This is a genomic window from Terribacillus jepli (genome assembly GCF_047228925.1).
GTDB lineage: Bacteria > Bacillota > Bacilli > Bacillales > Amphibacillaceae > Terribacillus.
On the sequence record NZ_JBFEGH010000002.1, the window covers coordinates 284,559 to 375,018 of the forward strand.

At 46.1% G+C, this 90,460-nt stretch carries 75 protein-coding genes and 1 pseudogene (1 of these 76 running past the window's edge); 11 read left to right on the plus strand and 65 right to left on the minus strand.

Annotation, left to right across the window (positions count from 1 at the left end; all coding sequences use genetic code 11):
- Positions 1-903 carry the 3' portion of a cation:dicarboxylate symporter family transporter gene (locus AB1K91_RS03780; protein ID WP_413088243.1) on the plus strand. Its footprint begins 357 nt before the window's first position, so the window shows 903 of its 1,260 coding nt (coding positions 358-1,260); the start codon falls outside the window, past its left edge; its stop codon occupies positions 901-903.
- A gap of 22 nt (positions 904-925) precedes the next feature.
- On the opposite strand, the gene AB1K91_RS03785 is transcribed toward AB1K91_RS03780, so the two are convergent.
- From AB1K91_RS03785 to AB1K91_RS03865, 17 genes are all read right to left on the minus strand, one after another.
- Positions 926-1,981, minus strand: coding sequence for a DUF871 domain-containing protein (locus tag AB1K91_RS03785; RefSeq protein WP_413088245.1), 1,056 nt, complete (start codon positions 1,979-1,981; stop codon positions 926-928).
- Between the two features lie 302 nt (positions 1,982-2,283).
- Entirely contained in the window at positions 2,284-3,660 is a 1,377-nt protein-coding gene (locus AB1K91_RS03790; protein WP_413088247.1) for a PTS transporter subunit EIIC, read from the minus strand.
- Positions 3,661-3,675: 15 nt separating this feature from the next.
- Positions 3,676-4,566: an N-acetylmuramic acid 6-phosphate etherase gene (gene murQ / locus AB1K91_RS03795; protein WP_413088249.1), complete on the minus strand. Its 891-nt coding sequence runs from the start codon at positions 4,564-4,566 to the stop codon at positions 3,676-3,678.
- Positions 4,567-4,575: 9 nt separating this feature from the next.
- Positions 4,576-5,436, minus strand: a complete 861-nt coding sequence (locus AB1K91_RS03800; RefSeq protein WP_413088251.1) for a MurR/RpiR family transcriptional regulator — start codon at positions 5,434-5,436, stop codon at positions 4,576-4,578.
- A gap of 972 nt (positions 5,437-6,408) precedes the next feature.
- Positions 6,409-7,377, minus strand: a complete 969-nt coding sequence (locus AB1K91_RS03805; RefSeq protein ID WP_413088253.1) for a sugar phosphate isomerase/epimerase family protein — start codon at positions 7,375-7,377, stop codon at positions 6,409-6,411.
- Positions 7,374-8,435, minus strand: a complete 1,062-nt coding sequence (locus tag AB1K91_RS03810) for a Gfo/Idh/MocA family protein (protein WP_413088254.1) — start codon at positions 8,433-8,435, stop codon at positions 7,374-7,376. The genes AB1K91_RS03805 and AB1K91_RS03810 overlap by 4 nt, the downstream gene beginning before the upstream one ends.
- Positions 8,436-8,459: 24 nt before the next feature.
- Positions 8,460-9,281, minus strand: coding sequence for a carbohydrate ABC transporter permease (locus tag AB1K91_RS03815; RefSeq protein WP_093725459.1), 822 nt, complete (start codon positions 9,279-9,281; stop codon positions 8,460-8,462).
- 18 nt (positions 9,282-9,299) lie between these two features.
- Positions 9,300-10,628, minus strand: coding sequence for a carbohydrate ABC transporter permease (locus tag AB1K91_RS03820; RefSeq protein ID WP_413088256.1), 1,329 nt, complete (start codon positions 10,626-10,628; stop codon positions 9,300-9,302).
- A 13-nt stretch (positions 10,629-10,641) separates the two neighbouring features.
- Positions 10,642-11,916 carry an ABC transporter substrate-binding protein gene (locus AB1K91_RS03825; RefSeq protein WP_413088257.1) on the minus strand — a complete coding sequence of 425 codons (1,275 nt, stop codon included), beginning with the start codon at positions 11,914-11,916 and terminating at the stop codon, positions 10,642-10,644.
- Positions 11,917-12,128: 212 nt separating this feature from the next.
- The gene (gene pfkA / locus AB1K91_RS03830) at positions 12,129-13,094 is read right to left on the minus strand and encodes a 6-phosphofructokinase (RefSeq protein WP_413088259.1); all 966 of its coding nucleotides are present in this window, start codon (positions 13,092-13,094) and stop codon (positions 12,129-12,131) included.
- Between the two features lie 91 nt (positions 13,095-13,185).
- Positions 13,186-14,196: a zinc-binding alcohol dehydrogenase family protein gene (locus tag AB1K91_RS03835; protein WP_413088260.1), complete on the minus strand. Its 1,011-nt coding sequence runs from the start codon at positions 14,194-14,196 to the stop codon at positions 13,186-13,188.
- Positions 14,197-14,271: 75 nt separating this feature from the next.
- Positions 14,272-15,000: a ThuA domain-containing protein gene (locus AB1K91_RS03840; protein WP_413088261.1), complete on the minus strand. Its 729-nt coding sequence runs from the start codon at positions 14,998-15,000 to the stop codon at positions 14,272-14,274.
- A gap of 158 nt (positions 15,001-15,158) precedes the next feature.
- Positions 15,159-15,689: a chromate transporter gene (locus AB1K91_RS03845; RefSeq protein WP_413088262.1), complete on the minus strand. Its 531-nt coding sequence runs from the start codon at positions 15,687-15,689 to the stop codon at positions 15,159-15,161.
- Positions 15,686-16,240: a chromate transporter gene (locus AB1K91_RS03850; protein ID WP_413088264.1), complete on the minus strand. Its 555-nt coding sequence runs from the start codon at positions 16,238-16,240 to the stop codon at positions 15,686-15,688. Before AB1K91_RS03850 ends, AB1K91_RS03845 begins: the two co-directional genes overlap by 4 nt.
- 14 nt (positions 16,241-16,254) lie before the next feature.
- Positions 16,255-17,865 (minus strand): gamma-glutamyltransferase family protein, encoded by a 1,611-nt coding sequence (locus tag AB1K91_RS03855; RefSeq protein ID WP_413088266.1) that lies wholly within the window; start codon positions 17,863-17,865, stop codon positions 16,255-16,257.
- A 41-nt stretch (positions 17,866-17,906) separates the two neighbouring features.
- A complete protein-coding gene (locus AB1K91_RS03860) occupies positions 17,907-18,662 on the minus strand; it encodes a Cof-type HAD-IIB family hydrolase (protein ID WP_413088268.1) in 756 nt (251 codons plus the stop codon).
- A 24-nt stretch (positions 18,663-18,686) separates the two neighbouring features.
- Positions 18,687-19,379 (minus strand): HAD family hydrolase, encoded by a 693-nt coding sequence (locus tag AB1K91_RS03865; protein ID WP_413088270.1) that lies wholly within the window; start codon positions 19,377-19,379, stop codon positions 18,687-18,689.
- Between the two features lie 89 nt (positions 19,380-19,468).
- On the opposite strand from AB1K91_RS03865, the gene AB1K91_RS03870 reads away from it, so the two are divergent.
- The gene (locus AB1K91_RS03870) at positions 19,469-20,203 is read left to right on the plus strand and encodes an alpha/beta fold hydrolase (protein ID WP_413088271.1); all 735 of its coding nucleotides are present in this window, start codon (positions 19,469-19,471) and stop codon (positions 20,201-20,203) included.
- Here AB1K91_RS03870 and AB1K91_RS03875 read toward each other — a convergent pair.
- The 7 genes from AB1K91_RS03875 to AB1K91_RS03905 all read right to left on the minus strand — a co-directional run bounded on the left by AB1K91_RS03875 (position 20,194) and on the right by AB1K91_RS03905 (position 27,063).
- Positions 20,194-20,667 (minus strand): hypothetical protein, encoded by a 474-nt coding sequence (locus AB1K91_RS03875; RefSeq protein ID WP_413088272.1) that lies wholly within the window; start codon positions 20,665-20,667, stop codon positions 20,194-20,196. The two genes, AB1K91_RS03870 and AB1K91_RS03875, sit on opposite strands and share 10 nt — an antisense overlap.
- Positions 20,668-20,893: 226 nt before the next feature.
- Positions 20,894-21,799 carry a hypothetical protein gene (locus AB1K91_RS03880; RefSeq protein WP_413088273.1) on the minus strand — a complete coding sequence of 302 codons (906 nt, stop codon included), beginning with the start codon at positions 21,797-21,799 and terminating at the stop codon, positions 20,894-20,896.
- A 201-nt stretch (positions 21,800-22,000) separates the two neighbouring features.
- Entirely contained in the window at positions 22,001-22,198 is a 198-nt protein-coding gene (locus tag AB1K91_RS03885) for a hypothetical protein (RefSeq protein WP_413088274.1), read from the minus strand.
- 77 nt (positions 22,199-22,275) lie between these two features.
- Positions 22,276-22,686 (minus strand): hypothetical protein, encoded by a 411-nt coding sequence (locus tag AB1K91_RS03890; protein ID WP_413088276.1) that lies wholly within the window; start codon positions 22,684-22,686, stop codon positions 22,276-22,278.
- A 97-nt stretch (positions 22,687-22,783) separates the two neighbouring features.
- On the minus strand, positions 22,784-25,438 hold the full coding sequence (locus AB1K91_RS03895; RefSeq protein ID WP_413088278.1) for an MMPL family transporter: 2,655 nt from the start codon (positions 25,436-25,438) through the stop codon (positions 22,784-22,786).
- Positions 25,435-25,884: a MarR family winged helix-turn-helix transcriptional regulator gene (locus AB1K91_RS03900; RefSeq protein WP_413088280.1), complete on the minus strand. Its 450-nt coding sequence runs from the start codon at positions 25,882-25,884 to the stop codon at positions 25,435-25,437. The genes AB1K91_RS03895 and AB1K91_RS03900 overlap by 4 nt, the downstream gene beginning before the upstream one ends.
- Positions 25,885-26,706: 822 nt before the next feature.
- A complete protein-coding gene (locus AB1K91_RS03905; protein ID WP_413088282.1) occupies positions 26,707-27,063 on the minus strand; it encodes a nuclear transport factor 2 family protein in 357 nt (118 codons plus the stop codon).
- A 147-nt stretch (positions 27,064-27,210) separates the two neighbouring features.
- On the opposite strand from AB1K91_RS03905, the gene AB1K91_RS03910 reads away from it, so the two are divergent.
- Positions 27,211-27,477 carry a hypothetical protein gene (locus AB1K91_RS03910; protein WP_413088284.1) on the plus strand — a complete coding sequence of 89 codons (267 nt, stop codon included), beginning with the start codon at positions 27,211-27,213 and terminating at the stop codon, positions 27,475-27,477.
- Between the two features lie 30 nt (positions 27,478-27,507).
- On the opposite strand, the gene AB1K91_RS03915 is transcribed toward AB1K91_RS03910, so the two are convergent.
- The 5 genes from AB1K91_RS03915 to AB1K91_RS03935 form a co-directional block, all read right to left on the minus strand.
- Complete coding sequence (locus AB1K91_RS03915) at positions 27,508-29,415, minus strand: BglG family transcription antiterminator (protein ID WP_413088286.1); 1,908 nt, start codon at positions 29,413-29,415, stop codon at positions 27,508-27,510.
- Positions 29,416-29,477: 62 nt separating this feature from the next.
- Positions 29,478-29,810: a PTS lactose/cellobiose transporter subunit IIA gene (locus tag AB1K91_RS03920; RefSeq protein WP_413088287.1), complete on the minus strand. Its 333-nt coding sequence runs from the start codon at positions 29,808-29,810 to the stop codon at positions 29,478-29,480.
- Positions 29,811-29,824: 14 nt separating this feature from the next.
- Positions 29,825-31,174, minus strand: coding sequence for a PTS cellobiose transporter subunit IIC (celB, locus tag AB1K91_RS03925; protein ID WP_413088289.1), 1,350 nt, complete (start codon positions 31,172-31,174; stop codon positions 29,825-29,827).
- A 5-nt stretch (positions 31,175-31,179) separates the two neighbouring features.
- On the minus strand, positions 31,180-31,491 hold the full coding sequence (locus AB1K91_RS03930) for a PTS sugar transporter subunit IIB (protein ID WP_413088291.1): 312 nt from the start codon (positions 31,489-31,491) through the stop codon (positions 31,180-31,182).
- Positions 31,492-31,623: 132 nt separating this feature from the next.
- Positions 31,624-32,592, minus strand: a complete 969-nt coding sequence (locus AB1K91_RS03935) for a TetR/AcrR family transcriptional regulator (protein WP_413088293.1) — start codon at positions 32,590-32,592, stop codon at positions 31,624-31,626.
- A gap of 111 nt (positions 32,593-32,703) precedes the next feature.
- On the opposite strand from AB1K91_RS03935, the gene AB1K91_RS03940 reads away from it, so the two are divergent.
- Positions 32,704-35,913 carry an efflux RND transporter permease subunit gene (locus AB1K91_RS03940; protein WP_413088295.1) on the plus strand — a complete coding sequence of 1,070 codons (3,210 nt, stop codon included), beginning with the start codon at positions 32,704-32,706 and terminating at the stop codon, positions 35,911-35,913.
- A gap of 328 nt (positions 35,914-36,241) precedes the next feature.
- Here AB1K91_RS03940 and AB1K91_RS03945 read toward each other — a convergent pair whose 3' ends face one another.
- From AB1K91_RS03945 to gnd, 7 genes and pseudogenes are all read right to left on the minus strand, one after another.
- The gene (locus AB1K91_RS03945; protein WP_413088297.1) at positions 36,242-37,252 is read right to left on the minus strand and encodes a ketoacyl-ACP synthase III; all 1,011 of its coding nucleotides are present in this window, start codon (positions 37,250-37,252) and stop codon (positions 36,242-36,244) included.
- Positions 37,253-37,615: 363 nt separating this feature from the next.
- Positions 37,616-37,687, minus strand: a pseudogene (locus tag AB1K91_RS03950) (LysE family translocator); the annotation flags it as partial.
- A gap of 140 nt (positions 37,688-37,827) precedes the next feature.
- A complete protein-coding gene (locus AB1K91_RS03955; RefSeq protein ID WP_413088299.1) occupies positions 37,828-39,285 on the minus strand; it encodes a sodium:solute symporter family protein in 1,458 nt (485 codons plus the stop codon).
- Entirely contained in the window at positions 39,282-39,482 is a 201-nt protein-coding gene (locus AB1K91_RS03960) for a DUF3311 domain-containing protein (RefSeq protein WP_413088301.1), read from the minus strand. The genes AB1K91_RS03955 and AB1K91_RS03960 overlap by 4 nt, the downstream gene beginning before the upstream one ends.
- 147 nt (positions 39,483-39,629) lie before the next feature.
- Complete coding sequence (locus AB1K91_RS03965; protein ID WP_413088302.1) at positions 39,630-40,952, minus strand: GntP family permease; 1,323 nt, start codon at positions 40,950-40,952, stop codon at positions 39,630-39,632.
- A 64-nt stretch (positions 40,953-41,016) separates the two neighbouring features.
- The gene (gene gntK, locus AB1K91_RS03970; protein ID WP_413088304.1) at positions 41,017-42,561 is read right to left on the minus strand and encodes a gluconokinase; all 1,545 of its coding nucleotides are present in this window, start codon (positions 42,559-42,561) and stop codon (positions 41,017-41,019) included.
- Positions 42,562-42,577: 16 nt separating this feature from the next.
- Positions 42,578-43,474: a phosphogluconate dehydrogenase (NAD(+)-dependent, decarboxylating) gene (gene gnd, locus AB1K91_RS03975; RefSeq protein WP_413088306.1), complete on the minus strand. Its 897-nt coding sequence runs from the start codon at positions 43,472-43,474 to the stop codon at positions 42,578-42,580.
- Positions 43,475-43,608: 134 nt separating this feature from the next.
- On the opposite strand from gnd, the gene AB1K91_RS03980 reads away from it, so the two are divergent.
- Positions 43,609-44,454 carry a MurR/RpiR family transcriptional regulator gene (locus AB1K91_RS03980; RefSeq protein ID WP_413088308.1) on the plus strand — a complete coding sequence of 282 codons (846 nt, stop codon included), beginning with the start codon at positions 43,609-43,611 and terminating at the stop codon, positions 44,452-44,454.
- Between the two features lie 19 nt (positions 44,455-44,473).
- Here the strand turns inward: AB1K91_RS03980 and AB1K91_RS03985 are convergent, their stop codons facing one another.
- The 5 genes from AB1K91_RS03985 to AB1K91_RS04005 form a co-directional block, all read right to left on the minus strand.
- Complete coding sequence (locus AB1K91_RS03985; protein WP_413088310.1) at positions 44,474-45,187, minus strand: GntR family transcriptional regulator; 714 nt, start codon at positions 45,185-45,187, stop codon at positions 44,474-44,476.
- 100 nt (positions 45,188-45,287) lie between these two features.
- On the minus strand, positions 45,288-46,703 hold the full coding sequence (locus AB1K91_RS03990) for a glycoside hydrolase family 1 protein (RefSeq protein WP_413088312.1): 1,416 nt from the start codon (positions 46,701-46,703) through the stop codon (positions 45,288-45,290).
- Between the two features lies 1 nt (position 46,704).
- Positions 46,705-48,033: a PTS cellobiose transporter subunit IIC gene (celB, locus tag AB1K91_RS03995; protein WP_413088314.1), complete on the minus strand. Its 1,329-nt coding sequence runs from the start codon at positions 48,031-48,033 to the stop codon at positions 46,705-46,707.
- Positions 48,034-48,048: 15 nt separating this feature from the next.
- The gene (locus AB1K91_RS04000; protein ID WP_413088315.1) at positions 48,049-48,381 is read right to left on the minus strand and encodes a PTS sugar transporter subunit IIA; all 333 of its coding nucleotides are present in this window, start codon (positions 48,379-48,381) and stop codon (positions 48,049-48,051) included.
- Positions 48,378-48,692 (minus strand): PTS sugar transporter subunit IIB, encoded by a 315-nt coding sequence (locus AB1K91_RS04005; protein WP_413088317.1) that lies wholly within the window; start codon positions 48,690-48,692, stop codon positions 48,378-48,380. The genes AB1K91_RS04000 and AB1K91_RS04005 overlap by 4 nt, the downstream gene beginning before the upstream one ends.
- 287 nt (positions 48,693-48,979) lie before the next feature.
- On the opposite strand from AB1K91_RS04005, the gene AB1K91_RS04010 reads away from it, so the two are divergent.
- Positions 48,980-50,041, plus strand: a complete 1,062-nt coding sequence (locus AB1K91_RS04010) for a tetratricopeptide repeat protein (protein WP_413088318.1) — start codon at positions 48,980-48,982, stop codon at positions 50,039-50,041.
- 81 nt (positions 50,042-50,122) lie between these two features.
- Here AB1K91_RS04010 and AB1K91_RS04015 read toward each other — a convergent pair whose 3' ends face one another.
- The gene (locus tag AB1K91_RS04015; protein ID WP_413088382.1) at positions 50,123-50,971 is read right to left on the minus strand and encodes a pentapeptide repeat-containing protein; all 849 of its coding nucleotides are present in this window, start codon (positions 50,969-50,971) and stop codon (positions 50,123-50,125) included.
- Between the two features lie 27 nt (positions 50,972-50,998).
- A complete protein-coding gene (locus AB1K91_RS04020) occupies positions 50,999-52,219 on the minus strand; it encodes a PucR family transcriptional regulator (protein ID WP_413088320.1) in 1,221 nt (406 codons plus the stop codon).
- A gap of 218 nt (positions 52,220-52,437) precedes the next feature.
- On the opposite strand from AB1K91_RS04020, the gene AB1K91_RS04025 reads away from it, so the two are divergent.
- A complete protein-coding gene (locus AB1K91_RS04025; protein ID WP_413088321.1) occupies positions 52,438-54,441 on the plus strand; it encodes a methyl-accepting chemotaxis protein in 2,004 nt (667 codons plus the stop codon).
- Positions 54,442-54,488: 47 nt separating this feature from the next.
- Here AB1K91_RS04025 and AB1K91_RS04030 read toward each other — a convergent pair whose 3' ends face one another.
- The 15 genes from AB1K91_RS04030 to AB1K91_RS04100 all read right to left on the minus strand — a co-directional run bounded on the left by AB1K91_RS04030 (position 54,489) and on the right by AB1K91_RS04100 (position 74,016).
- Positions 54,489-55,388 (minus strand): quinate/shikimate dehydrogenase, encoded by a 900-nt coding sequence (locus tag AB1K91_RS04030; protein ID WP_413088323.1) that lies wholly within the window; start codon positions 55,386-55,388, stop codon positions 54,489-54,491.
- 146 nt (positions 55,389-55,534) lie between these two features.
- The gene (locus tag AB1K91_RS04035; RefSeq protein WP_413088325.1) at positions 55,535-56,707 is read right to left on the minus strand and encodes a GTP-binding protein; all 1,173 of its coding nucleotides are present in this window, start codon (positions 56,705-56,707) and stop codon (positions 55,535-55,537) included.
- A 3-nt stretch (positions 56,708-56,710) separates the two neighbouring features.
- A complete protein-coding gene (gene rpsN, locus AB1K91_RS04040; protein WP_413088327.1) occupies positions 56,711-56,980 on the minus strand; it encodes a 30S ribosomal protein S14 in 270 nt (89 codons plus the stop codon).
- Positions 56,981-56,997: 17 nt separating this feature from the next.
- Positions 56,998-58,200: a GTP-binding protein gene (locus tag AB1K91_RS04045; RefSeq protein ID WP_413088328.1), complete on the minus strand. Its 1,203-nt coding sequence runs from the start codon at positions 58,198-58,200 to the stop codon at positions 56,998-57,000.
- Positions 58,201-58,258: 58 nt separating this feature from the next.
- Positions 58,259-59,263 (minus strand): CobW family GTP-binding protein, encoded by a 1,005-nt coding sequence (locus AB1K91_RS04050; protein ID WP_413088330.1) that lies wholly within the window; start codon positions 59,261-59,263, stop codon positions 58,259-58,261.
- Positions 59,264-59,881: 618 nt separating this feature from the next.
- Entirely contained in the window at positions 59,882-61,429 is a 1,548-nt protein-coding gene (gene pruA, locus AB1K91_RS04055) for an L-glutamate gamma-semialdehyde dehydrogenase (RefSeq protein WP_413088332.1), read from the minus strand.
- 19 nt (positions 61,430-61,448) lie between these two features.
- Entirely contained in the window at positions 61,449-62,366 is a 918-nt protein-coding gene (locus tag AB1K91_RS04060) for a proline dehydrogenase family protein (protein ID WP_413088333.1), read from the minus strand.
- A gap of 776 nt (positions 62,367-63,142) precedes the next feature.
- Positions 63,143-63,811 carry a hypothetical protein gene (locus AB1K91_RS04065; protein ID WP_413088335.1) on the minus strand — a complete coding sequence of 223 codons (669 nt, stop codon included), beginning with the start codon at positions 63,809-63,811 and terminating at the stop codon, positions 63,143-63,145.
- Positions 63,812-63,928: 117 nt separating this feature from the next.
- A complete protein-coding gene (locus AB1K91_RS04070) occupies positions 63,929-66,049 on the minus strand; it encodes an RNA degradosome polyphosphate kinase (protein WP_413088337.1) in 2,121 nt (706 codons plus the stop codon).
- Between the two features lie 88 nt (positions 66,050-66,137).
- Complete coding sequence (ppx, locus tag AB1K91_RS04075) at positions 66,138-67,685, minus strand: exopolyphosphatase (RefSeq protein WP_413088339.1); 1,548 nt, start codon at positions 67,683-67,685, stop codon at positions 66,138-66,140.
- Between the two features lie 107 nt (positions 67,686-67,792).
- Positions 67,793-68,509 carry a hypothetical protein gene (locus AB1K91_RS04080; RefSeq protein ID WP_413088341.1) on the minus strand — a complete coding sequence of 239 codons (717 nt, stop codon included), beginning with the start codon at positions 68,507-68,509 and terminating at the stop codon, positions 67,793-67,795.
- Complete coding sequence (gene gloA2 / locus AB1K91_RS04085) at positions 68,506-68,901, minus strand: SMU1112c/YaeR family gloxylase I-like metalloprotein (protein WP_489686329.1); 396 nt, start codon at positions 68,899-68,901, stop codon at positions 68,506-68,508. Before gloA2 ends, AB1K91_RS04080 begins: the two co-directional genes overlap by 4 nt.
- Positions 68,902-68,980: 79 nt before the next feature.
- The gene (locus AB1K91_RS04090; protein ID WP_413088384.1) at positions 68,981-71,533 is read right to left on the minus strand and encodes a winged helix-turn-helix domain-containing protein; all 2,553 of its coding nucleotides are present in this window, start codon (positions 71,531-71,533) and stop codon (positions 68,981-68,983) included.
- A 162-nt stretch (positions 71,534-71,695) separates the two neighbouring features.
- The gene (gene bglH, locus AB1K91_RS04095) at positions 71,696-73,108 is read right to left on the minus strand and encodes an aryl-phospho-beta-d-glucosidase (RefSeq protein ID WP_413088344.1); all 1,413 of its coding nucleotides are present in this window, start codon (positions 73,106-73,108) and stop codon (positions 71,696-71,698) included.
- Positions 73,096-74,016 carry an ROK family protein gene (locus AB1K91_RS04100; protein WP_413088346.1) on the minus strand — a complete coding sequence of 307 codons (921 nt, stop codon included), beginning with the start codon at positions 74,014-74,016 and terminating at the stop codon, positions 73,096-73,098. Before AB1K91_RS04100 ends, bglH begins: the two co-directional genes overlap by 13 nt.
- 133 nt (positions 74,017-74,149) lie before the next feature.
- Between AB1K91_RS04100 and AB1K91_RS04105 the strand changes: the two genes are divergently transcribed.
- The gene (locus tag AB1K91_RS04105; protein ID WP_413088348.1) at positions 74,150-75,151 is read left to right on the plus strand and encodes a helix-turn-helix domain-containing protein; all 1,002 of its coding nucleotides are present in this window, start codon (positions 74,150-74,152) and stop codon (positions 75,149-75,151) included.
- A gap of 36 nt (positions 75,152-75,187) precedes the next feature.
- Here the strand turns inward: AB1K91_RS04105 and AB1K91_RS04110 are convergent, their stop codons facing one another.
- A complete protein-coding gene (locus AB1K91_RS04110) occupies positions 75,188-76,531 on the minus strand; it encodes a UDP-glucose dehydrogenase family protein (protein WP_413088350.1) in 1,344 nt (447 codons plus the stop codon).
- Positions 76,532-76,729: 198 nt separating this feature from the next.
- Positions 76,730-77,248, minus strand: coding sequence for an RNA polymerase sigma factor (locus AB1K91_RS04115; RefSeq protein WP_413088352.1), 519 nt, complete (start codon positions 77,246-77,248; stop codon positions 76,730-76,732).
- A gap of 349 nt (positions 77,249-77,597) precedes the next feature.
- Between AB1K91_RS04115 and AB1K91_RS04120 the strand changes: the two genes are divergently transcribed.
- Positions 77,598-78,218, plus strand: coding sequence for a LysE family translocator (locus AB1K91_RS04120; protein WP_413088354.1), 621 nt, complete (start codon positions 77,598-77,600; stop codon positions 78,216-78,218).
- On the opposite strand, the gene AB1K91_RS04125 is transcribed toward AB1K91_RS04120, so the two are convergent.
- Positions 78,195-79,487 (minus strand): amino acid permease, encoded by a 1,293-nt coding sequence (locus tag AB1K91_RS04125; RefSeq protein ID WP_413088386.1) that lies wholly within the window; start codon positions 79,485-79,487, stop codon positions 78,195-78,197. The two genes, AB1K91_RS04120 and AB1K91_RS04125, sit on opposite strands and share 24 nt — an antisense overlap.
- Positions 79,488-79,947: 460 nt before the next feature.
- On the opposite strand from AB1K91_RS04125, the gene AB1K91_RS04130 reads away from it, so the two are divergent.
- Positions 79,948-81,600, plus strand: a complete 1,653-nt coding sequence (locus AB1K91_RS04130) for a Na/Pi cotransporter family protein (RefSeq protein WP_413088356.1) — start codon at positions 79,948-79,950, stop codon at positions 81,598-81,600.
- 36 nt (positions 81,601-81,636) lie between these two features.
- Here the strand turns inward: AB1K91_RS04130 and AB1K91_RS04135 are convergent, their stop codons facing one another.
- From AB1K91_RS04135 to AB1K91_RS04150, 4 genes are all read right to left on the minus strand, one after another.
- The gene (locus tag AB1K91_RS04135; RefSeq protein ID WP_413088358.1) at positions 81,637-82,407 is read right to left on the minus strand and encodes a DUF6270 domain-containing protein; all 771 of its coding nucleotides are present in this window, start codon (positions 82,405-82,407) and stop codon (positions 81,637-81,639) included.
- Positions 82,400-85,945 (minus strand): bifunctional glycosyltransferase/CDP-glycerol:glycerophosphate glycerophosphotransferase, encoded by a 3,546-nt coding sequence (locus AB1K91_RS04140; protein ID WP_413088360.1) that lies wholly within the window; start codon positions 85,943-85,945, stop codon positions 82,400-82,402. The genes AB1K91_RS04135 and AB1K91_RS04140 overlap by 8 nt, the downstream gene beginning before the upstream one ends.
- A 192-nt stretch (positions 85,946-86,137) precedes the next feature.
- Positions 86,138-87,061, minus strand: a complete 924-nt coding sequence (locus AB1K91_RS04145) for an LCP family glycopolymer transferase (RefSeq protein WP_413088361.1) — start codon at positions 87,059-87,061, stop codon at positions 86,138-86,140.
- 96 nt (positions 87,062-87,157) lie between these two features.
- A complete protein-coding gene (locus AB1K91_RS04150) occupies positions 87,158-88,105 on the minus strand; it encodes an LCP family protein (RefSeq protein ID WP_413088363.1) in 948 nt (315 codons plus the stop codon).
- Positions 88,106-88,389: 284 nt separating this feature from the next.
- Between AB1K91_RS04150 and AB1K91_RS04155 the strand changes: the two genes are divergently transcribed.
- Positions 88,390-90,456 (plus strand): hypothetical protein, encoded by a 2,067-nt coding sequence (locus tag AB1K91_RS04155; protein ID WP_413088365.1) that lies wholly within the window; start codon positions 88,390-88,392, stop codon positions 90,454-90,456.
- The last annotated feature ends 4 nt before the right edge of the window (positions 90,457-90,460 follow it).

Below are 90,460 nucleotides of genomic sequence, written 5' to 3' on the forward strand. Positions count from 1 at the left end.
TACGAAGAAACAGCTGAATCACAAGAAGATCATACCGTTGTGGACACTTTCTTGGAAATCATTCCGACAAATGTGTTCCAAGCTCTTGCAGAGGGTGATATGCTCGCCATTGTCTTCTTCTCGGTAATTTTCGGAGTTGGCGTCGCTGCCATCGGTCAACGTGGACAACCTGTCCTTTCCTTCTTCCAAGGTGTCAGTGAGACAATGTTTTGGGTTACTAACCTAGTAATGAAATTAGCTCCAATAGGTGTATTTGGCCTTATCGGTGTCACTGTCGCACAATTCGGTCTTGGATCACTGATTCCACTAGGTAAATTGGCATTGGTAACGTATGGAAGTATGATATTCTTTATCACGGTTGTATTTAGTATCATCGCGAAGATTTGCGGAATCAACTTCTTTAAAGTAATTCGCCTACTCAAGGATGAATTGCTGCTGGCATTCTCAACAGCCAGTTCAGAGACTGTACTCCCTCGTATCATGGAAAAAATGGAGCGCCTTGGTTCTCCTAAAGCGATTACGTCCTTTGTTGTACCGACAGGATATACTTTTAACTTGGATGGATCTACACTCTATCAAGCATTAGCAACTCTGTTCATCGCCCAGATGTACGGAATCGATATGTCAATTGCAGATCAATTACTCGTACTTGGCGTCCTGATTGTAACATCCAAAGGTATTGCTGCCGTTCCTGGCGCAAGCTTCGTTGTCTTACTTGCAACACTGAGCGCTGTTGGACTCCCAGCGGAAGGATTAGCCTTTATTGCCGGTATTGATCGAATATTGGATATGGGTCGTACAGCTGTTAACGTAATGGGTAACTCTTTAGCGGTTATCGTCATTTCCAAATGGGAAGGCAAGTTTAAATTAAACAAAGAAGTACTTGAAAAGAAAGCAGGCTGAGGAATTTCCTCGCCTACTTTTTTTATACCCATATTATCCTGAAACACCTGCCACCATCGATGAAATTCAAAAGCGGCATATCCTCCGGTACCACTTGCCCGATGACATTGACTTTATCATCTTGCGGCAATGTTCTCCTGGCAATTTGGATTTCCCCTTTGTAGCGCATATACAGATCGTTATCGATGGTTATAGCTCCCTCTTTTCTTTCCGTACAATTAAATGGTGGCACTTGGCTATCCCGAAACAGCCCGCTCATCCTGGATTCCTCCGATCGAATGACATCCCGCGCCAGGTCTGGACGGTTATGCGTCCCGCTTTCGAGCAGCCGATGAGCTTGCGTCCAATCACCGGCTGCTTTCGCACGGAGTGTAATCGTATCAGCCGCTTCTTGGAGCTGCAGCAAAGCCTCATCCGTCACATCCGGATCCCCGATCAATATTTTGTCCACCTTATAAGCCTTCAGTTCTGTAAACGCAGCAAATGTGCCATAAGCACGATGCTGCTCCAGTGTCGGCAACCCTTGATGAAGCGGCCCTCGCAAGTTGCGGTCTCCGGGTATGAATGCTTGCACCTTTAAGCCATACGACTGGAACAGCATATTCTTTGCCAGAAAGTCACTGCTTGCAAGTCCTGTTTCCGGACGAGGGTAAAAGTTGTGCCATACCTCGATATTGTCGGTGCACAGACCTCCGGAAAGCAATTTCTCCAAATGATCCTCCGTGAGCGTACTGGCATTCAGTGCAACCTTCATCTTTTGCGACAGCCGGATAATGACATCATCCTCGATACCGTAGTCGATCCGCAGACCAGTCACTCCCCAGTCCAATACCACTTCGGCTGCATTCCAATCCAAAGCCAGCTTTTCCATGGAAGCAGTCGAAATATCCGCCATCAATTCCATTTTCAGACCGGAAGCAATCGACCCAAGGAGCTGCAGTTTCGTCCGATAAGCCGTGGCATCTTCCTCCGGGATATGAAGGGATGTAAATATGCTGCAAAAACCTGCTTGATGGAATCTCCTCATTTTCTCTTCCTCTATCCGCTCTTGTAAATACACAGATATACCTAACATCATGATCCCCCTATGTACAAAAGAGGCTGGGACACAACTAAAATACCATTGCTTAAAAGCGAACATTGCTCATAAGTGCCGCTTCGGCAGAATACTCCGCTTTCCACGGGCACGGCCTCAGCCTCCTCGTGGAAAGATCACCACTGCGGGGTCTTCAGCTCGTGCTGTTCCCGTTGGAGTCTCCGTATTCTGCCTACGCTGGTATAGAAAACCCGAACTTACGCGTATCTTTGTTTCAAGATTCACGTCAATAGTTCGGGTTTTCATTTAGCTAAAACACTTTTGTCCCAGCCTCCTTGATTTTTTTATATATCCTTTGCCATGTCTTCCTTAAACCCGAAGAAGTAAGTAAACACGAATCCAGCAATATAAGCGACAAAAATACCAATCAAATATTGCAGGTACTTTCCTTCTGCGATGAGCGGCGTTAAAGAAAGTCCGGAAACACCGATAGAAGTCGCTCCTGTCGCAAACAGCGCTTGTGTGGCTCCACCGACAGCAGCCCCAAGGCATGCTGTTAAGAACGGACGGCCGAGCGGCAAGGTCACCCCGTACAATAGCGGCTCGCCGATACCAAGGAAGCCGGCTGGCAAGGCACCTTTGATAATATTTCGCAAACGTTTATTACGCGTTTTGACGAAGACGGCAATCGAAGCTCCGACCTGTCCGCCGCCAGCCATCGCTAGAACAGGAAGCAATGCTGTAAAGCTGAACGTTTGGATAAGCTCCATGTGAATCGGCGTCAATCCATGATGCAGCCCGACCATGACAAGCGGCAAGAAGAAACCAGCAAGCAAAGCACCGGCCACAACACCGCCGACATCAAGAATGGCGTTGATTCCAGAAGTGATGCCGTCTGACAGTACACCTGCAACCGGCATAATGACAATCAATGATGCAACTCCGACAAACAGAACCGTTAAGATAGGAGTAAAAATAATATCAATACTATTAGGCATGACTTTTCTTATACGCTTCTCGATGAAACTCATCAGCCAAGCAGCAAAGATGACGCCGAACAATCCGCCCCGGCCAGGTACGAGCGCTTCACCGAATAATGTAATATTCGCCAGCGCCGGATTGAATAGAATCATACCTGCGATAGCACCGAGCACCGGGGAACCGCCGAATTCCTTCGCTGTATTCCAGCCAACCAGAATAGCCAGGAAACTAAACAGACTGCCGCCAACCAGCTGCAGGATCTGGATGATAGCCAACGTATCATCTGCACCAGCGTTTATAGCAAAGCTCACACCGCCATTGATGATACCAGAAGCAATCAAACCAGGAATAAGCGGAATGAAGATATTACCGATGCGACGCAACAGGAACTTAATCGGCGTTTTATTCTTTTCCTTCATATTCTCCCGCTTGATTTGGGCTTTTTCTTCAAAAGTCAGATTATCGATCTCTGCTGCTTCTTCCCCGACACCGAGCCCGGTGATGCGGCTGATTTCATCGGAGACTTTGTTGACAGTACCAGGTCCGACTACAATCTGGATCGTATCATCCGTCACTACACCCATGACACCGTCAATCTGTTTCAACCCATCAAAATTGACCAGTGTATCATCTTTTACCCGTAAACGAACCCGTGTCATGCAATGTGTCAGGGAAACTACATTCTGCTCCCCGCCAACTTCGCGGAGAATACCTTCTGCCAATTGCTTCATCTTCGCCATCCTGATTCCTCCCCTTTACGCTTTTATCGCTGTACGGACAAATCCTCCTGCATCATGCAGCTTAGCTTCTGCCTCCCCTTTCGGGATACCGAGCAACAACATGACAATCGCTGTTTTGACCTGACCCCCGGCTTCCTCAAAGACTTTTTCAGCTTCAGTATAGTTCGCTCCGGTTGCTTCCATGATGATGCGCTTGGCGCGCTCCTGCAGCTTGTCATTCGTTGGCTTCACATCGACCATCAAATTCTTGTATACCTTTCCGACACCTACCATACTGGCAGTGGATATCATATTCAGCACCAGCTTTTGGGCTGTTCCAGCTTTCAGTCTGGTCGAACCTGTCAGAACCTCCGGACCTGTGTCCACCTCTATTGCAATTTTCGCATGCCTTGAAATTGCCGCTTCCTTATTGCAAGCGATGCTGACTGTCGCCGCCCCCGCAGCTTCTGCATAATCCAGTGCCCCAATGACATAGGGCGTCCTGCCGCTAGCGGCTATACCGATTACCGTATCTTTTGCGGATAAACCGATGTCCTCCAGCTCCTGGGCACCAAGGACCGGATCATCTTCTGCGCCTTCTTTTGCCTTTCGGAAAGCTGACATACCGCCAGCGAGCAATCCTTGTACCATGTCATCCGGTGTGCTGAATGTCGGCGGGCATTCCACTGCATCCAAAATTCCGAGTCTCCCGCTTGTTCCTGCACCCGTATAGATAAGTCTGCCGCCAGACCGAAAAGTTGCGATTACCTGTTTCACCGCTGCTTCGATTTCCGGCAAGGCTGCTTCCACCGCATCCGGCACCTTTCGATCTTCCTTGTTCATCAGCTGGAGGACTTCCTTCGTGGTGAGCTGATCCAGCTTCATCGTGCTGGCATTGCGCTTTTCTGTCGTCAATTTCTCTAGCATTTTCTTCCCTCACTTTTGCTCTGTTTGGAATGCTTGCTGAATTGCCTGCCGCGACTTTTCCAAAGCCTCGATCGTATGCTCATAATCCCGACCTGCCACTGCCGTGTAGATGATATCCATCAAGTACATTTGGACAATCCGGGAGCTTGTGGCTGCACTGCGGATACTGGCTTCTTTCGCCACGGTGAACAACTGGATATCAGCCAGTTCCTGCAATCGGTTCGGACCTAACTTTGTCATCACGATTGTAGTCGCTCCTGCTTCTTTTGCCTGCTGTAAAACCTGCAGCAGTTGGTCGGTTTCCCCCGAATAACTGATAGCGAAGGCAACATCCCCAAATGTGAGGTTCGCCGCCGAAGCCAGCTGCTGATGCGCATCACTATATGCAGTGCACCATTTACCAATCCGGCCAAATTTCTGTTCACCATCCTGCGCTACTAGATAGGAAGCTCCCACTCCATAAAAATCAATCTTCCTTGCTCTGGATATCATACCCACGGCCTGTTCGATTGCCTTCGCCTCGTTCACTTGCATTGTCTGACTGATCGACTGCATATGCTTTTCTGCCATCGCTTCGATCAAATGTGCAACCGTATCATTTGGCTCAATTTCGCCAAACGCCCCTTTGTTAGCGCTTTCATTTTGTAAGTCCCCAGCAATCTTCAACTTCAATTCCCGATACCCGGTCACACCTATTGATTTACAAAGACGGATAACGGCTGCTTCACTGGACCCGCTTTTCACTGCCAGCTCCTGCACCGAAAGATTCACTACTTCAGCTGGATGTGCAAGTATGTAGCTTGCTGCATTTTTTTCGGAAGGTTTAATCGTAGGTAAACTTTCCCGAAGCACTGTTAAACCGCCCTTCACTATGAGATCACCCTCTTTCCTTTTTAAAATTTTACTTCACATATTGATTATATTACTAAAATAAAATTTCATGAAGTGTTTTGTGAGGATTATTTACAGTTTTTTTTCCTGGGAGTAGGTTGATAGTGTGATCGTATGTGTATGTAAAACCGCTCACATATAATGGATTATTTAATTCATTCATTAAGAAGGTTTATATACTTAGAGTTCAATTACTGTAGGTCAAATACTGGAGTGGCAAAAGTAATTTCATAGCAACTTAGGGAGATTACATTATGGTACCCAATAAAAGACAAAACAAAAAAGCTATTCGCTTTGCATTACTTTTGTACAGTGTTTTAATAGGATTGGCCAGTACTATCTGCTTCATAACCGCTATCTTCTTCGTGATTCCAAAAAAAGACTTATCTTATCTTATCTTATTGGACCACTCCTAATAATGGCTGTATTCCTTTATGGAACTTGTGCTATCGCATTATTTATAAAATCAAGGTTTTTCAGTACGAAGAGTATACAAAATGAGTGATACTAATTATTTGTATCCGAACAAAGTTTCCAGACAATAGCTTACATACATACCAAAAGACCCGCTTCCCAGCGGGTCTTTTATGCCAGATATGCTTCCGTAATTGATGGTCCGCCAGCAATGTCCAGCCTTTGCCGCTGCGCCAGATGCTGCCGGTTTGGAGGAGATAGCCGCGGTAGGCGAGTTTTAAGTGCTTGGAAGGCGGTTTTGTTCGACGAGAGGATGGTCATGCCGTCGTAATTAAGCTCTTTGATGATCTGGAAAATCTGTTCGACGATGATCGGAACCAATCCTATATGTACATGGTGCCTCGAAGTGAGGTCTATTAATATACAGGTGCAGTGCAAAAAACAAGAGTTAGTTTTTAGAAAGTTAAGCCTGACACAACACGTTTTTTATGACAAACAAAAAGGGTATCTGTCTTCCTGACAGATACCCTTCAATCCTTATGTCCACCACATCGTTGTGGCAGGTTCATTTATTACGACATTTTTCAGGTTATCGACAGCACGCTGAAATCCTTCTTCGATCGACATCAGCGAATCTTCATGCTCGATGCTGATGACATAATCATAGTCGTAAGTGCGCAGCGCACTGATCATTTTATTCCACTCTTCCAGACTATGGCCGAGTCCGACTGTCCGGAAGTTCCAAGCCCGCTCTTTGATATTGCTGTACGGCTGCATATCGGTCAGGCCGTACATGTTGACATTTTCAGGATCGATGTACGTATCTTTGGCATGGAAATGATGGATGGCGCCTGCTTTTCCGAGTATCTTGATGGCAGCAGTCGGATCGATTCCCTGCCACCACATATGGCTCGGATCGAAGTTCGCCCCGATAGCATCGCTGGTCAGTTCGCGCAGCTTAAGCATGGTATAAGGTGTATGGACGAGAAAGCCGCCGTGCAGCTCCAGCGCAACCTTTATTCCATGCTCCTCTGCAAAGGAACCTAGCTCCTTCCAATAAGGAACGAGTTTCTGTTCCCACTGCCAGTTCAACACATCCCCATATTCAGGCGGCCAGGCCGTGACCGGCCAGTTAGGCTTCGTAGCGCTCTCTTCTGAACCAGCCACCCCTGAAAAGCAGTTCACAACCGGGACTCCCATTTTGGCAGCAAGCTTGATCGTCTTGCGCAAAAGCCAATCCGATTCTTCCGCGAATGCTTTATCAGGTGAAATGGGGTTACCGTGACAGCTGAAGGCTCCGATCGTGATGCCGTAGCTCTCGAATGTTTCACCGTATTTCTTCAGTGCTTCCTCATTCTCCAGCAATTCATCAATCGGGCAATGTGCATTGCCTGGATAGCCGCCGGTCCCTATTTCGACTGTATCCAATCCTGCTTGTTTGACGCGCGCAAGCATATCTTCCAGGGAAAGTTCCTGGAACAATACTGTAAAAACGCCTAATTTCATGCTCGTTCCCCCTCCTCTAAAGGCTCTGGTGCAAGTGAGATCACTTTTTTATCGCTATTGGAATCCAATGCTGCCAAGATGACAGCAAGTGCCGAACGGCCTTTTTCGGCTGTGATCGGACAGTCGGAGGCATTATTCAGCACACAGCTTGCAAACGCGTCCACAACACCGGAATTCGATTGTGTCTGGGCGTCATTCGTCTGAATCGCACCAAGGGAATGATTGCTCCGATCTCCGTTCTGGTACTCGACAACCAAGCTGTAATCAGGACTATCCTCCAGACGGATGACGCCTTTCTCACCATAAATGATCGTCGAATTATCTTCTTCTGCTACATAAGACCAGCTGGCGGTCAATGTGCCGATGATCCCTGATTTTGTACGCAGGACCGCCACTGCATTATCATCCACATCCGCATATGGTTTTGCCAATGTATCGACAAATGCCGCCACTTCCTGAATCGGTTCACCAAGCAGGAATTCAATCAGATGGGATTTATGCACGCCCAGATCTCCAAGTGCGCCGATGTACGCTTTGTCTTTATCGAAGAACCAGCTGTTTTTCCCATCGATGCTCCATTGTTCTGGCCCGCCATGGCCGAATGTCGTCCGGAAGCTGTAGATTCTCCCAAGCTCTCCGTTCTGAATCATCTTTCGCGCCTTTTGATGCGATGGTACAAAGCATTGATTATGCGCAATGAGCAGGAGCTTGCCGCTTGCTTTTTGCGCTGCGATCATCTCATCTGCTTCTTCCAGTGTCGTTGCCATCGGCTTTTCACAAAGCACATGTTTTCCCGCCTCCAGCGCAGCGATCGACACCGGTGCATGCAGATGGTTGGCTGCACAGACGATGACCGCATCGATGCGTGGATCCTCGATCAGCTCTTCGTATTCGGTGTATGCTGTCGCATGATACGCTTTGGCGATTTCCTCCGACCGGCTCGGCACCACGTCACAAACAGCAGTGATTTCGGTATACGGGTTCTGTTCCAGCTCCGGCAAATGACGGTTGCGTGCGATACTTCCTAGTCCGACTACTCCTACGCGTAAGGTTTTCATAAGCTAGCTGTACCTCCAAGTTTATTATTCTTTGACAGATCCGCTTGTCAGACCAGCGACGATACGACGCTGGAACAAGAGAACAAGGACGACAATCGGAATCGTCACGATGACGGTAGCGGCAGTGATATCTCCCCATGGAATGGTGTATTGGCTTTGATAGAATGAGATTCCGACTGGTATCGTGCGCCAGCGATCATCGGTATTGATCGTCAAGGCGAACAGATATTCATTCCAGGCTGCGATGAACACCAGGATGGCTGTCGTAAAGACACCTGGTGCGGCCAGCGGGAAGATGATTTTACGGAACGTCTGGAAAGGTGTTGCTCCGTCCAGCTTCGCCGATTCTTCCAAGGCCAGTGGAATCTTGATGAAAAATGTCGATAGAATCCAGATTGCCAGCGGCAAACTGATGGTGATGTACGGAATTACGAGACCGAGATAGCTGTTGCGCAAGCCTGCATCGGTGACAAAGTTGAAGATCGGTGATAGGACTGCGATTTGCGGAAACATGGATGCAGCAAGCACCAATCCCAGGATCAATCCTTTGAAACGGATCGGCAGCCGTGTGACCGCATAGGCTGTGAAAGATGCGACAATGATGGAGATGATCGTGGTTAGTGTTGCCACAACAAAGCTATTCAGCATGTACATGAGCAACGGTCGTGTCTCAAGCGCCGATGCATAGTTTTCCAGTGTCATATTGCTTGAGAACCACTGGAAAGAGGAGAAAATTTCTCCCTGCGGTTTGATGGAGGTCAGGAGCACCCAGATAAACGGGAACATGACCAGGAATACAAAAATGATCAAGAAAATGTAAAAGCCGACTCCAGCACGTTTTGCCATATTAGATCCTCCTCCGTCCTATTGTTTTAGCCTTCCGCTGAACAAATCCGATCCGATCAGCTTGATGAAAATCGTACTGAGCAATGCGACGCTCAGGAATACGATGACACTCAAAGCCGAACCAGCACCGAAATTCTGCTGTTCAAACAAGAGTTTGTAAGCATAGACACTGATGGATTCCGTCGAGTTTGCCGGACCTCCGCCAGTCAGGACGTAAATGAGGTCGAACACACGGAATGCATCCAGTGCACGGAATAAGACCGCAACCAGGATTGCCGACCGGATCATCGGCAAAGTGATGGAGAAAAATTGCTGGATTTTATTCGCACCATCGACTTCCGCTGCTTCGTACATCGAACGCGGGATCGTCTGTAAGCCAGCCAGCAGCAGCAGCGCCATGTATGGTGTCGTTTTCCAGATATCAGCAAACATGACAGAGAACATACCGCCTGCTCCTGTGGAAAGCAGCGCCCCTGGGTCATCGATGAGACCGAATTGAGCCATGTAATGGGCCATGATACCGGACTGACCGTCGAACAGGAATGTCCACATCATCGCTGCTACTGCTGTCGGGATTGCCCATGGCACGAGTACTGCTGCCCGGACAAGCCCGCGCCCGATGAATACTCGGTTGATGAGCAAAGCGACCAGCATACCGATGATAAGCTCGACGCCTACCGTAACGACGGTGAATAAAAGCGTGTTCAGCATCGCCGTCCAAGTCCGCCCGTCCCCAAGATAGGAGGTATAGTTCTTCAACCCGACAAAGTTGGGTTCCAGAATCGATCCTTTCGTATTTGACAGCTGGGATTCCAAATCCGTCAATGGCTGGACAGCTTCTTCGGGAGCGTCATCCTGCAATGCCTGGACAGCTGCCGTTTGTTCATCCAGTGTATTGGCAAACCCATCTGCCCATTCTTCCGGTACCTCGGACAGCCGGAGGTCATCGTCATTGACAGGCTGGTAATTTTCCAGCATAGTGTTGACTTCTTCATAACGGTCGGCAAGTCCTTCATCGCTATTCAACAATGTTTCATGCTGTTCATCCAAGGCAGTCGAAACATCATCCAGCGTCCCGCCTGCATCAGGCATCGCCGACCTGATATCTTCCATCGTGTCATAGACAAGATATCTGTTATCCGCATAGGTTTCGAGATTGATGCTTAAGGTGGAGATCCGTTCTGCTTTTGCCGGGTCATTCAAACGGTAGTCGAACAGGCTGTTCCAGGCAGATAACAAAATCGGCCAAATGATGATGACTGCAATGAGAATGATAGACGGTGCGACCATCGCGTAACCAAGCTGCCGTTCACTCAGCTGGAACCGCCTCTTTTTCGGTTGCTTCATACGCTCAGCTCCTTTAATTGGTTACGGATTCCAATGCAGCTTTCATTTTTGTTTCCATTCGCTCAACCGCTTCCTCAGCCGTAATCTCCCCGGCAAGCGCCCTGGAAAGCTCGATTTGCATGATGTCGGAGATTTCCGGATAAATCGGCGTGATCGGGCGCGGTATCGCATTCTGCAGTGAATCATAGAAATCTTCGCTAGCCAGCACAGCACTGACATCCGTTATTTCTTCATCCTCATATAAGGCTTCCAATGTCGGAGCCTTACCGCCTTCAAGAGCGCTGATCTTCTGCCCTTCTTCTCCGCTCATCCACTTCACGAAAGTCCAGGATGCTTCCACTTCATCGGAGTAGCGATTGATCATCCGCATCCAGCCTCCCAATGATGACGCTGCTCCTTCACTGCCAGCCGGAAGCGTAGCGATACCGACGTTGCCTGCCACCTTCGATATCTCCGGATCATTCGCTGTATCATTCAAATATGGCCAGTTTCGTGCGTAGACGGCATTTCCTTCGTTGAAAGAAGACTCTGTGTCGATTTCCATGAAGTTAAGTATGTTATTCGGTACAAAATCGCTGTTCGTTATGTCGATCATCTTCTGTAAACCTTCGATTGCTTCGGGACTGTTAATGACAACATTCCCATTGGCATCCAGCACCTGACCGCCATAGGAGTAGATATACTCGATGGCATTGGTCACGATGCCCTCATATTGGGCTGCTTGCATCAAATATCCGAATTTTGTGCCCTCCTTGCCCATATTCTCTTCGGCTAATCGTTCCAGCTCATCCCATGTTTCGGGAACCTGATCGGTTATATCCGTCCGGTAGTAGAGCAAGCCTGCATCAGCATAGCCCGGCATGGCATACTGCCTTCCGTTATATCGGCCTGCTTCGACTGTAGCAGGGAAGTAAGCGTCCATATCCACCTGATCCCGCTCAATCAGCCTGTCAAGCGGCAGCACATAGTTTGCCTGACCGAATTCCGCGGACCAGACAATGTCCGCATCGAATACATCCACTTCCGGACTCTTGCCGCTGAACATCGTTACATACTGATTATGCGATTCTCCAGTATCTGAAGGCATTTCCCGGACGACCACATCGATTTCAGGATGCTCCTTTTCGAATGCTTCGACCAATATATCCGTGGCACCAGTCGTATCCGTCCCCCTCGCATATGTAATTTGCACTTTATCATCACTCGCACCATCTCCGCTCGTCACGGCCGAGCAGCCTGCCAGCCCCAGGCCGGCAAGTAAGGCAACCATCAGAAAGCTCCGCTTCATCACAGTTCCTCCTCGCATTTTGGTAAACGCTTTCTTTAGTGCGATAATCTCATTCCCTCCTTTCGGCTCCTTTAAGCCTTCCCCTAATTTTTTTCTGCTGCAGTGTATAAAAAGTTTATCATATAATTGCAAGCGCTTTCAATAAAATTGTATATACATGTTTCGCCAAAGAAAAAACACGCCTGAGTCAGGCGTGTTCTGGTTCGGATCGTTCATGTGGTATATAACAGCATATCCAGCAAATCATAACTCGCTTGCTTATCCTTCTTTTCATCGAGCATCGTCTGTAAATCTTTTGCGATCAGCTGATTGGCTTTGATGCCGATTGCAAACCCGGACTGGCCTTCCATCAGCATTTTCACCGCTTTGACTCCCATCTTGTTGGCCAGGATACGATCGAATGCAGAAGGCTCACCGCCGCGCTGGATGAATCCGAGTACGGTTGTGCGTACTTCGATTTGCATCTGTTCCTCGATATATTGCTGCAGCTCATCCAAATCATACATCCGTTCTGTAACGACGATGATATTGTCATTTCGGCCTTTGGCTATCTTCTGTTGCAATTTCCCGCAAATCTGTTCAAAACTAAGTTTATGCTCTGGTGTCGAAATGATGTCACCTTCACCGGCGACAGCAGTGAATAAAGCGAGGTCGCCGCAATGTCGACCCATCACTTCCACGATGGTCGTCTTGTTATGGGACAAACCGGTATCTTTGATTCGTCCGAGGGAACTGAGCACCGTATTCAAAGTTGTATCGAAGCCGATGCAATAGTCGGTGTAATCAAGATCATTATCGATCGTTCCCGGGATACCGATTACCCGGATACCAAGTTCATGCAGCTTTTGTGCACCTTGGAGGGATCCCTCTCCGCCAATGACAATGACATCAGCGATACCATAGTTACGGAGCACCTCCACTGCTTGCTTTCTGCCGGAGTCATTCATGAAAGCGAGCGACCGTGATGTTTTCAGGATAGTACCGCCTTTGTTGGCGATCGTTTCCACATCAGCTGTGCGAAGAATGGATAATTTGTCCTCGATCAGACCCTGATAACCACCCTCGACTCCATAAACTTCGATATCGTGATAGTTTGCCGCCTTGACAATCGCCCGTATGGCCGCATTCATACCTGGTGAATCTCCTCCGCTTGTTATCACAGCTACTTTATGTATCATATCAGTTCACCTCTCCACCATATGTCTTGCTATCATTATACAACAGAATTGGCAGGAAACAGAACAAAGACAGGCGTGATGCCTGCCTTTGTCATACCGTGATGACTAGTTTTCCGATCATGCTGCCGTTTTCCAAGCGCTTATGGGCTTTTTGCAGATTCTCAACAGTAAGGCCATCTAATTCTTCCGTTTTCGTCGTGCGAATTCGTCCTTCTTCGACCAGCTCTGCCACTTTGGTTAGGATTTCGCTTTGTATATATCTGCTCGGTGTCTGGTGGAGCGTACGCGTGAACATATACTCCCAGACCAACGTCAAGCTCTTGGACGTCAAATCCGTCAATTTGATACCTTCGACCGGACCTGTAATGGCACAGATGATGCCCTCCGGTTTTACAACCTCGATCATGTCATCCCACGCCTTGTCCAGCTGATGCATGCAAAAGACATAGTCGACACTGTCGATACCCAGTTTCTCAAGCTGCGGATGCAGCGGTTCATGATGGTTGATCACCTGTTCGGTCCCATGCTGCTTCGCCCATGTGATGGTCTCTTCGCGGGAAGCAGTTCCGACTACATTCAGGCCATACAGTTTCGCAAACTGGGATGCGATCGAACCGACGCCGCCAGCGGCGTTGATCAATAAGATCGTTTTATCTTCATTCGCTTCCGCATCAAGCGGTATATGCATTTTCTCGAACATTGCTTCCCATGCAGTCAACGCTGTCAAAGGCAATGCTGCTGCTTCTGGGAAACTGAGATTGGCAGGCTTCTTGGCAATTACCTTATGATCGACGAGCTGGTACTCACTGTTGGAACCTTGACGGGATACCGATCCAGCATAATAAACTTCATCCCCTGGCTGAAACCCTTCCACTTCCTCTCCGACTTCCGCTATGATGCCTGCTGCATCGAAACCAAGAATGCGGAATTTTCCATCGTCCTCCTTCAGCTTGCGTTGCTTTGTATCCACCGGATTGACGCTGACTGCTTTTACCTGAACAAGGACATCCCCACCTGCCGCTTTTGGCTTGTCCACCTGTTCTTCCACAAAACTATCTGCCTGTTCCGCGGATGTATGTTTATAAATCCCGATTGCTCGCATCTTTCTTTCTCCTCCTTTTAATTTGTCTGTTTCATTTATGTAAAAGCCGCCAGTGTGAAAGACGGCTTTATACACTCATTTCTTCGCCAGTCGCAGTATCGGCTCCAATGGTTCCGATTTGCCGTAGTGCGGAACGACAGCCGATGGTGCTGCTGCCCACTCACAAGCATTGCGGATGACAGTCTGCACATTTTTATCATAGTAAGTCGGGTACGTTTCATGGCCGGGCCGGAAATAGAATATTTTCCCTTTTCCCCGATTATACGTGCAGCCGCTGCGGAAGACTTCCCCGCCCTCGAACCAGCTGATGAACAACGTATGGTCTGGTTCGGGTATATCGAAATGCTCGCCGTACATTTCCTCTTCTGGTAGCTCAAAATATTCACCAAGTCCCCTGGTGATCGGATGACTCGGCTGGACTACCCAGATTCGTTCCTTTTCCCCATCCTGACGCCATTTCAGGTCACATGTCGTGCCCATTAAATTACGGAATATCTTGGAAAAATGACCCGAATGGAGGACAATCAGCCCCATACCTGCCAGAACACGCTGCTTCACTCGTTCGATCGCACGGTCATTCACTTCTTCATGAGCCTTATGTGCCCACCAGATCAAGACATCCGTTTGTTCCAGTGTCCCTTGATCCAAACCCTGTTCCGGATCTTCAAGTGTTCTGGTCGTTACGGCAAATCCAGCTTGCTCCAAAAACTCGGCAATCGCTCCATGGATGCCTCGGGGATAAATGCTTCTTACCTGGTCGTTTTCCTTCTCATGACGGTATTCGTTCCAAATGGTAACGCGCATTAGATGCTCCTTCTTCCTTTTTTTATCCTATTCCCCATGTTAAGTAGCTACCCGGTTCCCTACTAGATTATGCAGTGAATTTTATTTTACTAATTACATTAGCCCTTTTCTTTCCATCTCCTGCCCAGAGAAAAAGATCCTGCATTTTTTGCAGGATCTCATACTAGGAATACCGCACCGTAAACCAAGGCTCCAAGTATCACAAAGGCCGGATGCACCTTCCATCTTTCCATGAGCAGGTAGCTTGCCACAACCAGGATGATCGTATGCAGCCATCCGGCGCTTTGGTAGGAAGTATGGAAGAAGCTGACCGCCATTCCCCCAAGCAAAACAGCAATCGTCGGCCGAATATAAGCAGTCATTCTTTTCACCCGTGGAGAATCCTTGAATTTTGCTAATAGACTCAGCAAGCCAATCATCAGGATAAGCGACGGTGCAACGGTGGCAAACAAGCCGATTGCCGCTCCCAATACACCAGCTTGCTGAAATCCGATCACGCCAGCCAGTTTCGTTGCGATCGGACCGGGCAGTGCATTTGCCAATGCCAGCATTTGGCTGTAATCCGCGGTTGTCATCCATCCATATCTATCGACCACTTCGTTTTCGATCAGCGGAATGGTGGCTGGACCGCCCCCATATCCCACAACGCCAGGAATGAAGAAGGCCAGGAATATTTGCCAATAAATCATGCGCCCTCTTCCTCCTTCCGTTTCTCCGGTTTCACAAGCGCAAACAGGAGCAGCGCCAGGATAAGGAAAGCAGGGTGAATATGAAGCAGCTCAATCAAAAGGACAGAAGCAGCCAATAACGCGATAATCTGCCATCCCTTCAGTCCGTTACGGGATTTTTTGAGAAAATCGATTGTCATGACTGCAAGCATGACTCCCACTACCGGGATGACTGCCGTCGTCATGCCGCTGAGCCATGGCTGGTCACTCAATGCATCGACGAAATAAAACAGGATGATAAGTAAGACGACCGTCGGGATGATGGTCGCAATCAGTGAACTGATCATACCGAGCCAGCCGCCGACGCGATAGCCGATATAGCCTGCCAATTTCGTCGCGATCGGACCAGGCAGACTATTAGCCAATGCCAGCGTATTGCCGAATTCTTCATCATCCATCCACTTATATTGTTTGACGACTTCCTTTTCCACAAGCGGGATTGACGAAGGACCTCCGCCGTAGCCAAGGATGCCGACCCGGAAAAATGCCAAAAATAATTGCCAGTACGTCATGTTGCCCAACCTTTCTAAAACGAAGCGATACTGCCATCAGCTCGCGCTTCGGTTCCTCCATATAATGTTCCATTCCCGGGATCTCGCCAAATGATTTGTCCGCGACCGAAAGTGGATCTATCCGCTTTGACTTCAATATCATGTCCTTTGCGAATCAGCGCCTCCGCAATATATTTCGGGAAATCGGCTTCCACATGGAATGTCTTGCCTTTGACCCACTGCCAGCGCGGCGCATCGAGCGCTGTCTGCGGGTTGAGTCCGAAATCAAGCATATTCATGACCACTTGGGTATGCCCTTGCGGCTGCATGAATCCGCCCATGACTCCGAATGGTCCGATCGCCTGCCCATTCTTTGTCAAAAAACCGGGGATGATCGTGTGGAAAGACTTCTTTCCGCCTTGCAGCCTGTTGGCATGCTCTGGATCAAGACTGAAGTTATGCCCGCGGTTTTGCAGCGCAATACCTGTTCCTGGAACGACCAGCCCGGACCCGAAGCCATGATAGTTGCTTTGGATGAAGGAAACCATATTCCCTTCCCCATCGGCTGTAGCCAAATAAACCGTTCCGCCCGTCTTTGGTTCCCCTGCTTCCGGTTGCTGCGCCGTCTCACTGATCATGGCTCTTCTTTGTGCCGCATAATCATCCGACAACAGTTCCTTTACTGTGACAGGCATATGCTGTTCTTCGGTTATGTATGCATGCCCATCGGCAAATGCAAGTTTCATTGCCTCCATCTGCTTATGATATGTATCAATTGCTTCTTTTTCATGGAAAGAGAATCCCTTCAATATATTAAGAGCTGAAAGAGCAACCAACCCCTGTCCATTCGGCGGAATTTCCCAAACATCATACCCCCGGTAATTCACCGATATCGGCTCCACCCATTCCGGTTCAAAGGCAGTCAAATCCTCTTTCGTCAGGAATCCGTCATTGTCGGCAGAAAATTCCGTCATTTTATCGGCCAGTTCTCCTTCATAAAAGGCAGCCGCATCTGTGCGTGCTATTTGCCGCAGTGTTTCGGCATGATCAGGCGATCGCCATATATCTCCGATTTGCGGATATTTTCCATTTGGAGCGAATGTATCGAACCAGCCATTGTACATGGCATCGGTACAGGATGTACTGAACTTCTTATACGCACGTTCCCATAGCTTGGCAACTGTCGGCGTGACCGCAAAACCGTTTTCAGCATAATAAATCGCCGGCTGCAGCACTTCGATCAGCGGCAGCTTCCCGAATCGCTTGCTGAGGGCAGCCCATCCGCCCGGTGCACCGGGTACCGTTACCGGCAGAAAACCATACAGCGGCATCTCTTGATACCCGAGTTCCTTCACTTTATCGATACTGATCGATTTTGGTGCCGGGCCGCTGGCATTCAGTCCATAAAGCTTGTCCTTGATCCAAACAAGTGCAAAAGCATCACCGCCGATTCCGTTCGATGTCGGCTCGACTACTGTCAGCATCGCCGCAGTAGCGATGGCCGCATCGACTGCGTTGCCGCCTTTTTTCAGCATATCCAGCCCGGCCTGAGAGGCAAGCGGCTGCGACGTAGCCACCATTCCTTGTCTGGCAACAGTCGTCATCCGCTGTGAATGATATGGGTAATACAAATGATCTGTCTTCATTCTGTCTCCCCCTTATGTAAGAAGCCCGGAGAATTCCGAGCTTATGACCATCCTAACAAATGATGGATCGCTTTTGCTACCCCATCATTTTCATTTGTATCCGTTTGATAGTCTGCAACTTCTTTGACTGCATCCTGGGCGTTGCCCATCGCTACACCGCAGCCGACAGCTTCGATCATCTTGATGTCATTCAGGCTGTCGCCCATTGCGATTACCTGTTCCATCTTAATGCCGAGCCGGTCACAAACCTTTTGTACGGCTTCGGCTTTATTGATGCCGACAGCGTTGACTTCGATATTCGTCGGGCTGGAATTCGAAAGCTCCAGTTCATTCTTATCGGACAGTGCTTTGACGATAGCTTCCCGTGTTGCATCATCAAATGTATCAAAGCCGAATTTCAGCCATTCATATTCCTCCATATTGGCCGGGAAATTACCGCGGAAGACATGCTCTGTACTGACAGCCCAATAATGCGTGTCATATTCATCCGCCAGCCTTTTCATTTTCTTGATCAAATCGTCTTCGATCAATACACGCTCCAGCAGCTCGCCCTCGGCAGTCCAGATTTCACTTCCGTTAACTGTCACCAGGAAAGACTGCAACCCCAGATCATCAGCGTAAGGCTTGCATGTCCTGATGCCCCGGCCTGTGCTGAGGATGACATGCACGCCTTCCTCCTGTGCCCGTTGTATTGCTTTCCTATTCGCTTCTGTTACTTCTTCGCGAGGATTGAGCATTGTACCATCCATATCAAGTGCAATCAGCTTATACTCCTGCTGTCGTATGTTCCCAGCCATACAATCTCCCCTTTATGTAAATGCTTAGTCCATGTCCATTATAGTATAGTCGGTGTTATTTTTCCTTTCAGACCGATTCCAGTTTGCAATCAGTGCTGGCAATACACGCCAATCAGAGAAACTCGGCACCCCCTCCAGCTTCCCGCCAAACAGGACAGGCTGCAAACCAGCATTTCTGCTTCCAATCACGTCATTCCCCACATCATCACCGACAAAAATTGCATCTGATGCATCAGCCTCCACCTCTGTCAGCGCCATCTCAAATATAGCGGGATCCGGTTTTCGCAAACCGACCACTTCGGAGATGATCATGCTTTGACAATGCCAATACAAGCCAAGCTGTTCGATCACTTGCTGCTGGAGCAGCGCGGGTCCGTTCGTGACAATCCCCATTGTATAAGACATACTCAATTCCTGCAGTGTCTCAAGCGCATCCGGATATGCTACCGCGAATTGTGCGACCCTTTCGAAATAATCGGCAGTCAATGCAGGTTCCAAGCTTGTATCCAAGGAAAACCGGCTTAATAGCTCTTGGTAGACAATCGGCTTTTCGACATATCCATTTTGATCAAGTTCCAGGAATACCTTCTCAAATTCGGCGGCCTCGATACCGTGCAGCTGAGTCTGGAAACGGTTGAATTGATCAGCGAGGAACCGTTGTAAAGTAGTATGCCTGTCGTGAATCGTACCATCCAAATCAAAAAGAATTGCTTTCATCTTGTCGCTCCATTTCGCTTTTCCTCCATCATACGCCTTTGGAGAAAGATTGTCAGTACTGCAGTATACTTAGAAATGGAGGTGGAGAAATGAAAATATCCATTTACAACGAACAGCAGCCACATACCCTGCTTTTTCTGCATGGGGGCGGAGTCGGTGGCTGGATGTGGAAAAAACAGCTAGCACATTTTTCTGATTACAAATGCGCGGTTGCCGAGTTGGATTTTGGCACGGCCAACGCCTCGATCGAACGGCTGGCAAACCAATTGCTGCATTGGGCAGAACTGAATATCGGTCAACGAAAGGTCGCACTGATCGGATTTTCCATCGGTGCCCAAATTGCCTTGCAAATGGTAAGCAAACGACCAGAGCTTTTTTGTTTCACCATGCTGAACAGTCCTCTTACAATCCCTGCTACCTTGCCGAATAGCATCATTCGACATGCTGTCCGTTGCACGCATCCCCTGATCAAGAACAGAAGCTTTTCAGCCTTGCAGGCCCGTGCGCTCGCTATACCTGCTGAAGATTTCGAAACGTATTACCAACAGAGCCTGGAATTATCCCCTTTAGCGCTCACCAATATGCTTGAGGAGAATATGCAATTTAGCATCCCAGAAGATTTTCCGGATATTAAAACCAATGTCCTTGTAACAGTCGGTGAGAAGGAGAAACCGATCGTGAAACAATCTGCGGCCAAACTCGCAAACTGTAACCCACAATGCAAAAGTCTCTTGATTGCAAATACCAGACATGGCTTCCCATTGGAGCACCCTCAGCTATTCAACTTGCTGTTGGGGAAAGAACTGGCTGGGAGTCAATTCTGATTTCGATAATCCCAAAGAATCCGCCATTCTCCCTTCTCCTTTGCGACATAGACATACTGCACGAAGGTGAAGCGGCCATATTTCCCGTGATAATTCTGTTTGACTGTGTAGGAGTATACATCCTTGTAAGTCGGTCCATCTGGTGATGCACGCCATTTATCCTTTTTGTCTCCCTCTTCGATTTTAAATTGGAACGTATCTGCCCCGAAGTGACTCATGAATACATGGGAACGATCGGTCACATAATCTTTTCGAGGAAAGCGGGTCTGCAGATCTTTATGCAGCAAGCCCCAGGAGGAGGCAAATTCACCTTTTTGCTCCATGGTATAAAAATGTTCCACAGCTCTTTTGGCCTGGTTGGGGGAAGCATTTTTCAGAAAGAGGGCAAACAGGCAAAGGAGCAGCATGACAAGAAAACATACTGCCGCCAAATGCTTTGGCTTGATTTTCTTTCGATGGCGCATAAGCCGATCCTCCCTTCAGGACTAGCTTATTCACCGCCTGCCAAGGGTAGTATGAAAATACAGAAAGAAGCGAGGACATAACAAAAATGCTAGTTTTAAAAACGCTCTGTTCCAAGGAATCGCTAGTATAATTCATCTTTAAAACCCGAACTCACGCAAATCTTTATTTAAAATTCACGTCATAGTTCGGGTTTTCATCTAGCTGAAACGCTTTTGTCCCAGCTTCTTAATTTTTTTGCATTTTACCGAAGGACTCATTGGTGGCATAAAATCCGCTGCCTTTACCAGTGTACAAGGACAATGTTTGTTTTTCCTCCTCCGTTGCCTCCCCCCTGATACAAAGGAAATAAAGGATACTCATATCCATCTCCTTATCCTCTTCACTTCCCTCCGGACCAGGATGGTGATTACGAAGCTCTTCAGGGTCAGCTTCCATCCCCCATTTGATATGGTGATACAGATTCTCGAATGTCCTCTCTGCATCAGGAGTAATATTATCCGCCATAAATTCCCGTTTCACTTCCTCCATATCGTGTGTCCGGATGTAATCGATGAACTGCTTTCCGTCACCATACTGAAAAAATTCGCCCCAGTTCATCGGTGTGCGCTCTCCCAACTGAAACAACAGCAGATACTTGATCTCGAACCGTTCTCTCTCCTCAGCGTGGCGTTCCCCTCGTTCTGAACTATCCTCTGTGATTTCCCCATCGAAAAATTGCATACAAAATGCCTTGTATTCTTCCTCGAATTGCCGCATCACTTCCCATAAACGGTGAATATCCTTATCGAATAATTCCTTGCTGCGGAAGATGGAGGCCAGCATGAAGAAGCGGAATAATCCACGGAAATGCGTGTTGATTTTTTTTTGGCTCCAATCATAATGCTCTTGGCGGAAGGCATCGTTGACCTTTACTAAATACTCAATGTCCAATGCATTTTTCAGTCTTTCGATATGTTCTTCATCCACCAATGCCGTCGGTCTTACTTTCAGCGTATCCCATTGCAGTTTTAGCTGCTCCCGATGACGATCGGGGTTCTGCATCGGACGTTTACGTGCGCCTGTGTTATAAAAAACCGCTATCCCAACAAGGATAAGCACAACCGCTATCCCAATAACCGTAACAACATCCATCTGATTTCCTCCTGCTCATGACTAATAGAGCTGACAAGCCGTCAACTCTATTTGTTCCCATTAACTTTGCAATACACGCAGCAACTCGAGATTGAATTTTTCTTTTTCATCGAACATGAGACCGTTCCCGCTATTGGCAAAAGGGATCACAGTCCAATTGACGATGCCACCGATAATTCCTTTTGATTACATGTCCCATCATTATCTCCCCTTGCTATCATAGTCCCTTTCTCTTGGTTCTTTCTTTTCTCTCGTTCGCAATTCACGGAATAAGAAAAATGCCCCTGCCACACCAGATAAAATAGCGAGCAGAAGAAATACCGTATTGGTAGTGAATACATAAATCAGTAGGAGGGCAAGCGCCAGGATGAAGAATCCAAAATAGCCCGCTACCTTCATACGCCTCACTCCTTCCAATTGGTCTTGCTGTTATATACCCGTTAGGTACGTACTTTAAGCAAAAGAAAAAAGCATGCTCAGTGTGTCTGCAAAACAGTTCCCTCCGGTCCGATCAAACTGATTTCCAGTTCGATCTCCCGATTGATGTCATCCTCCAAGTCATGTGCTTCCAGAACATCAGCTGCCTCACCCTTTACTTCCTCCCAGACCGAAAGCATCCGATGATCGACCTCAGCCTCAACATTCCGGATGTGCAGACGAATAGTGCCTTCGGGTTGAAATCCCACTCCCAATACTTCATACGTATCATAAACAGCCAGTTCCTCGACAGCTGTATCGTTCACTTCTTCCAAAGCATGGCGAATCATCTCTTCATGGACTTCATTGTATGGAACAGGATGGGTGGATCGATCGGTGAAAAAGAAAAGCAAACCGGCTATCACCATCGTACTCGCCAAGACGAGTCGCAATCCAAGGCTTCGTTTCATCAGCAAACCTCCATTCCCTGCTACTATATGCAGTTCATTGCGAAAACTTGTCCATAGAAAAAAGGAGCACGCCACCAGGCGTACTCCTTTCCCTTACTTAATCTTCTTCTCTTATTTTCCGCTTGAACGGCCACCAGTTCAGTTCGCCGAGTGTCGTGGCAATTGCCGGGATAAGCAACGGCAGAATCACCAGGCCATACAATAACAGACCGATGATGATGACTGTTGCAACTTCCAAGAGCGTCAAGACACCTGATGGCATCATAGCCGCGAACGTACCTGCCAAAATAATGGATGCGGTAATGATGACCCCGCCCATTTTCTTCATCGAGTGTACCATGCCTGCCTGCAAATCATCGCGCGCTTCTTCGGTGAAACGATCAAGCAGGAAGATCGAATAGTCCACTCCTAGCGAAATCAGGATCACAAAGCTGAAGAATGGTACCGCCCAACTCACACCTGCGTAATCCAAACCATTGACGAAAATCAATTCGGTGATGGAAATTGCAGTATAGTAGGTAAGCAGCAAGGACCCGATCATATAAGCCGGAATGACCATGGAACGGAATAGCAGTGTCAGGATGATGAATAATCCAACCATCATGATGACCATTGTCCGTGATAGATCGGTTGTGGATAGATCCTCCAAGTCAGCGTTGGTACTTGTTACACCACCATAAACGATTTCAGCATTTTCAAATGGCGTATCCTTCACTTCCGCATCCACACGATCTTTGATCGTTTCCAGCGTTTGAATCGCTTCCTCGGAATATGGATCGGAATCCAATACGACATCAAGTGTGACACCTTCCCCATCACGGAACGCATACGTATCGATGCTCTCCTGGAAATCACCTTCCAAGGCATCTTCCGGAATATACATACCAGTATCACGGACAGTCTCGCTATCGCTGATGTCACGCAGTGTATCCGATGCTGTCTGCAATCCGTCAGAAACTTGCGTCAATCCTTCGTTTGCCGACTCGACACCATCCGCAAGCTGCTGCAGCGTTTGAGACAGTGTACCAACTTGCTCTTGCTGGCCTTGCAATTGTGTATCAGCTTGTTCCAGACCTGATTGAATCTGCGTCAACTGCTCGCTTATACCAGCCAGCTGGGCAGATGCTTGCTGGACATTGCCGGTTTGCTGCAACTGACCAGTCACTTGCTGTAATGCTGTATTGACTTGCCCTAGACCTTCTGTTGCATCAGATAGTCCGCCGCCGCTTGATGAGCCTGTATTTCCAGCCTGACCGGAAATCTGATTCAGTCCATCCTGCACTTGCGTCAGACCGTCCTGCACATCACTGATTCCATCGACTGCATCATGGATACCATCCGCAATTTGACCGGTTTGCGTATCCACATATAAATCATCGATTTTTTCCCCTGTGGGCTGTGTTGCTGTCCGGACTTTTTCCACCCCGTCAATCTTGCTGATTGCATCACTCAAATTATCGAGATATGGCAGCGTGTTTGCCGTTGTCAGGTTTTCATCATCATTGATCACGATCTGTATCGGCATTGCTTCACCTTTTCCGATTGCATCCCCGATAGCATTCAACCCTTTGATACTGTCATAATCACTGCTGATTTCCTCAGTGGAGTTGAAGGAAACTTGTTCATCATACGTAAGTACGAATGGTACTGTAATCACGGCAGTGATCGCCAGGAACAGCACTGGTCTTGCTACCGAATGGCGACCAAGGAAATGCCATAGTTTATTGTCACCATGTGAAGCGGCCTTTTTGGATGGCCAGAACAGTTTCTCCCCTAGTGTCACCATGAACAGCGGCAAAACAGTCACAAGGACAATCAACAATACCGCAACACCGACAGCCACCCCAACTGCCGATTGGAAGATGGCGAACTTGGCAAAGAAGATGGATGCAAAGCCGACAAATACGGCAATCGCACTGATGAATAAAGTACGTCCCGCTGTCCGGTATGCGGTAACTGTAGCTTCCACTTTGTCATGACCGTTAGCCAGCTCCTCCCGGAATCGACTGAGCAGCAGGATACAATAGTCGGTACCTATACCGAACAGAATCGCCACCAGGAATGTCTGCGTGAACGTCGAAATAGGAAAGTCCAATGTATCCACCAAAATGGCTAGTATCCCCTGACTGATCAAGTATGTAATCCCTACTGTGATCAAAGGAACGAATGGTGTCACGATGGAACGGAAGACGATCAAAAGCAATGCTACGATAATGAATACCGTGATCAGCTCCGTCTTTTTCAGACCTTCTTCCGATGTATTGGAGAAATCTTGGTTGATCAAGGAGGCACCTGTCACATATGCAGTTGTATCTTCAGGTACTGCATCATAGATTTCATCTGCAATCCTTTCCACTTCCGCATCCGAGCCATCGACTGTCACAGGCATCATGACTGTCTTTTTATCCTCAGATGTCATCTGATCCTGAATTTCCTGATTATCCGTCAGCGGCGTCGTGATCTCATTTACACCGTCGATCTGTTCCACTTTATCGATGACGCCCTGAATCATATCCTCACTATCCTGATTGAGCGCTTCATCAAGCTCGAAAACAACGCTGATGGAATTACTATTCTCACCTGCATCTTCTAAAATTTCGCTGGCACGGATAGATACCGCATCCTCGGGAAGCTGCGTCTGCCCCTTATCGGATGCCAGCTGGGTCAGATTCGGCGAAAAAATCGTCAATCCCACCGCGATTAATAGAACCGCAAGCGCAATGACCCATTTGAAACGAATGATTGTCCTCAATTTTCCTTCTCCCCTTTTTTAAGCTGATCTTTTACATCCGTGAATATCCGGATGAAAGTCTCTACATCTTCATCCTTAATATGCTCAAAAAGCCCGCAGAATCGATCATAAATGGCCCCCTCGGCTTGCTTAAGAATTTTTTCCCCATCTTCTGTAATTTGCACAAGCTTCGTTCGCTTATCCCCTTCTGAGTCGACCCATTCCACCCAGCCTTTTTCCAGCAGCTTTTTCAAACGGTTGGAAATCGCACTCTTATGTACTTGCTGTACAATCGCCAGATGTCCAGGAGAGGAAGCGCCCGACAAGCTCAATATTTTGATCAAACTGACCTGCTGAGGCGAAATCTGATTGAACACTTCATATGCAGCGCCCTTTTTATGGAATATTTCGGTTGCCATGAAAGACACCTCATTGAAAAGATCGATTGCCTCTTTCAATTTACTCAATATAGTTTACCCCCTATACCAACTTAGTTTATACCCTAAACCATAAATGATCAAACATTTTCTTTCCCTGAATTCAAGACACTATCATCGGCAAAATATAGGGAGCGAGCGAATCCAGCTGTTTTCACCAAAAATATAGGTACTCGAACCCTAAAGAATTTATTCTCATAAAAGCAAGATTATAATAGTCCTTTGTTGGAATGGTACTGTTCCTAGTCATACCCTCTTAATCATGTTTTAAGCGCGACCAAGCCCATTGAAGAAACAAAAAGTTTAGGCTATTTTCATCAATAGACAGCCACAAATCTGTCAGCTGTTTATGACAAGATTCATCACTATATTACTTGCGGGATTAATATTATCCCTAATCAGAAAAGCCGCAGATGAATGAGGAACCATCCCCACTCAAACGGAAAAATTCCATACTTGTCAAGATCAATCTGGTTACAGGAAATTAAGGAATGGAGGAGTAGCTGAAGATGGACGATGGACCACCGATGTCAGAATCGCCCATTCGGATATCCTGCATGCGGTCGGCTGTCATCCAAAAGTCATCTATAAAGAAGGGAAAAGAGGTTGGATTACGCCTTGTGGCGAACTTGTGTGGATAGCTCTTCCAAGGGAATTGAAATTATAAATAACTGTATTCTTCCCATATTAAAAAGAAACATCCTGCAGATTTCGAACAGGACGTATTTGCAGGAGGGAAAAAGGTGAACAAGCTTGCCACCTTTTCCCGACGCCACTCTATACACGAAAGAAATTAGATACTCCTTAGTATGAAACGACATAAAAGGCGGTCTGCTTCACGCAGCCGCCTTGTTATCTTTTTGCCGGGGTGCCTTGATGAAAAAGCATGCGCCAGCCGCCTGGCTGATAGCGCCAGATGGAGCTTCGCAGGTGTTCTTGGCCTGATGCTTCATCACATGTTCGGAATGTAGCCAGAACCGTGTCTTCTGACAGAATTCGTACATCGAAGTCCCTGATATCCAAATCGACTGCATCCAATCCATTCGTCACAATTTCTGCTTTGCTGATTGATCGACCCGATGATCCATGTTCCAGGAAGTCATCTGTCAGTAAATTGCTGACAGCGGCTATCGATGTTCTCGTCTCCTCCTCGAGCAATGATTTCTCCAATCGCAGGATTGTTTCCTTTACTTGCAGCTGTTCATCCATCTCGACTCGCCTCGCTTTTCTTATAATTATATCCTTACGTTCATTCTATGAAAAGGGTTTCATTATACAACAAAAAAAAGAATCACCGCCCCGATTTGTATACGATGGAGAAAACTGATACAGTATGTAAAAGATGAGGTGACAAAATTGGAATTCAAGCGAACACCGCTGATTGCGGCGCTATTGAGCTTTCTATTCGCCGGCTTAGGTCAGTTCTATAATCAACAGAATTTGAAGGGGACACTCTTTGTCCTTATCAACCTGATCAATTTGTTCCTGATGTGGTTCGTAGTCGGTCTGTTCACGTATTTCATTTTTTGGATCTATAATATTTACGATGCTTATAAAATGGCGAAACGCGCGAATATGAAGCTTGCCCGTCAGAGCGGACAAATCGAGCCTTCCACCAACTAAAAACAGCTGCCCATCCGAGGCAGCTGTTTTTCATATCGAGACTAACGCCTCACGGAATTCTTCATAGGAATGAGCTTCTAATAATCTTTGGACATGAGCCGGCTGCTCGATGATGCGGACAAGCTGCTGATACATGTCGGTAAAATCCTCATCACTATCTTTTTCGATACATAATAAGCAAACGAATCTTACTTGCTTACCAGACCAATCTATCGGATTTTTCAATGTGCAGATGACCCACAGCGTTTCTTCCACACTCGCTTCCAGCGGATGCGGCACGGCTACTGAATTACCGAAGCAAGTCGGTGCCATGGACTCTCTTTCATAAACCGCCGTGAGGAACTTTTCCCCCACCTTACCGTCTGATTTCAGTACGTCAGTCAAAAAGGTCAGCACTTCTTCTTTACTCTCCAATTCCTGCTGCAAAAACACATATGCCGGTCTGATATAGCGAATCTCCTTACCAAAATGCATGAAAGCTTCAAGCTTCGCTATTGCCTCCTTATCCAAGATGACCGGGACATGTATAACCGGAAGTGATGTGGTTTCCGCCTCAATCGGTATCGTACTGATGATCAAATCAGCCTCCCATTCCTCTTTCCGTATCAAACGATAATATTCAATTGTATCGATGATGTCCAACTTGTCCGGAAAAAGGGATTGCAGCTTATAGCGCAGCAATTGAGCACTGCCTATCCCTGAAGCACAAACTAGCAGACATCTGATTTTCTTCCCTTTTTGGGTGCTTCTTTCCAAAGCTGCTCCGATATGCAGTGCCAGATAACCGATCTCCTCTTCAGCAAGCTGAATGCCGATGTCCTTCTCGACTGCACAAGCCCCGATGACAGCAGCTTCGAAAGCAAGCGGATAATGCCTTTTGATATCCTCAAGCAGCGGGTTCCGCACATTCATGCCGTACAAATGACGATGGACAGCCGGCTTGAGATGGATACTCAATCCTTTCAGCAATTCCTCGTCCTGACGCAAATCCAGCCCCGTCTTATCGTAAATCCTTGCAACGATTGCCACCGCCAATTCCGGCATCCCCAGCTGACCTTCCAGAATTCCTTTTGCAGCATACTCCATCCCCATCAGATGAATGGTCATATAAGCCACTTCCACTTGCGGAAAGAAAATATGAAGCTCAGCTTCCAGCATCGCTGTAAGCTGAGCTGCTTCCCGGAAGGCTGGCTGCTGGATGATATCCTGCATCGCATCGGGAGCGAGCTCGACATACTGTTCATCCCTGATTCGTTTGCAGGCAATCGCAATATGTGTAACCAAATTCTGTACTGCCACATCTGACAGCATCATCTTGTTATCCGTCACAAACTTATGCACAATATCATGCACATGATGTATGTCGGTTTCTGAAATGATTGCATCTGGTAAACCGTACGCCTTTTGCCACCCCGTCTGCATAGAAAAGAATGATGACAGAAAATATCGCTTTTCCGTCTCCGTTCCCACAATCCGAATACCATACTTCGGTTTTTTCTCAAGCTCCAGCCCCGATTGCTGGAGAAGCTGCCTCACTTGCTTCAGATCATTCTGTACAGTCGGAAAGCTGACAAAACAAGCTTGCGCCAAGTCTTCCATTTTGAAGAATCCATCAGACAGGAGAAGCAGCTGCAAAAGATGATTCACTCTTTCTGCCGGAGTCTCTACCCGTGTATACAGACGTTCCTGCTTCTTACGGATCGCTTCCTGCAAATAGACCTGAAATAGCTTTTCCTCAATGACAATCAGCCGATACCCCTGCCCCCTGATCGACTCGATTCTTGCGTGGTCCGCAGGTAATTCCTGCTGCAGCAGCTTCATATCTGAACGAATCGTCCGCTCCGATACAGCCAGTTTCCTTGCCAGCTCATCCGCAGTCAGCGTCCGTGATTCGGATGATAGGAAAGTCAATAATTCCAAGAGCCTCGGTTGCAGCATACAGATTCACCCCTTATCCTCCATACCTATGCCAAAAAGGCGATCAAGTGACCGCCTCTCTTTTAAGCTGACCCCCAAGTTGCCGATCGTTTCGCCAGCTCTTCCTGCAAATAGATGATTTCCTCTGCTAATTCCCGCACTGTCATGGCATTCATCAAATGATCCTGCGCATGCACCATCAACAAAGTAACCGTCGATTGTTCGCCGCCTGCTTCGGCTGTGATAAGTTCCGTCTGGATGTGATGAGCCTGATTGATTGCTTCTTTGCTAGCCTGGATTTTCAATTTTGCTTCCTCGAACGCCTGCTGTCTGGCGAGCGCCATCGCTTCCATAGCGTAACTGCGGCCATCACCACCGTACAGTATCAACTGAAATGCTTTTTCTTCTACATTCATCACGTTCCTCCTCATCAGTTGCTGATTGGACCTGCTCCATCTTCAGACGCCGCCAACTCACGCTGTCTCGCTTCTTCTTCCTTCAGCTGGTTTTTCTCCAGCGCACGGAAGAATGGATAATAGATGGCCATCGAAATCACTAAGTTTATCAGCTGTATGACAGCACCTGAGATTTTTCCTCCTGTTGCCAGATACCCCGAGATAAAAGGCGGCATGGTCCAAGGAACAACGATTCCAGCTGGTTTCGCTACCAGACCTGTACTCATCCCAATGTAAGTGGTGATAACCATCACGAGCGGGACAGTAATGAATGGAATGATCATAATTGGATTCAATACGATAGGAAGACCGAAAACGATTGGTTCATTGATATTGAAGAATGCCGGGCCAGTTGCAAGTCTGCTCAGCTGTTTATTTTGTTTAAGCTTTGCCCGCCAAATCATGATTAAAACTAATCCGATTGTGGACCCGGATCCGCCGACGTGGATGAACACTTCGAAGAATTGAGCTGTGAATATATGCGGCAGCTCTGTACCGGCAGCAAATGCTGTTGCATTTTCGGCTGTGGCTTTCAGCCAAATCGGGGACATGATACCCCCTACGATATTGGCCCCATGCAGACCACACACCCATAGCAGCACGATCATCAATTCTGCAACAAAGCTGCCAATAAAAGAGGAACCAACAAGCGTAAGCGGAGAACCAATAACAGTCGCGATCAGATTGTGGATATCGCCAAAAGATGTTGCTTCTACAAGTAAACGGATCAGCCAAACAAGGATGATGACAGCAAAACCTGGAATAAGTGCAATGAATGACCGCGATACCGCAGGTGGTACACCATCAGGCATGCGGATTACGATATTGCGTTTGACAATGAAGCGATATACTTCCGTGGCAAACATCGCCACCAGCATCCCCACGAACAATCCACCGCTTCCAAGCAAGGAAACCGGTACGAAATTGGCAGCTGCTCCATCGACTTCAAATGGACGGAATGGTGTTGCAAGTAAGAATGCCGATAGTGCAATTGCCCCTGAAGACAACGGATCGACACCATCTGCTTCATAAGCTTGCGCCAGTCGATAAGCGATGCCGAAACAAGCGAATATCGCCATAACGTCGAATGTCACATTTACCGGATACTGCAGCTTCGTACTCCATGACTCGCCGAAAATACCAGCCATGAAATCAGCGTAGCCCGGAATCGGCAGATTTCCAAGGATGAGGAAAAGTGATCCGACGATGATCAGCGGCATGGTCAGGATAATACCATCCCGCAGTGCTACCAGATGCCGCTGCGCTGCAATCCTGCCTGCAAACGGCATCACCTTCATTTCCAGAAAATCATTGAATCGGCTCATTCGCTTCACCCCTTCTTCGCAAATAGCGATTCAGCGTAATGAAGGACATTCTCCCCATTTCCAGTTCCGTAATCTACACTGTTGATCACATCAACCGGAATACCTCTTTCCTCACCCAGTTTTTTCATTTGCGGAAGCATGTAGCGCACTTGCGGACCAAGCAAAAGTACGTCTGCCTGTTCGATATGTTTTTTCGCCTGATCGGCTGATACGGCTTGAATATGATAGTTTTTCGATTCTGCCTTTGCTGTCTTTTCCATCTTGGAAACAAGCAGACTAGTGGACATTCCAGCGGCACATACAAGTAAAATATTCATTTTTCTACCCCCTTCTGTTCTTACTCTTAATATACTATGAAAGCGTTTACATCTCCTGCTACTCTTTTGCCGCATCCTAACGGAAACTTGTTTAAGTAAAAGCCGGCATGCATTCCTGCATCCGGCTTTCATTTACAATACCTTTATATCCAGAAGCTTTGCCAATTCCAAGCGCAAGTCATCCAATTCTTTGATGCCTTTCAGATTGGCAGTCAACCCTTGGATGAGCAGCTTTTTAGGCTCCTTTTTCTGTACTTCTTCCTGAATCAATTCGACGATCCCTTGCAACTCTTCCACATCATTTTCATGGGGATCAAAGGTGAGGATGACAACTTGCATCCGCTCCAGGATTTGTTTCACTTCCCGTTCCTTCATTTCCTTCTCGAAAATGGAAGCCGAAACAGGGGTGGTCTCTGTCACAAGCGGTTCAGCCTTTCGCTTCAAGAGACCTTCCACCATATCATCCATTCGTTCAAGAATATAAGCAGCGGTTTTGTCCAGATCAAGGATCAGTCCATGAAGAAGCATGTCAGCGATGATCTGAGAAAGGATCCCTTCCTGCAAAATACGCAGATCCTTTAAATAAGGCTCACTTTTTTCTCCATAAACTTCCAATAAATCAAGTTCTGTTTTACGCCTTCCCTTCTCCATCTCCTCCAGGAAGAACAATTCCATTTCCTTCCCGATATCCGAGTCGATATCATGACGCTGCATGATGATGAAATTCCCCCGCTTGACCAATTCACGCATCATCGTTGCCAGACGCTGCTTCGCTTTCTCCCGGCTATCCAATACCCGCTGATCGACTTGTTCGATTGCCTCCGTTATCAAACGAATATGATAGCGAAGTATTTCCGCCAATAGCTCATCCTTGGATTTGAAATAAAGGTAAAATGCCCCTTTGGAGAGTTTGCTCGCTTCCGCAATTTCCTGGATGCTGGCAGCATGATAACCTTTTTTGGCAATAATCTCGGTTGCTCGTTCAATAATTGTGATTTTTTTCTCCTGCATATTGCCTTTCCTTTCGACTGACCAGTCGGTCATGATTGTGTTAAGAGACCGTAAATAATTTATGAATTCCTTGATAAAAGCTGGATTCAAGCTATTAAACTTCCTTATATCCTTGATATAATTGTTGCATTATGTTGGGCTTACCTATAGTATAGAGGAATAATGACCAGTCGGTCAAATGGAGGATAAAGGAGCTGGATCGTGAGAAAGTTTATCAACTTTTCATTAAAAAATAAGGTTGCCGTATGGTTGCTGACCATTATGGTTGTCGTGACTGGAATCTATGCTGGGTCGAATATGAAAATGGAAACACTCCCAGATATCACCGTACCAGTCCTCACCGTAACGACTACATATCCGGGCGCACCGCCAGAGGAAGTAATGGAAAATGTAACAGAACCGCTTGAAAAGGCTGTACAAAGTTTGGATGGCGTAGATAATGTAAGCTCGACATCCATGCAGAATGCTTCGACAATTCAGTTGGAGTACGCCTATTCCAAAGATCTGGATGAGGCAGAAACAGAAGTGAAGGAAGCACTCGAGAATGTACAGCTTCCTGATGATGCTGAAGAACCAAAAGCATCACAGATCAATTTGAATTCTTTCCCTATCATCACTTTGAGTGCTTCCGACAGCAACCAGTCGATCGAGGGATTGACGCAGACAGTTGAAGATGACCTCCAGCCAGCACTGGAAGGCATTGATGGCGTCGCGAATGTCGGTATTTCCGGGCAGCAGCTGCAGGAAGTACAGATCACCTATGATGAAGATGCACTAGCGGAGAATGGTCTGACACAGGATACTGTAGGTCAAATCATTCAAAATAGCAGCGACTCTTACCCGCTTGGCTTGTACCAATTCGGTAACAGCGAGAAAAACGTTGCTGTGGATGGCAACATTGTGACTATCGATGATTTGCGTAACTTGGAAATACCGCTTACAGGCGGGGCTGTGCAAAGCGGTCAGGCTGCAGGCGGCCAAGACGCTGCTGCGGCACAGGCAGCACAGGCGGCACAAGCTCCGACTGAACTTCCGACCATCAAGCTGCAGGATGTAGCTGAAGTGGAAGTAGTCGGTGAAGTTGAGTCGATTTCCCGTACAAATGGCGAAGATTCCATCGGGATCGACATTACGAAGGATCCAAACGCCAATACCGTGGAAGTCGTCAATGCAGTCAAAGATGAAATTAAGCAGTTTGAAGATGATCATGACGGTATGACCATCACTTCAACAATGGACCAAGGTCAGCCGATTGAGGATTCTGTCCATACGATGGTGAACAAAGCATTATTCGGTGCCATTTTCGCCGTGATCATCATCCTTTTGTTCCTGCGTAATATCCGTTCCACTATCATTTCCATCATTTCGATTCCATTATCGATTCTGATTGGTTTGATCTTGCTTTACGAAATGGATATCAGTTTGAATATCATGACATTGGGAGCCATCACCGTGGCCATCGGCCGGGTAATTGATGACTCGATAGTCGTCGTGGAAAATATTTACCGCCGTATGTCATTGGCAGATGAGAAACTGCGTGGAAAAGAATTGATCATCGATGCAACGCGCGAGATGTTCATCCCGATTTTATCCTCCACTGTTGTAACAGTGGCAGTATTCCTGCCGCTCGGATTGGTAGAGGGACAAATCGGAGAATTATTCCTGCCATTCGCATTGGCTGTCGTATTCGCTTTGCTGGCATCCTTGCTGGTTGCGGTTACCATTGTACCGATGGTGGCACACACGCTATTCCGCAAACGATTGGATCGCGGCACAAGTGAAGAAGAAGCCAAAAATTATGTACACAAAGAAGAAAAACCGAGCAAATTGGCGAATTTCTACAAGCGAGTCCTGAATTGGAGCTTGTCGCATAAAATCATCACTTTCGTCATTGCAATTATTTTACTCATCGGAAGCTTGTTCCTGGTTCCTTCGATTGGTGTCAGCTTCATTCCTAGCACCGGCGAGAATATGGTCGTTGCTTCTTATTCACCTGAACCGGGCCAGACACGCGAGGACATTCAGAAAATTGCCGACGAAGCAGAGAAAATGCTGCTTGATCGCAGCGGCGTAGAAACTTTGCAATATACAATCAGCAGCGGAGGTAATCCACTATCCGGTTCAACCGGTGATTCAGCCCTCTTCTACTTGGGCTATGCTGACGATTATGAGGATATCCAAACGGAGACAGAAGCAGTCGTCGAAGACCTGCAAGCTTTGACAGATCAAGGCGAGTGGGGTTCCATCGATATGACAGGCGCAAGCAGCAATACAACGCAGTACTATATCTACGGCGATAGCGTCGAAGATATCCAAACTGCGTCGCAGCAGGTCATGGATGTGATCGAAAACGATGATAACTTCACGAACGTCGATTCCGACGCTTCCGAGCAATATGACAAATATACAATCATAGCCAACCAGGAAGAACTGGCATCACTTGGTCTGACAGCAGCACAAGTGACAGCTCAGCTTTCCAACATCGGCACTCAGCCATCCATTGCGACAATCCAGAATGAAGATGGCGAAGCCTTGGATGTCTATGTACAAGTAGCGAACGAATCTTTCGAGGATAAAGAAGATCTGGAAAACACAACGATCCAGACATCCCTCGGAACTGAAGTACCATTGAATGAAATCGCTGAAATCGAAGATGGTCAATCTCCAAACACATTACAGCGCCGTGATGAAAAACTATATGGTTCTGTATCTGCCGATATCACAAGTGATGATATCGCAACTGCCACTACTGGCTTGCAGGAAGAGATCGATAAACTAGATTTGCCTGATGGTGTCAGCATCGATCAAGGCGGGGTTTCCGAACAGATCAATGAATCGTTCAGTCAGCTCGGTCTTGCTATCCTGGCAGCGATCGCGATTGTCTACTTTGTACTTGTTTTGACATTCGGCGGAGCATTGGCACCATTTGCCATCCTCTTCTCCTTGCCATTCACAGTCATCGGTGCATTGGTAGGATTGCTCATCGGCGGCGAGACTATCAGCGTTTCTTCCCTGATCGGGGTGCTGATGCTGATCGGTATCGTTGTAACGAACGCTATCGTTCTGGTTGACCGTATCATCCATAAGGAAAAAGAAGGTATCCCGACTCGGGAAGCGATTCTTGAAGCCGGTGTAACCCGACTTCGTCCGATCCTGATGACAGCAATCGCTACAATTGGTGCCCTTGCACCACTTGCCTTTGGCTTTGAAGGCGGCGGATCCCTCCTTATTTCCAAAGGACTCGGAATCACCGTAATCGGCGGCCTCATCAGTTCTACCTTGCTGACACTCGTTATCGTACCAATTGTGTACGAAGCAACGACACGCTTCAGCCTGCAAGAACACCATAAAGCAGAACGCCAGCGCCGCAAGGAAAGAAAACAGGCAAAAAAAGCAGCCAAGGATAAATAAACACTTAAAAAGCCTGCAGTGCATGACTGCAGGCTTTTTCCTACTATAAAGGAGGCAGCGAAATGACTATAAAAAAAGATCGGATACTGATAACGGAAGCATCGGATTCTCTGAATTTCCTTTTATTATGTACATAATTATGACAAATCGGAAAAAATGGTTGATTCAGAAAAAACAAGAAGGCTCCTTCTAACATCCGGATCCGGCCGGTAGCCAGAAACTTTGATGGTCAGCATTTCTACACGCAACAGCTAATGAAATTTAAGAACGATTTGATAAAAAAGTATTTGATTGCTATTGGACTCACGATCTACTTAAAAATATTACATCATAATGGACTTGTAGTATGAATAAGTTCGTCAAAATTTATTTCTAAAAGTTGTCCAGCATGAACCAACCCTGAACCAAATCCATATATTAGAACTCTGTCTCCGTTTTTAACTTTCCCCTCACGCATTCCAAGGTCAAGAGCTAACGGAATTGTTGCAGCAGAAGTATTTCCAAACTTGACTAAGCTATAGAGTGTTTTCTCCATAGGATAATCTAGTTTTTCACAAATTGGTTCAATCAACCGTAAGTTAGCACTATGCGGGATAAACCAATTAACTTTATCCAAACTCGTTTGTGCTTTTTCTAACATTTTTCTTATGCTATCAGGAACGTTCCTTATTACCCATCGAAAGACTTCTCTACCATTTTGAACAAGATATTTAGTATCTACTAACTCAATTTCATTTACCTTCTTTGATAGTCCAGTGCGATAAACATGTTGAGCTCCACTACCATCACTACCCATATGGAATTCAATATAACTTTTTGATTGTTCATCCCTTTCAACTAACACAGCACCTGCACCATCACCAAATAAAATACATGTGCTTCTATCGGTGTAATCCGTAATTTTTGATAATGCATCTGCCCCAATAACAAGTACTTTTTTGTGGAGACCTGATGCAATATAACTGTGTGCAGTATGCAAGGCATAAACAAAACCAGCACAAGCTGCGCTTAAATCTATTGCACCTGTTTCTGCAATACCTAATTTGTTTTGAATAATACTTGCAACAGATGGGAATGGGAAATCCGGTGTGCTTGTTGCCACAATAACCATATCTACATCATCGACTTTTTTATTATATCTTTGCATTAAATCTTTTACAGCCGAGACACACATATCACTGGTAAATTCATCAGGACGAGTTATTCTACGCTCTTGAATTCCAGTTCTTTGAATAATCCACTCATTGTTTGTATCAACCATTTGCTCCAGGTCAAAATTTGTTAATCTTCTTTCGGGTACATAAGTCCCAATAGCTGTTATTCTTGCTTTTGATTGCATTCGTTTATCCCCTTCACTATTTTTATATCTGGTATTATGGTTTAATATTAGTACCAGGTACTAATTATGTCAATTTATATCTATCATCATACGGAATGTCGATTTAAATCCGCACAAGTGCGATTAAAAGGTTGTCCTATATATATTTTTATGACTTAATCACTCGCGGAAAAATAAGCTAGAGCTAGAGCAATTGCAATTGTTTTACCCACTGTCCTAAAGTTAATTCGAGTGGAGGGAACAGAAATGCAAGAGGAAGAGGTAAAAACAAGGAAAATCAGTTTTTTCGGTAATACAGTCTTAGCTCTGCCACTGGTTTTAGTGACCGAGATCTTTTTTGGGGACGTTTGTTCTAAAAATTGAAATGACTATATTGGCAGGCCCGGGTGTGAATGTAACGATGAAGCAATAAATCAAAAAAGAAGTGATATTCATGCTGACTCTCCTTTTGCAGTAGTCTTACATGAATATAAACGAAGCAGCTGTTTTGCTATAGTACATTATTGCAGAGTGGTACAAATATATAAATAAAGCTCCGGCTATCAGATGCCGAAGCTTCTTCTACTCTTGTTCTGTCATTCTTTCAAGGAGGAACCCCTCCGTGCAGCCAAACTCACCACGACCATCACCACGCAGTTCACGACTAAAGCAATTATCCCTGTATTCACATCATTCCACGACTGCGGTAAGGATGGAATCAAATCAACCAATGTTGTTTGGCTCATTGTTATATACGCTACGGTAGCCAAACCTGCAAGAATTCCTGCTGCTGCTCCATACTTATTGACGAAATTCCGTTTCCATAAGCTGCAGAATAGGGAAGGAGCCAACTGTGTCATCAAGCTATACCCCATCAAGATGATATTCGATAAGGTTTCTCCTCCGTGCAGCGTGAAATAGACTGCCAGCAAGGAAACGAACGGTACAAGCAACCTGGCCAGTCTTCCGATTGTCCGATCCGTCGTTTGCGGTGCAAGCACGTGATAAATATTTTTTGCCAGCAGCGTTGCTGTATTCATGACCAGCAAAGAACCTGGTACCAATGCTGTCAGTAAACCGGCACCGCCAATGATACCTATGACCCAAGGATCGAATGTCTCAATGGATAGCCGCAGCAAAGAGAGATCCACATCTTCTCCCTCAAGCCCCGGGACCGTTAAAATAGCAGCTGTTCCAACAAAAAAGACGAATAATAACATCAGCGTATAAAGCGGGCTGATGATTGCATTCTTTCGAAAAACTTTTTCGTTTTTCGCTGTATAGGTGGAACTGAATACTTGCGGCCACATATAGAAACCAAGAACGAGCAGCAAGACCGTGGAGATCACCCATGTCATACTGTAGCCTTCATCCGGGAACTTGAGGAAATCAGGATTCACCGCGTGAACAGCTTCAAACATCGGCTGATAGCCGCCATAATAATGCAACGGCAGATATATACCAAGGAAACAGATCACAATCACCATGACAATATCCTTGATTGCTGCCGTCCATGCCGATCCATGCACACCGGAAAGCATCACATATATGGTCAAACTGATAGCACCGATCCATACCGCTGTCTGCATGGAGATGGCCCCGTACGATGCCTGCGAGACGATGATTCCCAAGCCTTTGAGCTGAACGACGATCACAGGTATCATCCCAATTACTCCGACCAAGGCTACCAGTACACCTAGATAAGGACTGTTGAACTTGCTGACGAAGAAATCGGATTGTGACACCAGTCTTTTTTCTTTCGCATATCGCCAGATGACTGGCAAGAGCCAATAAGACATGACGTACGACAAACCTATATACATAAGGACATATAGAGCAGGGGCTCCTTTTCCATAAGCCCAGCCGCTTCCGCCCAGGAAGGAGAATGTTGTATAGATTTCTCCCGCCATCAAAAGAAAGACGAAAATGCTGCTGAAGCCACGGCCGCCTACTGTCCATTGCTCCAAATCCATTTCTTTTCCTCTTGTGGCTCTGATTCCTAAAAAGACTGCCAAAAGCAAAAATCCCAATATAATGATAAGTGCAATATTCATTTTTCCCCATCCTCTTTAGTGCGTGGATCCAATTTGTACATAATGGCCAGTGTGACGGAAGAAAGCACAGTCCACAGGACCACCCAAAACATGACAAATGGCATGGAAAATACAAATGGTTCCACTCTGTTTGCGAACGGGAGGAATCCCAGCATCCCGACGAAGGGAATGACAGTGAGAAAATATAAACGTTTCATTACTAATTTCACCATCCATATTGAAGTTCTCAATAAAACAAGCATGTTGTTATCATAATGCTTCTAATCTGGATACGCAAAATTTTAATGGCAAAATAAAAAGCAGGGAATGCCATGATTCGGCTTTCCCTGCTACATTGATAAGTCCTAAACAAACATATCCATTACCAATACACCTGCAAATGCGACAAACGAGAGTATCGTCTCCAGCACTGTCCACGTACGGAAGGTTTCTTTGACTGACAGACCAAGATATTCCTTGACCATCCAGAAGCCAGCATCATTGACGTGGGAGAACATGAGCGAGCCTGCTCCGGTTGCGATCACAAGCAATTCCAAATTCACACCTGACACGTGCTCGATGATCGGAGAAACGATCCCAGCAGCAGTAGTCAACGCAACTGTTGCAGAGCCTGTCGCAATTCGGATCAGACCGGCAACAAGGAATGCGAGGACAATCGGAGAAAGGGATAAATGCTCAGACATTTGGGCTATTGTGTCACCGACACCGCTGTCGATGAGCACCTGCTTGAATCCACCGCCTGCACCGATGATCAGGATGATGGAACCGACAGGCAAGATACATTCCTCCGTCATTTTCTTCAAGCGATCACGATTCATTCCTTCCCGGAAGCCAAGGAAGTAATATGCTGCAAAAACAGCAATCAATAGGGCCACCAATGGACTGCCGATGAACACCAGCAGCTTTTCCGCGAGGCTAGGAAGCGGCAAATACGGGCCAATCGCTGACAATATCATCAATAAAACCGGCAGCAGGATGACAAAGAAGCTGACACCAGTACCCGGCTTGCTTTCAGGCTCGGAGATTTTGATCAGATTGGGTTCTCCTTGAGGCACCACGCGCTTGTGCACCCACTTGGCAAATACCGGCCCGCCGAGAATACCGGCCGGGATGGCAATGATAAGAGAGTACAATAAAACCATACCCAAATCTGCCCCGAAGATGCTGATTGCCGCCAGTGCACCAGGATGCGGCGGCACAAGACCGTGCACGATGGAAAGACCGGCGATGACCGGCAGTGCAATCAGCAAGATGTTCTGCTTTGTTGTCTTATAAATACTAATGACAAGCGGCAGTACAATCAAAATACCAACTTCGAAAAAGACTGGGATTCCGATGATGAAACCAGATATGAACATGGCCCACGGCAATCTTTTCGGCCCGAACTTTTCTACGAAGAAGTCTGCCACTTGGTTACCGGCACCGGAATCCGCCATCATCTTTCCAAGGATGGTTCCAAGCGCCAGGATACCGACAAGATGACCGAGTACTCCGCCGACCCCAGTTTCATAAGCTCCGACAATTTCATCAAATGACAAACCTGCTGTGATGGCCAGGAAAAGACTGGCAACCGTCAAACTGATGAAAGCATGCCATTTGAATAAGGTCACACCAATGACGACGATCACAATCGATAACAGTGTCATGAGTAAAAGATAGATTTCCATCTCACGATTTCTCCCTCTTTATCTATTTTAAGCGCTTTCAAACATTTAGGTGAGGAAAGCTGCTTTAGTACAGCATCCTCCGCTGGAAATCAGCGATTCGTTCATATTCACTTTCGAAGCTTCTGGACAGCTGGATATAAATGCTCATCAGTTCCTGATACACTTCGACACATTCCGGATCCGGAGTATGATGATGCGTCCTGCCGATCATATCGTTCACCACATCAAAGGAATCGATATCTCCTAAACTGTATAATCCCAGGACAGCCGCTCCGAGACAGGAACTTTCATAGCTTTGGGGGATATGGACCTCCTGATCGAATATATCGGCCATCATCTGTCTCCATAATGCCGAACGGGCAAATCCGCCAGTCGCCTGGATCCGTTTAGGCTTACCTGTCAGTTCCGTCAAAGCAAGCAGGACGGAATACAAATTCAAAAGCACACCTTCCAATACTGCTCGGATCATATGCTCTTTTTTATGATGCAAACCCAGACCGAAGAAAGAACCGCGGGCATTCGCATCCCAAAGCGGTGCCCGCTCCCCAGCCAAGTAAGGATGGAATAGCAATCCGTCTGAACCAGGTTTCACTTGAGAGGCAATCTTGGTCAGTACTTGATATGGATCGATACCAAGCCTTGCCGCCGTTTCGGTCTCTGCAGCGCCGAGCTCATCACGGACCCAGCGGAGAACGACACCGCCATTATTCACTGGTCCGCCGATCACCCAATGATTTTCCGTCAATGCATAACAGAAAATGCGACCTTTCGGATCAGTCGTCGGACGGTCCGTCACCGCACGGATGGCGCCGCTTGTCCCGATAGTGACAGCTACGACGCCTTCATCGACTGCTCCGACCCCAAGGTTGGATAAGACCCCGTCACTGGCACCGATGATGAACGGCGTATGCTGCAGCACACCTAGCTTGTCAGCCATTTGCTCTGTCAAACCGACGAATTGATAGGTTGTCGACACAGGCTCGGATAATTTATCTTCCGATACTCCAGCAACATCCAGCGCTTCTTTATCCCAAGCCAGTTCTTCCAGGTTGAACATACCAGTCGCCGATGCAATCGAATAATCGACTTTATAGATGCCGAACAGCTTGAAAAAGACATACTCTTTAATGGAGATGAACTTGGCTGCTTGTTCGAAAATAGCTGGATGCTCTTCTTTGAGCCAGCGCAATTTCGATAATGGAGCCATCGGATGAATCGGTGTTCCCGTACGCAAATAAATGCTGTGGCTATCCGTTTCTTCCTTGATTTTCTCCGTCCATTTCGTAGCTCGATTGTCCGCCCAGGTGATACAAGCTGTCAGCGGTTCATTATCCGCATCCACGGCAATCACGCTATGCATCGCAGAACTGAATGAAATACAGCGGATTGCAGCTGGATCCACTCCGCCACCCCGGATCGTATCGCGGATTGTCTCAAGAACAGCTTGGAAAATCACTTCCGGATCTTGTTCTGCTGTTTCTGCTGTCGGTGAATGCAAAGGATATTCGATCCCTTCCTTGGCAATCACCTCGCCCGTTGTCGTAAACAGCACAGCCTTTGTACTGGTCGTGCCCATGTCCACGCCGATCATATAGGAAGCTGCCAACATCTTCCCCTCCCTTTCGTTAGCGTTTCACCACTGCATGTCCGCCGAATTCATTTCGCAATGCTGCGACCACTTTCCCGGAGAAAGTATCTTCGTCCAAGGAACGATAGCGCATCATCAGCGACATTGCGATGACCGGTGTGGCTGCTTGCAATTCCAATGCCGTCTCGACTGTCCATTTCCCTTCACCAGAGGAGTGCATCACACCACGGATGCTATCCAGTCTCGGATCCTTGCTGAATGCTGATTCCACCAGTTCCATCAGCCATGAACGGACAACGGAGCCGTTATTCCACATTTTCGCAACTTGTTCATAATCAAAGTCATAATCACTTTTTTCTAAAACTTCGAAGCCTTCCGCGATTGCCTGCATCATGCCGTATTCGATACCGTTATGGACCATTTTCAAGAAATGACCGCTGCCGCTTTTCCCAGCATAATGATAGCCATTTTCCACACTGATCGCCTGGAAAATCGGTTCGATTGTCTTGAATACTTCTGCATCGCCGCCGATCATCGTGCAGACACCATGACGTGCACCGTCAGTTCCGCCGCTTGTACCGACATCGAAGAAATGAACACCTGATTCTGCGAATACTTTTGCTCGTTCGACAGATTGCTTGTAATTGGAGTTACCGCCATCCATCAAGATATCTCCTTTAGAAAGATAACCTTTCAGCTCTTCCAGTACTTTATCCGTGATCTCACCAGCTGGGACCATCGACCAAATGATTTTAGGGCTGGGCAGCTGCTCCACCAATTCTTTTAGAGAACCAGCAGATGATCCTTTTGTTTCCGCGAATTTGGCACGTGCTTCCTCACTAACATCGAAAGCAATGACATCGAAGTTATTATCCAATAAGTTCAGACCAAGATTGAAACCCATTTTACCTAGACCGATTAATCCAATATGCATGATATATGAACTCCTTCAAAATAATTTTCAATTTATGATACCATAATACGAAAATAATTTTCATATAGCAATCGCTTTCAATTAATTTATGCTATACTTTTTATGACAATTAGGACGAAAGCGAGCTGATTTTCTTGGCAAAGCAAGGTTTGGCGGGGATACGCTCCCACTATCCAAGACTGAGTGACAAAGAGAAAAAAATTGCCGATTTCATATTGGAATATCCGGAAAAGATTGTGCATCAGACAATCAGCCAAGTGGCAGATACGCTGGATGTGGCAGATGCCACTGTTTCCCGTTTTTGCAAACGAATCGGCTACAAAGGTTACCAAGCATTGAAGATTGCATTGGCACCAGAAATCATCGCCCCAAATAAAATGTTGCACGAGGACGTCAATGATCAGGATGCAGCGAAAATCGTGGCCGAAAAAATCTTCCAGTCAAATATCCGTACCTTGGAAAATACTTTGCAAGTACTCGACGATACCGGTCTCGAACGAGCAGCCGCTTTGCTCCTTGGCGCAAGAAGGGCAGAATTCTATGGCTTCGGCGGATCCAATATGGTAGCAATGGATGCCTATCACAAGTTTGTCCGATCCGGTGTACCGGCATTCGCGTTCCCTGATGCCCATCTGCAGCTGATGTCTGCATCCCAGCTTACCGATCAGGATGTCGCTTTCATCTTCTCTCACTCGGGCGCCAGCAAAGACGCCTATCAACTGCTTCAAACCATCAAGAAAACAGGAGCCAAGATGATTGCCATCACTGGTTTCCCCAAATCCCCGATCGGTCAGCAAGTAGATGTTGCCCTGCATACCAGTTCGGAAGAGACCGACTACCGATCCGAAGCGCTTGCGTCGCGGATTGCCCAGCTGAGTATCATCGATGCACTTTATGTGACAGTGATCATGCGGCAAAAAGACAAGGCACAAGCTTCCGTGGAAAAAGTACGAAACGCTATCGCTGCAACAAAAATGTGACCCGTCAGAAGCTGACGGGTCACTTGCCATTGATATTCACAGTTGTAATTTCGAATTTGTCGAACCGATGCCTTGCAAAAGAGTATTCAAAGGCGATGCCGGTATTCAGATAGGCAACCTGCTCGATGACGAGGACAGGCTCATTTTCAGCCAAGCCAAGTTCTTCCCTGTCTCTTGCAGTTGCCTGCTCTGCCCTGATTCTGCGGCGCGATCCGGCTATTTTCAGACCTAGTTCCTTCTCCATATACGCATACACCGAAGCCTTAAGGATGGCCGGTGTGATGCCTGGAATCAGCGGAGTCGGCATGTAGGTTTCTTCAATGACATGGGGATTATCATCGACACATCTTACACGGATATGATGATACACGGGGGTATCCTCCGAAATGGCCAAATACGATGCCACTTCAGGTGTAGGGGCAATCATGTCGAACAAAATCAGCTTCGATGTGACTTGCTTATCCTTCATCAAGCTGGTGAAGCCGAGCGTTTCATTCGTTCCGACATGAATATAGTCCGATTGGAAGGAAGATTGCACAATGAAGGTGCCATGCCCGCGCTTTCGGAAAATGATTCCTTCTGATGCAAGGACATCAAGTGCACGTTTGACCGTCATCCTGCTGCAGGAAAACTCCTCGACAAGGCTATGTTCATCTGGTAACGGCTGGTCCAGAGGGTAGAATCCTGATTCGATACGATGCCTGATTTCTTCTGATATCACTTGATATTTCATAGTGCTCCTCCTCTGCCGCTTTGTCTGTTGCTAGCTTAACAAAATACTGGAAATGCGGCAATCGGCCAATGAAAAGGACGGCCATATAGGCCGCCACCAATCAGAAACCGTTTTGCTGCACTACTTGTTTCATCCATTCACCGCTTTTTTTAATGGAACGTTCCCCGTCCTTATCCAGATTGACGGAAACGAAGCCATAACGATTTTTATAAGCATTCGTCCACGACCAATTATCCATGAACGTCCATAAATGATACCCCTTCACATTTGCACCCTCATTCAAGGCCTGATGCACCCATCGTAAATGATCCTTGATAAAATCGATTCGATAGTCATCCTGGATGATCCCCTCGCTGTCGCGGAACTTCTCTTCTCCCTCGACACCCATGCCATTCTCCGAAATGAAACAAGGTACATTACCATAATTATCTCGCAAATTGACCAGGATATCATAGATTCCCTTTTCATAAATCTCCCAGCCTCGATGCACATTCATCTTCCGGCCCGGCATCTCATACGAGTCGAAGTATCTGTCCGGCATGAACGGAGCATCCGGGTGGACAGCATTCTCTTTCGCTTTTACACGCCGCGGCTGGTAGTAGTTCACCCCGAGCAAATCGACTGTATTTTCCCGAATCACTTCCAAATCAGCCTTCGTATAGACCGGCAGATATCCTTCTTCACGAAGTATATCCACGAGTTCCTGAGGGAATTCTCCCTTTACAGAGGGATCCAAGAAGGAACGGTTAAAGAAAGCATCCGCAATCCTGGAAGCTTCCAGATCAGCTGGATTGCTGCTCCTCGGATAAGATGGGGTCAGGTTCAAAATGATCCCGATTTCTCCATCCTGCCCTTGTTCCCGGTATGCTTGTATCGCAAGTGCACTCGATAGCTGCGTATGATAACCAACCTGTACCGCCCGACGGAAATCGACGACATTCGGATAGTGGAAATCGTATAGATAACCGCCTTCCACCGGCACAATCGGCTCATTATGCGTGAACCATTTTTTTACTTTATCGCCGAACAGCCGGAAGCAAATTGCAGCATAGTCCCTATACGCAGCGACTACCTCCCTGCTTTCCCAACCGCCTTTTTCCTGCAGCGCCATCGGCATATCGAAATGGAACAGATTGACGAAAGGCTCGATATCCTTATCCAACAACTCATCGATAACATTCCGATAAAACGCCACCGCTTGTTCATTGACATCTCCTGTACCTTCCGGGATCAGACGGGACCAGGAAATCGAAAATCGGAAAGAATTGTGGCCCACTTGCTTCATCAGGGCAATATCTTCTTTATAACGGTAGTAAAAACCCGAGGTATCCGCTGGACCGATACCGTTATGGAAACGGGTCGGTTCCTGTTCATACCAATAATCCCATATATTCTGCCCTTTCCCGTCTAGATTCGCAGCACCCTCCATTTGGGTTGCCGAGGAGGAAGACCCCCACCAAAAATCTTCCGGGAATACATACTTTATTTGCTTTTGTTTTTGTTCTGTCACTTCCATATTAAATCTTCTCCTTTGGTACTTGCATGTCAGCTGCTGCATTCTTCTGTGCTGCTTCCTTTTCCTGCTTGATATTCATCCGGTCGATGAATTTGAGGAATGGGAACCAAATAGCAAATACAACCAAGACATTCACGAGCTGCAGCAGCGAACCAGCAATCGAGTTGGTCGCCAGGAATCCGCTGATGAATATCGGTACCGTCCATGGAATTGTCACGCCAGTCGGCGGCGGCACCAGCCCGATTGCCATCGCTGTATAGCTGACGACTGTCACGACCATCGGCGCAATGATCCACGGCAAGAGAATCAGCGGGTTCATGACGATCGGCAATCCGAAAATGACTGGCTCATTGACATTGAAGATACCTGGTCCGATTCCGAGCTTCCCGACCTGCTTCATCTGCTTGCTCCGCATGAACAGAAGGATTGCCACCAAGACAGCCAGTGTCATCCCTGTCCCCCCAGCACCGACCAGGTAGACCTCGATGAACTGTTTATTGATGATATGCGGTAATTCTCCTGTCGTTGTATAAGCTTGCAGGTTTTCCAAAGACAATGTATTCCAGATTGGATCCATGACGGAATTGATGATGATCTGTCCATGCAATCCGAAGAACCATAGGATCTGGATGAAGAATACGGCAATCAATGTAGCCGGAAGGCCTCCACCCAATCCAACGAGTGGTGCTTGCACCGTATTGAAGATGACATCATGCAGATTCGTGTTAAAGCCTTGCGTCACGATGATATTAAGTATCAAAAATACCGTCAGTGTCACGACCGCCGGGATGAGGGCAGCGAATGATTGCGATACAGCTGGCGGCACACCTGCCGGCATCTTGATGACAATTTTCTTTTGCGTGATATATCGATAGATCTCTCCGGAAAGGAACGCGACGATCATTCCCAGGAACATACCTTTAGCGCCGAGGCGGTCAACAGCCAAGACATTGCTCACCACTTCGCCGCTTTCTGTCGAAACGACATATGGTGTCAGTAAGAGGAAGGCCGTCAAAGCTACTGCTCCGCCGAAAATCGCTTCCACTCCGTAGCTTTTCGCCAGATAATACCCAATACCGAAGACAACGAAAACAGATGCAATATTCATCGTGGCATTCGGAGCTGGTCCAAGTGATTCCTGGATACCAGCAAGCAGCGATTCACTCATCACATTGTCCAGGAATGGCAAATTGGCCAATACAACCATGATCGAACCGAAAATGGTCAATGGGAATGCCAGCATGAAGGCATCACGCAGCACACCGAGATAACGATTGTTATTCAGCTTACCGGCAATCGGAATCAAATACTTACTTAACTTATCGAACATCGCCTGCTTCCCCCTTTAGCCCTTCAGCCCTTGGAAAATTGGAATCAATTCTTTGACCATTTCCTTCATTGTCAATGTGGACATGAAGTGGTCTTCCGCGTGCAGGAACAAAAGAGAAAGTTCCTGCTGCCGGCCAGCTGCTTCCTGCTGTACCAGCTGAAAATGAACTTTATGCACTTGTGACAAATCTTCCTCTGCATCTGCCAGCATGTCATTCACTTTCTCCATATCGCCCTCACGATAAAGCCGAAGTGCCTGCAAAATCTTACTTCTGGCATTACCGCTATGGAGGATCATCTGAAAACAGACCTGTTCTTCCGTCAACTCTTCCAATTTCATCTCACTCATGATGTCGCTCCGATTAGACCAAGAGCCTGTTTGTACGCTTTCTCTCCATCGGCCATCCCATAGGCCATCATATCGATTACCTCGACTTCGATACCATATTTCTGTGCTTCAGCTGCCAGTTCCCCTTTAAGGAAGCTCATTTGCGGACCGATCAGTACGACATCAGCTTCAGCCATTTCTTTCTTCGCCTGATCCTGACCGACCGCCCAAATCTTCGCTTCATCTCCTACAGATTCTGCAAACGCTTGCATTTTAGTGACCAAAAGACTGGTGGACATACCTGAACTGCATGCTAAAAGGATTTTATTCATCGGATGACACTCCTTAGATAATTATTAAAAGCGCTTTCATTTGTTATTATATAACTTATTTTTCATTTGTCTAGACATTTGATAATAAATGTTCATACTTTTAATTTCATTCATTCGCTTTTAGCGAATATTGATAGGCTTAATCCCCCCAAATATGATAAACTAGCTTTATACTTTATAGAGACGGTATAGTTGCTTCAATGAAAGCAGCTTTCTTAATTTCACAGTCTTTTTTGCCTCTCAAAACAACCGTCCGGTTTATTCTGACTGATTAGGAGTATTGGTATATGACTGTTATTAAAAGTACGGAACACTTCATCACGCATCTCCATACTTGGCACAAGACAATTAAGATACGAGATCGAGCGCAGTCCGCCAAACTGCGCAAGGAAGCCTATGATGCTTTGCATGCGGGAGAATTCCCGGATGAATTATGGGATCGATTTTTGCTGCTGGATGCGCGATTCGACTTTTTGATGGGGGATGTCGAGCTTTGTGAGGAAAAGCTGAAGCAATTGAATCCGGTTGAATTGAATGATTACCAGTCTTTTTTCTACTATAGTTTCCTGGCAATCGTAAAATACAGCCGCAAAGAATACTTTGCGGCGATTGAGGTTTTGGAAAAAGCGGAGCAACACATGCATGCGGTCGATGATGAAGAAGAGCATGCCGGCTTGCATTACAATAAAGCCATGCAATTTTACTATTTGGACATCAATGCATTATCCAGTTTCCATTTGGAAAAGGCGATATCGATCTATGCGAAATATCCGCAATATGAATTGAAAGTGGCCAATTGTAAATCGCTGCAAGGGTTGAACCAAATGGATCAGCGGGAATTCGATAAGGCAGAAACAAACCTGCTGGAAGCTCTCTCCATAGCCCAAAAGCTCGGACAGGAAGATATGGTCGTTGCCTGCGGCTTCAACATCGGCCTCATGTACCATAAACAAAATGCAGATGACAAAGGCGTCCCATTCCTGCTGCAGGCCATCACTCACTCTGACCATCCTTTATACATTCAGGCATTGTTCACCCTGACCCGCTCCCTCTACATCCTTGGAAAAACGGAACAAGCAGAAGCATATTACAGAACGGGTATGCGCGTCTGTGAAGAACGGGATAATCTGGAATACCGGTGGCAATTCGCTATTCTTTGGGCAAAATATATGGAACAGGAAACGATGGATTATATATATGACTCCGCTATCACGTATTTCAAGGAGAATGGATTGTACTACTTGATGCGCCACTATTCCCAGGACTATTCCCAATACCTTTGGGAGGCTCAGAAAATCGAGAAGTTCCATTATTATCATAAACTGGCATTGTCGAATCACTTCCAATGAAAAACGGCTCATCAGCAGATGAGCCGTTTTTCATTATGTTCAACTGTCACGCTTTTTCCTCTTCATGGTACATATTGGACCTTAAGATGCCCAATGTGATGGCTGATTCAAGTAAGGTGGCAATTTCGTTTCTTTATTCCCTTTTGCTGAGTTGATTTGCATTTGCGTCAGGTAGAGACTCTCAGAAAGATCTGCCCCTTCCAGATTCGTATCGCGCAAATCGGCCCCAATAAAGTCTACACCTCTTAAATCCGCGTTCCTCAAATCCGCAGCGATGAGATAAGCTCCCCTTAAATTGAAACCTCTAAGGTCTTTTCCTTTTGCATTTTTCCCTATCCAATCTGCGTTTCTATAATCAAGTCTTTTAGATGCAAAAGCAGAATCCTCCCTGCGAATATAGCTGCTTGTCTTGATAAGCAGCTCATTGACCGGCATACGATACTCCATTATATCCAATGACAGCAATTCTTCAGCGCCAAGATGCGTTAAGCTTTCCAATTTCCTTAACTGAAGTGTCAATTGCTGATACAGGTGATGCGGCAAATCGTAAGACAACGCCTCCGCGACATAAGCCAGCATTTCATAGAGCTGTTCCATCACCGGAAAAACACGGAACATGTTATCGGCGGTTTCTTTATCTTCCCGCCAATCCCGTCCCGCAAAAGTGACTTGGGATACGTGTTGACCAGCACCAGAGCAATCAAAAACGGTACATCCTTTAAAGCCTTGCTCCTTCAGATTACTATGGATTTGACAACGAAAATCAGTGTCTAAGTTTGGACAGGCAATACCTGCGGGTTTATCTATCGCAAAGTCACTCGATGCGACGATATGAAGTGCTGTACAGCATAAGCCGAAACAATTTGCACAATCCGCCCGCAAACTTTTTCTGTATTCCATGGCTGTATCAATATCGAATGGTGATGACATATACATACATATCTCCTTTTTTTCTTTTTATGCTTTGCTCCTCGTCATCAAATCCAACAGCAGCTGGAACTTCTGCATCACGTCTGTCAAATCAAGCTGCAGCTCATCATTGATTTGATTGATCCGGTAATTCACTGTATTGGGATGAACGAATAGAGCGGCAGCGGTCGGCTTGATCTTGCAATTGTGCAGCAAGTATAGTTCGAGTGTTTTCAACAACTCTTTTTTATCATGCGGGTCGAGTTTCCTGATCCTATTCAAATACTCGCTCTCGTAGCCAAGTTCCTTATTCTTTTCCACAATAGCCTGCAGATAGCGGCAAACATGCAAGTCTTTATAAAAAGGCGATATCGGCCGGTGCGTCAGCTTATATGCTTGGATAACCTCTTTTGCTTGTGCTGCGCTTGTCAAAAGATCCAAAGAAGCGGAATACAGACCTCCTACGCCGCTAACGATGCTAGCTCCTTTATCTTTTGCATAATCGCGTATCCTTTGAATGACTTCCCGGGCCAATGCTTCAATCGGGGCATCAGCTTTCTTTCCCCCGAGGACGATGAGCAGTGTTTCTCCCTTAATAAGGACATGATGCAATTTATCCTCCAGCTGCAAAGACGTCTGTGCTACCTGCTGCAGATTATCCAGGAGGTTCTCATCCGGTTTCGTGAGTTCAACTGCAGCAACAGCGAAATAATCCGGCACCTTCACACCGAATTCCTTGGCACCCCATTCCAGATCGGAAGCACGTTTATACAAATTATTGAAAATATTTTGATAAAATCTTTCTTCCTTCTCCTCCTGCCTCAGTTTCGATTTTTGGATGTCATAAATTAAACGACCGATATGAAAAGAAACATCATAAAGGAAATCGATCTCCGTCGCAGACAGCGGCTTCTCCATTTCCTGGATCCAGACATAACCCCTTACGTGTTCATTATGCTTTGCACTCACAACCATTCTCGTATTCAATCCGATCTCCGGCATCGCGCCTACCGTGAACGGTCGTTCATATGTCTTCAGCTTATTGACAATTCCTGCTTCAATGAATGTTTCATAGATTGGTAACGTCCATTTTTTCGTAAAGATCGTCTGCTTGTTGGCTTCATCAAAGTGATGAATATAATGCGAATTGTACGCCAGCAAGGTATAGTCAGCGCCTTCGACAATAACTGGCCTTTCCAGCTCGAAGCTTAGTAAATCGATGACAGCATCCAAATCGTTGATGGATAATACACGATCGAATAACTCCATAGCCCATTACCCCTAAGCATTTTCTTTTTATCATACTCCAGGAGAAGAATTTTGCCTAGCCGCTTCCTATTTTTCCTATTAAAAACAAAAATATTAGTAAACTTTCCTCTGAAAACGTTAGCTTTTTTCATTTCTAATAAAAATGCTACATAATTCTATTTACCTACCGATAAAAAGGTGTAGCTATATTTAAGATAGAGAGAGGAAAGATATAAATAATGAAAGAAAATAAAAAAGGAAACTTCTTCACGCGAAAGATATTGCGCAAAATCATCTATCCGATAATTGCGATGTTTATTATAACAGGAGTAGTGACAGCTTATTTCGGTTATCAGTTCAGCCGGAATATGGTGCTGGATTCCCAGACAGAGCAGATGCACGATCAGACAGTAGTTCAGCTGAATACCATCTATGATCTATTTCTTGACAATATCGAATCTACCTTAGTAGGCATCAGCAAAACCCAATCGTTGCGGGATGATGATATGGAACGGCTAGCCGTAACGATGGAAAGCTATACAAAAGATAACCCGAACGTAACATCGATTTTCTATCAGCCAATCGATGGGGAATTGGTTTCTTACCCGCAAATGGATTTACCTGATGACTTCGATCCTACTGCCCGTCCGTGGTATCAGCTTGGTTTAGAACTTGAAGAACACACCGGTTATACAGACCCATACAATTCAGCAGACTCAGAAGAATCTGTGGTTGATGCTGTACAGCCTGTCTACGACAATGACAACAAGCTGAAAGGCTTCGTCGTCGCCGAGTTCACACTTACCCGTCTGAAGGAACTGACAGAGCAAGTCAAAGTCGGTGATACAGGCTTTGCTGCGGTATTTGATAAAACAGGCCATTACCTATCGCATCCAGATGATAAATTGCTTGGAACCGATGCAACAAAAGAAGAATTCTGGGAGAAGATGCTATCGACCGGACGCGGCGGTATCGTCCATTATGAACTTGATGGAGAAAAAAATGTCCTTGCCTTTACCATGAATGATCGGACCGGCTGGTCAATCGCTGCTATCGTACCAAAACATGAGTTCAGCGATTTAGCTAAAGGAATCATCCTTCCTTTGATCATCACTGTATTGATTGTGCTGGCAATTGCACTTGCCATCACCTACTTTGTTGTAAACTCGGTTGTACGACCAATCAAGACTCTGCGAGACAAGATGAAACAAGTCGAAGATGGCGATTTGACCGTACAGATGAATAACAGCTCCGCTGATGAAATCGGCGAACTATCCGGCAGCTTCAACAACATGATCGGCAACATTCACGGTATGATGCAGCATAATACGGCTATTTCGGCTAATGTACAGTCTGCTTCCCAAGCACTTGCTGCCAATGCAGAGGAGAATGCAGCAACTTCCGCCGAAGTAGCGGCGACCATGGAGGAGATTTCCGCTGGCACTACAAGTCTGGCTGAAATCATGGAGCGTAATACTGTTGCAACGGAAGCACTCTCCGAAAATATCAAACTGGTCAATGCACATAACCAGCAAGTATATGAAGAAGCATTGCAAATGACAGAAGCGGCTGAAGTCGGAAGTTCGCAGATGCAGGAATTAATCGACCAATCCAAAGAGGCAATTGACGCTACTGGAAAGATAGAATCAGCTGTTATGAGCCTTCAGCAGAAATCGGCTAATATCAGCGGTATTGTCGATACGATCACCGATATTGCCGGACAGACAAATCTGTTGGCACTGAATGCTGCCATTGAGGCTGCACGGGCCGGCGAGAGCGGAAAGGGCTTCGCTGTCGTTGCCGATGAGGTCCGCAAACTGGCAGAACAAACAGAACATGCACTTCGCGACATCGGATCCATTGTCCAGGAGATCCAGTCCGAAACAGCTGAAACGGCAGCCTTCGCTTCTAAAACAGGTAACGTTGTCCGCGGACAGGAAACGGCGGTCAATAATACAAAAGACCTCTTCATCCAAATCCACGAAGCCATCGCTAACAATATGGAATTGACGGCACGGACGAAGGAAGAGATGAAAGCGATGATGGAACGGGAAGCAACACTTGCCAACAATACTGGCGAGATTGCCGCAATCAGTCAGCAGACAGCAGCCGGAACGGAAGAAATCACGGCATCGGTAGCAGACCAGACGCATTCCATGGATCAATTGAAAGAACTTGCCGAGAAGCTCGAACAAGATGCCAGCACCTTGCAAGAGCAGCTGCAGCAATTCAAATTATCATAAATTACAGGCGATGACAGGAGAAGCACTTTCAGCAGTGCTTCTCCTTTTTAATATCCTTCACCGAACATGATCGCCTTGATTTCCTTCATTGGCATCTCTTCCCCTGTGAACAGCTTGTAGGACAACGCCCCTTGCCACAGCACCATGCCTAAGCCATTGATTGCTCTGGCACCGGCAGCTTCCGCTTGCGCCATTAATTTTGTTTTTCGCGGATTGTAAACGACATCTGTCACAATCAAATCCTGCCGCAAGACATCGGTTAAGCCATCCAGAATGCTCCATTCATGTAGTGGTTTCATGCCCAGACTTGTGGCATGCGCCAAAATAGCACTTCCTGCGATTTCTTTTCGGAAAGTTTCTTCATCCTCCAATGGAAAAACGTTTGTGCTGACACCGTATTCTTTCATCTCCTGATTGATACAGGACATATTGGCTTTTGCATTGGCGAAAAACTTATCATTTCTGGCAAATATACTAAGTTCTTTTATGCCTGCCTGCACCAACTGAATGGCGATGGAAGCTGCAACGCCGCCTGAACCTACAAGTGTCACCTTCATACCTTCAAGCTGGACACCATGTTCCTCCAAGTTCTTCACATATCCAAAGCCGTCGGTATTATAGCCGATCAGCTTCCCATCTTTATGGACAACAGTATTACTGGCACCAGCCAGCCTAGCACTCTCATCCAATTCATCCACATACTGCAACACGTCGATTTTATTCGGCATGGAGATATTGAATCCCGCTGCCCCCATTGCTTTCAGACCGCTGACAGTTTCCCTCAGTTTGTCTGTCCCGACATCAAAAGCTAAATAGGCATAATTCAAACCACTGATTGTATAGCCCAAATTGTGCATGGCAGGTGTGATACTATGCTTGATCGGCGTTGCAAGCAGGCCGACCAGAGTTGTTTTGGCATCAATTTGCGCAAGGTTTCTTTTATTCATGGCCACATCCCCCTTTAAATGAAGATTCACGCCGGCAAACCTTCATCTAATGCCTATTAACGGAAGATGTCCCTCATGACCAAAACCTATCCTGACAAGCAGATTGACAAAAAAACCCGCTAACCAAATGGGAAGCGGGTTTTCTTCTATACAAAGGCTGGAAGCGGGTCGGAAAATACTGTGCTGTCTTGCAGCATTTCTTCATCCGTAAGAACACAATCATCCAGGCCTTTCATCAACTGTTCTTTGGGCATGCCTATCCCGATGAAAACCAATTCCGTCATTCTGTCGCCGTACACAGGATGCCATCTTGCCTCCAATTCTTCATCCTCTGCCCTTAGAGATGCCTGTTCATCCGGCGGATAGGCAGCAATCCAAGGACCGGCTGCTTCGATAGCCAGCGACTGACCTGCTTGTGACAATAAGCCGCTCGTGTCCGGGCGAGACGCGAGCCAGAAAAAACCTTTGGCTCGCACAACTTCCTTGGGCCAATCTTCCAGCCACTTCATCCATCGTTCCGGATGGAATGGCCGCCTTTTTCGATAAACGAAAGAGGCAATTCCATACTCTTGGGTTTCCGGGATATGTTCATTATTCAATTCTTTCACCCAGCCGGCAGATTGACTGGCTTTGTCAAAGGAAAATTTCTTCGTATCCAAGACAAGGCTCGGATCGATTTTCCCATATTGCGTTTGATGAATGTCCGCTTCTGGGTTCAGCGTTTGCAACAGACTGAATAGCTGCTCCAGGGCCTGCTCTTCCAACAGATCGGTTTTATTCAAAAGGATGACGTCTGCAAATTCGATTTGATCAAGCAGCAAATCGGCGATTTCACGTTCATCATCCTCCACTGCCTGCTGCTGCCTGTCAAGCAAGGACTCCCCTGATTGATAATCATGCCAAAACCTCCCTGCATCCACCACTGTGACCATCGTATCCAGCCGGCATTTGGCAGACAAATCGATTCCAAGCACTTCTTCTTGGTAAGTGAAGCTTTGGGCTACTGGAATCGGTTCGGAAATACCAGTCGATTCCACGATGATATAATCAAGATCCAAATCTGCCAACTTATCGATTTCCAGGATCAAATCTTCACGCAAGGTACAGCAGATGCAGCCATTTTCCAGCTGGATCAGCTTCTCATCGGTGCGTTTCAGCCCGCCTTGTTCGAGCAAATGAGCGTCGATGTTGATTTCGCTCATATCATTGACAAGCACACCTATTTTCAGATTTTGCTTATTCCCCAGCAGATGATTAAGAAGCGTCGTCTTCCCTGCTCCGAGATAACCGCTCAAGACGGTTACCGGTTTACGGTCCACTGCTCACCAGCTCGCTTTCCGCACACCTGGCACTTGTCCTTTATGCGCATACTCGCGGAATTTGATCCGGCTCATGCCGAACTGACGCATATAGCCACGGGGCCTTCCGGTGATCTCACAGCGATTTTTCAATCTTGTCGGTGAAGAATCACGCGGCAGTTTACGGAGCGCTTCGTAATCTCCTTTTTCCTTCAGTTCCCTTCGCAGTTCCGCATATTTCATCACCATTTCCTGTCTTTTTTTCTCTTTTGCGATTTTCGATTTTTTTGCCATTCTTTATTCCTCCTTGTTCATTGTGCTGTTTGGATGTTCCAGCGGAATGGATCAGCCAGTCGAGACCAATCTCCTGCCAGCTCCGATTCTGTCAACAGACAGCTGTCCAGCTCTTTTACAATGGCTTGCTGATCCAAATCCGTTCCGATGAATACTAATTGCGTCTTCCTGTCACCATACTCTGGATGCCACTCTTTATTTAAGGACGGGTTTTCCCTGCGAATGAACTTCTGCCGTTCGGCATCCAACGCAGCTACCCAATAAGATACTGGTTCGATATTGGCAGCCGGACCTGCTTGCGAAAGCAATAATGCAAATTGATTACGCGTTGCACACCAAGCGATACCTTTGGACCTGACAATATTCTCCGGCATTGTCTCGACAAACTGCATGAACCGCTCCGAATGGAACGGATGCTGCCGGACGTAAGTGAAGGATCCAATCCCATATTCCTCCGTTTCCGGTGTATGATTTTCCGGGCCATTTTCCAGCTCCTTCAGCCAGCCTGCCGAAGAACTGACTTTGTCAAAATCGAAAGACTCCGTAAACAGGATCTCTTTGGGATCGATCTTTCCATGCGTGGTCTCGATTATCTTCGCTTCCGGCTGCAATAGGCGTAGCACATGCTTTAACTCGCGTAGAGCCGATTCTTCTACCAAATCACATTTATTCAGGATGAGTACATTACAAAACTCAATCTGATCAAGCAGCAAATCGGCAATTTCCCTCTCATCATCCGCAGCCACTTCCTGCTGCCGATCCAGCAGACTTTCACCGGAACCAAAGTCATGCCAGAATCGGTTGGCATCCACGACCGTCACCATCGTATCCAAAGTCGTAAAGTCGGATAGATTGATGTTCAACTGCTCATCAATGTACGTAAACGTCTGAGCTACAGGCACTGGCTCACTGATCCCGCTCGATTCGATCAGGATATAATCAAAGCTGCCATTCTTGGCAAGCTTCTCCACTTCCACCAACAAATCATCCCGCAGTGTGCAGCAAATGCAGCCATTGGACATTTCCACCAGCTGCTCATCCACACGCGATAATGTCCCTTCGTTTTCCACCAGACCGGCATCGATATTGATCTCACTCATGTCGTTGACGATGACGGCAACCTTCAAGCCTTCCCTGTTATGCAAAATATGATTGAGCAACGTCGTCTTGCCGGCACCTAAGTACCCACTCAGAACCGTTACCGGTATTTTCTTTTTCATTTCACTCACCTCAATTTGTAATCATTACGATTTAATTTCACCTAAAATTTTTTTCGCTTTATGCGCCTGCAAGAAACTTTTCCTTATCACCAAGACAAAAAGCAAACCCAGCTCGCAGTTCCGCTTCATCCAAGTCCCTGCCTATGAAGACAAGTTCATTCTGCCGGATTTCATCTTGCCCCCATCTTCTGTCAGCAGTACTGGCAAACAGCATATGTACACCTTGGAACAATACACGCCTACTTTGTCCATTGACATGAAGGATACCTTTATAACGGAATAAGCTCTCTCCTTTTATCTGAACTAAATAAGAGAACCAAATATTCAACCGCTTTGCATCAATCGGACGCTCATCTTTCAGCACAACAGCTTGTACATCGTCATGATGGTGATGATGATGTTCAAGCATATCTGGACGGACACTCAGTTTTTGATCCAAGGAGAAACTGAATACATCCAATAGCTTGAATAGCGGTACCTTGCTGTCTTGGGCGAAAAATAACTCGGCTTCTGGATTCATTTTTTGTATGCGGGCCTGCAGCTCTAGTAGATTTTCTTCTGAAACAAGATCTTGCTTATTTATAATGATTTTATCGGCAAAGGCAATCTGCTCCCTTGCAACAGCATGCTCATGTAATTGTCGATCCAAATGCAAAGCATCCGTCACAGTGCAAAAACAATCAAGTTTGAACCAGTGGCGCATGACATCATCCATCAGGAATGTTTGGATAACAGGAGCAGGATTGGCCAGTCCTGTCGTCTCGATGATCACCCGCTTCAGTTCCGTACCTTCCTTGTGTACACGTACAAGCATGTCTTTGAGTATCTTGATCAGATCACCGCGTACATTGCAGCAAATACAGCCGTTATTGATTTCGATGATTTCTTCCTTTGTCTGCTCCACAAACTTACCATCAATTCCTGTTTCCCCGAATTCATTGATGATGACTGCGGTATTATTGCTTCGCACATCACGAAGCATCCGATTCAATAATGTTGTCTTCCCAGCACCTAGAAACCCTGTCAGGATCGTCACCGGAATCTTATTCATTCCTTCAGACATATCGTACACCTCGATTTAATTCGTAATCGTTACGATTTAAATCATACACGATGATATACCACTTGTAAAGTCTCTCCCATTAAAATTATCCGGAAGATAAGTTTACAAAGTGTTTGTTAGATTGTTGAAGAGTCTGTAAAATGGGTTTCAATATATCCAGCATCGGGTATAATCTGGTTGAATCACCGAAAAGGAGAGATTGCATATGATCAACAAACTAGACGAGACACCAAAGGTAATTCATTGCAAAGACGACGCTGAATTCAGAGACTGGCTGACAAGATTGAGTGAACCGGAGAACGAAGAAGAGTCGGACGGCTAATCCCCCTCTCCCTCTATCTTCCTCCTTTTTTATTTCCTCCTCACATAAAAAAGCGTGCCTGTGCGGCACGCTTTTCTTCGTTTTTGGACGAGTTTATCAGTTTCTTGATGTTGAGCTGTCTAGCTGTGAAAGACAGGGACTAGAGAATAAGCGATTTCCTCCTCTTTTCGTTTGCTGTCTAGCTCCAAAGACCAGAAACTGCGGCCTAAGCGATGAATCCCTGTGTAAGGGAAATACGCCTTACTCCGGGCTCCCTCACTTATTCCTCCGTTTCTAAACGATTTCTTCCACTTTTCTTAGTACATCTCACTTACAGTCTTAGCCAGCGTGTGAAGTTGCAGGTAGTCTGGTCCTCCGGCTTTGGAGTCGGTGCCGGACATTTTGAAGCCGCCGAATGGGTGGTAGCCGACGATGGCGCCGGTGCAGTTGCGGTTGAAGTACAGGTTGCCGACATGGAATCGTTCTTTGGCGTATTCGATGTGGGCCCTGTTTTTCGTGATGACTGCACCAGTCAGGCCATACTCCGTGTTGTTGGCAACGTCGATTGCTTCCTCGAAGCTGGATACTTTCGAAAAGCCAAGGACTGGCCCGAAGATTTCTTCCTGCATCAAGCGGGAGGTCGGGGACAGCTCGGAAAAAATGGTCGGCTGGATGAAGAACCCTTTGCTGTCATCACTGGATCCGCCGCTTACAAGCTTGCCTTCCTGTTTGCCGACTTCGATATAATCGGTGATTTTATCGAAAGAATCTTGATCGATGACAGGTCCCATATAGACATCTGCACTCTCCGGCGCTGCAGTAATCCGGGATTCCGTGATTTCGATGACGCGCTGCAGGACAGCGTCATACACTTTTTCGTGCACAACAGCTCGGGATCCTGCCGAGCATTTCTGTCCGGCAAAGCCGAAGGCAGAAACTGCGATTGCATCTGCTGCCAGTTCAATATCGGCATCTTCATCCACAACGACTGTATCCTTCCCGCCCATTTCCGCAATCACGCGTTTCAAATGCTGCTGACCTGGCTGTACTTTGGCAGCTTTTTCGAAAATACGTGTACCGACATCGCGCGAGCCGGTGAATGTGATGATGCTTGTTTTCGGATGCTCGACCAGATAGTCGCCCACTTCAGAACCGCTTCCCGGCACAAAGTTGATGACGCCTTTCGGAACACCCGCTTCCTCCAGCACCTCGACAAACTGAGCCGCGATGACAGGTGTGGCACTTGCCGGCTTCAATACAACCGTATTCCCCGTCACTAGTGGAGCAACAGTTGTACCGGCCATGATCGCAAACAAGAAATTCCAAGGCGAAATAACCACAGTGACGCCTGTCGGTGTATAGATATAACGGTTTGCTTCCCCTTCACGCGATTTGACCGCTTTACCCGGAGCAAGCTCGATCATCTGGCGTGCATAATATTCCATGAAATCGATCGCTTCCGCTGTATCGGCATCCGCTTCCTTCCATGGCTTGCCTGCTTCCTTGACAAGCAGTGCCGAGAAATAATGCTTTTTGCGACGGACGATCGCGGCCGCACGCATCAGTATGTGGGCCCGTTCTTCTGGCTTGGTATAGCGCCATGTTTCAAAAGCGGTCGCTGCTGCCTCAATCGCACGTTCAGCATGCTCTTGGGATGCTTTGGATACCTCCCCGACGACTTCCTCTTTATTTGCTGGATTGATAGAGACGATTTTCTCATCGGTCGTCACTTTTTCGCCGTCAATCACAAGCGGGTAGGATTCTCCCATCACCTTTTGTACCTGCTCCAGCGCTTTACTGAAAGCCTGCTGCTCCTTCTCCTGCGTGAAATCGGTGAACGGTTCATGTTTATAAGGTGTCGTCATGATCAATCGCTCCTTTGATTTATTTTTTGGTCATACCTTTGAATGCAAATGCAATATTTGCCGGACGCTCCGCCAGCCTGCGCATGAAGTAACCGTACCAATCATCGCCATAAGGCAAGTAGATCCGGACTTTATAACCTTCTTTGACAAGCTCTTGCTGCAGCTGCTGCCGCATGCCGTACAGCATTTGAAACTCGAATTTGTCTTTTCCGATCCCTTTTTCCAAGGCATAATGCTTCGCAAAGGACACCATCCGATCATCATGCGTTGCGATAGCTGTATAGCTGCCGCTATCGAGCTGCTTTGCAATCAGCTTGCGGTAGTTGGCGTCCACATGCCGTTTTTCCTGAAAAGCAACTGATTTTGGTTCTTTATACGCCCCTTTGACCAATCGAATGAAGGGCTGAAGGTGCTCCATCTTTTCCAAATCATCATTGCTGCGGTACAGATAAGCCTGTATGACGGTACTCACATTTTGATATGCTGCTTTCAGCTCCTGGAACAAATCCAATGTCTTTTGACATCGTTCTGAATCTTCCATGTCAATCGTCACCATCACATCCAGACGATCAGCCGCCGTCAGGATCCGTCGCAAATTCAAACGGACAAGCTCTTCACTGATATCAAGTCCGAGTGATGTCAGTTTCAAGGAAACCTGTGCATCCAATCCCGCTTCCTTGATCAGCTCAAGCGCCGCGACAACCTCACCAGCCCTCTCCACTGCTGTGTGCGGATCAGCCACATATTCACCAAGATGATCGACGGTCACACTCATTCCGTCCGTATTGAGCTCCCTGATGAATGGAATAGCCTGGTCAAAGGATATACCCCCAACGATCTTGCCTTTGACCATCCGTATTCCATATAAGTTAGCCAGCTTGTTCAGTGGCTGATTCTTTGATAAATACAAGAAAAAATTGCGAGATAACGCTTCCATTTGAACACCTCTCAATTCACTTGCACATGTGCTATATAAACATTGTAAAATCGAATTAAAAGGCTTTCAATATGCTGAAAAGACAAACAATTAAGTTGTTTTTGTGTAAAGTACACAAAAAAGATCCTGTGGGAAAAGTTATATTTTGGTATGGATGGTTTACAGCCGGGGTGATTTCAAGAAACTGTTTTGGGTATCATCCTTGATTTTTAAAGAAGAAAAATACAAGTGAAGTAGCTTTGATTTCTCATGACATTTGCTCACATTTATGAAAGTAAGAGAGGCATTACCTTAATTGCCCTTATGATCCGATAATATAATATGTAACATCTCTACAACCTCACTATTTGTTCAGTTATAATTCGAATATTCAAAGCTGAAAACACAAAACCCCGAATGAGGGTCCTTTTTTTAATGTGTCCGTCATTTGGGGTATAGTTCAAAATAGAAGAGGATATATTTTTGTTTTTATTTATATGCTTGAATCAGCGTACTTTAAGCTAATAGTCATCCATGTCATGCTGCTCTTTTGGTAACTTCTCTCATTTACACACACTTTTCTGAATCAATCTTATGATAATTTGACCCAATTCACGCAATATTTAACTTTTCAAAATTATGAAGTGCTTGATAAAGGACTGTTAACTTTGAGTTTCAGCTATAACTATTCGAATTTCCAATGTCCTATAAATCCGTTAAACTAAAAAAGCCAATCCCTTGATTAAGAAGAATCGGCTTTGCAATTCAGTAATAATTCCATGTATCTATAAATTTTATTACCCTTTTATATAGGAATACAGTTCCTGTGTTTCTGTTTCCGCACCGAATGCGCGTGTTGCGCCCCATTCTTTATCTACTTCGGCTCCATTGATTTCGGCGTCCATGTCATGGAAGATTCGATGCACATAACGCAGACTGTTCAAATCGGCGCTGTCTGTAGCGATTCGCATAAATGCTTCGGCGTTCCACATATCATTGACTGCTTCCGATGGGGCGAATCCTTCTGTTCGCAGTCGTTCCACGTCATCTTGCAGTTTTTTCCATTCCTCGGATTCAGCAAGATAGTCGATGTCTACATTATCGATATGTCCCCAGCCGGTCAGATCATTCAAGTAGGCATGCTGGTCACCGATGATCTGCTTTACAAGTTCTTCATTTTGATAAGCGACTTGTTCATCGTAATCTTCATAAGTGAACGTAGAAAGGAAGTCCTTTGTATCACCAGACAATTCTTCCAGTTTAGACGCTCCTTCCCCCTTCTCTACCGGTTCCAATGCTTTTTCTTCCTGCTCATCAACACTCTGTTCACCCTGCGATGATGACTTGTTCTCGTTCTCTTTCCCGCTTGCCGAATTGTTTTCTTCCTGTGAAAAGAAGATGTAAATACCAGTACCGACTATTGCAAGTAAACTAATACATAATAACGTAATAAAAAATGCTTTCACTGCTTTCCGCTCCTCTGCTAGAAGTAATAGAAAAAAGTGCCAGTCTATATTATAGCAATAATTCCCAGCAGATTTTGTCGAATAGCAAAAAAGTAGGACGCTGATCGCGTCTTACTTTCATTCCTCGTCTTCCATCACATGATGATATGCTTCGTTGAACAAGATAAGCTGGCTATCGATCAGCTCTTCTTGATCGCCCCGTTTCACATAATGATAGACGCCGTTTTCATCCTGTTCCCTTGCTTTGCTATTGTCCTGCAGCATGATATCAAGGATGCTGCGGATTCGGCGCTTGATTGGTCCGTTGAATATAGGGAAGAGGATCTCCACTCGCTTCTCCATATTCCTCGTCATCATATCGGCAGATGAAAGGTGGATCTTTTCCTCACCGTTGTGATGGAAATAATAGATTCGTGTATGCTCCAAGTAGCGTCCGACGATGCTGCGCACTTTGATATTCTCACTGATACCTTTGATTCCAGGCCGCAGACAGCAGATACCCCGGATGATCAAATCGATTTTGATGCCGGCGATGGAAGCTTCATATAATTTCTGGATGATCGGCTTATCGGTGATAGAGTTCATTTTCATGATGATACGTCCATTACCATGCTTTTTATGCAGCAGTATTTCTTCATCGATCATGCTGATCATATCCGAACGAATATCAAATGGTGCCACCGACAGATGATGGAAAGTCGGCTTCTCCGTATAGCCGCTCAAATAATTGAAGAAATTCGTCGCATCGATTCCGAATTTCCGCTTGGATGTGAACAGACCCATATCGGTATACAGCTTGGCCGTCTGGTCATTATAGTTGCCTGTCCCAAGATGGACAAAGCGCTCGATCCGATTATGCTTCTTCCGCACCACAAGCGTGATTTTACTATGTGTCTTCAGATGCGTCATCCCGTAAATGACATGGCAGCCCGACTTCTCCAGCTCCTTGGCCCACTGTACATTGTTCTCTTCGTCAAAGCGCGCTTTCAGTTCGAACAAAACGGTGACCTGCTTCCCTTTCTCAGCAGCCCGCTTTAATGCGTCTATGATAGGGGAATCCCCGCTCACACGGTATAGCGTCTGCTTGATGGCCAATACATCGGGATCATCCGCTGCCTTCGAAATGAAATCAACGATTGGCTCGAATGATTCATACGGATGATGCAGGAAAATATCCCGGTCATTGATTGCATCAAACAAATTCTCATCGGTCCCGATTTCAGCAGGCGGCTGGGGGATGAGTGTTTCATAGATAAGATGCTCCCGTTTGGCAGCGACTAACTTGTAAAACTGCATCAGGCTTGTCAGATCGATTGGCCCGTCGATTTCATAGACATCTTTTCGGTGGATATCCAATGTTTCCGTCAGGAAGGTGACCATTTTGTAGTCATACTCCCGCTTCGGGATTTCCAGCCGGATTGCTGCTCCCCATTTACGCTTTTTCAGTTCTTTTTCAATCACTTTCAAAAGGTCACGGGCGCCTTCTTCATGGATGGTCATATCGGCGTTCCGTGTAATCCGGAAGACAGTGACGGACTTGATCTGATAGCCTCGGAATAACTTATAAATATAATGACTGATGATATCTTCCAATAATACGAAGTGAAGGGCATCTTCCTCCGTATCCTCCAGCTGGATGAATCGGTCCAGGACAGCCGGTACTTGCACAATCGCCGTTTTCCGCTGCGTGGCTTCGTCGGTTTCATGCTCGTCCAGCAAAGATACCGCAAGATTCAGACTTTTGTTCAACAGCATCGGGAACGGACGATACGCATCGATTGCCATCGGCGTAAGGACAGGGAATATCTCTTCTTCAAAGTATGTTTCCAGACGGAGCAGCTGCGCACTCGACAGCTGCTCCATCCCCAATAGCTCCACTTTCTCTTCCTTCAATTCCGGAATGATGATATCTTGGAACAAACTGTTCTGCATCTCGACGAGACGATGCGCCTTTGCCCCGATTTTCTGGAGCTGCTGTTTCGGTGTCATGCCCGCTTTGTTTTCCGGACGGTTAAAGCCGGCCTTCACCTGGTCTTTCAAACCTGCAACACGTACCATGAAAAATTCATCCAGATTGGAACTGAAAATCGACAGGAACTTTAGCCTTTCCAACAAAGGGTTGCGCTCATCAAGCGCTTCCTCCAGCACTCGTTCATTAAATGCAAGCCAGCTCAACTCTCGGTTATTGTAATTATTCGGGTTATTCAAATCCACCCGCAGCTGTTCCTCTGTTCTCAATTTCCACGCACCACTTTTCGACAGTATTCTTCATCATTTCTAGTATATCAGCAGCTAAAAAGAGAGATTGTGAAGTTATTGTAAAGTTTTAACTGATATGGGAGTGCGCATCTTCCTGGAAAACAAGCTGGATATTTCGCCGCAGCTGCTTTTCAAGATGCTTTTTCTGTTTCTCGACTTGGTATCTTTCTGCCTGCCAGTCCTTATTGCATGTGACAATCAGCATCAAATCTTCTCCATCCTCCTGCAATTCGATGTCAAGGACGATACTCCGCTTGGTCGCATGCAGGCTGTTTGCAAGCTTGATGATCGCTCCAAGCAAACGATAATGAGCAAGCTCCTCCCCCTTGAACCAAGCTTGGAACACTTCAGCATTCCGATTATAGAACGACTTGTTCTTGAAGGATGCAAGCAGCGCCAGAATGATTCGATCCTTATGCAGCAGCCCGTCGATCGTCCGATTCGCCAGCAAGTAAAACGTATGCTGATTGCCGGATTCCGTATCGATATAAGCTCCGACATTGTAAACAAAAGCCGCATATCTAAGAAGGAATCTATCATGATCGGTCCATTCCGCAAGTCCCGAGGTTTCTACCAACTCTGCCAGCTGCAGGGCCGTACGCTGCCGCTCCAGTGCATGTGTTCGATCAATCTCGAAGTCCTTCGCCAGTTCCTCGAAGCTGCGTTCCAGCACATCTTGGAATAATGTCATCTCATTCCGGCGACGAAGCACTTCATACAGCAAGCCGTCCCGCAATCCTTTGCGGCTGAGGACAAAATCTGTCGTTCCCACGATGTCAAGGAGGCACATGAATACTTGCATCGCCGGAAGGATGATATCGGCCCGATCTTTCGAGAGGCCATCGACCTTTTGCAGTTCGGCAAAGTCCAGCGGAGCAAGTGCTGCTTCCATTTCCTCGATATCTTGTTTTTTCATCTTGTACTGGTGCAGTCCAGCTAACGGATAGCCAACTTCTTCCTGATGTATTTGGACGACATTCCGTGCGCTACCGCCAATGGCGATGATCGGCAGCTGTTTGTTCGGCAGCCAATCCAACGTCCGCAGCTGCTCACATACATACGTATGAATCTGTTCCAGTTCCTCTGCTGTCGGCTTATCACCGGCGACAAACTGCCGCTTGAGCGACAGAGCCCCAAATGGGAAACTGTGATAGAACTGCAGCTTGCGGTCTTTGAAATATGTGAGTTCCGTACTGCCGCCGCCGATATCGATCGTGATCCCATCCTCGAACGGCATGCTGTTCGTCACGGCCAAATAACCAAGATACGCCTCTTCATAGTCCGATAGAATCCGGATGGTGAAATCCGTCTCATTTTCGACCTGCTCCAAGATTTCCTGCTTATTCTTCGCATGCCGAACCGTTGCCGTTGCCACACAAGTCGTCGACTCCAGCTCATAATAGCGCGTCACTTCCTGGAAACTATGCAATGTCTTGATCAAGGTCTGGATGCCTTGCTCATCCAGGATTCCTTCTGCAGTCAAATAATTGCGCAGACGCGCGACGACCTTTACATTCTCTTTTTCTTTGATTCTGCCGCTCTTGTCACGCAAGTACACGACAAGGCGCATTGTATTGGATCCAATATCAATAATGGCATAGTACTTTGTTGTCATAACTATTCCCCTCACGTCGAAAGCCTTTCTCTCCATATTACCCAAAGAGCAGCCAACGTAACATGTTCTCTAAAAGAAAAGCCGCACAAATGTGCGACTATACAGTATCATCCTACTGCTTGGATTTCCTCATCTTCTTCAGCCGGCGCATCAGGTTGAGGCGATGGTTCAGGTTCCGGCTCCGGTTCTACGTCCTTTTCCGGCTCATCAGCTGGCGGCTTTGGAGTTGGTTTCGGTTTTGTCGCAGGTTTCTCTGCAGGTTGGTCCTGTCCTTTGGAAGGAGCAGTCTCCGTATCTTCCGATTTGCCCTTATTCGACTCCTTGGAAGAACCGCTATTGCTGCCTGACGATCCACCACGATAGCTGCTGGAACTACTCGAGTTACCATAGCTGCTGGAGCTTGAGCCGCTATAACTGGAAGAGCTGCTCGATGATCCGCTCACTGGAGCGCTATAGCTTGCGCTAGGTGCTTGAGAGGTGGAATCAGAGCCATCGACAACGTCCATATCATCTTCCGTGATGACTGGTTCTTCAGTCGTCAGTACCTCGTCATCTTCCTCTGCCTCAAGCTCCAATTCGGCAGCTTCGTCTTCCTCAGCTGTGATCATTTCTTTCTGGAGGGCAAATTCTCCTTCGATATGTTCAACTTTCACTTCTTTCGGCTCTTCTGTCAGTTTCGACTTGGCAGCAAAGGATTGCTCTTTCTGCTCATTCGCCTTCAAGGAACTGCTCGTTACGGACTTGTTCTGTACATAGAAGAAGGCAGAAACCGCGATACCAAGGAAAATGATGAATGTTCCAATCAGCAGTGTCTCCTTTTTCACGCGAAAGCCTCCTCTTCATACAGCTCGATCGGCAAGCCATCCGGATCCTGGAAGAATGTGAATGCTCTTTCCGTAAAAGGATCGATCCGGACAGGCTCGGTCTTCACACCCATTGACCGAAGGCGACCTACTTCTTTTTCGACATCATCCACGGAGAAAGCAAGGTGCCGCAGACCTGCAGCTTCCGGATAACTCGGCCGCTCCGGGGGATTCGGAAAGGAAAATAATTCGATGACGTATGTATCTCCAAGGGCAAGATCCAATTTATAGGAGTTTCGCTCCTCCCGGTACACTTCCCGTATGATCCGCAATCCTAATATCTCTGTATAAAATCGTTTGGATTCTGTATAATCCGAACAAATGATTGCAATATGATGCACAGCTTGCAGCAAAATGCCGCCTCCTTCCGCCACTTCCATTTCCTTCATTCTACTACAAAATTTTCCCTCATTCAGCATAAATCCGCAAATATCATTGCTTCTTTACAAAAATATCAGAGAAATCAAGACCAGCAGCAAGTTCCTTTGCCTGCTTGCGGTTTTTCACGCCAAGCTTTTCATAGATTCGGTGGAAATATACTTTAACGGTGCCGAGTGATAAATCCAGCTCCTGGGCTATCTCATTATTGCGTTTGCCAAGCTGCAGGTGATACACAAGCTGCAATTCCCGGCTTGTCAGCCTGTTTTGCAGCTTCTGATCATCTGTTTCTTCTGACCAATAGGACAGGATCTGTTCGATATACTTCCGTTGTTTCTTCGACACAGCATCCGCAGACAGCAGTTCATGCAGCAAATCGCGAACACTCTCGCCGCCACTCCAATAGATGCGCAAATATTTATGTTCGGTGCTGAGGCGTATAGCATCCTTCAAGGAAACAATGGCTTGCTGCTTGTCAGTCGGATATAGCAGTGTCGCTTGGATGATATACAGTTCGATCTCTGCATTTATCCGGTTGCCGAATTTGACAAGCGGCATCAGCTTTTTGATATATTTCTGTGTTGTTTCGACTTCACCAATTGCTGAATAGGCCCATATAAGCGTGATATATTCAAACAAGGTTTTTTGTTCAATCGGCGGCTCCTGCATGAGAAATAGAGACAGCCAATTATGAATCCGCTTCGTATCACCTTGATAAATGGCAATACGAATCCTGGCTGCTTCTGCTTTTTTGAACCAATCTGCTGAAGCATTGCTCCTTGTCAGCATATCTTTCAGTCCATGCAGTGTTGCTTTGGCCGATTGCGCATCACCCTGCTGCTCCAATTCATGACGTGCTTTCAATATGTATGCCGGTACGAGCAAACCTGGCAATCCGAACAGATCAGCAACTCCCAGCGCCTTGTCCAGATGACTTCTCGCTTTGGCTGCCATTCCCCATTCGTATGCAAGTTCTGCCAGACTCAGATGGTAATAACCACTGAACACGGAATCGCTCGTGACCGTGTGCGAAAGACTTTCATAGACCCGCTGAACGGAGCGTAAATCACCTCCCCCTCCAAGCGGGGAATGGAGGATGGTGGCGTCATGCCGGTTATAGTCGAAAGAATGGGAAAAGTATCTGCTGAAATCTTTACTGTATATTAGTACCTTGCTGGCATAATCCATCGTACTTTTCACATCATCCTCCAACAGGGAAATGAAACTTTTCAATGTATATAAATCGGCAAAATGTCGTTTCTCTTCCTCTTCACTGAACTGCAATTCCCGACGCAGCAGCTGTTCCTCTATCATATGGGCATGCCGCTGGGCCAGTTCCGGCTGGTAACGTAGACATTCCACCCAACCATAAATGATCCCCAGTTCCATCTGATATATATATTTGCGCGGCAACCTATTGATCCATTCCTGCAGCTGATCGATACGTCCTTCTTGGAGAAGACTTGGAGCTGCTTTGATCAAGAGCTGATTGACACGTGGGTAATCACCCGCCTTCCAGGCATAGCGGATAGCTGTGAGCAGCATCTGCTCGTTTTCGTGCCAGACGCTCGCCCGATTATAAAGTTCATTGACATCTATGTTCTGCATATCGAGCATTTCTTTCAAATATGTCCGAAGATGCTTGTTATAAGTAAACCAGCCTGGCTCCTCCTGATGTTCGATCAGCAATCCTTGCTCCCTTAACCTTCTCATCACCACCCGGCCGCGCCTTGTGCCTGCAATATAATCGCATAAGCGCACATGCATCTCATTCAAAATGGAAGTGGAAAGCAAATAGTTCCGCTCGTTTTCATGCAGACTATAAACAATCTCCTGTATCAGCTGCCTTGCGACCAAGACATTCGAAAACTGCAGTTCGGAATAATCCTCTTGGAACTGCTCATACATGTGAATAAGCTGAAGCCCGGCAGCCCATCCTTGGGTCTGCTGCATAATATTTTGGATTGCTGTCTCCGTTGGCTCCTTATGTAAATGATTCCTGATATACGACTCGATCTCTTCTTCTGTAAAAATAAGATCACGCTTCGTTATTTGCAGTACTTGATGCTGCCGCAATAGCCGTTTAAAAGACAGACCAGGAAAGATATGTCCAGATACGATGATGTGGAATGTGTTCGGCATCTCTTCCAATAATGTTGTCATTTCATATAATTCATTGGAATTTATCATCAAATGAAAATCATCGATGACCAATGCACCCGTCACTTGATGTTCGCGTAAGCTAGCACACCATGTAGCGATGAAATGAGTCGGCGAATAAGAAGCGGACTGGATGATATCCAATAAGTGCTTCCGATCCTGTTCCGGCAAACCGGGCATATGCAGAATTATCTTCTTCCAGAAAGCGACACGCTGGATATCTTCTTCTTCCAAACTGACCCATCCCACATCCAAATGTGTCTGCGCTGCCCATTCCTGGAGCATTGTCGTCTTGCCGTAGCCAGAAGGAGCCGTCACCGTCGTCAGTTTACATGTCTCGATCTTTGTCCAGACGCTGCCCTGCTTGATCCGTTTTATCCTCATTTGACCGACAGTCACAGCCGATATTGCCGTTTCAGTCAGACTATCTTGTTCCCGCATCACCATCAACCTTTTCCACCTTTATTGCTTCAATTATAACAAAACTTGTAGAAATTTGTGGTGAAATCTAGCACTTTTGTAACTCCATTGACAAATTTTAATAGTATAAAGGGTTCAGTACAGACACAAAAAAAGCACCCGCTGCACGGCAGCAAGATGCTTGATCCTTTAAAGTTCCTGACCATTTGTTTCAATTACACGCTGGTACCACGCAAAACTCTTCTTCTTCTTTCTTTCCAGTGTGCCGTTTCCTTCATTGTCCCGATCTACATAAATGAAGCCATAACGCTTCTTCAGTTCCGCAGTCGAGGCACTGACTAGGTCAATCGGTCCCCATGTCGTATACCCGATCAAGTCGACTCCATCGGCTACGGCTTCCCGCATCTGCTCGATGTGTGCACGCAGGTAATCGATTCGATAATCATCCTGGATGCTGCCATCTTCTTCGACCTTGTCCACAGCGCCCAAGCCGTTTTCCACGATGAACAACGGTTTCTGGTAGCGATCATAAAGCATATTCAGCGTTGTACGCAATCCCTTCGGATCGATCTGCCAGCCCCATTCGGAAGACTTCAGATATGGATTCCTTACACCAGTCATCAAGTTCCCCTTTGTTGCTTCTTCCAGTTTTTCTTCATCGGTTGTCGCGATGAAGCTCATGTAATAGCTGAAACCGATATAATCGACCGTATGCTCTCGCATCAATTCTTCGTCCCCATCGGCAATCTCGAATTCGATATCATTTTCCGTGAAGTACCGTTTCAAATAAGTTGGATAGTAACCGCGTACTTGCACATCCGAGAATTGCAGTGTTTTACGGTCTTGCTGCAGCGCTGCGAAGACATCATCCGGATTCGGCGTCAGCGGATACGTCGTCATGGACGCGATCATACAGCCGATCTGCGCATCTGGATTGATTTCATGAGATGCTTTCACCGCCAGTGCACTGGCAACGAATTGATGATGAGCAGCTTGATACATGATATTCAGCTTATTTTCGCCTTCTTCAAACTCTAGCCCGCCACCTGTGAATGGGGCATGCAGCACGACATTGATCTCGTTGAATGTCATCCAGTATTTCACTTTGCCGTTATAGCGTTCAAGAACAGTTCTGGCGAATTTCTCGTAATAACCAATTACTTCACGGCTGCGCCAGCCTCCGTATTTTTTCACCAAGTTGAGCGGCATTTCATAGTGGGAAATCGTCACGACCGGTTCCATGCCGTGTTTTAGCATTTCATCGAATAAGTCGTCATAGAACTTCAAACCTGCTTCATTCGGTTCGGCATCATCACCATTCGGGAATATACGCGTCCATGCGATGCTTGTCCGGAAGCATTTGAAGCCAAGCTCCCCGAACAGGGCCAGATCCTCTTTGTAGCGATGATAAAAATCGATTCCATCATGATAAAGATTCAGTTTGGCTGGATCCTCTGACGGCGGATACATGATGCCGTCCGGTGACACATCAGCTGTGGACAGTCCTTTGCCATCCTCCTGATAAGCTCCTTCCAGCTGGTTCGCCGCAACGGCACCGCCCCATAGGAATCCTTTTGGAAATTCTTTTTTTACTTCTGCCATGTCCCTGTTCCTCCTGTCTTTTCATGTTCCGTCAAATAATGATAAAGTGCTCCGTATAGATTGGCATCGCTTCGATAATGGCAGCAGACGATTGCCGGCGCTGCCGCATGAAACGGATTTACTTGCTTGATCTTGGCCACTGCCTGCTGGATTCGTTCCACTACGATCGGCTGGGCACTGATACCGCCGCCGATGGCAAATACTTCTGGATCAAGGATATACTGCAGATTCAAAATCTGTGCGGCAATATCGAAACAAAAAGCATCAAAAACTGCGTTGGCTGCTTCATCACCGGCATTGATAAAATCAAACGCCTTTTTCCCATCCGACAAATCGGCAACTTCTTTTTCTTTATTGATTTTTTTGATCATCTCGACTGCAGAACCAGTCGACCCGAAATAGGTAGCTTTCTTTGATTGTGTATCGACCGCTGGCATGATATAACTCATTTCACCCGCCAGCAGATTCTGTCCATGTCGCAGCTTCCCATCCATGATAATACCGCCGCCAACTCCACTGCCAAGTACCAGGACAATGGCATCGCGCTTGTCTTTCAGACTGCCAAGCCACAGCTCCGCAAGCGCTGCGCAGCGAGCATCGTTTTCAACCGCAATCGTTACATCATAGCGTGCTTTCAGCTTTTCTTTCAAATTCACGCCATGCTGGAACGGAAAAGATCCACCATGATAGATGACGCCAGTTTCTATGTCGACAGCACCAGGCGTGCTGACAGCAATGCCTCGTACTTCCTCGCTGAACAAGTCGTCTATGCTGGCAAACAATATGTCATCGAAAACAGCGATATTTTCGCGGGAAGCCGGTCGACTATCCTGCTTGATGATTTTGCCGCTCCTGTCCATCAATGCGGTCTTGACCAAAGTTCCACCGATATCGACTACCAGATACATAGCCTGCACCCCCTCCAGTTGTCCTATTACAAAACACCTGCATACTTATGGTATAATGACAACGATTACATTTCTGGTATTGATTTCGTTTTTTTGGTAGTTACTTTTCATTTTTTTGTAATGGAGGTTCCTTATGCCGAACGAATGGTCCACCGTCGCCCGTCTGCTTCGTCAGACATTCCCCATCCCTGTCTCTTATCAGACAGAAACTGCGCTCTCAAACATTCCATATATAACGGAAGGAGCGGCAGGCTATACCTTTCTGATTCCATACGAAGATGACGATACCGGCAAATCCGGTGTTTTGAAGCTAGGTCCCGCTCCTGTCACGGAGACAACGAAGGACAAGCTGATCGATATCGGCTCTGTTGCATATTACATGCTGTATCAGCGGGAGCTGGATGTAGCTTCGATGGACATGCCCTCCTTCGAGCAGCCACTGATACAAGCAGCCGAAAACAGACAGAATATCATGTTTCATCATCATCCTTATTTAGAGGAAAAACTTTTCGATTGTATCCGTGCCGGCAAACCCGATCTTGTCAAAGAACAGATGCAGAGCTTTCCGGATGAATTGAGTGGGACACTGGCGAAAAAAGATGCATTACGCAGCCGCAAAAACCTGGGCATCACAGCCATTACATTAGCCACCCGCGCCGCCATTGATGCCGGGCTCGCACCAGAGCTTGCCTTTACGATGAGTGATGTATATATCCAGCAAATCGAAGAAAAGACGCAAACCGCAGCACTTGTTCGTCTTCAAACAGAAGCATTGTGCAACTTCGCTGAAAAAGTAAGCGATATCAAGGCAAGCACTTATTCCCGCAAAATCGCCCATTGCATGCATTTTATTTATCAGCATCTATACGAAGACATGACACTAAAGCACCTGGCGGATATGCTGAAAATGAATCCATCTTACCTTTCCACCCGTTTCAAACAGGAAGTCGGCATGCCGATCCGAACCTATATCCAGCAGCTGCGCATCGAGGAAGCCAAGCTCTTACTGCGGCTGACAGATCAATCACTATTGCATATCGGTACATTGCTTCATTTCCATGATCAAAGCTACTTCACAAAAGTGTTCAAAAAACACACCGGACTCACACCCCGCCAGTACCGGGAAAAAGCATAAAAAAACCGACAGCAGATGCTGTCGGCTTCGGACAAATTATTTAGCTGTTTGATTCGATCTCTTCGCACGGATGACAGAAGGTCGTCCGATGCTGTAATAATCGATATTCGCTGTTTCTACATAGCTGAGTGGGTAGCAGTTGCGGCCATCGATGACGATTGGCTGTTTCATTTGTTTTTCAAAGACAGTCAATGGCAGGTCTTTGAACTCATCCCACTCTGTCACGATGATCGCGACATCTGCATCTTGTAATGCTTCCTCGGTATTCGCAGCATAATGAACAGTCTCCGGAAGCAGACGCTTCGCATTTTCGATGGCGATTGGATCGTATGCGGAGATGTTCGCACCAAGTTCCGTCAATTTCTGTGCAAGGACGATGCTGGCTGATTCGCGCATATCATCGGTGTTCGGCTTGAACGCAAGACCAAGCATCGCAACCTTCTTGCCTTCCAGTCCGCCGCGAACGACCATCTGCGCGATATCAACCGGAATTTGCTGCTGCTTGTTATTCACATTGATGACGGATTCCAGCAAGTCGAATGTATGATTCACGTCGCCGGCAATCTGAACGAGCGCTTTTGTATCTTTCGGGAAGCAAGAGCCGCCATAGCCGATTCCGGCATTCAGGAATTTGTCGCCGATCCGTTTGTCCATTCCCATTCCTTTGGCAACATCCTCAATATTGGCACCAAGCTTGCCGCAAATTGTACCAATTTCGTTGATGAAGCTGATTTTCGCTGCCAAGAAGGCATTGGATGCATATTTGATCATTTCGGCACTCTCGATATCCGTACGGAATACCGGTACACCAAATGGCTTATTGATCGCTTCGATTAAATCTGCCGCAGCTTCGGCTTCCGCTCCGATCACGATACGGTCACCATGATATGTATCGTAAACAGCCGAGCCTTCCCGCAGGAATTCAGGATTGGAAACAACCTCGATCTGCACATCCCGATCAAGCGCTTCGGTAATCCAATGCTTCACGAGCTTGTTCGTACCCACCGGCACTGTACTCTTTGTAACGACAACGGCCCCTTTGTCAGACACATTGGCAGCGATATCCTTCGCCACTTGCTGCACAAAGTCCAAATTGGCAGAACCGTCCGCTCTTTCCGGTGTCCCCACTGCAATATAGATGGCATCTGCATCTTTGAATGCTATGCTGTGTTCAGTTGTGAAATGAAGATTGCCCTTTTCGATATTTTTGGTCATCAATTCTGCTAGACCCGGTTCATAAATTGGAGACAAGCCTTGATTCATCTTGGCAACTTTCGTCTCATCGATATCCACGCATGTCACATCATGCCCGATGTCAGATAGTGCCACTCCTGTCACTAAGCCTACATATCCTGTACCAACAATTGCAATTTTCTTCATTTTTACTATCCCTTCTTGTTTCGAAGTGCATATACACTTCTACTAAGCTATATATCAAGCAAAATAATGATATGATAATGTTAATAGTTTACTATAAATTATCCAATTTGAGGTTATTATTTACGTATTTTTTTCATGAATTTTACAATTTTCATCTATTTGTAAAGGGTGCATGAATATGCACCCTCTGTCATCTCTTCACTTATTTCTACATTCCAAAATGAAAGGCTGTTCCTTTAGCTTCTTTTTCACTTCACGTCCCCAATTCTTGACGGCGTCTTCTGTCGTATTTTCGATATGGGCAATCTCTTTGATCGTCAATTCATGTTTTATTCTCCAGTACACCCATTTATATTGCTTATCTGTCAGGATATGCTTGATTTTATCCCAAAATTCCTGTTTCTCCATCAGATCTTCTTCTTCCTGGATAACGGCGAGGGTGTGGGCTTCATTGATGATGAGGTCAACTTTTTCTTGTTCGCGGATGATTTTTCTGAGGTGGTCGATCAAGCGGAAGCGGATCATTCTGCTGACATAGGCATTAAAATCGCCCTTGGTTTCGTCATATCCATTGCAGGCGAGGAACAATGCCATAATGCCTTCCTGGAGAAACTCGTCATGCGGGTCCCGAATCCGCATTCGATGGATATGGTAATGAATCATGTTCTTATACTGATCAAGAATCAACTGGAAATCGGTATTTCGAATATCTTTCAATCTTATCCACTCCTCTTGGTTTTTAGGCAGAACAGCTTACGAACATCGACCCTCCTTGTCAAATTTTAGGACTTTTTGTTCACCCCACGCCATTCTGTCTTATAATCGTAAGTTTTGCAAGAAAAGGGTGTATTTACCATAATCGACATCTTGAAGTCAAAAGTCCCCTTTTTTACAGAAGCTTAACTGCAAAATCTGTCGCAAATACAGGAAACACAAAGAAAACACGCTTTTTCCATTAAGAAATGCGCGTTTTCGAGGATGCATTAATATTTTGTAAAATAAAAAGATGGACTACCCTTCCCCTCTTCTGAATAGGCTGTACAAGCCAGTGAAAAGGAGGCCAAGCATGGGAAATATCCTGCACTATATTTTATTGGGAGTCAGTTTATCCGCTCCAGTCGGACCAGTGAATGCTGCCCAAATGGAAAAAGGCATCCGCGGTGGATTCCTGCAAAGTTTATCCGTCGGGTTTGGTGCCATGCTGGCGGATATCCTATATATGTTGCTTGTGTATCTTGGGTTTTATCATGTCATCATGATTCCGATCGTCCAGTCTTTCCTATATTTTTTCGGCAGCTTTGTCTTCCTTTACCTTGGGATGGAAAGCGTGCTGAAGACGCGGACATTGACACGTGCCAGCATGACGACGGTAGCTCCGCTGCAAGGACTTCGCTACGGATTCTTCCTGGCGCTCGTCAATCCGATCAGCATCATGTTCTGGGTCGGTGTCTATGGGTCCGTACTTGCCAAAATAGTCGAACAAGGCGAGGCTGAACATTTGTTGCTTTATACGACGAGCATCTTTGTCGGTGTCTTTTTATGGGATAACATCATTGCCCTTTTATCGAGCAGTCTGCGCCGTTTCCTGAATGACCGACTATTGCGTGCCATTACACTTGTTTCCGGGTTATCATTGCTCGGCTTTGGTATTTATTTCGGTTATTTAGGCGTGCTGCGTATTTTCTGATTTCTTGCGCTTCACCCAAATCCCGATCAGCAGGATGAGGACGGCAAAGCCGCCACTTACATAAAGACCAGGACGCACTTCTGCTTCGACGGCGGTTCCGCTTATACCCGCGAGCAGCAAAATACCTCCGATAATTGTGACTAGTTTATTACCTAGCTTGAACTTTTCATTTTTCCAAGCAGAAGCCAAAATGAACAGCCAATTATACAATAGCAGCAGACCTGCGGCTGTCGTAATGTATTCATATATTTTCCCGGGCAATAAAAGTGCCGTAATGATACTGGCAAGAAGTCCGACAGCTGCCAGCAGCAGACTTGCCAAAGGTAGATCCTTGAATTTCAGCTTCTTGGCAAAAAACTGCGGTGCATCTTTATCCTTTGCCAACGTAACGAGCAAATTGGTTACCGCAAATAGCGCTGCACATAAAGTGGAGAAGCCGGCGATGATGACAGCAGCATTGAACACATGCGGGAAGAAATCAAGCGGCGTCTGCTTCAGTGCTGTAACAAATGGACTTTCATTCATTTTGAAATCATGTGTTTTTACTAAACTGATCGCCAACAGCAAAGAAACGACATAAAAAATGGCAAGGCCGATCAGCATGATTGTCCCCGCCTTGGCAGCGTCTTCTTTTTTCTTCAGCTGCATCGACATCAACCCGATGACCTCAATGCCCCCAAAAGCATAAAAGGCATAAATAAGGGAAGCCCATAAGCCTTTCCAGCCATCATGCAGAAATGATTCCTCAAAGGGCTTGTAAGTCGATTCAGTCGAAATGACATTAAATAAGACAAGCGCAGCCAACACAATGAACATCGTAATCGCAGCTGTCTTGACGACCGCAAATACATTCTCCATTTTATTGAACCCTTTCGCCCCCGTCAGGACCACGATAATCGCCAGTACTGCATAGATGGCTGCAAACACCCACAACGGCACCTTTTCGAACCAAAACTGGCTCAACAGGGAAATCGCCGTCAACTGACTGCCCATGATCAATATATTGGAACACCAATATGTCCATCCGCAGCTTAAAGAAGCCCAGCCGCCGAATGCTTTGCCTGCGTAATAGCAGAACGACCCTTCCTGCGGATCACTCGCTGTCATCTTCGCCAGTGATAGGAAAACAATCAGTGTGCCAATGGCAGCAGCAACGAAAGAAATGATGATGGATCCCCCGGTGAGATGGATACCGATTACCGAACCGAGGAAATATCCCGTCCCGATTGTACAGCCGATCCCGATAAGCGATAGCTGCCACCATTTCATATTACCCGTATTGGATGTCTTGCCTTGCCCTTTATTACCTGGATGCTTTTTCAACCCGTTCCCTCCTCGTCATGTTAGTATGAGGAGGAACGTTGGAATTATGTAAGGCAAGCATGGTATGATGATACTATTGACTACGCAAAAGGAGCTTCATCATGCCATCCAAAGGAAAAAAGACTTTCTTCTATACCATGCTGGTCCTGCTTGCAGTAATGATGATCGGTACGATTTATATCGTATTTAACGGATATAGAGATATGCTTGGGTTTTAAAAAGCTGTTCCGTACAAAGGAACGGCTCTTTTTTCGGTCATAATTCCCTTTATTTAACACAAATCCATCCAAATACAGCACTTTTGTAAAGGTTTTGTAAATCCTTTCATTTTGACCTTTACATACCTTTAACAATTAGACATAATAGTCGTGTTTGCGACAGATTATAAACCTTAGGGGTGAACGTTTTGGATATAAATGTACAGGAACTGATTTTCTCCTTTATCGGGGGATTGGGTATTTTCCTTTTTGGTATCAAGTCGATGGGGGACGGCCTTCAAAAGTCGGCTGGAGATAAATTACGAGATATTTTGGATAAATTCACGACAAACCCGTTGATGGGTGTCCTTGCCGGGATAATCGTCACTGTCCTGATTCAGAGCAGCTCTGGTACGACAGTCATCACCGTCAGCTTGGTAAGCGCAGGATTCATGACACTGCGCCAGGCAATCGGTGTCATCATGGGTGCCAATATCGGTACGACAATCACCGCTTTTATCATCGGTTTGGATGTGGGTGCCTATTCGCTGCCGATTCTAGCCGTTGGGGCCTTATTGCTATTCTTCTTCAAAAACAAAAAAATCAATAACCTCGGTCAAATCTTCTTCGGCTTCGGTGCTTTGTTCTATGGCCTTGAGCTGATGAGCGGTGCAATGAAACCATTGCGCAGCCTGGATTCTTTCCATGATCTGACGGTGCAGCTAAGCGACAATCCAATTCTGGCTGTCGTGGCTGGTACGCTATTCACGGTCGTGGTCCAAAGCTCCAGTGCCACAATCGGAATCCTGCAAGGCCTTTATACCGAAGGACTTGTCGATTTACAAGCATCTTTGCCAATCCTATTCGGGGATAATCTCGGAACGACAATCACTGCAGTGCTTGCTTCCATCGGTGCTTCCATAGCTGCGAGACGAGCAGCAGCAACACATGTATTATTCAACCTTATCGGTACAGTGATCTTTTTGGTTTTGCTTATTCCTTACACGGCACTCGTCAACTGGATGCAGACAACATGGGATTTGAACCCAAGTATGACGATTGCATTCGCACACGGAACGTTTAACATTACAAACACATTGATACAGCTTCCATTCGTTGCTGCACTTGCTTGGATCGTAACGAAATTGATCCCGGGCGAAGATAAAATGGCAGACTTCAATGCAAAGGCATTGGATCCAGCCATCATCCAGCAATCCCCATCCGTGGCATTGGGTAATGCCAAGCAGGAAGTTGTCCGAATGGGTGAAGTTGCTGTCCAAGGTTTGGAAGAAACAAGCCAATACTTGCAGACAAAGCAAGTGAAACACGCAGATACAGCTTATCAGATCGAAGAAGCTATCAACAACTTCGACCGTAAAATCATGGATTATCTTGTCCGGATTTCAGCTGAGTCGCTTTCCGCTCAGGAATCGGAAGAACACAGCGCATTGATCGATGCTGTCAGTGATATCGAACGTATCGGAGACCACTTCGAAAACATCATCGAGCTCGTCGAGTATCAGCAGACGAACAAAGTCAGAATCTCCAGCTCTGCCATGGAAGATCTGACAAACATGTTCTTGCTTACAACCGACACAGTGAAGGACGCCATGCTCGCCTTGCAAAACAATGATAAAGAGCAGGCAAAAATCGTTGTCGAACAGGAAAACAAGATCGACACACTGGAACGCAAACTCCGCAAGCAGCATATCCAGCGCTTGACGGAAGGCTCTTGCAGCGGACAGTCTGGTATCGTCTTTATCGATATCATCAGCAACCTGGAACGTATCGGGGACCATGCCGTGAATATTGCAGAAGCAGTGCTCGGGGAATCGAAGCATATGCATACCATCACCGATTAACAAAAGAGCTCCTGGCTAACCAGCCAAGAGCTCTTTTCATTTTCTCTCCATAATGTCCAGAAGCTTGTCTCTTACATCCAAGTAATAAGCTTGATTGTAATGGACATAAAACTTTCCCCAAGGATGATGGTCAATCAAATGATAGGCTTCCCTGTCAAAATGCATCCCTCTTGCACTATGATTCGTAATTGCATACTCATCCATCATACGCCAGATATAATTGATTTGATCAATACAGAATGGATCTTTCCTTACATCGGATAAACGTGTTTCTTTCCCATCCATCATCAAGTTATCGATGAACTTTGCTTGGTTGACTATTATCTTAGTGTCGGGTGATCTGTCGTTCAATACACGCACGAAAGCATCGAAAGCCTGTTTCCATAGCGTCAGGAACTCCATGGTGTGCTCTTCAAATGAAAAGGATTTTAATGGTGAAAGCTGTTCGAATACATGCAGCTTTTTATATTGCCATAGTTTATTCGTGATATAGCTGCCTTCCTGCAGCAGACAAGCGCCATAATAGGCATCTGTATAAAAATCCACCAGCAGCCACTCCTGCTTTGCCTCTGTCAGCTCCTCCAAAAATACCTTACTTAGATCCTGCTTGAAAACTTCTTTATAAAAAGCACTGACATCGCCTTCTAGATGATCTGTATCGAGATCGATCGCTGGCGACATCAACGAAATCAAACTGACATGCTGCTGATCACAAACAATCCGGAAATGCTCTTTATGATCGTGTACAAACCGGCTATTGAACACATCCCGCGACACGCAGCTCCCATAAACAGCCATGTTATACATCCGGCTTGACCACTCCTCCTTGAAGGTTTGGAAGCAGGCTTCTGTTTTTTTGCAGATTTGCAATCAGCTCATGCACTTGTTTGGCCGCATCCCCATTTTCAAACTGGGCATAGCGCTCGATGAAATGCTGTTCTTTATCTGCATATAACGCTCTGCGTTCGTCAATATGCAGGATGTAATCCACAATATCACTGGTTTCTTCAAATAATGGTCCTGGTGCTTCTTTCTCGAAATCCAAATACATACCGCGCAAATCGTTTTTATAATATTGATAATCGTAAGTGAAGAATATCATTGGTTTTCTTGCGATAGCATAATCGAACATAGTCGAAGAATAATCTGTGATCATAATGTCCGATATCAGATACAATTCGTTTACATTCGGATATTTGGCCATATTCATGACAAATCCATCATGGTCGCCAAACCTGATATTACCGGAAACGAAATAATGCATCCGTATCAGCAAGATATACTCGTCCCCAAGCTGCTCTTTCAGCTTTTCGATTTCCAAATGCAGCGTACTATCTGTCTTGGCCCGATAAGTCGGGGCATACAATATCACTTTCTTATCAGCAGGTATCCCGATTTCCTTCTTTATAGCTGCTATCTTGTCCTCATCCGCATTGAATAAGATATCGTTCCTTGGTGTGCCGATTTCCAGTACAGGTTTGTCCTTGTATTCGAACACTCTTCTTGCTGTCTCGGTCATGAAAGGGCTTGGTGAGATAAGATAATCCCAACGGCCATGCCGTATTCTGAAGTCCCGCAGTTTCTTCTGGGTATCGACTTCATTTTTTACATCCAATCCCATCGTCTTCAAGAACGTGCCGTGAAGCGTCTGTATTTCCACGGCCTGTTTTCTTTTCTTATATTGCAGCGGCCAGTTGACGTTATTGATAAAGAACTTGCTTACAGCCAAATAATAATAGTATTGGAATGATAGCCGGTTGACGACTACAGCATTCGGATGCTCTGCTTTGTACAACGGATCATTTGTACTGAAAATGAATTTATAATTCCCATTTTGATTTTGCATATAATCATAAATCGCCAATGGATTACACGAAGGCGTTCTGCCCCAGAATGACTCCATCATAATGTAATTCTTCCGCATCGGCAGCGCTCGCATGAGCGGATAAATATATCTCTCAAGCAGCATCTGTCTGCGTGGTCCATCCTCAAAATATGTCTTCTTTCTTTTACGCGAGATCCTTAGCTGACTGGATGCATTGCTTCTCAGCTTCAGCTCCGAACGGTACCACGTCGTTGTACCGATGAGCGCTTCACTGCTTATAATCGGACGCTCCATCACTTCCTCCCCCATAGCGGTTGTCAGAAAGATGTGCAGGCTGCTGTTTCCCGTAAGCTCGTCATTCAATCGATCCAAAGAGACTTCAAACGACAAAACATTGCGCCCGCCCTCTATGAAGTGAGCAGCAGCCGGAACTTGAAGTGCATTTGCCTGATCTTTTATCAGCAGCATTTCCTGTGTCGGTGTTTGCTTTTGCTGATTCCGCACTTCAACCGTCATTTGCAGCTTGTCTTTTACAAATGCAGCTCGGCGCAGGAAAGGGCTTGGCTCGTCGGAGAAACGGATGGACAGATTCCCACTCGTATCTTTTAGGAGCTGTACTTCTTTACTTTCACCCGAGATAGGGATATACTTCGCAGCTGTATCTTCCATCGGTACGGAGAAGACGTCCATGTCATCCAAATAGATACCTTGTACATCGAATTGATGCCGGATAAGATCAGCTTGCTTCATATCAACAGCAAATAGATATTTGCCGTCCTCTTCTGTTTGGGGTTTGACGATGTACTGCAGCTGACCCGCTTCACTCGAAGTGAATTGCAGCGCAAACTTTCGATCTCTGTATGCCTTGACCTGCAGAAGCAGCGTATCTTTTTCAATTCTGAAATCAGCGATATTCGCTTCAATAGCCTCACTCTTGATTTTCAGCTGCCAAGCTGCATTGTACTTGAATTTATAAATGGTATCCTCCAGCACATGCGCCAACGGACGAGGTTTATTCCCTTTTACAGGATTCGCCAAGAATGCGGAATACGTGCTGCCATTCACACTGAACGCCAATCGAATCTTCGCATCCCCTGAAATGATCGCTTTCATCCTGTCATCCGTGAAATCGATGACGATCTTCCCATCCGACCTATCATAATTGTCAAACCGCTTGAATAAATGCGATTTCTTTCCTTCTCCATAAGCCAATGTATTTCGTTTATTTTTAGCAAATGTAACGTCGATTTCCTGACTCAGTTGTCCGTTTATATCCTCCAGAAAGGCCCTGACCGCGACTTTCTTGGAGTTCACCCTTCTAAGGAAAGCAACAAAGTCGATGCTAAGCTTCGTTCCCGAAACAGACACTTCTTTGATTTTGGTAAATGGTGAGATGTCATGTTCCACATCACTCAGTTCCAGCGGCAAAGCAGCACCGAGGCTTTTTTGGAGTTTGAACCTTTTCTTCCTGCGCCAGCGCGTGACCGGAACCTCCGTGAACTTGATATTCGATTGCAGAAAGCCCAATAAACCATCGAGATCTTTGTCTTTTATATAGTGGTACTTGATTCGGTCCTTGGCAATCAGCTTGGATAGAACGTCGGTTTTTAATGTATCCAGGTAGCTGTTGATAACGGTAACGATTGTAAGCTGATCTTGTCTGCCGTATTTCTCTAATGTGTCTATAAAGAGCATCAGATCCAGCGTCAGGATTTTTCTCTCTTTTGCCTCCAAGAATGCAGCCGGTATGTCCTCGCCTTGAGCGAGTAAGTCCTCGATTATCTGATCGAAAGCAGATACCATTTGCATCCGATCATGGAAGTTTTTCAGCTCATCCCTGGACTGCGTAATGGATCTGTCCAACCCATCCCGCAAACGCCAGTGATAGACGATATTTTCAATGATCGCAGTTCTGCTGGACAATAAATGGGCTGCCATATTGAATGGGATATCTTCATATAGCACATCCTCCGGAAAAACAAGCCTATTCTCCATCAAGAAAGAACGCCGGAACAGCTTATTCCAAGAAGTGGTATCATAAAGAAGATTGTGATACTGCAAGATATGGGTGTTTTCCTGCGTATCCTCAAAAATTTTCTTATGCAGACCGCTGTTAAACACACCTCTCGCATTGGAAAAACGCTGCACATTACCAACAACGATGTCTGCTTCGCAATGCCGAGCATAGTGCAGCATCTTCGCATAGGCACCCGCTGGAATAAAATCATCGCCATCAGCAAAAGCGATATATTCCCCTTGCGCCAGCTTCATCCCTTCGTTCCTGGCATAACCTGGACCGCGATTATTTGATTGAAGCACCTTTATGTAATCGTATTCATTTTCATATAACCTAACTGTTTCCAAAGTCCCGTCCGCGGAACCGTCATCCACAATGATAATTTCCTTCGTCAGCATCCATCCGCGCTGGGCAATGATGGAATCCAGAACATGTCTTATATAACTATTCACATTAAACACAGGCATGACAACTGTTATCGATGGTTCATAGCTTATCTCCACATTTCCTGCTCCTTCCAATAGGAATGTTTTCAATAACCACTTTACACCAATTTAACAATAAACTACATATTTTTTAAGGAATTGTAAAGATAATGTCTTACCGCCTTACATATTGGTGTTTCGTAACCATATACCAAAAACAAATAAACCCGGCTGCACTCATAAAGAGCGCAGCCGGGTTTAAAGTTGTCATTATGAAATCATATCATGTACTTTATCAATTTCATCCTGTGTAATCTCATAATAATAGATGTCATTGATTGTCGTTCCAGTTCCTTGCATCTGATAATTCTCAGAGTTCTGGCGTACATTGCGGTAATTCTTGAATAGGTCCGTCATGGTAGAGAAGTCCATATTCGTCTGAACATTATCACCTAATGCACCCAAGATATCATCGATTTTGCTCACAGAGTTGATGCTTGCACCTTTATCAATGACAGCTTGGATTACTTGACGCTGACGGGCGTTACGACCGAAATCACCGTCCGGATCCAAATGTCGCATACGGACATAGCCCATCGCTTTTGGTCCGTCCAGCTGGATTTCACCTTGTGCATAGTGATAACCTTTTTTGTAATAGCCTTCATCGATCCAATCAAGCTGGTTATTGACTGTGATGCCTCCAACGGCGTCCACAAAGTCAGACAAGCCTTCCATGTTCATTTCAGCGAAATAGTCGATATCGGTATCAAGGAAGTTCTCAACCGTATCAATCGTCATGTCCACACCGCCAAAGGCATAGGCGTGGTTGATTTTATCCGTCGTGCCATGTCCTATGATTTCAGTACGCGTATCACGCGGAATACTGATTAGTTTCATAGAATCATTCGCTGGATCAAGTGACATAACCATCAACGCATCAGAGCGTCCGGCGTCATCTTCACGCTGGTCGACACCAAGCAGCAAGACATTCAGTTTTTCTTTATCTTCCACTTTTGTTGCTGATTGTTTCTTATCAATTGAAGCCGAATCTTTCTGCATTGTGTTCACTGTTTTCTTCGCTTGGTTAGCAGCATAGATTCCTGTGGCTGCAACAGCAATGATTAATATAGCAATTATACTCAACGTTACTTTCAGCCAAGTTCTTTTCTTCTTACGCTTTTCTTTCCTACCCAAAACCATATCCCCCTTATTCTTGTACCACTGGAAATTAAATTATATCATGAAAAACCTCTTCTTTTACCTAATTTTTTCTAAAAGAAGAGGTCTATATTACTGGTTCAAGAAGGATTGCGCTTCTTGAGCATTCTGCTCCAAGCCGCCGACATTGAATTCCAATACTGCTCCAACGTCATAACGAGCATCATGATACGTCTCATCCATCGGAATTCGCATGGTTTCTATATCCTCAGTTTTCCCACGAAGGACATCGGTACCCATCGACAACAACAAACCATTACGGACATTCGTACTGACATATCCATTGGCGATTCCAATCATTTTTGGCAATTTGGCAACCGTCGTCACACTGGCCACTTCTTCTTTCAACTTGCCAAGGACTTCCTGCTGGCGCTGCACTCGGCCATAGTCGCCATTTGCGTCATGGCGGAATCGGCTGTAAGCTAATAATTCTTCCCCATGGAGTTTTTGTGTACCTTCCGTCAGCTGCACACCTAAAGCTTTTTGATCAGTCGTCATCTCCGGCGTCACTGTCACTTCAATACCATCGGGTGCCACTGCATCGACAAGCTTCTCAAAGCCTTTAAAATCAATCTCCGCATAATAATTAATATCAATCTCAAAGTTTTCAGTGATTGTTTTCCGCATCAGTTCCGGTCCGCCTATGGAATAAGCAGCATTGATCTTATTATAGCCGTAGCCGGGAATATTCACGTACGTATCCCGCATGATCGATATCAGCTTCGGCTGTTTCGTATCCGAGCTGTAATTGGCAATCATAATGGTATCTGCACGTGCACTATCCTCCCCGCGGGAATCGCTTCCTAGTACAAGTACATTCACATTATCGACATTCTCATCCGAGCCATTGAATTCCACATCATCACTAAGATTGTTATCTGCATTCGCAGCCCGCGAGGCAGAAATATATTCATACGCAGCATAACTTCCTATTGCCAAGAAAGCAATGAGGAATACCATCATAAACACCCTGAATTTGCGCACTTTTTTCTTCTTGCGCGTCTGACGTTGTAATGTCACGTTGATCCGCCTTTCTAAAAAATACCTACTAAAGATAATAGCATGAAATGCCTAGTCGGAATATAGTTTTTATAATTTTTGCAAGGAATATCCAGTATAAATATTCCTTGTTCTCAAATCCAATACTATTCCACTCTAATCTTAATAGACAGATCTAGTTAAGCATATTAATATCACTCTGTATAGTTTTTGTCTATTTTTGTAATTTTTATTAATTAGGAATGATACTGTAGTAATATATTCATATAATTTTAGTAGATTATAACAATGAGGGAGGAGCAAAGGTGGAAGATATCATACCGATGGAACCACAGGCACAGCAAACCGTATTCGTTGGCCGACAAAAAGAATTAGCTGTATTCCAAAACTGGTTGAAACATGATGAAGGTATATCCACTTTATTCGTTATCTCAGGTATGGGCGGTATCGGTAAAAGTTCACTGCTGACGAAGATGAATCATCTAGCCAAAATAGAAAGGGTCAGATGTCTTTACCTGGATGGCGGTGCCTGTCCGCAAACACCGGCAAGTTTTATTGAATACGTCCATAACCTGTTACACTCCTTCCATCAAAATACAACTTTAGATGTGTTGTTTCATAATCCATCTGGAGAAAGGCTCCTTCTATGTATCGATCATTTCGACGAGCTTGCTGAGATGACAGATTGGTTCATGCATACATTTGTGCCGCAGCTAGCTGTTAAAGGTATTGGCATTGCAGTCGCTGTGCGAAAGCCGATACCAGTTTCGGCACATATCCAGATGGTACATCTCCCGCTTCAGTATTTGTCTTATGAGGAATCCAAACAATATATAGAGAGAACGACTGCTTTGTTTCCACAACAGATTCAAGACTTAGCGCGCAAAACAGATGGCCTGCCTTTAAGCCTGGCATTAGCTGTCGATTTAATGACAAAGAGTACGAATCCGGATATAAGAGTCGTCAGTCAGACAATCAGTGCAAAGATATTAAAAGAAGTGACCGCTGATTCACTCCATCCGCTCCTTGAAGTGCTGATTGTCATGGAATATGCCAATCAGGAGCTATTGGCAGCTGTACTCGGGCAGCCAGTCAGCTTGCAAGAATATCGCGAACTGCAACTGCTGTCTTTCATTGACTTACATCCATACGGATTGAAGCTGCATGATGTCGCCAAGAGCTACTTGTTACAAGATTTTCAGCTTAGAGAGCCAGCAAGACTTCAGCAGCTGCATCTGTCTTGTATGCAAGCAATGTATCAAAAGCTTACTCATGCTACGCAGATGGATCGGGCCATCATTGCAGCTGCATTGCTCAAAATGAATCAAGCTATGTGGCCGCAGCATAATGCATATGCCAGTTTCACACAGCGTATGCATCAAGTCCGAACAGGCAGGCTCCTCATCAGCGATGTTCCCATACTGCATAAGCTTTTGGAAAACTGGTGCTCCTACAGCATCGATAAAGAACATAATCAGAACTATCACGAATTTCTGGATGCTGTCGTTCAGCAAGATCCGGACAGCATTGCAATCTTACGGGATTTTAATAATAACCCGATTGGCATGTTCCTTGTATTGCTATACACGACGAAGACGGCACCGTTGCTTTTAAAACATTTCCGAACGGAGCTGCATGCTATTTTTACTCCTAAAGGATGCCGACAAGCAGCAATACAAGCAGACACTTATATTCCAATCTTGGTTACAGCGATGGATGAAGTGACGGCTTATACGAGAGAAGAATTGGTCGGGATGCTGATTGTGGAACAACTGGTCAAACTGGAAACTGGAAAGAGAGCCATTCTTGTAGCTACCAATGATTCCCTGAAACAATTTTTAAAGACAATCGGATTCAGGAGCCGTCCTGTAGAGGATACAAGCTGTGATACATCATGGGCAAAAGCTGATATCATGGAGCTCGATCTGCGTACAAAACCTTTCGGTGATTGGGTTATGCATATGCTGCCAGAAAATCAAAAAAAGAAGGCTATATTAACGGAGAATGAGACGAGGCAGATACTTCAAGTCATTCAAAGCCCTAGCGATCTAAGCCGCTATTGTCACTTCTTAAATGATTGCAATGATGGACACGAGGTTCAGCGTAAGGTAATGAAATGTCTCGATGAACTTACCCGTGAACAGAGGGATGTCTTGATGAATAGTTTCGTTCGCTTCCCTAATAACACAGTAAAAGCTGCAATTGCATGTAATATGAGCCGAGCCACTTTCTATCGTCATCAAAAGAAGGCTATTCAAAAGCTTACCAATATTTTATTGCATAAAAAAGCGACACAGTGGGGACTGACCCCCGTTTTTGAGACAGGGATCAAAACACCTTCAAACAGCCAATTGCCGATATTGTATCGGTGATTGG

Coding starts and splice junctions, on each gene's coding strand:
- AB1K91_RS03860 (WP_413088268.1), bottom strand. CDS start 18,662: ATGGCTGGGAACATACGACAGCAGGAGTATAAGCTGATTGCACTTGAT.
- ppx (WP_413088339.1), bottom strand. CDS start 67,685: ATGACAACAAAGTACTATGCCATTATTGATATTGGATCCAATACAATG.
- AB1K91_RS04030 (WP_413088323.1), bottom strand. CDS start 55,388: ATGAATAAAAGAAACCTTGCGCAAATTGATGCCAAAACAACTCTGGTC.
- AB1K91_RS04000 (WP_413088315.1), bottom strand. CDS start 48,381: ATGAGTGAGATGAAATTGGAAGAGTTGACGGAAGAACAGGTCTGTTTT.
- AB1K91_RS03865 (WP_413088270.1), bottom strand. CDS start 19,379: ATGAAAGCAATTCTTTTTGATTTGGATGGTACGATTCACGACAGGCAT.
- rpsN (WP_413088327.1), bottom strand. CDS start 56,980: ATGGCAAAAAAATCGAAAATCGCAAAAGAGAAAAAAAGACAGGAAATG.
- AB1K91_RS03985 (WP_413088310.1), bottom strand. CDS start 45,187: ATGAAATATCAAGTGATATCAGAAGAAATCAGGCATCGTATCGAATCA.
- AB1K91_RS03845 (WP_413088262.1), bottom strand. CDS start 15,689: ATGATTTATTGGCAAATATTCCTGGCCTTCTTCATTCCTGGCGTTGTG.
- AB1K91_RS03955 (WP_413088299.1), bottom strand. CDS start 39,285: ATGAATATTGCACTTATCATTATATTGGGATTTTTGCTTTTGGCAGTC.
- AB1K91_RS04050 (WP_413088330.1), bottom strand. CDS start 59,263: ATGTCTGAAGGAATGAATAAGATTCCGGTGACGATCCTGACAGGGTTT.
- AB1K91_RS03920 (WP_413088287.1), bottom strand. CDS start 29,810: ATGAATGTAGAAGAAAAAGCATTTCAGTTGATACTGTACGGTGGTGAT.
- AB1K91_RS03945 (WP_413088297.1), bottom strand. CDS start 37,252: ATGCAATCAAAAGCAAGAATAACAGCTATTGGGACTTATGTACCCGAA.
- AB1K91_RS04015 (WP_413088382.1), bottom strand. CDS start 50,971: ATGTCATCACCATTCGATATTGATACAGCCATGGAATACAGAAAAAGT.
- murQ (WP_413088249.1), bottom strand. CDS start 4,566: ATGCTAGAGAAATTGACGACAGAAAAGCGCAATGCCAGCACGATGAAG.
- AB1K91_RS04060 (WP_413088333.1), bottom strand. CDS start 62,366: ATGGAAGCGTTATCTCGCAATTTTTTCTTGTATTTATCAAAGAATCAG.
- AB1K91_RS04125 (WP_413088386.1), bottom strand. CDS start 79,487: ATGAAATGGTGGCAGCTATCGCTTATCGGGATCGGCTGTACAATCGGG.
- AB1K91_RS03965 (WP_413088302.1), bottom strand. CDS start 40,952: ATGGAAATCTATCTTTTACTCATGACACTGTTATCGATTGTGATCGTC.
- AB1K91_RS04135 (WP_413088358.1), bottom strand. CDS start 82,407: ATGTATAACATGGCTGTTTATGGGAGCTGCGTGTCGCGGGATGTGTTC.
- AB1K91_RS03875 (WP_413088272.1), bottom strand. CDS start 20,667: ATGCGCCATCGAAAGAAAATCAAGCCAAAGCATTTGGCGGCAGTATGT.
- AB1K91_RS03930 (WP_413088291.1), bottom strand. CDS start 31,491: ATGAATATTTTACTTGTATGTGCCGCTGGAATGTCCACTAGTCTGCTT.
- gnd (WP_413088306.1), bottom strand. CDS start 43,474: ATGCATATTGGATTAATCGGTCTAGGTAAAATGGGTTTCAATCTTGGT.
- AB1K91_RS03810 (WP_413088254.1), bottom strand. CDS start 8,435: ATGAAAACCTTACGCGTAGGAGTAGTCGGACTAGGAAGTATCGCACGC.
- AB1K91_RS03915 (WP_413088286.1), bottom strand. CDS start 29,415: ATGCTGCAACCGAGGCTCTTGGAATTATTGACTTTCCTATCATCCGAA.
- AB1K91_RS03960 (WP_413088301.1), bottom strand. CDS start 39,482: ATGAAACGTTTATATTTTCTCACTGTCATTCCCTTCGTCGGGATGCTG.
- AB1K91_RS03870 (WP_413088271.1), top strand. CDS start 19,469: ATGAAAATATCCATTTACAACGAACAGCAGCCACATACCCTGCTTTTT.
- celB (WP_413088314.1), bottom strand. CDS start 48,033: ATGTTCGATAAGTTAAGTAAGTATTTGATTCCGATTGCCGGTAAGCTG.
- AB1K91_RS03850 (WP_413088264.1), bottom strand. CDS start 16,240: ATGACGTACTGGCAATTATTTTTGGCATTTTTCCGGGTCGGCATCCTT.
- gntK (WP_413088304.1), bottom strand. CDS start 42,561: ATGTTGGCAGCTTCCTATATGATCGGCGTGGACATGGGCACGACCAGT.
- AB1K91_RS04110 (WP_413088350.1), bottom strand. CDS start 76,531: ATGAAGAAAATTGCAATTGTTGGTACAGGATATGTAGGCTTAGTGACA.
- AB1K91_RS03990 (WP_413088312.1), bottom strand. CDS start 46,703: ATGGAAGTGACAGAACAAAAACAAAAGCAAATAAAGTATGTATTCCCG.
- AB1K91_RS04100 (WP_413088346.1), bottom strand. CDS start 74,016: ATGTATCTGGTAGTCGATATCGGTGGAACTTTGGTCAAGACCGCATTG.
- AB1K91_RS04005 (WP_413088317.1), bottom strand. CDS start 48,692: ATGAATAAAATCCTTTTAGCATGCAGTTCAGGTATGTCCACCAGTCTT.
- AB1K91_RS03820 (WP_413088256.1), bottom strand. CDS start 10,628: ATGAAGCAACCGAAAAAGAGGCGGTTCCAGCTGAGTGAACGGCAGCTT.
- celB (WP_413088289.1), bottom strand. CDS start 31,174: ATGAGCCGATTCAATGATTTTCTGGAAATGAAGGTGATGCCGTTTGCA.
- AB1K91_RS04105 (WP_413088348.1), top strand. CDS start 74,150: ATGCCGAACGAATGGTCCACCGTCGCCCGTCTGCTTCGTCAGACATTC.
- AB1K91_RS04010 (WP_413088318.1), top strand. CDS start 48,980: ATGACTGTTATTAAAAGTACGGAACACTTCATCACGCATCTCCATACT.
- AB1K91_RS03890 (WP_413088276.1), bottom strand. CDS start 22,686: ATGAAACGAAGCCTTGGATTGCGACTCGTCTTGGCGAGTACGATGGTG.
- AB1K91_RS03855 (WP_413088266.1), bottom strand. CDS start 17,865: ATGAAGACAGATCATTTGTATTACCCATATCATTCACAGCGGATGACG.
- AB1K91_RS03885 (WP_413088274.1), bottom strand. CDS start 22,198: ATGAAGGTAGCGGGCTATTTTGGATTCTTCATCCTGGCGCTTGCCCTC.
- AB1K91_RS03815 (WP_093725459.1), bottom strand. CDS start 9,281: ATGGCAAAACGTGCTGGAGTCGGCTTTTACATTTTCTTGATCATTTTT.
- pruA (WP_413088332.1), bottom strand. CDS start 61,429: ATGACGACACCTTATAAACATGAACCGTTCACCGATTTCACGCAGGAG.
- AB1K91_RS03785 (WP_413088245.1), bottom strand. CDS start 1,981: ATGATGTTAGGTATATCTGTGTATTTACAAGAGCGGATAGAGGAAGAG.
- AB1K91_RS03880 (WP_413088273.1), bottom strand. CDS start 21,799: ATGGATGTTGTTACGGTTATTGGGATAGCGGTTGTGCTTATCCTTGTT.
- AB1K91_RS04045 (WP_413088328.1), bottom strand. CDS start 58,200: ATGAAAAAGAAAATACCGGTAACGGTTCTGAGTGGGTACTTAGGTGCC.
- AB1K91_RS04120 (WP_413088354.1), top strand. CDS start 77,598: ATGGGAAATATCCTGCACTATATTTTATTGGGAGTCAGTTTATCCGCT.
- AB1K91_RS03805 (WP_413088253.1), bottom strand. CDS start 7,377: ATGAAATTAGGCGTTTTTACAGTATTGTTCCAGGAACTTTCCCTGGAA.
- AB1K91_RS04090 (WP_413088384.1), bottom strand. CDS start 71,533: ATGGTGATGCGGGAACAAGATAGTCTGACTGAAACGGCAATATCGGCT.
- bglH (WP_413088344.1), bottom strand. CDS start 73,108: ATGGCAGAAGTAAAAAAAGAATTTCCAAAAGGATTCCTATGGGGCGGT.
- AB1K91_RS03825 (WP_413088257.1), bottom strand. CDS start 11,916: ATGAAGCGGAGCTTTCTGATGGTTGCCTTACTTGCCGGCCTGGGGCTG.
- AB1K91_RS03840 (WP_413088261.1), bottom strand. CDS start 15,000: ATGCGCGTTACCATTTGGAACGAATACCGTCATGAGAAGGAAAACGAC.
- AB1K91_RS03835 (WP_413088260.1), bottom strand. CDS start 14,196: ATGCGAGCAATCGGGATTTATAAACATACATCCGCGGAACAGGCAGAT.
- AB1K91_RS03790 (WP_413088247.1), bottom strand. CDS start 3,660: ATGGCGAAGATGAAGCAATTGGCAGAAGGTATTCTCCGCGAAGTTGGC.
- AB1K91_RS03905 (WP_413088282.1), bottom strand. CDS start 27,063: ATGGATGAACAGCTGCAAGTAAAGGAAACAATCCTGCGATTGGAGAAA.
- AB1K91_RS04020 (WP_413088320.1), bottom strand. CDS start 52,219: ATGGAGTTATTCGATCGTGTATTATCCATCAACGATTTGGATGCTGTC.
- pfkA (WP_413088259.1), bottom strand. CDS start 13,094: ATGATACATAAAGTAGCTGTGATAACAAGCGGAGGAGATTCACCAGGT.
- AB1K91_RS04025 (WP_413088321.1), top strand. CDS start 52,438: ATGAAAGAAAATAAAAAAGGAAACTTCTTCACGCGAAAGATATTGCGC.